At 72.4% G+C, this 100,809-nt stretch carries 89 protein-coding genes, 1 tRNA gene, 1 other RNA gene and 2 pseudogenes; 48 read left to right on the top strand and 45 right to left on the bottom strand.

The features are described 5' to 3' along the window. Positions 1 to 506, bottom strand: a pseudogene (locus QWZ14_RS27845) (hypothetical protein); the annotation flags it as partial. Between the two features lie 191 nt (positions 507 to 697). Here QWZ14_RS27845 and QWZ14_RS27840 point away from each other — a divergent pair. The 5 genes from QWZ14_RS27840 (at position 698) to rplI (ending at position 4,721) form a co-directional block, all read left to right on the top strand. Next, on the top strand, positions 698 to 2,293 hold the full coding sequence (locus QWZ14_RS27840; RefSeq protein WP_290320312.1) for an ABC transporter substrate-binding protein: 1,596 nt from the start codon (positions 698 to 700) through the stop codon (positions 2,291 to 2,293). A 159-nt stretch (positions 2,294 to 2,452) separates the two neighbouring features. After that, entirely contained in the window at positions 2,453 to 2,923 is a 471-nt protein-coding gene (gene rpsF / locus QWZ14_RS27835) for a 30S ribosomal protein S6 (protein ID WP_290320311.1), read from the top strand. Between the two features lie 3 nt (positions 2,924 to 2,926). Further along, positions 2,927 to 3,214 (top strand): 30S ribosomal protein S18, encoded by a 288-nt coding sequence (gene rpsR / locus QWZ14_RS27830; RefSeq protein WP_290320310.1) that lies wholly within the window; start codon positions 2,927 to 2,929, stop codon positions 3,212 to 3,214. Between the two features lie 115 nt (positions 3,215 to 3,329). Further along, positions 3,330 to 4,154 (top strand): hypothetical protein, encoded by an 825-nt coding sequence (locus QWZ14_RS27825; protein ID WP_290320309.1) that lies wholly within the window; start codon positions 3,330 to 3,332, stop codon positions 4,152 to 4,154. A gap of 15 nt (positions 4,155 to 4,169) precedes the next feature. Continuing rightward, positions 4,170 to 4,721, top strand: coding sequence for a 50S ribosomal protein L9 (rplI, locus tag QWZ14_RS27820; protein ID WP_290320308.1), 552 nt, complete (start codon positions 4,170 to 4,172; stop codon positions 4,719 to 4,721). A gap of 55 nt (positions 4,722 to 4,776) precedes the next feature. Here rplI and QWZ14_RS27815 read toward each other — a convergent pair whose 3' ends face one another. Then, positions 4,777 to 5,724: an amidohydrolase family protein gene (locus tag QWZ14_RS27815; protein WP_290320307.1), complete on the bottom strand. Its 948-nt coding sequence runs from the start codon at positions 5,722 to 5,724 to the stop codon at positions 4,777 to 4,779. Between the two features lie 121 nt (positions 5,725 to 5,845). Then, a complete protein-coding gene (acnA, locus tag QWZ14_RS27810; protein WP_290320306.1) occupies positions 5,846 to 8,542 on the bottom strand; it encodes an aconitate hydratase AcnA in 2,697 nt (898 codons plus the stop codon). A 136-nt stretch (positions 8,543 to 8,678) separates the two neighbouring features. Here acnA and ccmA point away from each other — a divergent pair, with 136 nt between their 5' ends. The 3 genes from ccmA to QWZ14_RS27795 are packed head-to-tail and all read left to right on the top strand — an operon-like array spanning position 8,679 to position 10,615. Next, positions 8,679 to 9,269, top strand: a complete 591-nt coding sequence (gene ccmA, locus QWZ14_RS27805) for a heme ABC exporter ATP-binding protein CcmA (protein ID WP_290320305.1) — start codon at positions 8,679 to 8,681, stop codon at positions 9,267 to 9,269. Beyond that, positions 9,266 to 9,925, top strand: coding sequence for a heme exporter protein CcmB (gene ccmB, locus QWZ14_RS27800; RefSeq protein WP_290320304.1), 660 nt, complete (start codon positions 9,266 to 9,268; stop codon positions 9,923 to 9,925). Before ccmA ends, ccmB begins: the two co-directional genes overlap by 4 nt. A 57-nt stretch (positions 9,926 to 9,982) precedes the next feature. Next, positions 9,983 to 10,615, top strand: a complete 633-nt coding sequence (locus QWZ14_RS27795) for an SOUL family heme-binding protein (protein WP_290320303.1) — start codon at positions 9,983 to 9,985, stop codon at positions 10,613 to 10,615. Here QWZ14_RS27795 and QWZ14_RS27790 read toward each other — a convergent pair. The 3 genes from QWZ14_RS27790 to QWZ14_RS27780 are packed head-to-tail and all read right to left on the bottom strand — an operon-like array spanning position 10,596 to position 13,810. Continuing rightward, positions 10,596 to 12,221 (bottom strand): MDR family MFS transporter, encoded by a 1,626-nt coding sequence (locus QWZ14_RS27790; RefSeq protein ID WP_290320302.1) that lies wholly within the window; start codon positions 12,219 to 12,221, stop codon positions 10,596 to 10,598. The genes QWZ14_RS27795 and QWZ14_RS27790 overlap by 20 nt on opposite strands. Then, entirely contained in the window at positions 12,214 to 13,344 is a 1,131-nt protein-coding gene (locus QWZ14_RS27785) for an HlyD family secretion protein (protein WP_290320301.1), read from the bottom strand. The genes QWZ14_RS27790 and QWZ14_RS27785 overlap by 8 nt, the downstream gene beginning before the upstream one ends. Next, positions 13,325 to 13,810, bottom strand: coding sequence for a MarR family transcriptional regulator (locus QWZ14_RS27780; RefSeq protein ID WP_290320300.1), 486 nt, complete (start codon positions 13,808 to 13,810; stop codon positions 13,325 to 13,327). The genes QWZ14_RS27785 and QWZ14_RS27780 overlap by 20 nt, the downstream gene beginning before the upstream one ends. Before the next feature lie 138 nt (positions 13,811 to 13,948). On the opposite strand from QWZ14_RS27780, the gene QWZ14_RS27775 reads away from it, so the two are divergent. The 5 genes from QWZ14_RS27775 (at position 13,949) to QWZ14_RS27755 (ending at position 18,868) form a co-directional block, all read left to right on the top strand. Then, on the top strand, positions 13,949 to 15,325 hold the full coding sequence (locus tag QWZ14_RS27775) for an LLM class flavin-dependent oxidoreductase (protein WP_290320299.1): 1,377 nt from the start codon (positions 13,949 to 13,951) through the stop codon (positions 15,323 to 15,325). Positions 15,326 to 15,336: 11 nt separating this feature from the next. After that, positions 15,337 to 16,695, top strand: coding sequence for an acyclic terpene utilization AtuA family protein (locus QWZ14_RS27770; RefSeq protein WP_290320298.1), 1,359 nt, complete (start codon positions 15,337 to 15,339; stop codon positions 16,693 to 16,695). A gap of 64 nt (positions 16,696 to 16,759) precedes the next feature. Continuing rightward, a complete protein-coding gene (locus QWZ14_RS27765) occupies positions 16,760 to 17,071 on the top strand; it encodes a DUF4387 domain-containing protein (protein ID WP_290320297.1) in 312 nt (103 codons plus the stop codon). After that, positions 17,068 to 17,799 carry an enoyl-CoA hydratase/isomerase family protein gene (locus tag QWZ14_RS27760; protein ID WP_290320296.1) on the top strand — a complete coding sequence of 244 codons (732 nt, stop codon included), beginning with the start codon at positions 17,068 to 17,070 and terminating at the stop codon, positions 17,797 to 17,799. The genes QWZ14_RS27765 and QWZ14_RS27760 overlap by 4 nt, the downstream gene beginning before the upstream one ends. Before the next feature lie 13 nt (positions 17,800 to 17,812). Then, complete coding sequence (locus tag QWZ14_RS27755; RefSeq protein ID WP_290320294.1) at positions 17,813 to 18,868, top strand: Ldh family oxidoreductase; 1,056 nt, start codon at positions 17,813 to 17,815, stop codon at positions 18,866 to 18,868. A gap of 13 nt (positions 18,869 to 18,881) precedes the next feature. On the opposite strand, the gene QWZ14_RS27750 is transcribed toward QWZ14_RS27755, so the two are convergent. The 10 genes from QWZ14_RS27750 to QWZ14_RS27705 form a co-directional block, all read right to left on the bottom strand. Further along, positions 18,882 to 19,409 carry a GNAT family N-acetyltransferase gene (locus QWZ14_RS27750; protein WP_290320293.1) on the bottom strand — a complete coding sequence of 176 codons (528 nt, stop codon included), beginning with the start codon at positions 19,407 to 19,409 and terminating at the stop codon, positions 18,882 to 18,884. 14 nt (positions 19,410 to 19,423) lie between these two features. Continuing rightward, positions 19,424 to 21,946, bottom strand: a complete 2,523-nt coding sequence (locus QWZ14_RS27745; protein WP_290320292.1) for a putative bifunctional diguanylate cyclase/phosphodiesterase — start codon at positions 21,944 to 21,946, stop codon at positions 19,424 to 19,426. 105 nt (positions 21,947 to 22,051) lie between these two features. Next, on the bottom strand, positions 22,052 to 22,621 hold the full coding sequence (locus QWZ14_RS27740; protein ID WP_290320291.1) for a molybdopterin-dependent oxidoreductase: 570 nt from the start codon (positions 22,619 to 22,621) through the stop codon (positions 22,052 to 22,054). Between the two features lie 14 nt (positions 22,622 to 22,635). Next, complete coding sequence (locus QWZ14_RS27735) at positions 22,636 to 23,670, bottom strand: EamA family transporter (RefSeq protein WP_290320290.1); 1,035 nt, start codon at positions 23,668 to 23,670, stop codon at positions 22,636 to 22,638. Between the two features lie 4 nt (positions 23,671 to 23,674). Beyond that, entirely contained in the window at positions 23,675 to 24,343 is a 669-nt protein-coding gene (gene folE, locus QWZ14_RS27730; RefSeq protein WP_290320289.1) for a GTP cyclohydrolase I, read from the bottom strand. After that, complete coding sequence (locus tag QWZ14_RS27725; protein ID WP_290320288.1) at positions 24,340 to 24,738, bottom strand: 6-pyruvoyl trahydropterin synthase family protein; 399 nt, start codon at positions 24,736 to 24,738, stop codon at positions 24,340 to 24,342. The genes folE and QWZ14_RS27725 overlap by 4 nt, the downstream gene beginning before the upstream one ends. Positions 24,739 to 24,887: 149 nt before the next feature. Further along, entirely contained in the window at positions 24,888 to 25,976 is a 1,089-nt protein-coding gene (locus tag QWZ14_RS27720) for a zinc-binding metallopeptidase family protein (protein ID WP_290320287.1), read from the bottom strand. 110 nt (positions 25,977 to 26,086) lie between these two features. Then, positions 26,087 to 26,983: a transglutaminase family protein gene (locus QWZ14_RS27715; protein ID WP_290320286.1), complete on the bottom strand. Its 897-nt coding sequence runs from the start codon at positions 26,981 to 26,983 to the stop codon at positions 26,087 to 26,089. Then, positions 26,980 to 29,493 (bottom strand): circularly permuted type 2 ATP-grasp protein, encoded by a 2,514-nt coding sequence (locus QWZ14_RS27710; protein ID WP_290320285.1) that lies wholly within the window; start codon positions 29,491 to 29,493, stop codon positions 26,980 to 26,982. Before QWZ14_RS27710 ends, QWZ14_RS27715 begins: the two co-directional genes overlap by 4 nt. 2 nt (positions 29,494 to 29,495) lie before the next feature. Further along, positions 29,496 to 32,900: a transglutaminase family protein gene (locus QWZ14_RS27705; protein ID WP_290320284.1), complete on the bottom strand. Its 3,405-nt coding sequence runs from the start codon at positions 32,898 to 32,900 to the stop codon at positions 29,496 to 29,498. A gap of 444 nt (positions 32,901 to 33,344) precedes the next feature. On the opposite strand from QWZ14_RS27705, the gene QWZ14_RS27700 reads away from it, so the two are divergent. From QWZ14_RS27700 to QWZ14_RS27670, 7 genes are all read left to right on the top strand, one after another. After that, positions 33,345 to 34,037, top strand: coding sequence for a cyclase family protein (locus QWZ14_RS27700; RefSeq protein WP_290320283.1), 693 nt, complete (start codon positions 33,345 to 33,347; stop codon positions 34,035 to 34,037). 161 nt (positions 34,038 to 34,198) lie between these two features. Beyond that, on the top strand, positions 34,199 to 34,480 hold the full coding sequence (locus QWZ14_RS27695) for a hypothetical protein (RefSeq protein ID WP_290320282.1): 282 nt from the start codon (positions 34,199 to 34,201) through the stop codon (positions 34,478 to 34,480). Then, positions 34,477 to 34,848 carry a helix-turn-helix domain-containing protein gene (locus QWZ14_RS27690; RefSeq protein ID WP_290320281.1) on the top strand — a complete coding sequence of 124 codons (372 nt, stop codon included), beginning with the start codon at positions 34,477 to 34,479 and terminating at the stop codon, positions 34,846 to 34,848. Before QWZ14_RS27695 ends, QWZ14_RS27690 begins: the two co-directional genes overlap by 4 nt. A gap of 161 nt (positions 34,849 to 35,009) precedes the next feature. Continuing rightward, complete coding sequence (locus QWZ14_RS27685) at positions 35,010 to 35,750, top strand: CoA transferase subunit A (RefSeq protein WP_290320280.1); 741 nt, start codon at positions 35,010 to 35,012, stop codon at positions 35,748 to 35,750. Continuing rightward, on the top strand, positions 35,747 to 36,400 hold the full coding sequence (locus tag QWZ14_RS27680) for a 3-oxoacid CoA-transferase subunit B (protein ID WP_290320279.1): 654 nt from the start codon (positions 35,747 to 35,749) through the stop codon (positions 36,398 to 36,400). Before QWZ14_RS27685 ends, QWZ14_RS27680 begins: the two co-directional genes overlap by 4 nt. Further along, positions 36,400 to 36,999, top strand: a complete 600-nt coding sequence (locus QWZ14_RS27675; RefSeq protein ID WP_290320278.1) for a 2-hydroxychromene-2-carboxylate isomerase — start codon at positions 36,400 to 36,402, stop codon at positions 36,997 to 36,999. The genes QWZ14_RS27680 and QWZ14_RS27675 overlap by 1 nt, the downstream gene beginning before the upstream one ends. Positions 37,000 to 37,190: 191 nt before the next feature. Beyond that, entirely contained in the window at positions 37,191 to 39,473 is a 2,283-nt protein-coding gene (locus QWZ14_RS27670) for a xanthine dehydrogenase family protein molybdopterin-binding subunit (RefSeq protein WP_290320277.1), read from the top strand. Position 39,474: 1 nt separating this feature from the next. Here the strand turns inward: QWZ14_RS27670 and QWZ14_RS27665 are convergent, their stop codons facing one another. The 4 genes from QWZ14_RS27665 to QWZ14_RS27650 form a co-directional block, all read right to left on the bottom strand. Further along, entirely contained in the window at positions 39,475 to 40,020 is a 546-nt protein-coding gene (locus tag QWZ14_RS27665) for a carboxymuconolactone decarboxylase family protein (RefSeq protein WP_290320276.1), read from the bottom strand. A 250-nt stretch (positions 40,021 to 40,270) separates the two neighbouring features. Then, positions 40,271 to 40,717: an RrF2 family transcriptional regulator gene (locus QWZ14_RS27660; RefSeq protein ID WP_290320275.1), complete on the bottom strand. Its 447-nt coding sequence runs from the start codon at positions 40,715 to 40,717 to the stop codon at positions 40,271 to 40,273. Positions 40,718 to 40,836: 119 nt separating this feature from the next. Then, complete coding sequence (locus QWZ14_RS27655; RefSeq protein WP_290320273.1) at positions 40,837 to 41,565, bottom strand: cold-shock protein; 729 nt, start codon at positions 41,563 to 41,565, stop codon at positions 40,837 to 40,839. Between the two features lie 202 nt (positions 41,566 to 41,767). Further along, the gene (locus QWZ14_RS27650) at positions 41,768 to 43,168 is read right to left on the bottom strand and encodes a helix-turn-helix domain-containing protein (RefSeq protein ID WP_290320272.1); all 1,401 of its coding nucleotides are present in this window, start codon (positions 43,166 to 43,168) and stop codon (positions 41,768 to 41,770) included. Between the two features lie 138 nt (positions 43,169 to 43,306). Here QWZ14_RS27650 and aceA point away from each other — a divergent pair, with 138 nt between their 5' ends. Further along, entirely contained in the window at positions 43,307 to 44,617 is a 1,311-nt protein-coding gene (gene aceA / locus QWZ14_RS27645; protein ID WP_290320271.1) for an isocitrate lyase, read from the top strand. 27 nt (positions 44,618 to 44,644) lie between these two features. Then, positions 44,645 to 44,851, top strand: coding sequence for a hypothetical protein (locus QWZ14_RS27640; protein WP_290320270.1), 207 nt, complete (start codon positions 44,645 to 44,647; stop codon positions 44,849 to 44,851). Positions 44,852 to 44,863: 12 nt separating this feature from the next. Here QWZ14_RS27640 and QWZ14_RS27635 read toward each other — a convergent pair whose 3' ends face one another. The 4 genes from QWZ14_RS27635 to QWZ14_RS27620 all read right to left on the bottom strand — a co-directional run bounded on the left by QWZ14_RS27635 (position 44,864) and on the right by QWZ14_RS27620 (position 47,879). Beyond that, positions 44,864 to 45,835 carry a glycosyltransferase family 2 protein gene (locus QWZ14_RS27635; protein WP_290320268.1) on the bottom strand — a complete coding sequence of 324 codons (972 nt, stop codon included), beginning with the start codon at positions 45,833 to 45,835 and terminating at the stop codon, positions 44,864 to 44,866. Positions 45,836 to 45,844: 9 nt separating this feature from the next. Then, the gene (locus QWZ14_RS27630; protein WP_290320267.1) at positions 45,845 to 46,480 is read right to left on the bottom strand and encodes a DUF1345 domain-containing protein; all 636 of its coding nucleotides are present in this window, start codon (positions 46,478 to 46,480) and stop codon (positions 45,845 to 45,847) included. Next, positions 46,480 to 47,472 carry a threonine ammonia-lyase gene (locus QWZ14_RS27625; protein WP_290320266.1) on the bottom strand — a complete coding sequence of 331 codons (993 nt, stop codon included), beginning with the start codon at positions 47,470 to 47,472 and terminating at the stop codon, positions 46,480 to 46,482. The genes QWZ14_RS27630 and QWZ14_RS27625 overlap by 1 nt, the downstream gene beginning before the upstream one ends. 107 nt (positions 47,473 to 47,579) lie before the next feature. Continuing rightward, positions 47,580 to 47,879, bottom strand: a complete 300-nt coding sequence (locus tag QWZ14_RS27620; protein WP_290320265.1) for a hypothetical protein — start codon at positions 47,877 to 47,879, stop codon at positions 47,580 to 47,582. A gap of 216 nt (positions 47,880 to 48,095) precedes the next feature. Here QWZ14_RS27620 and QWZ14_RS27615 point away from each other — a divergent pair, with 216 nt between their 5' ends. The 7 genes from QWZ14_RS27615 (at position 48,096) to QWZ14_RS27585 (ending at position 55,338) form a co-directional block, all read left to right on the top strand. Beyond that, complete coding sequence (locus QWZ14_RS27615; RefSeq protein ID WP_290320264.1) at positions 48,096 to 49,457, top strand: ABC transporter substrate-binding protein; 1,362 nt, start codon at positions 48,096 to 48,098, stop codon at positions 49,455 to 49,457. A 68-nt stretch (positions 49,458 to 49,525) separates the two neighbouring features. Further along, complete coding sequence (locus tag QWZ14_RS27610; RefSeq protein ID WP_290320263.1) at positions 49,526 to 50,467, top strand: carbohydrate ABC transporter permease; 942 nt, start codon at positions 49,526 to 49,528, stop codon at positions 50,465 to 50,467. Then, positions 50,467 to 51,357 carry a carbohydrate ABC transporter permease gene (locus QWZ14_RS27605; protein ID WP_290320262.1) on the top strand — a complete coding sequence of 297 codons (891 nt, stop codon included), beginning with the start codon at positions 50,467 to 50,469 and terminating at the stop codon, positions 51,355 to 51,357. The genes QWZ14_RS27610 and QWZ14_RS27605 overlap by 1 nt, the downstream gene beginning before the upstream one ends. Before the next feature lie 7 nt (positions 51,358 to 51,364). Next, positions 51,365 to 52,468 carry an ABC transporter ATP-binding protein gene (locus QWZ14_RS27600; protein ID WP_290320261.1) on the top strand — a complete coding sequence of 368 codons (1,104 nt, stop codon included), beginning with the start codon at positions 51,365 to 51,367 and terminating at the stop codon, positions 52,466 to 52,468. Positions 52,469 to 52,500: 32 nt separating this feature from the next. After that, positions 52,501 to 53,586, top strand: a complete 1,086-nt coding sequence (locus QWZ14_RS27595) for a malate/lactate/ureidoglycolate dehydrogenase (protein WP_290320260.1) — start codon at positions 52,501 to 52,503, stop codon at positions 53,584 to 53,586. Positions 53,587 to 53,590: 4 nt separating this feature from the next. Beyond that, on the top strand, positions 53,591 to 54,340 hold the full coding sequence (locus QWZ14_RS27590; RefSeq protein WP_290320259.1) for a hypothetical protein: 750 nt from the start codon (positions 53,591 to 53,593) through the stop codon (positions 54,338 to 54,340). A 23-nt stretch (positions 54,341 to 54,363) separates the two neighbouring features. Then, on the top strand, positions 54,364 to 55,338 hold the full coding sequence (locus QWZ14_RS27585; RefSeq protein WP_290320258.1) for a Bug family tripartite tricarboxylate transporter substrate binding protein: 975 nt from the start codon (positions 54,364 to 54,366) through the stop codon (positions 55,336 to 55,338). 105 nt (positions 55,339 to 55,443) lie between these two features. Here the strand turns inward: QWZ14_RS27585 and QWZ14_RS27580 are convergent, their stop codons facing one another. After that, entirely contained in the window at positions 55,444 to 56,049 is a 606-nt protein-coding gene (locus QWZ14_RS27580; protein WP_290320257.1) for a TlpA family protein disulfide reductase, read from the bottom strand. A gap of 1 nt (position 56,050) precedes the next feature. Between QWZ14_RS27580 and argH the strand changes: the two genes are divergently transcribed. From argH to QWZ14_RS27565, 3 genes are read left to right on the top strand one after another with little or no spacing between them, the layout of a single operon-like run. Continuing rightward, positions 56,051 to 57,433: an argininosuccinate lyase gene (gene argH, locus QWZ14_RS27575; protein ID WP_353959352.1), complete on the top strand. Its 1,383-nt coding sequence runs from the start codon at positions 56,051 to 56,053 to the stop codon at positions 57,431 to 57,433. Further along, a complete protein-coding gene (locus QWZ14_RS27570) occupies positions 57,430 to 57,672 on the top strand; it encodes a hypothetical protein (RefSeq protein WP_290320315.1) in 243 nt (80 codons plus the stop codon). The genes argH and QWZ14_RS27570 overlap by 4 nt, the downstream gene beginning before the upstream one ends. Before the next feature lie 54 nt (positions 57,673 to 57,726). Beyond that, on the top strand, positions 57,727 to 58,611 hold the full coding sequence (locus QWZ14_RS27565) for an MBL fold metallo-hydrolase (protein WP_290320256.1): 885 nt from the start codon (positions 57,727 to 57,729) through the stop codon (positions 58,609 to 58,611). 12 nt (positions 58,612 to 58,623) lie between these two features. Here QWZ14_RS27565 and QWZ14_RS27560 read toward each other — a convergent pair whose 3' ends face one another. Continuing rightward, on the bottom strand, positions 58,624 to 59,079 hold the full coding sequence (locus QWZ14_RS27560; protein ID WP_290320255.1) for a hypothetical protein: 456 nt from the start codon (positions 59,077 to 59,079) through the stop codon (positions 58,624 to 58,626). Between the two features lie 140 nt (positions 59,080 to 59,219). On the opposite strand from QWZ14_RS27560, the gene QWZ14_RS27555 reads away from it, so the two are divergent. The 4 genes and pseudogenes from QWZ14_RS27555 to QWZ14_RS27540 all read left to right on the top strand — a co-directional run bounded on the left by QWZ14_RS27555 (position 59,220) and on the right by QWZ14_RS27540 (position 61,828). After that, the gene (locus QWZ14_RS27555) at positions 59,220 to 60,134 is read left to right on the top strand and encodes a TauD/TfdA dioxygenase family protein (RefSeq protein ID WP_290320254.1); all 915 of its coding nucleotides are present in this window, start codon (positions 59,220 to 59,222) and stop codon (positions 60,132 to 60,134) included. Positions 60,135 to 60,163: 29 nt separating this feature from the next. Then, positions 60,164 to 61,093 (top strand): annotated as a pseudogene (locus QWZ14_RS27550) (Bug family tripartite tricarboxylate transporter substrate binding protein). Between the two features lie 6 nt (positions 61,094 to 61,099). Then, the gene (locus QWZ14_RS27545) at positions 61,100 to 61,513 is read left to right on the top strand and encodes a Rieske (2Fe-2S) protein (RefSeq protein WP_290320253.1); all 414 of its coding nucleotides are present in this window, start codon (positions 61,100 to 61,102) and stop codon (positions 61,511 to 61,513) included. Between the two features lie 6 nt (positions 61,514 to 61,519). Next, positions 61,520 to 61,828 carry a non-heme iron oxygenase ferredoxin subunit gene (locus QWZ14_RS27540; protein WP_290320252.1) on the top strand — a complete coding sequence of 103 codons (309 nt, stop codon included), beginning with the start codon at positions 61,520 to 61,522 and terminating at the stop codon, positions 61,826 to 61,828. A 3-nt stretch (positions 61,829 to 61,831) separates the two neighbouring features. On the opposite strand, the gene QWZ14_RS27535 is transcribed toward QWZ14_RS27540, so the two are convergent. Genes QWZ14_RS27535 through QWZ14_RS27525 form a run of 3 tightly spaced genes read right to left on the bottom strand, consistent with a single transcriptional unit; the run spans position 61,832 to position 65,452 of the window. Next, positions 61,832 to 62,791 (bottom strand): tripartite tricarboxylate transporter substrate binding protein, encoded by a 960-nt coding sequence (locus QWZ14_RS27535; RefSeq protein ID WP_290320251.1) that lies wholly within the window; start codon positions 62,789 to 62,791, stop codon positions 61,832 to 61,834. Next, positions 62,791 to 64,473, bottom strand: coding sequence for a thiamine pyrophosphate-dependent enzyme (locus QWZ14_RS27530; protein ID WP_290320250.1), 1,683 nt, complete (start codon positions 64,471 to 64,473; stop codon positions 62,791 to 62,793). The genes QWZ14_RS27535 and QWZ14_RS27530 overlap by 1 nt, the downstream gene beginning before the upstream one ends. A gap of 16 nt (positions 64,474 to 64,489) precedes the next feature. Next, positions 64,490 to 65,452 carry a Bug family tripartite tricarboxylate transporter substrate binding protein gene (locus QWZ14_RS27525; RefSeq protein ID WP_290320249.1) on the bottom strand — a complete coding sequence of 321 codons (963 nt, stop codon included), beginning with the start codon at positions 65,450 to 65,452 and terminating at the stop codon, positions 64,490 to 64,492. A 109-nt stretch (positions 65,453 to 65,561) separates the two neighbouring features. On the opposite strand from QWZ14_RS27525, the gene QWZ14_RS27520 reads away from it, so the two are divergent. Beyond that, positions 65,562 to 66,509, top strand: coding sequence for a Bug family tripartite tricarboxylate transporter substrate binding protein (locus QWZ14_RS27520; protein ID WP_290320248.1), 948 nt, complete (start codon positions 65,562 to 65,564; stop codon positions 66,507 to 66,509). Here the strand turns inward: QWZ14_RS27520 and QWZ14_RS27515 are convergent, their stop codons facing one another. Further along, positions 66,510 to 67,652, bottom strand: a complete 1,143-nt coding sequence (locus tag QWZ14_RS27515; RefSeq protein WP_290320247.1) for a CaiB/BaiF CoA transferase family protein — start codon at positions 67,650 to 67,652, stop codon at positions 66,510 to 66,512. It lies immediately after the preceding gene. Positions 67,653 to 67,797: 145 nt separating this feature from the next. Between QWZ14_RS27515 and QWZ14_RS27510 the strand changes: the two genes are divergently transcribed. Together QWZ14_RS27510 and QWZ14_RS27505 are read left to right on the top strand one after the other, a co-directional pair. Continuing rightward, the gene (locus QWZ14_RS27510) at positions 67,798 to 68,172 is read left to right on the top strand and encodes a hypothetical protein (RefSeq protein ID WP_290320246.1); all 375 of its coding nucleotides are present in this window, start codon (positions 67,798 to 67,800) and stop codon (positions 68,170 to 68,172) included. A gap of 131 nt (positions 68,173 to 68,303) precedes the next feature. Next, positions 68,304 to 70,799, top strand: a complete 2,496-nt coding sequence (locus tag QWZ14_RS27505) for a sensor histidine kinase (RefSeq protein ID WP_290320245.1) — start codon at positions 68,304 to 68,306, stop codon at positions 70,797 to 70,799. A gap of 42 nt (positions 70,800 to 70,841) precedes the next feature. Here the strand turns inward: QWZ14_RS27505 and QWZ14_RS27500 are convergent. The 5 genes from QWZ14_RS27500 to hemC all read right to left on the bottom strand — a co-directional run bounded on the left by QWZ14_RS27500 (position 70,842) and on the right by hemC (position 75,342). After that, positions 70,842 to 70,916, bottom strand: a tRNA-Thr gene (locus QWZ14_RS27500). 57 nt (positions 70,917 to 70,973) lie between these two features. Continuing rightward, positions 70,974 to 72,275: a heme biosynthesis HemY N-terminal domain-containing protein gene (locus QWZ14_RS27495; protein WP_290320244.1), complete on the bottom strand. Its 1,302-nt coding sequence runs from the start codon at positions 72,273 to 72,275 to the stop codon at positions 70,974 to 70,976. 4 nt (positions 72,276 to 72,279) lie between these two features. After that, positions 72,280 to 73,545: a COG4223 family protein gene (locus QWZ14_RS27490; protein ID WP_290320243.1), complete on the bottom strand. Its 1,266-nt coding sequence runs from the start codon at positions 73,543 to 73,545 to the stop codon at positions 72,280 to 72,282. Between the two features lie 8 nt (positions 73,546 to 73,553). Then, on the bottom strand, positions 73,554 to 74,303 hold the full coding sequence (locus QWZ14_RS27485) for a uroporphyrinogen-III synthase (protein WP_290320242.1): 750 nt from the start codon (positions 74,301 to 74,303) through the stop codon (positions 73,554 to 73,556). Further along, positions 74,296 to 75,342 carry a hydroxymethylbilane synthase gene (gene hemC, locus QWZ14_RS27480; protein WP_290320241.1) on the bottom strand — a complete coding sequence of 349 codons (1,047 nt, stop codon included), beginning with the start codon at positions 75,340 to 75,342 and terminating at the stop codon, positions 74,296 to 74,298. Before hemC ends, QWZ14_RS27485 begins: the two co-directional genes overlap by 8 nt. A gap of 41 nt (positions 75,343 to 75,383) precedes the next feature. On the opposite strand from hemC, the gene tsaD reads away from it, so the two are divergent. After that, the gene (tsaD, locus tag QWZ14_RS27475) at positions 75,384 to 76,427 is read left to right on the top strand and encodes a tRNA (adenosine(37)-N6)-threonylcarbamoyltransferase complex transferase subunit TsaD (protein ID WP_290320240.1); all 1,044 of its coding nucleotides are present in this window, start codon (positions 75,384 to 75,386) and stop codon (positions 76,425 to 76,427) included. Positions 76,428 to 76,518: 91 nt separating this feature from the next. After that, positions 76,519 to 77,760, top strand: coding sequence for an ABC transporter substrate-binding protein (locus tag QWZ14_RS27470; RefSeq protein ID WP_290320239.1), 1,242 nt, complete (start codon positions 76,519 to 76,521; stop codon positions 77,758 to 77,760). 65 nt (positions 77,761 to 77,825) lie between these two features. On the opposite strand, the gene QWZ14_RS27465 is transcribed toward QWZ14_RS27470, so the two are convergent. From QWZ14_RS27465 to QWZ14_RS27425, 9 genes are all read right to left on the bottom strand, one after another. After that, entirely contained in the window at positions 77,826 to 79,280 is a 1,455-nt protein-coding gene (locus QWZ14_RS27465; RefSeq protein ID WP_290320238.1) for an NADP-dependent isocitrate dehydrogenase, read from the bottom strand. A 204-nt stretch (positions 79,281 to 79,484) separates the two neighbouring features. Next, positions 79,485 to 80,537 carry a hypothetical protein gene (locus QWZ14_RS27460; RefSeq protein WP_290320237.1) on the bottom strand — a complete coding sequence of 351 codons (1,053 nt, stop codon included), beginning with the start codon at positions 80,535 to 80,537 and terminating at the stop codon, positions 79,485 to 79,487. Between the two features lie 272 nt (positions 80,538 to 80,809). After that, positions 80,810 to 82,444 carry a hydantoinase B/oxoprolinase family protein gene (locus tag QWZ14_RS27455; RefSeq protein ID WP_290320236.1) on the bottom strand — a complete coding sequence of 545 codons (1,635 nt, stop codon included), beginning with the start codon at positions 82,442 to 82,444 and terminating at the stop codon, positions 80,810 to 80,812. After that, positions 82,441 to 84,489, bottom strand: coding sequence for a hydantoinase/oxoprolinase family protein (locus tag QWZ14_RS27450; protein WP_290320235.1), 2,049 nt, complete (start codon positions 84,487 to 84,489; stop codon positions 82,441 to 82,443). Before QWZ14_RS27450 ends, QWZ14_RS27455 begins: the two co-directional genes overlap by 4 nt. 100 nt (positions 84,490 to 84,589) lie before the next feature. Beyond that, positions 84,590 to 85,921 (bottom strand): cytosine deaminase, encoded by a 1,332-nt coding sequence (locus QWZ14_RS27445; RefSeq protein WP_290320234.1) that lies wholly within the window; start codon positions 85,919 to 85,921, stop codon positions 84,590 to 84,592. Positions 85,922 to 85,981: 60 nt separating this feature from the next. Beyond that, entirely contained in the window at positions 85,982 to 86,566 is a 585-nt protein-coding gene (locus QWZ14_RS27440; RefSeq protein ID WP_290320233.1) for an EF-hand domain-containing protein, read from the bottom strand. Between the two features lie 109 nt (positions 86,567 to 86,675). Next, positions 86,676 to 88,076, bottom strand: a complete 1,401-nt coding sequence (locus QWZ14_RS27435; protein WP_290320232.1) for a M20/M25/M40 family metallo-hydrolase — start codon at positions 88,074 to 88,076, stop codon at positions 86,676 to 86,678. Positions 88,077 to 88,176: 100 nt separating this feature from the next. Then, positions 88,177 to 91,050: an AsmA family protein gene (locus QWZ14_RS27430; RefSeq protein WP_290320231.1), complete on the bottom strand. Its 2,874-nt coding sequence runs from the start codon at positions 91,048 to 91,050 to the stop codon at positions 88,177 to 88,179. A 28-nt stretch (positions 91,051 to 91,078) separates the two neighbouring features. After that, positions 91,079 to 94,705 carry a hydantoinase B/oxoprolinase family protein gene (locus QWZ14_RS27425; protein ID WP_290320230.1) on the bottom strand — a complete coding sequence of 1,209 codons (3,627 nt, stop codon included), beginning with the start codon at positions 94,703 to 94,705 and terminating at the stop codon, positions 91,079 to 91,081. Positions 94,706 to 94,809: 104 nt separating this feature from the next. Here QWZ14_RS27425 and QWZ14_RS27420 point away from each other — a divergent pair, with 104 nt between their 5' ends. Then, positions 94,810 to 95,313, top strand: a complete 504-nt coding sequence (locus QWZ14_RS27420; RefSeq protein ID WP_290320229.1) for a winged helix DNA-binding protein — start codon at positions 94,810 to 94,812, stop codon at positions 95,311 to 95,313. 18 nt (positions 95,314 to 95,331) lie between these two features. Here the strand turns inward: QWZ14_RS27420 and QWZ14_RS27415 are convergent, their stop codons facing one another. Continuing rightward, positions 95,332 to 96,216 carry a TauD/TfdA dioxygenase family protein gene (locus QWZ14_RS27415; RefSeq protein WP_290320228.1) on the bottom strand — a complete coding sequence of 295 codons (885 nt, stop codon included), beginning with the start codon at positions 96,214 to 96,216 and terminating at the stop codon, positions 95,332 to 95,334. A 143-nt stretch (positions 96,217 to 96,359) separates the two neighbouring features. Here QWZ14_RS27415 and QWZ14_RS27410 point away from each other — a divergent pair, with 143 nt between their 5' ends. The 6 genes from QWZ14_RS27410 to ftsL all read left to right on the top strand — a co-directional run. Beyond that, on the top strand, positions 96,360 to 97,178 hold the full coding sequence (locus QWZ14_RS27410; protein WP_290320227.1) for a TerB family tellurite resistance protein: 819 nt from the start codon (positions 96,360 to 96,362) through the stop codon (positions 97,176 to 97,178). Positions 97,179 to 97,182: 4 nt separating this feature from the next. Next, positions 97,183 to 97,890 (top strand): N-acetylmuramoyl-L-alanine amidase, encoded by a 708-nt coding sequence (locus tag QWZ14_RS27405; protein WP_290320226.1) that lies wholly within the window; start codon positions 97,183 to 97,185, stop codon positions 97,888 to 97,890. A gap of 34 nt (positions 97,891 to 97,924) precedes the next feature. Next, an RNA gene (gene rnpB / locus QWZ14_RS27400) (RNase P RNA component class A) lies at positions 97,925 to 98,350 on the top strand. A gap of 427 nt (positions 98,351 to 98,777) precedes the next feature. Continuing rightward, positions 98,778 to 99,215, top strand: a complete 438-nt coding sequence (locus tag QWZ14_RS27395; RefSeq protein WP_290320225.1) for a division/cell wall cluster transcriptional repressor MraZ — start codon at positions 98,778 to 98,780, stop codon at positions 99,213 to 99,215. Then, positions 99,212 to 100,192, top strand: a complete 981-nt coding sequence (rsmH, locus tag QWZ14_RS27390) for a 16S rRNA (cytosine(1402)-N(4))-methyltransferase RsmH (protein WP_290320224.1) — start codon at positions 99,212 to 99,214, stop codon at positions 100,190 to 100,192. The genes QWZ14_RS27395 and rsmH overlap by 4 nt, the downstream gene beginning before the upstream one ends. Continuing rightward, positions 100,189 to 100,809, top strand: a 621-nt coding sequence (gene ftsL, locus QWZ14_RS27385; RefSeq protein ID WP_456307274.1) for a cell division protein FtsL, incomplete at its 3' end; no start/stop codon positions are given. The genes rsmH and ftsL, both read left to right, overlap by 4 nt.

Genomic DNA, 100,809 nt, shown 5'->3' with positions numbered 1-100,809 from the left:
GTGGCCGCGGCCGCCGCGGCGGCGGCCGGGGTCGCCGGCGGCTGGGTGGTGTAGTCCGGCACGATCCGCGCCTGGGTGCCGCTGATGACCAGCACCCGCTGGCCCACCACCAGCGGGGTGGTGTCCCGCTGGGTCACCGAGATCAGCTCGTCCTTGCTGGTGCGGACGACGTATTCGAAGGCCCGGGTATCGCCGGCCACATGTTCCGCCGTGGTGCCGATGAGGCCGCCGACCAGCGCCCCGCCGACGCCGCCCAGCGCCGCGCCGATGCCCCCGCCCGGGGTCTGCGCCCCGATGACGCCGCCCGCCGCGGCCCCGGCCGCCGCGCCGGTGCTGCCCTCGGCCGTCACCGCCACGTCCCGGCGGCCGACGACCATGCCCTGCTCGACCTTGTTGGCCTGCTGCACCGCGCGGGTCGCGTAGGTATCGGGGGAGTAATCCGCGCGGCAGCCGGCCAGCAGGCCGCAGAGGATCAGGCCAAGGAAGGGGACAGGCTGGCGTGACAAGGTCGGGCACCGTTCCAGAGCGGGGATGCCCGTTGCATAGGCGTGCCCGTCGGCTTTGTCATCCGGAACCGGGCCGGGTCCGGATTGACGCCGCTTTTGCCGGGCGTGCTAGCCTCCGGCCCAGGGAGACAATGCCGGGTCGCGCCTTGCACCAAGGGACGCATCGCCATGCCCAAGCACCGGACTGCAGCATGAACCGCCGCAACCTGCTCGCCGCCTCGGCGCTCGGCCTCGGCGCCAGCCTGGCCGGCCCTAGCCTGGTCCGCGCCCAGGCGGCGCGGGTGCTGAAATTCATCCCGCAGATCGACCTCGCCTTCCTCGATCCGCACTGGACCACGGCCTATGTCACCCGCGGCCATGGGCACATGATCTTCGACACGCTCTATGGCCAGGACGCCGGTTTCAAGGCCTCGCCGCAGATGGTCGAGGGCCATGTGGTGGCCGAGGACGGCAGGCGCTGGACCCTCACGCTCCGCCCCGGCCTGCTCTGGCACGACGGCGAGAAGGTGACCGCGCGCGACTGCGTCGCCAGCATCCGGCGCTGGGCGAAGCGGGATGCGCTGGGCGGGGCGCTGATGACGGCGACCGACGAGCTCTCGGCGCCCGACGACCGCACCATCCTGTTCCGCCTGAACAAGCCCTTCCCGCTGCTGCCGGACGCGCTGGGCAAGGTGACCTCGCCGATGCCGGCGATGATGCCGGAGCGGCTGGCCAATACCGACCCCTTCAGGCAGATCACCGAGATGGTCGGCAGCGGCCCCTTCCGCTGGGTGGCGGATGAGCGCGTCGCCGGCTCCCGCAACGTCTATGCGAAATTCGAGAAGTACGTCCCGCGCCAGGACGGCACGCCGGAGTGGAACGCCGGGCCGAAGCTGGTGCATTTCGACCGGGTGGAATGGACCACCATCCCCGATGCCGCGACCAAGCAGGCGGCGCTCCAGCGCGGCGAGCAGGACTGGTGGGAGAACCCGACCCACGACCTGCTGCCGCCGCTGCGGCGCGACCGCCGCATCCGCATCGAGGTGACGAATTCCACCGGCTCCGTCGACATGATGCGGCTGAACCACCTGCAGCCGCCCTTCGACAACCCCGCCATCCGCCGCGCCATGCTGCATGCCTTCAGCCAGGCCGACTTCATGCAGGCCATCGTCGGCAACGACCCGGCGATGTACCGCACCCCGCACGGCGTCTTCTGCCCCGACACGCCCATGGCCAGCGAGGCCGGGCTCGAGCCGCTCATGGGCCCGCGCGACTTCGACAAGGTCCGGCGGATGCTGAAGGAGGCCGGCTATGCCGGCGAGAAGACCACCATGCTGGTCGCCACCGACTACGCCCAGTTCAAGGCGATCGGCGAGGTCGCCGCCGACGTGATGGGCCGCATCGGCATGACCGTCGATTTCGTGGCGACCGACTGGGGCACCATGCTGCAGCGCCGCAACAACCGCGGCCCGGTCGACCAGGGCGGCTGGTCCTGCTTCGCCACCGGCTGGGAGGGCGTGGACCACATGGACCCGTCCAACCACTATGCCGTCCGCGGCAACGGCAACGACGCCGGCGCCTGGCCCGGCTGGTGCGTCAGCCCGAAGCTGGAGGCGCTGCGCAGCGCCTGGTTCGATGCCCCGGACGTCCCGGCGCAGCAGGCCATCTGCCGCGACCTGCAGGTCCAGGCGATGCAGGACGTGCCCAGCATCCCGCTCGGCCAGTACATCCAGCCGACCGCCTACCGCAGCACCCTCGCCGGCGTCTCCAAGGGCTTCCCGACCTTCTGGAACGTCCGGCGGAGCTGACGGCGGCGCGGGGCGGGCTTGCGCTCGCCCCCCCTGGCGTGCTTGAAGGCGCCCTCCCTGCCGCCGCGGAAGGCATCGCGCGCGGCTATGCCTATGTGCGCCCGGCGGCATCCTGCCTCCTGGGCCTCGGGCTGAGACAGCCAGAGGGAAGGAGTTATCATGCCGCTCTATGAATGCGTGTTCATCGCACGCAACGACGTGACCCAGCAGCAGGTCGAAACCATCGCCGAACAGGTCGCCACCGTCATCACCGAGGCCGGTGGTGAGGTCAAGAAGCGCGAATACTGGGGCCTGCGCGGTCTCGCCTACCGCATCAAGAAGAACCGCAAGGGGCACTACATGCTCCTCGGCATCGACAGCACCCCGGCCGCGATGCAGGAAGCCGAGCGCCAGCTCGGGCTCAACGAGGACGTGCTCCGCGAGATGACGCTCCGCATCGAGGCGATCGAGGAGGCCCCCTCGGCCATCCTGACGCGCCGCGGCGAGGAGCGCGAGCGTGACCGCGGCTTCCGCGGCCCCCGCCCGCCCGGCCGCTTCACCAGCGGCCGCCGCGAGCGTGGCGACGAGCGCGAGGAATTCCGCGCCCGCCCGCGTGACGAAATGGACCCGTCGATGGGCGGGGAGGAGTAATCCATGTCCGATTATCAGCCCCCCTCCGACATGTCCCCGGCGGCCCGCCGCCCGGCCGTCGGCGCCCGCCGCCCGTTCTACCGCCGCCGCAAGTCCTGCCCTTTCTCCGGCCCGAACGCGCCGAAGATCGACTACAAGGACGTGCGCCTGCTGTCCCGCTTCCTGAGCGAGCGCGGCAAGATCGTGCCGAGCCGCATCACCGCGGTGAGCGCGAAGAAGCAGCGCGAGCTGGCCAATGCCATCAAGCGCGCCCGTTTCCTGGCGCTGCTCCCCTACGTCATCAACGACTAGGGGCAAGGGCCGAAGGTGAGGCTTGGCGACGGTGTCGGCGACAGCTCCATCGGGTTGGAATAGCGCAGGGCTGAACGCCGCGGCGGCCGCAGGGCTGGCCGCGACGGTCGCTGCCATGTGGGCCTTCCGCGGCCTGCCGGGCGGCACGATGCTGTTCTGGATGGCGCCCTTCCCGCTGTTCGCCGCCGGCCTGGCCCTCGGCCCGGCCGTGGCGGTCGGCGGCGCGCTGCTGGCGGTGGTGCTGCTGGCGGTGGTGGGCGGCGGCACCCCGGTGCTGGTCTTCCTGGCGCTGTTCGGGCTGCCGGTGCCGCTGCTGCTGCTGGCGGCCTTCCGCCACGGCGGGGTGACGCTGGACCTGCCGCTGGCCCTGCTCGGGCTCTGGCCGTGCTTCGTGCTGCTGCTGGCCGCGCTCTTCCTCGCCGACGATGGCGGGCTGGAGCCGGCCATGCGCCGCGCGGTGGAGCTGGCCCTGGCCCGGCTCGGCCTGCCGGCGCCGGAGACGATGGTGGCGGAGCTGGTGCGGGTGAAGGCGGCGGCCATCGGCTTCTGGTCCAGCCTCGCCCTGCTCGCCAATGCCGCGGCGGCCGAGCGTTTCCTGGCCCGGCGCGGCCTGCTGGCGGTGCCGGCACCGGACTGGACGGCGGCGCGGCTGCCGCGCTGGTACCCGCTGCTGCCGGCGGTTGCCGCCGGCCTGCTGCTGGCCTCGCCCGAGGGTGGTGACGCGGTGCCGCTGTCGGGCCTGCTGATCCTGCTGGTGCCGCTGTTCCTGCAGGGGTGCGGCGGCGTGCATGCCCGGCTCCGGGGCAGCCGCGCGCGGCTGCCGATGCTGGCGCTGTTCTACATGCTGCTGCTGCTCTTCCTGCAAATGATGGGTCCCGGCCTCGTCGGCCTCGGCCTCTATGACCAATTCCGGCGGCGCCCGGCGCCGCGCAACAGCTGACGAGAGACGAATTCCATGATCGACATCATCCTGATGCAGCGCGTCGAGAAGCTTGGCCAGATGGGCGAGGTGGTGAAGGTGAAGCCGGGCTACGCCCGCAACTTCCTGCTGCCGCTCGGCAAGGGCATCCGCGCCAACAAGGCGAACCTCGAGAAGTTCGAGCAGCAGCGCGTGCAGCTCGAGGCGCAGAACATCAAGCGCCGCGAGGAAGCCGAGCGGATCGCCGAGCGGGTCACCGGGCTCTCGGTCATCATCATCCGCCAGGCGGGCGAGAGCGGCGGCCTGTACGGCAGCGTCTCGGCGCGTGACATCGCCGACCTCTGCAAGGACGGCGGGCTCACCGTCAGCCGCACCCAGGTCCTGCTGGAGCAGCCGATCAAGACGCTCGGCCTGCACCCGACCCGCGTCGAGCTGCACCCGGAGGTGCATATCATGGTGACCGTGAACGTCGCCCGCAGCCAGGAGGAGGCCGACCGCCAGGCCCGTGGTGAGGCGCTCGTCCGCGAGGAGGAAGTGACCCTCGAGGACGAGCTGCGCGCCGAGCTCGGCGCCGCCGCGCAGGACTGAACCATCCTGCCGCATTATTGAACGAAGGGGGCCGCGAGGCCCCCTTCGCCAATTCTCAGGCCCGCGGGAAGTCGTAGAGCTCCGCCGGGTTGTCGACCAGCACCCGGTTCCGCTTCGCCACATCGGGCACCCAGCTGCTCAGCAGGTCGAACAGCACCGCGTCATTCGGCTTGTTGTCCGGCTTCTCGGTCGGGTGCGGCCAGTCGCTGCCCCAGACCATGCGCTCCGGGTTGGCGGCGACGAAGGCTTTGGCGACAGCGGTGCTCTCGGGGTAGTCGGGCGGCCCACCTGGGGATTCCATGTAGGCCCCGGAGATCTTGACCCAGGTATTGCCCTTGTCGAGCATGCGCCGCATGACCGCAAAGGCGGGGTGGTTCACGCCCGCTGGTTGCGGCAGCCGCCCACGATGATCGAAGACCACTCGGCTGGGCAGCCGTTGCAGCATGTCACCGGCCTCGGCGATCTGGTCGCCAAGCATGTGCAATTGCACATGCCAGCCCATCGGTGCGATGCGGCGGGACAGCGGCTCGAGCATGGCCGGCGTCGTCGTCCCGGACTGGACGAGGTTGAAGCGGATGCCACGGACGCCGGCTGCATGCAGGCGCTGCAACTCGGCATCCGTCACCGTGTCGATCACCACCGCGACGGCGCGGAAATTGGGGCCGAGCTCGGCCATGCCCTCCAGCGTCGGCCGGTTGTCGGTACCATAGAGCGAGGGCTGCACCACCACCCCCCGCGTGGTGCCGATGCGGGCCTGCAGCTTGCGGTAATCGGCCGGCGAGGCGTTGGGCGCCGGCAGGCCGCCCGGGGCCGGCGGGAACTTGTCGTCGTAGATGTGGAAGTGGCAGTCGGTGGCGAAGGGCGGCGCCGCCAGCTTCGGCCTGTCGGTGCCGGTGGAGAAGGGCACGGCGCCGGCCGCTTGCGCCTGGGCTAGGGCGGGCGCGGCGAGCAGGGCGCCGGCGGCGCCGAGCAGCGCCCGGCGCGGCGTGTTGAAGTCGGTCATGGGTCTTCCTCCGGCGGGCATCTTGGCACCCGCCGGCGGAGGCTAGGCCGGGACCCGGGCAAGGAAAAGGGCGCGGCCCCTGCGGACCGCGCCCTTCCGTAACCCCGGCAGGAAGGCCGGCTTACGCCGCCTTCGCCATCCCGCGCAGCACGTAGTGCAGGATGCCGCCGTTCTTGTAGTACTCGACCTCGTCGGCGGTATCGATGCGGCTGAGCACCTTGGTCCGCACCTCGGTCCCGTCGGCGCGGTGGATCACCACGTCCAGGGTCTGCCGCGGGGTGATCGATTCCAGCCCGAGGATGTCGACCACCTCGTCGCCGGTGATGCCGAGCGACTTGCGGTCCTCGCCATTCATGAAGACCAGCGGCAGCACGCCCATGCCGACCAGGTTCGAGCGGTGGATGCGCTCGAAGCTCTCGGCGATGACCGCCTTCACGCCCAGCAGGAAGGTGCCCTTGGCCGCCCAGTCGCGCGACGAGCCGGTGCCGTATTCCTTGCCGCCGAAGACCACCAGCGGCACGCCCTCGGCCTTGTACTTCATCGCCACGTCGTAGATCGGCGCGACCTCGCCCGAGGGGTAGTGCTTGGAGACGCCGCCCTCGGTGCCCGGCACCATCTCGTTCTTGATGCGGATATTGGCGAAGGTGCCGCGCATCATGACCTGGTGGTTGCCGCGGCGGGCGCCGTAGCTGTTGAAGTCGTCCTGGCGGACCTGGTGTTCCAGCAGGTATTCACCGGCCGGGCTGGACTTGCGGATGTTGCCGGCCGGGGAGATGTGGTCGGTGGTGATGCTGTCGGCCAGCTCGGCCAGGACGCGGGCGCCATGGATCGAGGAGACCGGCTTCACCTCGGCGGTCATGCCCTCGAAGTAGGGCGGGTTCTGCACGTAGGTGGAGCCGCTGTTCCAGCGGTAGGTGTCGCTGTCGGCATCGACCTTGATGGCCTGCCACTGCTCCGGCCCCTTGAAGACATCGCCGTAGCGGTCGAGGAACATCTCGCGGGTGACGCAGGCATGGACGGTGTCGTTCACCTCCTTCTGCGTCGGCCAGATGTCCTTCAGGTACACCGGCTTGCCGTCCGAGCCATTGCCCAGCGGCTCCTTGGTGATGTCGAGGGTGATGCTGCCGGCCAGCGCATAGGCGACCACCAGCGGCGGGCTGGCGAGGTAGTTCGCCCGCACGTTGGCATGCACGCGGCCCTCGAAGTTGCGGTTGCCCGACAGCACCGAGGCGGCGACCAGCTTGTTGTTCTCGATCGCGTCGACGATCGCATCCTCGAGCGGGCCGGAGTTGCCGATGCAGGTGGTGCAGCCGTAGCCGACAGTCTGGAAGCCGAGCGCGTCGAGGTCCTTGGAAAGCCCGGACTTGTCGAGATACTCGGTCACCACCTGCGAGCCGGGCGCCAGCGAGGTCTTCACCCAGGGCTTCACGGTGAGGCCGCGGGCGACGGCCTTCTGCGCGACCAGGCCGGCGGCCAGCATCACGTAGGGGTTCGAGGTGTTGGTGCAGGAGGTGATGGCGGCGATCACCACGTCGCCGTGGCCGAGGTCGTAGTTCGCCCCCTCCACCGGCACCCGCAGGCTGGCCTTGTCGCCCGGCACGCCCATGGTCCCGGCGGCGAGGTCCTTGGCGAAGGCCGGCGCGGCATTGGACAGCGCCACGCGGTCCTGCGGCCGCTTCGGCCCGGCGAGCGAGGGCTCGACCGTCGCCATGTCGAGCTCGAGCGTGTCGGTGAAGACCGGGTCCGGGGTGGTGGCGTCGCGCCACATGCCCTGGGCGCGGCAGTAATCCTCGACCAGCTTGATGCGGTGCTCGTCGCGGCCGGACAGCTTGAGGTAGCCGATGGTCATGGCGTCCACCGGGAAGAAGCCGCAGGTCGCGCCGTATTCCGGGGCCATGTTGCCGATGGTCGCGCGGTCCGCCAGCGCCAGGTCGTCGAGGCCCGAGCCGTAGAACTCGACGAACTTGCCGACCACGCCCTTCTTGCGCAGCATCTGCGTCACGGTCAGCACCAGGTCGGTGGCGGTGACGCCCTCGCGCAGCTTGCCGGTCAGCTTGAAGCCGATGACGTCGGGGATGAGCATGGCGATGGGCTGGCCGAGCATGGCCGCCTCGGCCTCGATGCCGCCGACGCCCCAGCCCAGCACGCCGAGGCCGTTCACCATGGTGGTGTGGCTGTCGGTGCCGTAGCAGCTGTCGGGATAGACGAAGGTGTCGCCGGTGTCCTGGGCGGTCCAGACCACCTGCGCCAGGTACTCGAGGTTCACCTGGTGGCAGATGCCGGTGCCCGGCGGGACGACGCGGAAATTATCGAAGGCCGACTGGCCCCAGCGGAGGAACTCGTAGCGCTCGCCATTGCGCTGGAACTCGACGTCGACGTTCTTCTGCAGCGCGGCGGCGGTGCCGGAGTAGTCCACCATCACCGAATGGTCGATCACGAGGTCGACCGGCAGCAGCGGGTTGACCTTCCGCGGATCGCCGCCGAGCGAGATGATGCCGTCGCGCATCGCCGCCAGGTCGACCACCGCCGGCACGCCGGTGAAGTCCTGCAGCAGGATGCGCGAGGGGCGGAAGGGGACCTCCTTCTCGGAATGGCCCGCGGGCAGCCAGCCGGCGATCGACTTGGCGTCGTCCACGGTGTAGCTGCGGCCATCCTCGAAGCGCAGCACGTTCTCCAGCAGCACCTTGAGGCTGTAGGGCAGGCGCGTCACGTCGCCGATGCTCTTGGCCGCCTCGGGCAGGCTGAAGTAGTGGTAGGTCTTGCCGTCGACCGAGAGGGTGCGGCGGGTCTTCAGGCTGTCCTGCCCGATCATGCGCATGGTCCGGGGGCCCTTTTTCCGGTGTCGGCATCGGCTATGGTGCGATGCGGAGAGGCCGGTTTTAACCACGCTGCCGCATGCCGGTCCATGGCCTGCGGCTTTGTCAAGGCCAGATGAGAGAGGTTCGCAACTGGCCGTGCTCGAAGCCGACAACCTGGCGTGCCTCCGCGGCGAGCGGGCGATCTTCGCCGGCCTGTCCTTCACCCTGGGGTTGGGGGAGGCGGTGCTGCTGGTCGGCGCCAACGGCGCCGGCAAGTCGAGCCTGCTGCGGCTGCTGGCCGGGCTGCTCACTCCGGCCGAGGGGCGCCTGCTGTGGGACGGCGAGGATGCCCTGGCCGACCGCGCCGGCCATGCCGCCCGGCTCCGCTACCTCTCGCACCAGGATTCGCTGAAGCTGGCGCTGACGGCGCGGGAGAACCTCGCCTTCTTCGCCCGGCTCTGGGGCGGCACGCCGGAGGCGGCGCTGGCCGAGCTCGGCCTCGCCCCGCTGGCGGAGCTCCCGGCCCGCATCCTCTCCTCCGGCCAGAAGCGCCGGCTGGCCCTGGCCCGGCTGGCCCTGGCGCCGGCCGCGCTCTGGCTGCTGGACGAGCCGACCGTCGGGCTCGACGCCGCCTCGGTCGCCCGGCTCGGCACCCTGCTGGCGCGGCACCGCGCCGCCGGCGGCATGGTGCTGGCCGCCACCCACCTCCCCCTCCCCCTGCCCGGCGCGCGGGAGCTGCGGCTGTGAGCGCCTGGCGGGCCCTGCTCGGGCGGGAGCTGCGGCTGGCGCTGCGCCACCCCGCCGATTCGCTCGCCGCGGTGATGTTCTTCGTGCTGGTCGCGGCGCTGTTTCCCTTCGGCATCGGCCCGGCGCCCGAGGCGCTGGCGCGGCTGGCCCCCGGTGCCCTGCTGGCCTCGGCGCTGCTGGCGGCGCTGCTGCCGCTGGACCGGCTGTTCGGTGCCGATGCCGAGGACGGCACCCTCGACCAGCTGCTGCTCTCGGGCATCGGCCCTGCCGCCGTGGCGCTGGCCAAGGCCGCGGCGCATTGGCTGACCACCGGGCTGCCGCTGCTGCTGGCGACCCCCATCGCCGCCGCCATGCTGAACCTGGCGCCCGGCGCCTGGCCGGCCGCCATGGCCGCGCTCGGCCTGGCCACCGGCTTCCTGTCGCTGCTGGGTGTCGCCGGCGCGGCGCTGACGCTGGGTGCCCGCCGCGGCGGCGTGCTGCTGCCGCTGCTGGTGCTGCCGCTGGCCATCCCGGCGGTGATCTTCGGCGCCGCCGGGATCGAGGCCGCGGCCGCCGGCCTCCCGGCGCGGCCCTACCTGCTGCTGCTCGGCGCCCTGTTGGCCGGCGCGCTGCCGCTGGCGCCGCTGGCGGCGGGCGCCGCGCTGCGGGTCGAGTAGCCCCTCCCTGCCGCCGCATCCCTCCCCATCTGCTGCAGGGATGAAGGACCCCGGCCCATGCTCCCTCGCCTGCTCTCCGCCGCCACGGCCCTGCTGCTCGGCGCCTGCTCGGTCATCGGCGTGAGGTCGGGGACGGAGGAGCCGCGCTTCGAGGTGCTGGACCGGCAGGGTCCGCTCGAGATCCGCCGCTACGCCTCGCGCCTCGCCGCCGAGACCCTGGTCGCCGCCGACAGCGAGGAGGCCGCCCGGCGCGAGGGCTTCCGCCGCCTTGCCGGCTACATCTTCGGCGCCAACCGCGGCCAGGCCCGCATCGCCATGACCGCGCCGGTGGCGCAGGCCCCCGAGCGCATCGCCATGACCGCCCCGGTCGCCGCCGCCGCCACGGCCGACGGCTGGACCATCCGCTTCTACATGCCGGCGCGCTTCACCCGCGAAGCCCTGCCCATCCCCGACGACCCCCGCGTCACCATCGCCGAGGTCCCGGCCGAAACCCTCGCCGTGCTGCGCTATGCCGGCCTCCCCGGCGCGGCGGCGGCGGCCAGGCAGCGTGCCGCCTTGCTCGCGGCGCTGGCCACCGGCCCCTGGCAGGCCGCCGGCGAGCCCTTCGACTGGTTCTACGACCCGCCCTGGACCCTGCCGCCCGCCCGCCGCAACGAAGCGGTCGTCGCGGTCACCCCGCGCCGGCCCTGAGCGGGGTCCCTGGCGCCGGGCTCTCGGCCGACCTGCCGCGCCGCAGCGCCAGCGCCGGCAGCACCGCCACCAGGCAGGCGACGGCGACCGCGAGGAAGCCGTCGCGGAAGCCCAGCATCGCCGCCTGCGCCTGCACCGCCCGGCCGAGATACTCGTAGGAGCCGGCGAGCAGCTCGGTCGCCGGCACGCCTTCCTGCGCCAGCATCCCCTGCACCATCCGCAGGTAGTCGAGCGTCGCCGCACCGCCGCCGTCCTGGGTCGCGGTCAGCGCCTGGGCATGCAGCTCGACATGCCGCTCCAGCCAGATCGACAGCAGGTTCACCCCGAGCGCTCCGCCGAACTGCCGGGCGAAATTAATTCCCCCCGCCCCCTGGCCGAGGAAGCGCGGCGGCAGCGCTCGCAGCGCCCCGGCATTCATGCTGGGCATGGCCAGCCCCAGCCCGACCCGGCCGACCAGGATCCAGAGCGCCAGGGTCCAGAAGGGGGTGTCGGTATGCACCCCGCGCAGCAGCCAGCAGGACAGCGCGAACAGCAGCAGCCCGGCGGCGATCGGCTGCCAGACCGGCACCCGGTCGGCCAGCCGGCCGGCGATCGGGAAGACCGCCACCAGAATCAGCCCGGCCGGCATCAGCACCAGGCCCGCGCGCGTCGCGGTATAGCCCTGCACCGTCTGCACGAACAGCGGCAGCAGGTAGGTGGTGCCGAAGATGCAGGCGCCATAGACCAGCGCGACGGCGAAGGCCCCGGCGAAGCCGCGGTGGAGGAAGATGCGCGGGTTCAGCAGCGGCGCCGGGCAGCGCCACTCCCAGGCCAGGAAGCCGAGCGCGGCCAGCAGCGCGATGCCGAGTTCCATATCGACCCGCTTCGACCCCCAGCCCTGCTGCTGCCCGCTCGACAGCCCGGTGAGCAGCGCCGCCAGCGCCAGGATCAGCAGCAGGAAGCCGAGGCTGTCGAAGCGCCGCCGCGGCCCCTCCCCCGCCCGGTCCGGCATGAAGACGAGGCCCATCGCCAGCCCGATGAGGGAGAAGGGCACCGCCAGGAAGAAGACGCTGCGCCAGCCGTAGTTGTCGACCATCAGCCCGCCGATGGTCGGCCCCAGCGCCGGCGCCAGCACGATGCCGACGGCATAGATCCCCATGGCCGAGCCGCGCTTCTCCGGCGGGAAGACCTGGAAGATGATCTGCATCGCCAGCGGCTGCAGCATCCCCGCCGAGGCGCCCTGCAGGATGCGGCCGGCGATCAGCAGCCCCTCGTTCGGCGCCAGGCCCGAGACCGCCGAGCCGACCAGGAAGAGCGCGACCGAGCCGGCATAGGTCGCCCGGCAGCCGAAGCTGTCGACCAGCCAGGCATTGAGCAGCATGGTGCCGGTGACGGCGGCGAGGAAGCCGGTCGAGAGCAGCTGCGCCTCGTCCTGGCCGATGCCGAAGGCGCCCATCACGTCGGGCAGCGCGACGTTGACGATGGTCGAGGACAGGATGGTGGCGATGGTCCCGATCATCGCCGCGACGGTGACCAGCCAGCGGTAGGAGGGGCCGAAGCGGGCGCCGAGGCTCTCCAGCGTCCGCCGCGGCACCGGCGGGAGGGCCGGTGCCGCGGCGTCACTCACCCGCGGAAGCCTCGATCTGCACCATCATCCCCGGCCGCAGCAGGCCGGGCTCCGGCGCCGGCCGCAGTGCGATGCGGACCGGCAGGCGCTGGGTGATCTTGGTGAAATTGCCGCTCGGGTTCGGGCTCGGCAGCAGGGCGAATTCGCTGGTGGCGGCCCCGGCGACGCGCTCCACCACCGCCTCGAAGACCCGGCCGGGGATGGCATCGACCGCGACGCGCACCGGGGTGCCGGGGCGGAAATGGCGGATCTCGGTCTCCCGCACGTTGGCCTCGATCCGCACCCGGGCCGGGTCGTGCAGCATCAGCACCCGCTGCCCGGCCGCGACGTATTCCCCGGGGTCGATGAAGACCCGGTCCACCGCCCCGTCGAAGGGCATCAGGATGGTGCGGTCGCGGATGTCGAGCGCCACCCGGTCGCGCTGCGCCGCCACCTCCCGCCCCTGCGGGTCGAGCCCGTCGAGCTGGCGGCGCAGTACGTTCAGCTCCTCCCGCGCCGCCGTCGCCGCGGCGATCTGCGCCTCGGCATTCTGGATCTCGGCGATGGCGCCCAGCACCTTCTGCCGCGCGGTATCGAGGCCGCTGCGCGCCTGGTCGTAGCGCTGGCGGGTGCCGCTGCCGCTGTTCATGAGCTGCATCGCCCGGCCGAACTCGGCCTCGGCATAGATCCGCTCCGCCTCGGCCGAGGGCAGCGCCGCGCGGGAGACCTCGAGCTTGGCCCGCGCCCCGGCCTGCTGGCTGCTGGTCTGCAGGTCGACCATGGCGACCCGCGCCTCGAGCTCCTGCCGCCGCGCGTCGAGGCTGGCGAGCCGGGCCTCCAGCTCGGCCAGGAACAGCGCCTGCTCGCGGCTGTCGATGCGGACCAGCACGCTGCCGGCCGCCGCCTGGTCGCCGGCGATGACCCGCACCTCCGCCACCCAGCCCGGCACGCGGGAGGAGACGGTGATCATGTCCGCCGCCACCCGGGCGTCGTCGACGAAGACCAGGGTCACGAAGCGGTGGATGGTCCAGCCCGCGCCGGCCAGCAGCGCCAGCACCACCGCCGCCAGCGCCAATGGCCGCAGCCGGCGCAGCAGCGGCGGCCTGAGCGCGGCCCGGGCGCCGCTACTCGGGCCGACGTCCATCCGGGGCCTCCGCCGCCGGCGTCGCCGCGAGGCCGATGGCCACCCGCTCCAGCACCGCCAGGCAACCGGCCAGCTCATCCTCCGGGATGCCGCACAGGATCTCGGCCCGCACCAGGGTCGCCGCCGCCTCGATCCGGTGGATCAGGGGGGTCGCCTGCACCGTCAGGTGCAGGGTCTTGGCACGGCGGTCCTGGGTCGATTCCCGGCGTTCCACCAGCCCCTGCCGCTCCAGCCAGTCGAGGGTGCGGACCAGGGTCGGCCCCTCGATCAGCAGCCGCTGCGCCAGGTCCTTCTGGGTCATGCCGTCGCCGCCACGGGCCAGCGCGAGCAGCGCCAGCCAGCGCGCCTCGGTCAGCCCGAATTCGGCGATCCTCGCATCCAGCCGACCGCGCCAGCGCCGCGCGATCTGCGCGATGGTGATGCCGATCCTCCACTGGGTATGGGCAAGCGTCGACCCGTCCCGCATGGGGGAAGGCTAGACCGCCGGCGAATAGCTAGGAAGCTAGATGTTTGCTTTCCGTGGTCGATTTGGGGGTGGCCGCCGGGCCGGGGCGGTCGCATGCTGGCCCGAACGTCCCAATAATCGACACGCGGGAGTAGTCCCATGGCCGACCGCCGGCGCCGCGACATGACCCTGGTCGCCTTCCTCCAGGCGCAGAATTGCTCGAACTACCCCGGCTCCTGGCGCCATGCCGAGGCGATCCCGGACTTCCTGACCGCCGAGCACTACATGCGGATCGCCCGGACGCTGGAGGAGGGCAAGTTCCACCTGGCCTTCTTCGACGACCGGCTGGCGATGCCCGACATCTACGGCAACGACCACCGCCCGGCGGTCGAATACGGCATCCGCAGCGTGAAGATGGACTTGATCCCGCTGCTGACGGCGATGGGGCTGGCGACCAAGCACCTCGGCCTCGGCGGCACCTATTCGACCACCTACTACGAGCCCTTCCACGTCGCCCGCACTTTCGCCACGCTGGATCTGATGATCGGCGGCCGCGCCGCCTGGAACGTGGTGACCAGCCTGAACGACTCGGAGGCTCGCAACATGGGCCGCACCGAGCACCCCGGCCACGACGAGCGCTACGACCGGGCCGACGAGTTCATCGAATGCGTGCTCGGCCACTGGCAGAGCTGGGAGGATGACGCGCTGGTGGTCGACCGCCGGCGCGGCGGCACCTTCGCCGACCCGAACAAGGTCCACCGGCTGGACTACCAGGGGAAGTACTTCGCCAGCCGCGGCCCCTTCACCGTGCCGCGCTCGCCGCAGGGCCAGCCGGTGATGATCCAGGCCGGGCAGAGCGGCCGCGGCAAGCTGTTCGCGGCCAAATGGGGGGAGCTGGTCTTCGCCTCCTACAAGACGCTCGCCATCGCCAAGGCGCAGTATGCCGAGCTGAAAGGCGCCGTCTCGGCGGCCGGCCGCGACCCCGACAGCGTCCGCATCGCCCCGCCGATCTATGCCGTGGTCGGCGAGACGCGGGCCATCGCCCGCGAGAAGGAAGCCTATTTGGCGAGCCTGGCGCAGCCGGAGGATGCGCTCTGCCTATTGGGTGAGATCCTGAACTTCGACTTCTCGAAGCACGGGCTCGACGGCGCGCTGACGGATGCCGACATGGCCGGCATCACCGGGCAGCACGCGCTGCGCGACCGCATCATCGCCGCCTCCGGCACGAACAACCCGACGCCGCGCCACTTCATCGAGAAGAGCGGCCGCGGCACCATCTACGAGATGCCGGTCTTCTGCGGCACCGCGGCCGATGTCGCCGACGAGATGGAGGCCTGGTACCAGGGCGAGGGCTGCGACGGCTTCGTCGTCGCCGCGACCCACCGCCCCGGCGCCTACGAGGACTTCTCCCGCTACGTGGTGCCGGAGCTGCAGCGGCGCGGCGTCTTCCACCAGGACTACGCCGGGACCACGCTGCGGGAGAACCTGGGCCTGCCGAAATCCGTGGCGCGTGGCGCCCCCACGATGCGGCTGTAGGGGGCCAGGAGATGCGCGAATTCCGGATGGTCTCGACCAGCGGCATCCTCGGCTACGGCTATCCCGAAGCCAGCCTGAATGCCGCGCTCGAGCGCGGCGTCGACATGATCGGCTGCGACGGCGGCAGCAGCGACCCGGGGCCCTACTACCTCGGCAGCGGCAAGCCCTTCGTCTCGCTGCGGGCGATGAAGCGCGACCTGCGGCTGATGCTGATCGCCGCCATCCGCCACCGGGTGCCCATGGTCATCGGCACCTGCGGCGGCGCCGGCGGCGAGCCGCATCTGCGGATCGTGGCGCAGATGGTCCGCGACATCGCCCGCGACGAAGGCCTGCACTTCAACCTGGCGCTGATCCATGCCGAGCAGGACAAGGCGCTGATCCGGCGCCGCATCGCCGAGGGCCGGACCAAGCCGCTGGGCCGCATGGGCCCGCTCGATGCCGCGACGGTCGAGCGCGCCACCCGCATCGTCGGCATGTGCGGGCCGGAGCCCTATATGCGGGCGCTCGACCAGGGCGCCCAGGTCGTGCTCGGCGGCCGCAGCAGCGACCCCGCCCCCTTCGCCGCCAATGCCATGCGGGCGCAGCTGCCGCCCGGCCCCGCCTGGTACGCCGGCAAGATGCTGGAATGCGGCGCCGCCCCGGCCCTGCCGAAGGGGCCGGACTGCCTGCATGTGATCGTGCGCGAGGACGGCGTCATCTGCGAGCCCATGGGCGACCGCGCCTGCACGCCGATGTCGGTCGCCAATCATTCGCTGCATGAGAATGCCTCGCCGATCCGCCATGTCGAGCCGGGCGGCACGCTCGATACCAGCGACTGCCGCTTCGAGGCGGTCTCCGACAAGGCGACGCTGGTCACCGGCATGCGCTGGGAGCCGGCCGAGGCCTATACGGTGAAGATCGAGGCGGCGGAGAAGCTCGGCCACCGCGCGCTCGCCATCTGCGGCACCCGCGACCCGGTGCTGATCGGCCAGCTCGACCATTTCCTCGGCCTGGTGCGGGAGCTGGTGCGCGGCAAGGCGCAGGACCTCGACATCGCGCCGGAGGAGTACCGCCTGACCATCCATACCTATGGCAAGGACGGCGTCATGGCGGGGCGGGAGCCGGTGCGGGAGATCCGCGGCCACGAGCTGGGCTTCGTGCTCGACGTGGTGGGCCAGTCGGAGGAGGTGGCGCAGGCGGTCGTCGCGCTCACCCGCACCAGCATGCTGCACAGCGACTTCCCGGGCCGGCTCTGCAAGGAAGGCAACATGGCCATCCCCTTCTCGCCCTCCGACCTCTCGGCCGGGGAGGTCTTCCGCTTCAGCATGTCCCACGTGATCCTGCCGGACGACCCCTATGAGATGTTCCCCATCGAGCATGAGAGGGTCTAATGCCCGATGGCCGTAGCGCCGCATGGCGCGAAGGGCTGGATCGGTCATCCTTGAGGAGATTGCCATGGCCCTGATCCGCGACATCGCCAAGGTCTGCAAGAGCAAGAACGCCGGCCCCTTCGACCTGACCCTGGACTTGGTCTTCGAGAGCGACGCGCTGTTCGAGCAGGTGCGGGCCAGCGGCGTGCTCTGCCCGGCGCTGTTCGCCCGGCTCTATGGCGTCGAGGCCGCCGACGTGCTGTTCACCCCCTACCCCGCCGGCCGCGCCTTCAAGGCGACGCTGCCGCGGCTGGTGCCGGCCGGCGACATCGGCGACACCGATGTCTATGGCGCGCAGCAGCATGCGCCGATGCTCGACGTGGATATCCCGCTGTGATCCTGACGTCCCGCACCGATGGCGTCGCAACGCTCGGCCTGAACCGCCCCGACCGCGGCAATGCCCTTGGCCCGGAGCTGGTCGAGCAGCTCACCAAGGCCTTCGACGAGGCGCTGGCCACCGGCGCCCGCCTCATTGTTCTCCGTGGCGAGGGAAGGCACTTCTGCACCGGCTTCGACCTGACGGACCTCGAGAGCCTGACCGACGGCGACCTGCTGCTGCGGGTGGTGCGGATCGAGGCGCTGCTGCAGCGAATCCATGCCGCGCCGGTCACCACCATGGCCATCGCCAGCGGCCGCACCTTCGGCGCCGGGGCGGATCTGTTCGCCGCCTGCGACCACCGCATCGCCCTCGCCGGCGCCAGCTTCGCCTTCCCCGGCCCCGCCTTCGGCCTGGTGCTGGGCACCAACCGCCTGGCCAGCCTGGTCGGCCGCGACCGGGCGCGCGCCACGCTGCTGGCCGGCGCCGAGGTGCCGGCCGCGGCGGCGCTGGCCGCCGGCCTCGCCACCGCCACCATGGCGGCCGAGGACACCCCCGCCGCCATTGCCGTCGCAGCCGAGGCCGCCGCCCGGCTGGACCCGGCGACTGTCGCCGCCCTGCACCAGCGGACCTCCCGCGCCGAGGATGATGCCGACCTCGCCGCCCTGGTCCGCTCCGCCGCCCGTCCGGGCCTGAAGCAACGCATCCTCGACTACCGCGCCGCGGTCGCCGCGCGCGGCAAGAGCTGAAGGGAAGACACCGATGCCGACAATCCAGGCGGAGAAACTCCGCGAGATCGGGCAGGCGCTGCTCGTCGCCCATGGCGTGCCGGAGGAGGAGGCGGCGACGGTCGCCCGCCACTGCGTCGCCGCCAACCTCGCCGGCCACGACAGCCACGGCGTCATCATGCTGCCGAACTACATCGAGCGGGTGCGGGTCGGCCACATCGTCCCCGGCGCGCCCTTCACCATCGTGCAGGAATCGCCAACCACCACCGTTGTCGACGGCAATTGGGGCTTCGGCTACGTCATTAACGAGCGCGCGATGGCGCTGACCATCGAGAAGGCCGAGACGAGCAACATCGCCGCCACCACGGTGTTTCGCCAGGGCCATGTCGGGCGTCTCGCCAGCTACCCGCTGATGGCCGCCCGCGCCGGGATGATCGGCATGGCCTGGGCCGACAGCGGCCGGTCCCCGAAGGGCGTCGCCCCCTTCGGCGGCCGCACCGCCCGGCTCGGCACCAACCCCTGGGCCATGGCGGTGCCCTCCGATCTCGACGGCCCCTTCTGCATGGACTTCGCCACCTCCGCCGTCGCCATGGGCAAGATCAAGCTGGCCGAGGCGCGCGGCCAGGAGATCCCGCTCGGCTGGGTGGTGGACAAGGACGGCGATCTGACCGCCGACCCCAAGGGCATCAATGGCGGCGCCCTGCTGCCGCTCGGCGGCCCGGGCGAGGGCTACAAGGGCACCGCGCTGGCCGCCATGGGCGAGATCTTCTGCGGCATCCTGACCGGCCTCGGCTTCGGGGTGGAGCCGAGCGGGCGGCACAACGACGGCTGCTTCCTCATCGCCATCAAGGTCGAGGCCTTCCGCCCGCTGCTGAGCTTCCGCCAGGAGGTCGCCGATTTCGCCCACTACCTGAAGGACACGCCCCCGGCCAAGGGCAGCCAGGGCGTGCTCTACCCCGGCGAGATCGAGCACCGGCAGGAGACCAAGCGCGGCGCCGAGGGCATCGAGATCGAGGAAGCCACCTGGGCCAAGCTCGGCGCCCTGGCGCAGGCGGGGGGCATCGCGGAACGCCTGGGCTTCGCCGGCTGACCGGGCCCCGCCCCTAGAACCGGAGGGCCATCAGCACCTCGTCGCAATAGGCCTCCCCGAGCTTCAGGGCCCTTGGCTCGACGCCATAGGCGCTGAAGCCCAGCCGCGCATAAAGCCGGATCGCGGCCGGATTCGAGGCGCCGACCGAGAGGCGGACCTCCTCGACGTGGCTGCGCGCATGCTCCAGCAGCGCGCCCGCCAGCGCCGTGGCAAGCCCGCCGCCGCGCGCCTCCGGGCGGACGAGCATGCCCCAGAGCACGCCCTTGTGCCGCGCCTTGGCCACGCCGTTCAGCTGCAGCCCCACCACCCCGGCCAGGGGCCCTGCGCCGGTCTGCCAGCCGCCCCAGACCGCATGCACCTCCAGGCGACCGGCGAACCAGGCGAGCGGCCTGCCCGCCTCCTCCTCGAAGGCGGCGCCGAAGGCCTCCGGGTGGCGGCGCAGCCCGAGGAGGCGCAGGTCGCGGAAGGCCGCGGCATCGGCGGCGCCGAGCCGCCGCAGGGTGAAGCCCGGCTTGGCGGCTCCCGCCGGCATCCCGGGCATGGGCAGGCCGGGGCTCAGGCGATCTTCAGGAAGGGCGCCGCCCGGCTCGGCTCCTCGAACCACCGCCGCAGCTCCTTCGCCGTCTCCGGCTGGCCGAAGTAGTAGCCCTGCGCCTCGGTGCAGCCGGCCTCGCGCACCGCATGCAGCTGCGCCGCGGTCTCCACCCCCTCGGCCGTCGTCGCCATGCCGAGCTGGTTGGCGAGGTGCGCCACCGAGTTGACGATGGCGAGGCAGTCGTGCCGCGTCGCCATCTCCCGCACGAAGGACTGGTCGATCTTGATCTTGTCGAAGGGGAAGGAACGGAGGTAGCTGAGCGAGGAATAGCGGGTGCCGAAATCATCCAGCGAGGTCCGGATGCCGGTGTTGCGGAAGGCCGCGAGGATCTCCGCCACCCCGCCATCCGCCTGCAGCAGCGCCGATTCGGTGATCTCGAGTTCCAGCCGCTGCGGCGCCAGGCCGGAGGCCTGGACCACCTGCAGCACGGTCGCGGCGACATCAGGGGCGCGGAACTGCAGGGGCGAGAGGTTCACCGCCACCTTCAGCGGCGCCGGCCAGGTATTGGCCTCCCGCGTCGCCTGCTCCAGCACCCAGCGGCCGACCACCTCGATCAGCCCGATCTCCTCCATGATCTCGATGAAGATGCCGGGCGAGACCATGCCGCGGGTCGGGTGGCGCCAGCGCAGCAGGGCCTCGAAGCCGGAGAGCCGGTTGGCCGCCAGGCCGAAGATCGGCTGGTACCAGACCTCGAGCTGGTTCAGCGGCAGCGCCTCGCGCAGATCCGCCTCCATGGCCAGCCGCTCCTGCAGCTCGGCCTCCATGCTGTGCTCGAAGAACCGCCAGGTGCGGCGGCCGGCGGCCTTGGCGCGGTACAGCGCCATGTCGGCATTCTTCAGCAGCTGGTCGACCGAGGAGGCGAAGCCCTGGTCGGTCGCCGTCGCCGGATCCTGGCCGCGGGTGCCGGCCAGGGCGATGCCGATGCTGACCCCGACCAGGGCCCGGTAGCCGGAGAGCTCGTAGGGGGCGCAGACCACCTCGACCAGCCGCTGGGCCAGGGCGGCGGCATCCTCCGGCTGGCGGGTGGGCCCCTGCAGGATGGCGAACTCGTCGCCACCGAGCCGCGCCACCAGGTCGCCCTCGCGCACGCAGGCGCGCAGCCGGCGCGCGACCTCCCGCAGCAGGGCGTCGCCGACCGGATGGCCCAGGGTGTCGTTCACGTTCTTGAAGTGGTCGAGATCGAGGAAGAGCAGCGCCAAGCTGTCCTCGCCGCTGCGGCGGACCGCCAGCGCCTCGTCCATCCGCTCGCGGAACAGCAGGCGGTTCGGCAGGCCGGTCAGCACGTCGTGGTGCGCCATGAAGGTGATGCGCGCCTCGACCCGCCGCCGGTCGGTGATGTCCTCGTAGGTGGCGACCCAGCCGCCGTCGGCCATCGGCTGGTGCGAGACCGCCAGGGCGCGCCCGTCCGCTCCCTCGCGGAAGAAGGTGCCCGGCCGGGCATCGGCCAGCAGCGCCTCCTGCGCCAGCCGCACCGCGGCCAGCACCGACGCCTCGAAGCGCCCGCCCGCCACCATGGCGGCAAACAGCGAATCCATGGTCGCCCCGGGGCCGCCGAAATCCTCGTCCAGGCCGAAGAGCTCGATGAAGCGGGTATTGCAGACGATCAGCCGCCGCTCGGCGCTGAACATGCAGAGCGCCTGGGACATGTTGTTCAGCGCCGCGTCGAAGCGGGCATTCTGCACGTTCAGCTCGGCGTCGCGCAGCCGGAGGGCGCGGTACTGCTGCTGCACCTCGCCCATCGCGTCCTGCGCCTGCTCCTTGGCGGTGGCCAGCTGGCGGCCGGTGCGGGTGAGGTCCTGCACCAGCGCATTGACCTCCCGGTTGGCGTTCCGGACCAGCCGGTTATGCACCATCAGCGTGGCGATCAGCACGGCGCAGCAGAGCAGCAGGGTGATCAGCACGCCCGAGAAGATCCAGTGCAGCTGCGCCAGATGCTCGATGTCGGCGGTGATGAGGTCGTTGCCGGAACTGTAGGAGGCGGAGGCCAGCCGGGTGAGCCGCGGATTGAGGTCGCCCAGGAGGGTCAGCAGGCGGTCCGCCACCGCCGGCTCGCCCAGCCGCTCGATCATCGGCTGCGCGGTGGCGATGGCCCGCCGCAGCTGCGCCACCGTGGCCTCCCGCTCCGGCACCGCGCGGATGAAGGGCCAGACCTCGCCGCCGCCGAGCAGCTGCGACCGGTTGGCGACGATGTCCAGCCAGAGCTGGACCGTCTCCAGCCCTTCCTCGTCGGGCTTCAGCCGGTAGCTGGCGATGGCCGATTGCAGCCGCGCCACCTCCAGCGCCGACTGGCTGATGAGCCAGGTGACGTTGTAGCGCGAGACCGAGCGCAGCGACTGCTGCCGCTGCAGGATCAGGACCGAGGTATAGGCCGCGGCGAGCGCCAGGAAGACGATGACGACCAGGAAGCCGATGCGGGGAAAGCGCGAGAGAGCGGTGCCGGGGGGCGGACGCAGGGTCACGTTCAGGCCGGGCGGCAGGTCCACGGCGTCAGCGCCCGGCCGCGACCGGTCCGCGGGGCGGTCCGGGCGGGGCAGAGGACCAGGCGGCAAGGCCGCAGCGCGGGGGGATCATGTCGAGCCGATCCTGGGTCAGCGGACCACCAGTCTGGCAACCTGCCAAGCCGAGCGGCCATAATAGCGCGGCGAGCGGAGTTCCGCATTGGTGTCGTAGGGGTAGACGATGAACAGCGGCCCCTTGTCGCGGATCGTCAGGTAGTTGCCGTCGCGCTTGAGCGCGAGCATGACCCCCCAGCGGGCGAAGTCGGCCACCGGGATCTCGGTCGAGTAGTCGTTCAGCGCCACCGCCTGCACCGTCTCGCCCTGCGCGCCGACACGCTGCAGCAGGCGGGTCATCGGCACGCCCTCGAAGGTCACCGCGCCATCGTACCAGGGCGTCACGGTGGTGAAGCTGGCCATGCCGAGCGCCTCGAGCATGGGGCGGTCGAATTTCGCCGCGTCACCGTCGTTGGTGATCGCGATCTTGCCGGTGATGGCCAGGATCACCCGCCCGGCCGGTTCCGCCAGCGGTCCGGTCGTGGGCGCCGCCGGCACCGCGGAACCACCCGCCGGCTGTGCCACGGCGATCCGCGCCTGGCCCGCCCAGGCGCCGGCGCCGGCTAGGCCGAAACCCCGTATCAACTGCCGCCGCGCCACAGACATCCCGTCTCTCCGTCTCATCGGTCGCCGCCACGGACCAGTCTCGTCACCATGCCGCCCCGCAGCCCGGCCAGCATGCCGAAGCAGCTCAAGGCAATCAGCCCGGCCCCGATCACGAAGGCCGGCCCAGGCACATTCCGCCAGAGCATATACCCAAGGATGAAATTCCACAGCAGAGATGTGTATTCAAGCGGCGCCATAATCGGCGCGGGAACTGATCGCGCTGCCGTGAACAGCGCGAATTGTCCGGCTCCGCCGAGCAGCCCGGCCAGCAGCAGCAGCGGCACCTGATCCAGGGCCGGCGCGACCGGCGCGCTCAGCGCCAGCGGCCCCAGCACCGCGAGGAACAGCAGGTGCGTCGCCGTGAGCTGGACCAGCGGCCCCTCGGTCCGTGCGATCCGCCGGGTCAGCAGCACCGCATAGGCCCAGAGCACCGCGGCGATCAGCGCCAGCAGCAGCGCCGGGTCGGCCTCGAAGCCCAGCGACCCGCCGCTCACCAGCGCCCCGCTGGTCCCGAGCACCACCAGGAGCCGGTGCCGCAGGCGGCTGTGCTCGCCGAGCATCCAGCCGGCCGAGAGCACCACGATCAGCGGCGCAAGGAACTGGAAGGAGGCGAGCTGGCCCAGCGGCAGGCTGCGGGCCGCGCTGAAATAGGCGCTCCAGGCCCCGAGGTTGACGACGGCGCGGCGCAGCAGCAGCCACCGCACCCGGCTGGTGAAGACGGCGCGCAGCAGCGGCCGGCCGCCGAGCGCCAGGCTGAGCAGCAGGATGGCCAGGCTGCGCACCGCCAGGATCAGCGGCAGCGCCAGGGTGGCGGCCAGCAGCTTGATGGTCGCATCCTGCCCGGCCAGCACCAGGAAGCCCGCCAGGGCGATGCCGACGCCGGCGGCCAGCGGGTGCGGCCCGGCCAGGGGCACCGCCGGCGCCGCAGGACCGGCGGGGTCGGGGGGCGCCCGCCCGGCCAGGGCCGCCGCGGCACGCCCCGGCCAGCCGGGTCCCGGCAGGCGGGCCTGCCGCAGGAAGGTCAGGCCGCGCCCGGAAGGGCGGTGCACCGCACTAGCCGGACTTGCCGAGCGCCAGGCATTCCGTCAGGAATTCCTGCTTGCGCTCCGGGTCCTCCGCCATGGTGCCGAAGTAGGCGCTGGTCACCATCCGGCCCTGATGGCTGCCGCGCACGCCGCGCTGGGTTCGGCACATGTGCACCGCGCTGATCCGCACCGCCAGTCCCTGCGGCGCCGTCCGCTGCCAGATGAAATCGCCGATCTGCTGGACCAGCTCCTCCTGGATCTGCAGCCGGGCGCCGAAATGCTCGACGATGCGGTCGTATTTCGACAGGCCGATGATCTTGCCGTCGGCCGCCGGCAGCACGCCGATATAGGCCTCGCCGTAGATCGGCATCAGGTGGTGGGCGCAGGTCGAGCGCAGGGTGATCGGCCCGATGACGATCAGCTCGTTGAAGCGCTGGACGTTGTCGAACTCGGTGATCGAAGGCGGCTCGGCGAAGCGGCCGGCCATCAGCTCCTCGATGTACATCCGGGCCACCCGCCGCGGGGTGTCGCGGGTATTGTGGTCGTTGCGGTGGTCGACCCGCAGGATGTCGAAGAGCTCCTCGAGCTTCGCCGCGGCGGCGCCGACCATGGCGGCCTGCTCGGCCGCGGTCAGCGGGGTGTCGAGCGCCTCGTTGGCGCGCTGCGGCTGGCGCAGCCGGTGCAGGGCGACGCTCATGCGACGGCTTCCCGGACCGCGGCGCGCAACGGCGCCTCGAGCACCCCGGGCGGCTCGTAGGTGCAGCCCTCCACCTGGCCCGGCTGGCCGCGCTGCACGGTCACCCGGTGCAGCCCGGCGATCTTCTGGGCGAAGCGGTTCCACAGCCAGAGGGTGACGTTCTCGAGGGTCGGGACGGCGAGGCCGGGCACGTCGTTGAGGTAACGCTGGTCGATTTCGCGGCGAACCATCTCCACCACCGGCTCCACGTCGTACTGGTTGTGCGACCAGCCGAACCTGGGGTCGGGCTCGCCCCGCATATAGATGCGAACAAGGAATGAGTGGCCATGCAACCCCGAGTAGGGGGGTGTCTGGTGGGCGGCCTCGAAGGTGAATTCGCGGAATGTCTCGATCATGTCGTGTCTAGCTTTGCCGTTCACTTATAGGTTGTAATGTGACGCCCCCCATTCACCCAAGACATATCGACGGTTCTGAAACCTTATCCCAAAAACTGTGCTTGGTTTCGGTTCCATAACTTGACCGCCCTGTAAGGCATTAATTTCCGTCAACCCGCTTTGCAGCGACGCACCAGCCGGTGGATGTAGTCAAGCTTGGCGATGGCGGGAGCAGAGAGGACGAAGGGATAGAGATCCGCGGCGCCCATGCAGCGGTTGAGGCTGTTCACGGCGTAGGTCAGGGGCAGCCAGGCATCGATCAGGGTCTCGATGTCGACCGGCCCGTAAGGGTCGAAATCCACCTCGGCGGCCAGGACCCGGGCCGCGGCCGCCTCCCCGACCGCGCTCATGTCGGGCAATTGTGGATGAAGTGTTAAGCCAAATGCCCCAGCCATCTCGAGGGTGTCAATGATGTGGAGGTAGTGCGCCCAGGTCTCGGCGAAGTCCTCCCAGGGATGCGCGGTGGCGTAGGCGCTGACGAAGGCGGATTGCCACTCGGCCGGGGCACCATTCGCATAGTGAGTCTTCAACGCGGCGTTGTAGTCCTGGCTGTCGTCGCCGAAGACCGCCCGGCACTCCGCGAGCTGCCCGGCGTCGCGCACCAGCAGGTCCCAGTAGTGGTGCCCGGTCTCGTGCCGCATATGGCCCAGCAGGGTGCGGTAGGGCTCGCCCATCGCGGTCCGCCGCCGCTCCCGCTCGGCATCGTCGGCCTCGCTCAGCGCCAGCGTGATCACCCCCTCGTCATGGCCGGTCAGCACCTTCGGCCCGCCCTCGGGGTCGGCCAGTACGTCGAAGACCAGGCCATGCGCCGGATCGTCCAGCCGGTTGGCCAGCGGCAGGCCCAGCCGGCGCAGGCTGTAGATCAACCGGTGCAAGGCCACCTGCCAGCGCTGCCAGGCCTGCAGATTGGTCGGGACCGACAGGTCCGGCACCACCCGGTTGTGCCGACAGGCGGCGCAGAGCGTCTCGGCCGCATCGGAGGCGACCAGCCAGTTGCAGGCGTCGTAGGCCGCGTTGCTGCAGAGCCTCACGCTGGCGCCCGGCTGGGCGAGCGGCTGCCAGTCCTCCCCCGTGCCGGGCTCCAGCGCCGACAGCGTCGTGAGCTCCGGCATGTAACCCAGCGCGTGGCCGGACCGCTCGCAGCGGATATTCTCGAAGTACAGGACCTGATCGCAGGCCTGGCAACGGAACAGCTTCATCGGAACCTCCTCGGTCGGCGGGGGAATGGGCCCCGTCGTCGCACCGGGGAACGCGGGCAGGACGCAGCCGCGCCGGGCGAGTTCCATTGCGGCGCCGGCCGCCGCCGGCGCTAGCCCGAGGCCCCGGCCGTCGCCTCCAGCGGCTCGAGGTCGACCGCGATGCTCAGCCGGTGCGCCCCGCCGCCCAGCACCACGCCGCTCACCGGGCTGACATCGGCGTAGTCGCGGCCCCAGCCGACCACCAGATGCTCCTCCCGCACCACCACGCCATTGGTGGGGTCGAGGTCGACCCAGCCATGCGCGGGGCCCAGCCAGGCGCCGACCCAGGCATGCGACTGGTCGGTGCCGCGCCGCCGCGGCTGGCCCGGCGGCGGATAGGTCCGGATATAGCCCGAGACGTAGCGCGCCGGCAGGCCGAGCGCCCGCAGCGCGCTGATCATCAGGTGGGAGAAGTCCTGGCAGACCCCCTCCCGCCGCCGCAGCACCTCGCGCACCGGCGTGGCGAGATCGGTGACGCCGGAGCGGTAGGTGAGTTCCCGGCGGATCCGGGCATTGAGCTCGAGCAGCCCCTCCAGCACCGGCCGCCCGGGCGGGAAGCTGGCGGCGGCATACTCCCCCGCGGCGGCTTCCACCTGGACCATCGGACTCTCGAAGGTGAACTCCGCCGCCTGCCAGGCCGCCGGCCCGCCCGCCCGGGCCAGCGCCGCCACCTCCTCCCAGGGCAGGGTCCCGGCCGCCGGCGGCGGCAGCGCGAAGCCGACCTCGACGGTCGCGTCGCCGGTCACCTCGAAGGCGGCATGCGGGGTGTCGACGAACAGCCAGGTCACGTGGTTGCCGAAGTGGTCGATCGCCGCCCGCAGGCGGGAGGCCGCCGGCTCGGCGATGATCGCCGCCTCCAGCACCCGCTGCCCCGGCAGGGCGCGGGGCGTCAGGTGCAGCAAATGCGCGGCGAGGTCGACCGTGCTGCCATAGGCGTATCGCGTGGTGTGGCGGACCCGGTAGATCACGCGGCGCCGCGCAGCCGGCCGCCGGGGGCCGCCGGGCCGAGGCTGTGGGCCGCCGGCAGCAGGGTGAAGTAGCGCCGGGCGATGCGGTTCGACAGCGCCGCCATCGCCCCCTCCATCGCCCGCAGCCGCGGCGGCAGGCGCATCGCCGCCTCCGCCTGCACCGTGGCCGTCGCCACCTCCCGCACCATGCCCCGCGCTTCCTCCAGCAATTGGTCGGCCGCCGCCGCCAGCGGCGACCCGGCATCACCGTCCAGGTCGACCAGCATGTCCCGCGCCGTCGCCAGCTGGAAGGCCAGGCCGCGCGGATTGCCCTCGTCGGCCAGCACGAGATCCAGCACCGGCGCCGCCTGCAGCACGGTCAGGTAGCGGCTGCGGTAGGTGATGACCGAATCCCGCAGCTCCAACGCCAGCCGCAGCCCGGGTTCCAGCCGCGCCGGCTGGCTCGCCGCCCCCGGCTGGTCGAGCACCCGGGCCAGCTCGGCGACGATCGCCTGGGCCCGCTCCACCCGGCGGCCGAGGTCGAGGAACAGCCGGCCGCCGCCGCGCACCATGTTCTCCGCCGCCAGCCCGGCGACGGTCGCGGCGAAGGAGAGCACCGCATGGCTCGCCTCGGCCAGCTGCTCGAGCCCCTGGGCCTCCTCCCGAGCCGCCGGGCCGGGCCGCAGCAGCGCCGCCAGGTCGCGCAGGCCGTGGTGCAGAGCGAGCTGCATCTCGCCGGTCAGCCGGTCGCGCAGCAGGTCGGTCATCCGCGAGACCTTGCCGACCAGCCCGAGCACCGGCCCGCCCTCCCGCATCGCCTGCACCAGCGCCCGGGCCAGCGGCCGGCTGCCCAGCCCGGTCGCGCCGCCCTCGGCCACCTCCGGGTCCAGCAGCTCCGCCCGCACCAGGCAGGCGGACAGGCTTTTCAGCTCGGCCAGCTCGCGCGGCGTCGGCGTCGGCCGGGCCAGCCGGCTGCCGCTGGCCCGCAGCAGCCGGGCGGCGCTTTCCAGCCGTTCCAGGTAGCGGCCGAGCCAGAAGAAGTTGTCGGCGACCCGGCTGGGCAGGTCGCCCGAGGTCCGCCGGATCGCCAGCGCCGGCACCACCAGCCCGCCCGGGCCCTGGATGGCGGCGCCCTCCTCGGCCGGCACCCAGACGTCCTTGGAGAGGGTGCCGCTGCCCATCACCCGGGCCAGCCCGCCCTGCAGCGCCCGCCAGCGGCTGCCGTCGAACACCAGGAAGACCCGCAGCATGACCGGCCGCGGCTCCAGCCCGGCCGGGCCGACGCAGGGCGCGACCGAGGGCGCGAGCACCTCAGAGACGGCGTAGTCCTGCGGCGCCGCCAGCACCCGGTGCAGCAGCGCCGCCCGCGCCGCCGCATCCAGCGTCGCCGGCCGCACCGAGGGCACGGTGCCGTCCACCGCGCGGCGGACCAGCCAGGGGCCAAGGTCGCCGCCCACCAGCGCCCGCGCCGCCGGGTCGCCCAGCCACAGCGTCCGCGCCCCGCGCAGCAGCAGCGCCTCCCCCAGCAGCCGCGGCGCCAGCGCCGGCAGGAAGGCGGCCAGCCCCGGCGCCTCGGCGAAGCCGCTGCCGGGGTCGTTGACGATCTTCACCGCCCCGGACCGCGCCGCGTCCAGCAGGCCGGAAACGCCGTGCGCCATGCTGGATTCGAGCTCGAGCGGATCCATCATCCGCCCGTCCTGGCGCCGCAGCAGCACCTCGACGCGCTGCAGCCCGCGCAGCGTCTTCAGGTAGAGCACGCCGTCGCGGACCGTGAGGTCGCCCCCCTCGACCAGGGCGCAGGACAGCTCGCGCGAGAGGATGACATGCTCGAACCACAGCGGGTTGGTATGCCCGGTGGTCAGCAGCGCGACGCCGGGATTGCCGCCCGCCCCCCCGGGTGCCAGCCGCTGCAGCGCATCCTGCCAGATGTCGAAGAAGGGGCCGTGCTGGCGCAGGTCACGGGCGCGGAGGAACTCCGGCATGTGCCGCGACAGCGCCCGGCGGTTCTCCAGCACATGGGCGATGCCGGTCGGCACCGCGGTGCGGTCGGCGACCACCCGCCAGGCGCCATCCGGCGCCCGCGCCAGGTCGGCGGCATAGAGGTGCAGCAGCGGCCCCGCCCGCCCCGCCACCGGGTCGCGGCAGGGCCGCAGGAAGGCCGGGTTGGCATGGACCAGCGCCGGCGGCAGCAATCCCTCGGCCAGCAGGTGCTGCGGCCCGTAGACATCCTGCAGCACCGCCTCCAGCAGCGTCGCGCGCTGCGCCAGCCCGGCCTCGAGCGTGTCGAATTCGGCTGGCGGCAGGATCAGCGGGATGGGGTCGCAGCGCCAGGCGGCCGGCCGGTCCGGCGCCGCGGGGTTGGCCAGCAGGCTGGTCACCCCCTCGTCGGCGAAGAAGCGGTCGAGCAGCACCGCCCGCTCGGCCAGCGCCTCCCGGCCGAGGTCGGCCAGGGCGCCGAGCAGGCTGCGCCACTGCGGCCGGAAGCCGCCGGCGCCATCGACCATCTCGTCGAGCGGGGAGACCGCGTCCAAGGCTACCCGACCCGCCGCAGGTCGAGGGTGCGCGGCGCCTCCGGGCTCGGCACCGCGGCCGGCGGCGCCATGGCGCCCGGGGTATGGCCGAAGGGCTGGAAGCGGGTGCGCCGCCGCGCCTCGGCCTCGTTCGCGTTCACCGGCAGGGTCTCGTAGCTGCGGCCGCCGGGATGCGAGACATGGTGGGTGAAGCCGCCGAGGCTGCGGCCGTTCCAGCGGTCGTAGACGTCGAAGACCAGCGGCCCCTGGGCGCGGATGGTCGGGTGCAGCGCGCTCGGCGGGTCCCAGGCCTTGAAGCGGATGCCGCCGACGTACTCGCCCTGGGTCCCGGTGCTGACGAGCGGCACCGCGTGGCCGTTGCAGGCGAGGACGAAGCGCTCCTCCACCCAGCCGGCGACGCGGGCCTGCAGCCGCTCGGTGCTGCTGTCGACGTAGCGCGCGGTGCCGCCGGCCGCCGGCTCCTCGCCCAGCACGTGCCAGGGCTCGAGTGCGTGGCGCAGCTCCACCTGCATCCCGCGCAGCGTCACCTCGCCGATGCGGGGGAAGCGGAAGTCGAGGTGCGGCGCGAACCAGGCGGCGTCGAGCGGGAAGCCGAGCCCGCCGAGCTCGTCCAGCGCCTCCGCGAAATCCTGCTCGACGTAGTGCGGCAGCATGAACTGGTCGTGCAGCCTTGTGCCCCAGCGGACCAGCCTGCGCTCATAGGGGTGCTGCCAGAAGGCGGCGACCGCGCTCCGCATCAGCAGCGTCTGCGCCGCCGACATCCGCGCATGGGGCGGCATCTCCAGCGCCCGGTACTCGACCAGGCCGAGCCGGCCGGAGCTGCTCTCGGGGGCGTACATCTTGTCGATGCAGAACTCGGTGCGGTGGGTATTGCCGGTCATGTCGGCCAGGATGTTGCGGAACAGCCGGTCGACCAGCCAGGGCGGCGTCTCCCGCTGCCGGCCGACCTGGGAGAAGGCGACCTCCAGCTCGGCGATGCTGTCCTGCCGCGCCTCGTCGACCCGCGGGTGCTGGCTGGTCGGGCCGATGAACATGCCGCTGAACAGGTAGGAGAGGCTCGGGTGGTTGTGCCAGAAGCCGAGCATGGACTTCAGCAGGTCCGGCCGGCGGAGGAAGGGGCTGTCCTTCGGCGAGGCGGCGCCCATCACCACGTGGTTGCCGCCCCCCGTGCCGACATGGCGGCCGTCGAGCATAAATTTCTCGGCCGCCAGCCCGAGCTGGCGGGCCTCCTCGTAGAGCGCCTCGGTCCGCCCGACATGCTCGGACCAGCCGGTGCTGGGGTGGATGTTGACCTCGATCACGCCGGGGTCGGGGGTGACGGAGAAGCTCTGCAGCCGCTCGTCGCGCGGCGGCAGGTAGCCTTCCAGCACCACCTTGCGGCCCGCCTCGGCGGCGGTCGCCTCGATCGCGGCGGTGAGGTCGAGCCAGTCCTCGGCCGCGGTCAGCGGCGGGTAGAAGACATGGATCTTGCCGCCACGGGCCTCGACCGCGAGGGCGGTGCGGACCAGCCCCGGCTCGCCGCGGCCGACCACCGGCAGGTCCCCGGCCGCCGGGCGGAAGGCCTCGGTGCCGCCGCCGAAGGCGCCGTTCCCCGGCACCCCAGGGACCCGGGCCCCCTCGCCCGGCCGCTGCCCCAGCAGGCGCGTGGCGGCCTCCGGCGCCGGGCGGTTGGCCCGCGGGTCCTGCGGCGACAGCCTTGCGAAGGAAGCATGCGGCGGCAACGGCTCCTTCGGTGCGAAGGGATCCGCCTCGAAGTCCGGCTCGATGCTGGCCGGGTCGGCCCAGAGCAGGCTCTCGAGCGGCAGCCGCAGCCCGACCGGGCTGTCGCCGGGGACCAGGAACATCACCCCGTCGCGGAAGAACCAGCGGCCGGACTGCCAGCGCCGGACGCCGCCCTCCAGCACCCGCCGCAGCGGCAGCACGCTGCCGACCGCGGCCGCCAGCCCCTGGCCATAGACCTTGGCCAGCCGCGCCCGCTCGAGCGGGTCGCGCAGCTTGGCATCCTCGGCGAGGACATTCGCCGGAAGGCGTTTCTCCTTCCAGAGGTAGTAGTGGATGTCCTCATGCGCCGGCAGCACCAGCGCCGGGTCGAGCCCCAGCCGCCCGGCCAGCAGCGCCGCGAAGCGCGCGGCATCCGCGGCCGTCGCGGTATCGGCGTCGTCGTCCGAGGCCAGCAGCGCCGCGTCGCGCCAGACCGGCTCGCCGTCGCGGCGCCAGTGGCAATGCAGCGCCCAGCGCGGCAGCTGCTCGCCGGGGTACTGCTTGCCCATGCCGTATTGCAGCGCCGCGCCCGGCGACCAGAGCTCCGCCAGCCGGCGCAGCAGCCGCCCGGCATAGATGCGCTTGGTCGGGCCCATGGCGTCGGTGTTCCACTCCGCCGCATCCATGTCGTCGGCGGCGATGAAGGTCGGCTCGCCGCCCATGGTCAGCCGGACGTCGCCCGCGGTGAGTGCCGCATCCACCCGGTGGCCCTGGGCCAGGATCGCCTGCCACTGGTCCTCGGCATAGGGCTTCGTCACCCGCGGCGTCTCGCGCACCCGGGTGACCGACATGGCGAAGTCGAACTCGGTCTCGGCCGGCTCGACCAGGCCGCTGATCGCCGCCGCCGAGGCCGGCTCCGGGCTGGCGGCGAGCGGGATATGGCCTTCGCCTGCCATCAGCCCGGAGGTGGCGTCGAACCCCACCCAGCCGGCGCCGGGCAAATAGACCTCGGCCCAGGCGTGCAGGTCGGTGAAGTCGGAGGTCGGGCCGGCCGCGCCGGTCACCGGCTTCTGGTCGGCGACGAGCTGGATCAGGTAGCCGGAGACGAAGCGCGCGGCATAGCCGAGGTGCCGCAGCGCCTGCACCAGCAGCCAGGCGCTGTCGCGGCAGGAGCCCTCGCGGTTGCCCAGCGTCTCCTCGGGCGTCCAGACCCCCGGCTCCAGCCGCACCACATAGGCGGTGCGCTCCTGCACCATGCGGTTCATCCCGACCAGCATGTCGATGGTGCGCTGCTCGCCGCGCGGGATCGCGGCGAGGAAGGCGCTCAGCAGCGGCCCGGCCGGCTCCCGCCGGCGGAAGGGGGCGAGTTCCTGCTCCAGCACCGGGTCGTAGCTGAAGGGCCAGGTCTCGGCCTCGGGCTCGAGGAAGAAGTCGAAGGGGTTGATCGTCGCCATGTCGGCGACGAGGTCGACCGTCACCTCGAAATGCGTCACCCGTTCCGGAAAGACCACCCGTGCCAGGTGGTTGCCCTGCGGGTCCTGCTGCCAGTTCAGGAAATGCGGCTGCGGCTCGATCGTCAGGGCGTAGCTGACGATCGGCGTCCGCGCATGCGGCGCCGGCCGCAGCCGGATGGTCTGCGGCCCGAGCGCGATGGCCCGGTCGTAGCGGTAGCTGGTCCGGTGGTTGAGGGCGACGTGCAGCGGCATGAAGGAAGATCCAGGTCCTGGGTGGGACGGTCGGGCATCGCTTACAGCAAGACCGGCGGGAATACAGGCCCGCCGTCGCCCCGGCGGAGCCGGTGCGGGCCCCGGGCCGGGCTCAGTGCGGGCTGCCCAGGTCAGGGTTGCCCAGACCGGGGCTGCCCAGGCCGGAGGCAGCCGGGCGGCTGCCGGCGCAGCCGGACGTCACGGCGCCGGCGACCGCGGTGCCAACCGGGCCGATGCGGCGGGCGGGCCGGGGGGAGGCATGCATCGATGGGTTGGGCCGCGGAGGGGCAGGCAGCAAGGGGGCGGGCGGCGCTGGACATGGCATCATGGCTATCGGCCCCTCCCGGCGGGCGTGGCGGCCTTGCAATGCCGGTGCCACCGCGCCGCCTTGCCACCCGCCCCCCGGCGACCATACTCCCGCCTCCTCCGCCGAAGGGCCCCGCCATGCCGCTGATCGACCTCTCGCGCGACATCACCCACAAGATGCCGCGGCTGCCGAACCACCCGATGGTCATCATCTCGGACTTCACCACGCATGCGGAGAAGCGCGAGGTGGACGGCTACGTGTTCTCCTCGGCCGTCACCTCGCTGAACATGGGCGACCACTCCGGCACCCATGTCGACGCGCCGCGCCACTTCGACGAGCGCCCGGGTGCGGCGGGCATCGACGAGATGCCGCTCGAGAATTTCTTCACCGAGGCGGTCTGCCTCGACCTGTCGCACAAGCCGCTGAAATCCGACATCAGCATCGAGGACCTCCAGGCCGCCGAGCAGGCCGCCGGCGTCGAGATCAGGCGCGGCGACACCGTGCTGATCCACATGGACCACTACCGCCGCACCTGGGGCACCGAGGGCTACATCACCGACTTCCCGGGCCTGACCAAGGCGAGCGCCACCTGGCTCGGCGAGAAGGGGATCATCATGTTCGGCGTCGAGGCGGCCAGCCCCGGCCGGCCGGGGCGGAGCAATTTCGAGGTCCACCACGTCTGCCGCGACCTCGGCTTCACCCACATGGAGGGGCTCGTGAACCTCGACAAGCTGGTGGGCAAGGGCCGCTTCCGCTTCATCGGCTTCCCGCTGAAGATCAAGGGCGGCACCGGCAGCCCGATCCGCGCCGTCGCTTGGCTCGAGGACTGATCGCCGGCGACGGCCGGCGCGGCCCCGGCGGACCAGACTTCTCCGCCATTCAGACATTTGCTATTTTTTAGAAGAAAGTCTCAAATATAACGCAACCGTGGTGCGGCGATCCCGCGGCGGGCGTGTAGGGTGCCTTGGCAGGCAACCTAAAAATCGAGACAATGTCGAAATTCTTGCTGATCCCCATTGCGGATGGCATGCCAGATCCGGCCTGGAGCCTGAGCTGGCATGCCGAACCCTGCGAGATCGTGGCCGAGACCCCCGAGCTCGCGCGCCGCCTCGCCGCCGGCCGCTTCACCGTCGCGGTTCACCCCGGCAAGCCCCTGGCCAGCCTGGGTTCGCCCTGGCTCGACCGCCGCCTGGTGCACGTCCAGCCGCTGGAGCCGACCGGCTTCGGCTTCGACCCCACGCGCCCCGGCGCCCAGAACGAGCAGCATTCATGACCAAGACCGGCCCCCGCTCCACCGATACCGACCGCCACGTCGGGGCCCGCATCCGCGAGCGGCGCATCATGATGGGCATGACCCTCTACGAGATCGCGCAGATGATCGGCGTGACCTATCAGCAGGCGCAGAAATACGAGCGCGGCCTGAACCGGATCTCCGCCGGCCGCCTCTTCGAGGTCGCCCGCACCCTGAAGATCTCCCCCGCCTGGTTCTTCGAGGGCCTCGGCGAGAGCGACCCGGCCGCCGCCGCCTCGCCGCGCCAGCGCATGTGCCTCGAGCTGATCCGCAACTTCATCCTGATCCAGGACGAGGCGCAGCAGCGGGCCATCAGCCACCTGGCCCGCTCGATGGCGGAGCAGAGCTAGACCGCGACGGGCGCACCGCGTCAGGCCCCGCTGCCTGCCCTGACGCGGCGCCGCCCGGCAGCCTACCGCCACGCCCACCGGCCATGGCCCCAACGCCGCCGCAACTGGACGCCGCCCCCGCATCGCGCCACCCTGCGGCCAAAGCACGAGGGGGAGGCTCCATGGGCCGCAGGAACAAGATCATCGGCAGCTTCGCCGAAGCCATCGCCGACATCCCGGATGGCGCGACCATCGCCTTCGGCGGCTTCGCCGGCCCCGGCACGCCCTACAACCTGACCCGCGCGCTGCTGGCCCAGGGCGCCAAGCGCCTCACCTGCATCGCCAATACCACCGGCGGCGCGCATGTCCCGCGCATGCCCGACCTCGGCATGCTGGTCGAGAACGGCCAGGTGGCGAAGGTCATCTGCGCCTTCACCGCGGCGACGCGGCCGACCGACGTGCTGCCCTTCACCAAATACTACGACAGCGGCGAGGTCGCGGCCGAGCTGGTCCCGCAGGGGACGCTGGCTGAACGCCTGCGCGCCGCCGGCGCCGGCATCCCCGCCTTCTACACCCCGACGGCCGTCGGCACCGAGCTGGCGGAGGGCCGCGAGACCCGCGTCATCGACGGCCGCGAGTACCTGCTCGAATACGCCCTGCCCTGCGACTACGCCTTCATCCGGGCCTGGCGTGCCGATGAGGCCGGCAACCTGCAATTCCGCCTGGCGCAGCGGAATTTCTGCCCGGTGATGGCGACCGCGGCGAAAACCGTCGTGGTCGAGGTGGAGGAGGATATCCTCCCCGCCGGCGCCCTCGACCCCGACCAGATCCATACCTCCGGCATCTTCGTCCAGCGCCTGGTGAAGATCCCCCCCGCCCCGGAAGGCCTCTGGACCATCCGCCGCCAGGAGCGCGCCAAATGAGTGCCACGACCGCCAAGGGCTGGGACCGCCAGCAGATGGCCGACCGCCTCGCCCAGGAATTCCAGGATGGCTGGATCGTCAACCTCGGCGTCGGCATCCCGACCCTGTGCAGCAACACCGACATCGGCGACCGCGACATCATCTACCACGCGGAGAACGGCGTCATCGGCTACGGCCCGGTACTGCCCGCGGGGCAGGAGGATCTGCACCTGGTGAATGCCGGCGGGCAGAACGTCTCGCTGAACCCGGGTGCGGCCATCATCCATCACGCCGACAGCTTCGCCATCATCCGCTCCGGCCGCATCGACGTCACGGTGATGGGCGCCTACGAGGTCGCGGCCAATGGCGACTTCGCCAACTGGAAGATCGGCGGCGCCAGGGGCGGCGGCATCGGCGGCGCCATGGACCTCGCCGCCTGCGCCAAGCGGGTCTTCATCATCCTCGAGCACAACACCCGCAAGGGCGAGCCGCGGCTGCTGCGCGACTGCGCCCTGCCCGTCACCGCCCGTGGCGTGGTGACGCTGGTCGCCACCAACCTCGGCCTGTTCGCGCCCACCGGCGATGGCTTCGCCGTCCGCGAACTTGCCCCCGGCGTCACCTTCGCGGCCGCCCAGGCCGCGACCGGCGCCCCCCTCACGGAGCACCCCTGATGCATATCGACTACTACGCCTCGCTCAATTCCCCCTGGACCCATCTCGGTGCCGCCCGGATCGAGGCGCTGGCGGCCAAGCACCAGGCCACCCTGCGCATCTGGCCGGTCGATTTCGGCACCATCTTCGCCGGCTCCGGCGGCCTGCCGCTGCCCAAGCGCAGCCCGCAGCGCCAGGCCTACCGGTTGCAGGAACTGGCCCGCTGGCGCGAGGCGACGGGCATCCCGATCCACATCCACCCCGCGCATTTCCCGACCAGCGAGGCGCTGAGTGCCAGCGCCGTCATCGGCGTGCGGGAGACGATGGGCGATGCCCCCGCCGTCACGCTGGCGCATGCTGTGCTGCGCGCGCTGTGGGAGCAGGAGCGCAACCCCGGCGAGCGCGCGACCCTCTCCGCCATCATCGCCGAATGCGGCCTCGATCCTGCCGCCGTGCTGGCGCTGGCCGACGACCCGCGCTGGGCGGCGATGCGGGAGGCCGATACCGCGGCGGCGCTCGGCCGCGGCGTCTTCGGGGCGCCGAGCTATGTCATCGGGGATGATATCTTCTGGGGGCAGGATCGCCTGGAATTCGTGGCGAAGCGGCTGGCCAAAGGATGAGAGGGGCGTCGCCCCCCTCAAACTCCCCCCACCAAAGGCCGAAGGGCCTCTGGACACCAGAAGTCTAGACTCAAGGGTTCCAAGGGCTCTTCGGCCCTTGGTGGTGGAGTTTGAGGAGGCAACGCCTCCTCAACCTAGCCTTCCCCCCAGCGACCAGCGACACTGAGCGGGAACCTTCGAGGACCCGCCCCATGCCGGACGGCAATATCGGCCAATCCTTCCGCCGCACCGAGGATCTCCGCTTCCTCACCGGCCAGGGCCGCTACGTCACCGACATCGCCACGCCCGGCACCCTGCACGGCCATGTCCTGCGCTCCCCGCACGCCCATGCCCGCATCACCGGCATCGATGCCGCCGCCGCCCGGGCCATGCCCGGCGTCCGCCTGGTGCTGACCCATGCCGACCTCGCCGCCGAGGGCATCGGCCCGCTGCCTTGCCCCGCCGTGGTGGCGACCGTCGCCCCCATCATCATCCCCGCCCGCCATGCGCTGGCCGCCGATGCCGTCCGGCATGTGGGCGAGGCCGTCGCCTTCGTCGTCGCCGAGACCGCCGCCCAGGCGCGCGACGCCGCCGAGGCGATCGCGGTCGGCTACGACCCCCTGCCCGCCGTGGTGGACAGCCGGGCGGCGCTGGCCCCCGGCGCGCCGCAGCTCTGGCCCGAGGCACCCGGCAACGCCGTCTTCCGCTTCGAGCGCGGCGACCGCGCCGCGACCGAGGCCGGCTTCGCCGCCGCCGCCCATGTCGTCGAGCTGGAGCTGATCAACAACCGCATCCACGCCGCGCCGATCGAGCCGCGCGCCGCCGTCGCCCGCTGGGACGGCACCCGCTTCGACCTGCTGCTGAGCGGCCAGGGCGTCCACGGCATCCGCCGCCAGCTCGCCGAGGCGGTGTTCCACCTGCCGGAGGAGCGCTTCCGGCTGCACTGCCCCGATGTCGGCGGCGGCTTCGGGCTGAAGAACTTCCTCTTCGGCGAATACGTCGCGCTGCTGGTCGCCGCCCGCCGGCTCGGCACCCCCGTCGCCTGGGTGGCCGACTACACGGAGGAATTCCAGGCCGCCGTGCACGCCCGCGACCTGCGCGGCCGCGCCCGCCTCGCCTTGGATGCGGAGGGCCGCTTCCTCGCCCTGCAGGCCGACATGGCCGCCGACATGGGCGCCTATTGCTCAGCGAATGGGCCGGCCTGCCCGACCAATTCGGTCTCGACCGCCATCGGCGGCGTCTATGCCATCCCCGCCATCTTCCTTGAGGTGACCGGCGCCTTCACCAATACCGCGCCGGTCGATGCCTATCGCGGCGCCGGCAAGCCGGAGGCCAATTACCTGACCGAGCGGCTGGTCGAGGCCGCCGCCCGGCAGCTCGGGATCGACCCCGTCGCGCTGCGGCGGCGGAACCTGATCACGGCCTTCCCCTATCGCAGCGCGACCGGGATGCTGATGGACGGCGGCCGCTTCGGCGCCAACCTCGACGAGCTCGAGACGCTGGCCGACCGCCCCGGCTTCGCCGCGCGCAAGGCCGGCAGCGCCGCCGCCGGCCGGCTGCGCGGCCTGGGCATCGCCTGCTTCCTCGAGACCTCCCGCGGCGCCCCGCATGAATGGGCGGCGATCCGCTTCCCGGCGGATGGGACCATCGCGCTCTGCCTCGGCACCCAGTCGAACGGCCAGGGGCACGAGACCAGCTTCCCGCAATTCGCCGCCGAGCACCTCGGCCTGCCGCGCGAGCGCTTCCGGCTGGTCCAGGCCGATACCGACCAGGTGCCCTACGGCAACGGCCATGGCGGCGCCCGCTCGCTGCATGTCGGCGGCACCGCGCTGGTGATGGCGATGGACGCCATGCTGGCGAAGGCCCGCCCCATCGCCGCCCGGCTGCTGCAGGCGGCGCCCGAGGTGCTGGACTATGCCGCCAGCGCCTTCAGCGTGCGGGGGACCGAGACCCTGGTGACGCTGGACGCCATCCTCGCCGCCGAGCCGCCCGGCAGCCTCGATACCGAGGCGAAGAACCTCTCGGAGCTCATCACCTTCCCCTCTGGCGCCCATGTGGCGGAGGTGGAGGTCGATCCCGAGACCGGCCAGGTCACCCTGCTGCGCTACCAGGCGGTCGATGACTACGGCCGGTTGATCAACCCGATGCTGACCCGGGGCCAGGTCCAGGGCGGCCTCGCCCAGGGCATCGGCCAGGCGCTGCTGGAGGAGGTGACCTACGAGGCCGGCTCCGGGCAGCTGCTGTCGGCCTCCTTCATGGACTACTGCCTGCCGCGGGCGGCCGACCTGCCCGGCCTCGATGTCGCCTTCGGCGAGCTGCCGACCCTGTCGAACCCGCTCGGCGTCAAGGGCGTCGGCCAGGCCGGGGCGATCGCCGCGCCGCAGACGGTGGTGGCGGCGGTGCTGGATGCGCTGGCGCCGCTCGGCGTCGCGCATCTCGACATGCCGCTGACGGCGCCGAAGGTCTGGGGGGCGATCCGGGCGGCGCGGGGGTGATCTATTCCGCCGCGCGGACCTCGGCCTCCTCCTCGATGCCCATGGCGTCGTTGAAGCGGTTGAAGAAGCCGCAGAGGGTGATGCGCAGGGTCAATTCCACGATCTGCGCCTCGGTGAAGGCGGCGCGCAGCCGGCGGAACAGTGCTTCCGGGATGCGGCTGGAATTCTCCCAGGCGGCGATCGCGTATTCCACCACCAGCTTGTCGGTCGCATCCAGCTCCGGGTGCTCCTGCCAGTCCATGATCCGGTCGATCCCGCCCTCCGACAGGCCGGTCACCGCCAGGAAGGGCTTGTGATGCGCCACGCAGTAGTGGCAGGCGTTGAGGTTGGAGACGACGACGATGGCGATCTCGAGGTAGCGCTTCGGCAGCGTCGCCGCGGCCCGCAGTTCCAGCAGCATCGGCATCAGGTGGCGCAGCGCCGCCGGCACATGCGCGAAGACCGCGACCTGGTTGGCGAAGGGGCCGTAATCGCCGGCGAATTCGCGGTAGATGGCGGCGAGGTCGCCGGGGAGTTCCTCCGGAGCGATGCTGCGGACACGGGCCATGGACGGGGCTTCCTCGGTTGCGTCCCGCAGTATGGCGGTCCCTGGCGGGCCGCGAAGCCGAAAACCTTGCATCCGGACCGGGGCGACACTAGGATGATTTTCCTAATTCCGGATCGTGTCCGGCGCCAAGGGGCAGAGCCTCCGGATCCACTCGAATTCGAGCGCAGTCAAAGGCTTGGGTCGGCAAAACAGGCCGGAATTGAGGGAAATTTAGCGGAATTGAGCCGAATTGAGGACGCCTGGGCGCCGTTCAGATGACGAAGTTCAGCGGCTCCACCGCCGGGCGCTTCACCCCCGCCGCCGCCGCCCGCTTGATCAGGTCGGCCACCGTCAGCCGGGTCAGGTGCTCCCGGCAGAGCGCTTCCATCTCGCCCCAGAGCGGCGCCACCACCACCGCCTGCAGCCGCCCGGCCTGGACCTCGGCCGGGGCATCCTCGTCCAGAGCGGCGGCGACCACCTCGGCCAGGCGCAGGTCGCGCGGCGGCCGGCCGAGCCGGTAGCCGCCCTTGGGACCACGCAGGCTGTCGAGCAGCCCGGCCCGCGACAGGGCCTGCAATACGGGTTCGATGCCGCGCCGGGCCTGGCCCAGCCGTTCGGCGATATCGGCGGCACTGACCGCTTCGGTGCGGCCGGCATGGAAGGCCACGTCCAGCATGATGGCGATCGACGTCATCGCCCGCTCGCGCCGCAACAGCATTCTTTGGATCCCCGGATCGATTCAACGCCCCGGCACAGTGATATGCCGACCATCCGGGCAGGCGCAACGGCGGTGCCGCTGAAGCCCCGGGCCGCACGCGGCGGCCCGGGGTTCGGGTCTCAGTCCTTGGTCAGCGTCGCCGCTTCCGGACCCTTCTTGCCCTGCACGACCTTCATGTTCACCGCCTGGCCTTCGGCCAGGGGCGTGAGGCCGCTGCGCTCGAGCGCGGTGGCATGGACGAAGACGTCACGCCCGCCGCCATCCGGGGAGACGAAGCCGAAGCCCTTCTCCGCGCTGTACCACTTCACGGTGCCGCGCATCTCCTCCGCGTCACCCACCGGCGCGAAGCCGCCGCCACCGCCCATGGGCGGGCGCGGCGGCCGCGGGCTGCCGAAGCCGCCACGGTCGCCGCCGCGATCGGCATAGCCGCCGCCGGCCGGGGCGCCGCGCGGCGCGGGCGTCGCGTCGCCCTGGCTGGTGATCTCCAGCACCTCGGTGACCTGCTGGCCCTTCTGCCCGGGGCCGACGCGGATTCGCAGCCCCGCGCCGGGGTTCACGGCATCCGCGCCAACCCGCTGCAGGACCGAGACGTGCAGGAATGCATCGCCCGAACCATCGCCGAGTTCGACGAAGCCGAACCCCTTCTCAGGGTTGAACCACTTGACCGTCGCCTTCAGCTCCGGCCCGGAGGCGAAGACGGAGGGCGATCGGATGATCGGGGGACCGCCGGTCGCGAAGGACGGCGGGGGGGGTGCCCAGCCTCCGCTGCTTCCACCGAATTCGGGGGTATCGTCGTCGAAGCCGCGCTTGCGGGGCTTACGGGGGCGCCAGCTCTCGTTCTTGGCCATGTCGGAAACTCTCGGGTGCTCCTTAAGCCGCGCCCCATCCTCGGTGCACGGCCTGCCTCAAGGCTTCACGGAAGCCGAATTGAGACGAGCGCCAAAGGTCGCGGTACAGCGCCCCGCGGTCAAGTGCCAGTTCGTGATATCCGCACTGCCGGAGACATAAATCGCGATGGGACTGTTATTGGCACGCGCCTTGCGGCGCCGGTCAGCGTTTCGCCGGCTTGAATTGGTAGGGCGAGGCGCTGGTCACCATGGGGTCCAGCGCGAGCCGGTGCTCGAGCGGCGGGAAGGCGCGGCTGCGGCAGTCCATCCGGTCGCAGAGGCGGCAGGACAGGCCGATGCCGACCATCGCCCGCTCCAGGTCCAGCCCGTCGCCATAGATCACCTCCGGCGCCCGGCTGAGGTCGCAGCCCATCGCCACCACATGCACCGCCGCCGGCTCCCCCCAGCGGGTCGGCGCCCCCTGCACGGTGCGGGCGAAGCAGAGGAAGGTCCCGCCATCCGGCAGCTGTGCCAGCTGCACCTGCACCGTCCCCGGCGTGGCGAAGCCGTGGTGGACGATCCACTTCGGGCAGGAGCCGCCGAAGCGGGCGAAGGGGAAGCCGGCGGCGCTGAAGCGCTTGTCGACGTTGCCGGCGGGGTCGACCCGCAGGAAGAAGAAGGGCACGCCGCGGGCGCCGTCGCGCTGCAGCGTAGTCAGCCGGTGGCAGGCCTGCTCGAAGCTCACCCCGAAGCGGGCGGCCATCGCCTCCACGTCGTGCCGCAGGTCGCGGGCGGCGGTGGCGAAGGGCAGGTAGGGCATCAGCAGCGCCCCGGCGGCGTAGTTCAGCAGCCCGATGCGGATGAGCGCCGCGGCCTCCGGGCTGCTCGGCTCGAAGCCGCCGAGCGCCGCCTGCACCGCCTCCCCCGCCTCCAGCAGCATGAGCTGGAAGGCGAGGTGGAAGCCGCGGCTCTCCCGCGGCAGCGCCTCGGAGAGCTCGAGCCGCCGCCCGGCCGGGTCGTAGCGGCGCAGCGCATGCGCCAGGGCGGTGACGGCGACCACCAGCCCATGCTTGTCCCGCAGGCGCTGCGCGACGGCGTGGTTCATCTCGGAGGGCGCCATCACCCGCATCTCGGCGGCGATCGCCTCGGCCTTGGCCTCCAGCACAGGGAAGTGGTTGGCGCGGTCGTGGAAGAAGTCGCGGGCTTCCTCGGTCGGCAGCAGGATGCGCCGGCCGGTCGGCAGGGCGATGCCGCCACTGTCCTCCCGCGCCACCCGCCAGGCGCGGTACAGCGCCAGCATGGCGCGGCCGGCGTTCGGCGCGCTGCCGGCGATGGTGGCGATCTCCTCCTCCGGCACCTGGTCGAGGCCGAGCAGCGGGTCGGAGAGCACCTCCCGCAGCCCGGTCTCCAACGCCTTCTCCCGCAGGCCCGAGAGCGCGGCGATGTCGACCTCGAGCGCCTCGGTCAGCTTGATCAGCAGGGTGGCGGTGACGGCGCGCTGGTCGTGCTCGATCAGGTTCAGGTAGCTGGCGGAGATGCCGAGGCGGGCGGCCAGCGCCTGCTGCGCCAGCCCCTTCTCCTGCCGGAGCCGGCGCACCGTCCGGCCGATCAGCGCCCGGGCCATGACTTTACTCCATTTACTGAATCGAGGGCATCATAGCGAAACCATCGACATGTTTGCCAGAGCCTCGGCCGGAAAGCGGATGCAAAACACCCAGCCGAGTGAAATCTTCACTCCAGCCGACAGGCCTGGAGGATTGCGATGCGACCGACCCCTACCCCCATTCACGCCCCCGATGGCAGCCATGGCGGCGACCGGCCCGAGCCCGGCCGCTTCGACGGCATCCGCCGGGACTACACGCCCGAGGATGTCGCCCGCCTCGCCGGCAGCTTCCGCGTCGCCCATACCCTGGCCGACCGCGGCGCCCGGCGGCTGTGGCAGCTGCTGAAGACCGAGCCGCAGGTGACGACGCTCGGCGCGCTGACCGGCATGCAGGCGCTGCAGCAGGTCAAGGCCGGGCTCCAGGCCATCTACCTCAGTGGCTGGCAGGTCGCGGCGGATGCCAATACCGCCGGCACCATGTACCCGGACCAGTCGCTCTATCCAGTCGACAGCGTCCCCGAGGTGGTCCGCCGCATTAACAACGCGCTGCGCCGGGCCGACCAGATCGCGGTGCAGGAAGGCGGCCAGGACCGGACGCATTACATGGCGCCGATCGTGGCGGACGCGGAGGCCGGCTTCGGCGGCGCGCTCAACGCCTATGAGCTGATGCGGGCGATGATCGATGCCGGCGCCGCCGGCGTCCACTTCGAGGACCAGCTGGCCTCCGAGAAGAAGTGCGGCCATCTCGGCGGCAAGGTGCTGGTGCCGATCAGCCAGCATATCCGCACCCTGAACGCCGCCCGCCTCGCCGCCGACGTCGAGGGCGTGCCGACCGTGCTGCTCTGCCGGACGGATGCCGAATCGGCGCAGCTCCTCACCAGCGACGTCGACGAGCGCGACCGCCCCTTCATCGGCAACGACCGCACGCCGGAGGGCTTCCACCGCATCCGCCCCGGCTGCGGCAAGCAATACGCCATCGCCCGCAGCCTGGCCTATGCGCCCTATGCCGACCTGCTGTGGTGGGAGACCTCCGACCCCGACCTCGACGATGCCCGGGCCTTCGCCGAGGCGATCCACCGCGACTTCCCCGGCAAGATGCTGGCCTACAACTGCTCTCCCAGCTTCAACTGGCAGCGCAAGATGGGGATCGAGGCGGCGACGAAATTCCAGCGCGAGCTGGGCGCCATGGGCTACAAATTCCAGTTCGTCACGCTCGCCGGCTTCCACAGCCTGAACCTCAGCATGTTCAGGCTGGCCCGCGGCTATGCCGAGCGCGGCATGGGCGCCTACAGCGAGTTGCAGCAGGCCGAATTCGCCGCCGAGGCCGAGGGCTTCACCGCCGTCCGGCACCAGCGCGAAGTGGGTGTCGGCTATTTCGACGCCATCGCCACCGCCGCCGCGGGCGGGCATTCCAGCACCACCGCGCTGGCGACCAGCACCGAGGCGGCGCAATTCGCCGCCGCACACTGAACCCCCACCCGAAGACAGGAGGCTTCCATGTCGCACGACAACTACGACGATGGCCTGGTGCATTCGCATGGCTGGGCGCGCCAGGCGCCGACCACCTTCGCCCCCGCCGGGGACCAGGGCGGGCTGGTCGCCCGGGCCATGGGCGCGCATCCGGAGGAGCCCGGCTTCGACGACGGGCTGGTGCACAACCACGGCTGGGCCTCGGCCGAGCGCGGCCGGATGGCGCATGGCTGACGGGCCGGCCGGCTACTCGCCGTAGATCCCGGCGAGGAAGGCGAGGTCGGCGCGGCAGGGCCGGTACCCCGGCAGCCGGACGCGCCAGGCCAGCGCCTCCAGGTCGAGCCATTGCCGCCAGCCGAGCCGCAGGTGGCGGCGGGCGAAGCGGCGGGTCCGGGCGGCGTTGCGGCGGGCGGCGAATTGCGCCTCCGCCGCCGGCCAGGCGAAGGGCCCGTCGAGGTGCCGGCCGACCAGCCGGCAGGTGTCGGCATACATCCGGCCGACGCTGGCCGAGAGCCGGTTGCCCGCGGCGGCGGCGAACCAGCAGACCGGGGCGCCGCCCAGCCGCACCACCGCGCCGCGCTGGGCCAGCCGGGCGGCGAGCTGGAAGTCCTGGGCGGTGCGGATGTCCTCGACCAGCGGCAGCACCGCATCCAGCGCCCGGTGGCGGACCAGCGTGGTGCTGGGGACGATCTCGTTGTTGGTCAGCACCGCCCGCAGCGCCCGCGGAACCAGCGCCCAGGCCATCCCCACCACCGGCGGCGGCATGGCCGGCAGCGGCTGGCCGAGGTGGTAGCGCAGCATCCCGCCATAGGCGAGGTCGGCATCCGTCGCCTCCAGGGCCGCCTGCAGCCGCCGCGTGCTGCCGGGCACCGGCACGTCATCGGCATCCAGCAGGCGGACCAGCGGCTGCCCGGCGGCGGCGAGGCCGAGGTTGCTGGCGCTGGCGACCCCGGCATTGCGCTGGCGCAGCACCCGCACCGCCGGGCAGCGGGCGGCGAATTCCTCGAGCTGCCGGGCGGAGCCGTCGTCCGAGCCGTCGTCCACCAGGATGATCTCGCCGCCGGTCGATCGCTGCTCCGCCAGGATGGCGGGCAGCACCAGCGGCAGGAAGGGCCGCTTGTTGAACACCGTCAGCACGTAGGAAACGCCCGCCGTCCTATCGGGACGACCGGCGTGCGGCATGCCGGCGGGGCCCGGCTGCGCGGCGGGTTCCGTCACCGCGGCGGCTCAGCCGGCCAGGCTGGCGGCGAGGTTCACCGCGACCGCCAGGATCACCGCGTTGAACAGGAAGGACACCAGGGCGTGGATCAGCGTGAGCTGGCGCAGCAGGCGCCGGCTGACCGCGACATCCGAGGTCTGGAAGGTCATCCCGATGGTGAAGGCGAAATAGAGGAACTCGCCGTACTCCGGCCGCTCGTCGCCGGGGAAGTCGAGGCCGCCGCCGGCCTGCCAGTATTCATGCGCGTAGCGCACCGCGAAGAGCATGTGCACGAAGACCCAGGAGAGGCTGATGGTGGCCAGCGCCAGCACCACCTGCCGCGGCGTCGCCGGCCCCTCGCCCGAGGCAAGGTACCAGAAGACCGCGCCGACCGAGGCGATGGCCGCCGCCAGGGTGGCGCCCAGCACCGCCGCCTCGCCCTCGTCCAGCTCCTCGGCGCGGCGGCGGATCGACTCCGGGGTCGCGTGCAGCATCAGCGCGCAGGTCGGGCCGATATGCGCCAGCACCGTGGCGCACCAGCCAGACAGCACCGCGCTCGGCCAGGGCAGGCCGAAAAGCCGGGCGAGGCCCCCGACCGCCACCCCCACGGCTGCCGCCGCCAGCAGGATCGGCTGGCGATGCAGGCCGAGCGGCAGGCCCGGCATCAGGCCGCCGCCGGCGCGGCCTGCAGGGCCCGGGCGAAGACCGCCGGGTCCACGTTGCCGCCGCTGATGACGAGGCCGAAGCAGCGTCCCCTGGCATCCAGCTTGCCGGCCAGCAGCGCCGCCAGCGCCACCGCGCCGCCGGGCTCGGCGACGATCTTCAGGTGCTCGAAGGCGAAGCGCATGGCGTGGAAGACCTCCGCCTCATCCACCGCCACGCCGCCGGCGAGGCGGGCGAGGTTGATCGGGAAGGTGATGGCGCCCGGCTGCTTCGAGAGCAGGGAATCGCACAGCCCCGGGCCGGTGCCGTCATTGGCGATGCGCCGGCCGGCGGCGAGGCTGAGCCGCGTGTCGTCCCAGCCCTCCGGCTCCACCGCCCAGAGCTCGGCCGCCGGGGCGAGTGCCTCCAGCGCCAGGGCGCAGCCGGCGATCAGCCCGCCGCCGCCGGTGCAGGCGGCGAAGCCCTCGAGGGCGAGGCCCTCGGCGGCGGCATCCTCGGCGAGCTCGATCGCCAGCGTGCCCTGGCCGGCGATGACATCCGGGTGGTCGAAGGGCGGGATGGCGGTGGCGCCGCGTTCGGCCGCCAGCGTCGCGGCCAGCGTCTCCCGGTCCGTGGCATGGCGGTCGAAGAAGACCACCTCGGCGCCCCAGCGGCGGGTGCTCTCGACCTTGATGGCGGGGGCGTCGGCCGGCATGGCGACGACCGCGGGCATGCCCAGCATATGCGCGGCGCAGGCCGTCGCCTGGCCGTGGTTGCCGGAGGAATGGGTGGCGATGCCGCCGCGCCGCGCCGCCGGGCCCAGCAGCAGCGCCGCATTGGTGGCGCCGCGCAGCTTGAAGCTGCCGGTGCGCTGCAGGGGCTCGGGCTTCACCAGGATGGTGCCGCCGGTGAGCGCATCGAGCAGCGGATGGCGCAGCATCGGCGTGCGGACGATCCGGCCGTGCAGCCGCTGGGCTGCGGCCTGCACGTCGGCGTAGGTGGGGGCCTGGGTCATGCGGCGAGCCTTTCGAAGCGGCCTGCGCAGGATGGCACGGCGCGGCGGCCTCCGGCAGACCCAAGGTCCCCTGGTCAGGCCGCCGGCAGGCGACCCGGCCGGGTGGCTCAGGCGCTCGCGTCGGGGCCGTCGGTCCGGCCGCCGTTCTCGGCCAGGGCGTCCCGAGCGGCGGCGGCCTGGTCGTCCTGCACCAGAAGGGAGACCATGATGCCGGGCACCGCGCCACCAGCGGCCTTGAAGCCGTGATGGGATTCGCTCCGCTTCTCGTCGGTGCCGGCGGTGGCATTCTCGGCGCCGGCGGCGAGCACCTGGATCTTCTCCCGCGGCAGGTTGAGCTGCTGGACCAGGGTCTCGACGGCCCGCTCGGCCTCGGGGCGCGAATCGAACAGGGCGGTAATGGTGCGCATGGGTCTTCATTCCTCCGCTTCGGATGGCTCGGCCCCAACGGCGCCCCCCCGGGAATGTTCCCGCGGCCCCGGCCGCCCCCCACAATACCGCCACCAGCCCTCTGGACCCGTTGTCAGCCCTCCCCGGCAGCGGGTAGCTTGGCCTCTGGGGCCGGGACAGGTCCATGCAGGGAAGCCGGCGGGGATAACCCCGCCGCGTGGGAAGGACGAACAGGAATGCCAATCCAAGGATTGAGCCGGCGCAACGTGCTGCGTTCGGGCGCTGGCGTGATCGCGGCGGGTGCGCTCTCGGCGCCGATGGTGCATGCCCAGGGCACCGGCGGCAGCCTGCGGGTCGCCTTCTGGGACCACTGGGTCCCGACCGGCAACGACGCCATGCGCAAGCTGGTCAAGGAATGGAGCGAGAAGAACCGGGTCGAGGTCACGCTCGACTTCATCAACACCACCGGCAACCAGCTCCAGCTCGCCGGCGCCGCCCAGGCGCAGTCGAAGAGCGGCCATGACATCATCTCCCTCGCCCCCTGGGACGTCGGCTCCTATGCCAGCGTGCTCGAGCCGGTGGATGACGTGATCAACCGGCTGATCGCCAAGTACGGCCCGATCAGCCCCGTCTCCGAATATCTCGCCAAGCGCGACGGCGCCTGGCGCGGCGTCCCGGCGGTCTCCGGCAGCCAGAACAAGCCGGCCTGCGTCCGCTACGACCTGCTGCAGGAGCATGCGGGCATCGATATCCGCGCCATGTGGCCTGCCGAGGACAAGGCCGGCCCGGGCGCCGAGACCTGGACCTGGGACACCTTCCTGATGGCCGCCGAGAAGTGCCAGAAGGCCGGCGTGCCCTTCGGCCTGCCGATGGGCGCCTTCACCGATGCGGTCGACATGATCGGCGCGCTGTTCGCCAGCTACGGCGCCTCGATGATGGACGAGAAGGGCAAGCCCACCGTCCGCGGCAATGCAAAGCTGCGCACCGCCATCGAATATGCGGTGAAGCTGTCCAAGTTCCTGCCGAACGACGTCTGGGCCTGGGACGATGCCTCGAACAACCGGGCGCTGATCTCGGGCAAGTCGGCGCTGGTCTTCAACCCGCCGTCGGCCTGGGCCGTCGCCAAGCGCGACCAGCCGCAGGTCGCCGAGAAATGCTGGACCGTGCCGATGCCAGCCGGGCCGGAGGGGCGCTACCTCGCCTACCTGCCCTGGACGTCGGGCATCTGGAACTTCGGCCGCAACAAGACCACCGCCAAGGCGCTGCTCGAGCACCTGAGCGAGCGGCCGCAGGCCGAGGCGCTGACCAGCCAGACCGCGGGCTACGACATCCCGCCGTTTGCCAGCATGAGCGACTTCAAGATCTGGCAGACCGAGGGCCCGCCGACCGGCACGGTCTTCAACTACCCGCTGAAGGCGCATCACAACGCGAAGCCCTCGGTCGCCTTCTCCCCGGCGCCCGGCGAATTCGCCGCTCAGATGTACGTCCAGGCGCTGAACACCAAGGTCATCGCCCGGGTCGCCCAGGGCGGCGACACGATGGACCAGGCGCTCGGCTGGCTCGAGCGCGAGCTGAGCACCATCGTCCGCGGCGGCTGACCATCATCCAAGGGCGGGGTGGCCGGTGCCGCCCCGCCGCTGCGCCGCAGCGTTGAGGAGATCACATCATGGCCGCTGACGGCACACTCGTCGTCGCCGAAGCGAGGCCGGCCGGGCATGGCCGCGCCTCGACGCTGCAGCGCTTCGCCCGCCGGCGGAGCACCATCGCCTTCCTGATGACCCTGCCGCTGATCGCCATCATCGGCGGGCTGGTCGCCTATCCGGCGGCCTATGCGATGTACCTGTCGACGCTGAACCGGCGGATGACGGCTAACATCGGCCTCGGCAATTTCGAGATCCTGCTGGAGAACGACACCTTCCGGGCGGTGATCTGGCAGTCCTGCATCTTCGCCATCGGCGCGGTCGTGGCCAAGGCGCTGATCGGCTTCTGGCTGGCGCATATGCTGCACGCCATCCCGGCCAAGGGGCAGCGGAAGTGGCGCGGCATGCTGCTGGTGCCCTGGGTCATCCCGCCGGCGCTGTCGACGCTCGGCTGGTGGTGGATGTTCGACCCCAGCTATTCCTCGATCAACTGGATCCTCAACATCTTCGCGGTGCCCTCGGTGCCCTGGCTGGGCGAGCCCTGGTGGGCGCGCATCTCGGTCATCATGGTGAACGTCTGGTATGGCTCTCCCTTCTTCATGATCATGTACCTGGCGGCGCTGAAGTCGGTGCCGGACCAGCTGTATGAAGCCGCCGCCATCGACGGCGCGACCGGCTGGCAGGGGCTGCGCTACGTCACCCTGCCGATGATGCAGAACATCATCAGCATCACCGTGCTGTTCAGCCTGATCGTGACCTTCGCCAACTACGACATCGTCCGGGTACTGACCAACGGCGGGCCGCGCGACATGACGCAGGTCTTCGCCTCCTACGCCTTCCAGGTCGGCATCCTCTCCGGCAACCTGCCGCGCGGCGCCGCGGTCAGCCTGTTCATGTTCCCGGTGCTGGCGATCTTCGCCTACTTCATCCTGCGCGGCATCAACCGCCGCAACAAGGAGCAGATGTGATGTCGGCCACCGCCATCCCGGCCAGCTACACCGGGCGCAAGCTCGGCAGCCTGCGGTCCGAGCGGCGCTGGGCGCTGTGGGTCGCCTATGCCTCGCTCATCATCGCCTGCATCATCTTCCTGGCGCCGCCCTTCTACATGCTGGTGACCAGCCTGAAGTCGAGTGCCGAGATCTCCAACCTCTCGGGCAACCCCTGGCTGGTGAAGGCGCCGACCCTCGAGAACTACATCGAGCTGATCAACAACCCGCTGTTCCGCGGCTTCTTCTGGAACAGCATCATCATCACCGTCTGTGTCGTCATCATCTCGATGGTGGTCTCGGTGCTGGCGGCCTTCGCGCTCGCCCGGATGAAGTTCTGGGGCAGCCAGATGCTGGCGACCGGGGTGTTCCTCACCTACCTGGTGCCGGACACGCTGCTGTTCATCCCGCTGTATCAGATCGTCGGCGGGCTCGGCCTGCTGAACAGCATCTGGGGGCTGGTGCTGATCTACCCGACGCTGACGGTGCCCTTCTGCACCTGGATCATGATCGGCTACTTCGCGTCCATCCCGAAGGAGCTGGACGAGGCGGCGCTGATCGACGGCGCCAACTGGATGCAGATGCTGACCAAGATCTTCATCCCCGTGGCCCTGCCAGGCATCATCGCGGCGACGATCTTCGCCTTCACCGTCTCCTGGGCGGCCTTCGTCTACCCGACCGCCTTCGTCACCACGCCGGACCAGATGCCGCTGACCATCGGCGTCGTCTCCCAGCTCATCCGCGGCGATACCTTCGCCTGGGGGCAGATCATGGCGGGCGCGCTGATGGCGGCGCTGCCGCCGGTGGTCGTCTACGCCTTCCTCATGGACTACTACATTGCCGGCCTCACCGCCGGCGCGACCAAGGGTTAGGCGTCACATGGCACAGGTCCATCTGCGGAAGATCGTCAAGGAATACGAAGGCGGCGTGCAGGCGGTGAAGGGGATCGACCTCGACATCGCCGACCATGAGTTCGTGGTGCTGGTCGGGCCCTCCGGCTGCGGCAAGTCGACCACCCTCCGGATGATCGCCGGCCTCGAGGAGATCTCCTCCGGCGAGATCGACATCGGCGGCTCCATCGTCAACGACGTGCCGCCGCGCGACCGGGACATCGCCATGGTGTTCCAGAACTACGCGCTCTATCCGCACATGACGGTCTACGACAACATGGCCTTCGGGCTGATGCTGCGGAAGTTCGACAAGACGGAGATCAAGCGCCGGGTCGAGAATGCGGCGAAGATCCTCGACATCGGCATGCTGCTCGACCGCAAGCCGAAGGCGCTCTCGGGCGGGCAGCGGCAGCGGGTCGCCATGGGCCGCGCCATCGTGCGCGACCCGGCGGTCTTCCTGTTCGACGAGCCGCTGTCGAACCTCGACGCCAAGCTCCGGGTGCAGATGCGGACCGAGATCAAGAAGGTCCACCAGACGGTCAAGACCACGACGATCTACGTCACCCACGATCAGATCGAGGCGATGACCCTGGCCGATCGGGTGGTGGTGATGAACCACGGCAACATCGAGCAGGTCGGGCCGCCGCAGGAGCTCTATCATCACCCGCGGACCCGCTTCGTCGCCGGCTTCATCGGCAGCCCCTCGATGAATTTCATGCCAGCGAAGCTCGAGGGCAACGGCGCGGCGCTGACCCTGCACCTGCCCGATGGCATCAGGCTGCCCATCCCCGCCGCCCGTACCGCCCGCTATGCACCGCATGCGGGGAAGGACGTGCTCTTCGGCATCCGGCCCGAGCACCTGACCGAGACCCGCCAGACCGAGCACCGCGCCAATGTCGCGGTCTTCGAGGCGGCGCCCGAGGTGGTGGAGCCGATGGGCATGGAGACGCTGCTGCATTTCTGGATGCAGGGGCACGAGATCTGCGCCCGCTTCGACCCCGCGGTCGAGGTCTCGCCCGGGCAGCGGGTGCCGATGGCGGTCGACATGGACCAGATGCACCTGATCGACCCGCAGACCGACCTGGTGCTGTAGCCGGCACCCGCGGACCCCGTTAGGATCGTGCCATGGCAAGCTATACCCCGGTGCTGATCGGCGCCGAAACCCTCTCCGCCGTCGTCGGCGACATCTTCCGCGCCAATGGCTGCGACCCGGCGGAAGCCGACCGCATCGCGCATCACCTGCTCGGCGCCAACCTCGCCGGGCATGACAGCCATGGCGTGGCGCGGGTGCCGCGCTACGTGGAATGGCAGCAGGCGGGCTACGTCATCGCCGGGCAGCAGGCCGAGGTGGTTACCGATGGCGGCGCCTTCGCCGTGCTCGACGGCCATTTCGGCTTCGGCCAGACGGTCGCGCCGCAGGCCGCGGCGCTGGGCATCGAGCGGGCGCAGCAGCATGGCACCGCCATCATCGCGCTGCGCAACGCCGGGCATGTCGGCCGGATCGGCGCCTATGCCGAGCAGGCGATCGAGGCCGGGCTGATCTCGATCCACTTCGTCAACGTCGCCGGCAGCGTGCTGGTGGCGCCCTTCGGCGGCACCGAGCGGCGCTTCTCGACCAACCCCTTCTGCGTCGGCGTGCCGACCAGCCCGCCGGTGGTGCTGGACTTCGCCACCTCCCTCGTCGCCGAGGGCAAGGTGCTGGTCGCCAGCAACGGCGGCAAGGCGCTGCCGCACGACGCGCTGGTGGAGCCGGACGGGACCCTGTCCTCGGACCCGCATACCCTCTACGGCGACTACGACCAGATCGGCCCGCGCAATTCCTCGAACGGGCTCGGCGCCATCCGCGCCTTCGGCGAGCACAAGGGCTCCGGCCTCGCCCTCGTCTGCGACCTGCTGGCGGGCGCCTTCACCGGCGGCGGCTCCTCCGGCCCGGTGACCAAGCGGGCGCGGATCGCCAACGGCATGCTGTCGATCTACATCTCGCCGAAGCATTTCGGCTCGCCGGCCGAATTCCTGAAGACCGCCGAGGACTACGTGGCCTGGGTCAGGACCTGCAAGCCGATCGTCCCGGGCGGCGAGGTGCTGGCGCCCGGCGAGCCGGAGGCGCGGCTGAAGGCCGAGCGCCTCGCCAAGGGCGTGCCGCTGCAGCCGGATACCTGGGCCAGCATCGTCGCCTGCGCCCGCAGCCTCGGCGTCACGGTCCCGAACTGACGCCATGTCCGAGGACCTGACCGCGGCGGCCCGCTACGGCCGCTATGCGGCGCTGCGGCGGCGCATCCTGACCGCCGCCTCGAAGCGCATCCCGCTGGCCAGCCTCGCCCAGCAAGCCCGGGCGCTGACGCTCTGGGACGGCAAGCAGGTGCGGCCGGCGGATGAGATGCAGCTCGCCGCCATCTTCGACCTCGGCGTGCTGGACCCGCTGGGCGAGCATGGCCGGGCGATCGACCGCCAGGCGCGGGCCGAGGCGCCGCCGCCCGGCAGCGACGAATACCGCCTGCTCGGCGCCCTGGCGGTGGCCGAGTTCGGGCTCTGGCGCATCCTCGGCCCGCATCCCGAGGGCGGGGTCATGGCGGAGGCCTTCCCGGGCGGCGAGCCGCTGGTGATCTGGGACCGCTTCCTCGACCGCAACCGGGCGCCCGGCGCGCTGGTCGGGGCCCGCATCGCCTTTCCCGAGGAGGATTTGCCGATGACCTGCGGGGCCGTGGTCTCGCTCGATTCCCGGGTGGTGGAGCGGCTGCTGCAGGACACCCCGGCGCAGCGCGGCCCGGTCATCCCCAGCCTGCCGCTGGCCGAGGACGACGCCGCGCTGGCGCGGCTGGTGGCGGAACCGGCGGCGCGGCTGAAGCTCACCGCCCTCGCCCGCGGCCGGGGCTTCGCCGCCATGGTCTATCGCACCGCGATCGACCTCGGGCTGATGGGGCCGGTGCCCGGCCGCACCCCGCCCGAGCTGCTGGCGCAAGCCTGACCCATCAAGGAAGAATCATCCGCATGCGCCGCCTGTTGCTCGCCGCCCTGCTTTCCGTCGCCGCCTCCGCCGCCGAGGCCTTCCCGGACCGGCCGATCAGCCTGGTCACCGGCTATGCCCCGGGCGGCTCGACCGACATCGCCGCCCGCATCCTGGCCGACCGGCTCGGCGTCCACCTCGGCCGCGATGCGCGGGTGGTGGTGGAGAACCGCCCCGGCGCCGCCGGCATCATCGCCAGCGAATGGCTGAAGCGGCAGGCGCCGGACGGCCACACCATCATGCTGGTGGAGAGCTCCTCCCATGCCATCGCCCCGGCGGCGCTGGTGGGCGGGACGCGCTACAACCCGGTCGAGGATTTCTCCCACCTCGGCATCATCGGCACCGCGCCGCTGATCCTGGTGGTGAACAAGGACTTCCCCGCGACCACGGCGCCCGAGGTGCTGGACCGCCTGCGCTCCGCCCCGCCGGAGACCTACACCTATGCGACCTCCGGCGTCGGCGCCGTCGTGCACCTGGCGCCCGAGATGCTGGCGCTCGACCTCAAGACCCGCTTCGTCCACGTGCCCTATCGCAGCGGCGGGCAGATGCTGACGGCGATCTTCCAGGGCGAGGGCCAGTTCGGCATCGCCGTGCTGGCCTCCGCCGCGCAGCAGGTGCGCGACGGCATGGTGCGGGGGATCGCGGTGAGCGGCAACCGCCGCTTCCCCTCCTTCCCCGAGCTGCCGACGCTGGCCGAGGCCGGCGTCCCCGGCTACGATTTGGTCACCTGGAACCTCATCCTCGGTCCGCCGAACATGCCGGCCGCGGTGCAGGAGGCGCTGAACAAGGCGCTGGTCGCCGCGCTCGCCGAGCCGGCGCTGCGCCAGCGGCTGCTGACCGCCGGCGTCGAGGCCTGGGCCGAGCCCAATGGCCCGGCCGAAGCCCGCGCCTTCCTGACCCGGGAAGTGGCGAAATTCCGCACCGTGGTGGAGCGCACCGGGGTGAAGCTGGAACCCTGAGCCGCCTGCCCAGGCGCCGGGCGGGGTCCTCGCCTGGACCTGAGGCGTAACGCGCGCCGCCCCGGGTGGATCGTGGCCGCGGGGTGCTCACCCGGGCCGGCCGGGTCAGGCCGGTTGCAGCGGATCGGCGGGGGGCACGGCCGCAGGGCCGATCAGGCGGCGGATCGTCGCCAGCATGGCGGGTGCGTCCCACTCCAGGTCGCCCTCGACCCGCGCCCTCTCCTGCCCCTGGCGGTCCACCAGGATGGTGGTCGGCAGGCCGCGGACGCCGAGCGCCCGGCTGGCCGCGCCGCGCGGGTCCAGCCAGACGCCGAGGTGGCCGATGCCGCGGTCGCGGTAGAAGCCCTCCACCTGCGCCCGGCCGCCGCGGTCCGAGGACAGCGCCAGCACCTGGATCCCCTCCCCGGCCAGCGCCGCCTGGGTGCGGTCCAGCGCCGGCATCTCCGCCACGCAGGGCGGGCACCAGGTGGCCCAGAGGTTGATCAGCAACCCCTTGGCGGAGAAATCCGCGATGGTGTGCGGCTTGCCCTCGGCATCGAGGAAGCCGAATTCGGGCAGCGGCTTCGGCCCCGTCTCGGCCAGGCGTGCGGCACCCGCCGCCCGGGCTTCGGACCATGGGGCTTTGCGCCCCGCCGCCGCCCCCGCTAGGGTCCCGCCCACCGCCAGGACCAGCCCCCGGCGGGTCGCCCGCATTCCGGAAAGTGCCGCCATCGTGTCCAGTAACTCCCAATGGGGCGGCCGCTTCGCCGCCGGTCCCTCAGCCATCATGCAGGCGATCAACGCCTCGATCGGCTTCGACCGCAAGATGTGGCGCCAGGACATCCAGGGCAGCCTCGCCCATGCCGCCATGCTGGCGCATGTAGGGATCATCTCCGCCGCTGACGAGGCCGCCATCCGCGAGGGCCTGGGCGACATCGCCCGGCGGATCGAGGCCGGGGACTTTCCCTGGGACGAGGCGCTGGAGGACATCCACATGAACATCGAGGCGCGGCTGACCGCCTCGATCGGCGAGGCCGGCAAGCGTCTGCACACCGGGCGCAGCCGCAACGACCAGGTGGCGCTCGACGTGCGGCTCTGGGTGCGGGACGCGATCGACGGGCTCTCGGCGCAGGTCGAGGACGTGATGCGGGCGCTGGTCGCCAAGGCCGCGCAGCACGCGGGCACCACCATGCCGGGCTTCACCCACCTGCAGCCGGCCCAGCCGGTGACCTTCGGCCACCACATGCTGGCCTATGTCGAGATGCTGTCGCGCGACCTGTCGCGGCTGGCCGATTGCCGGCGGCGGATGAACGAGAGCCCGCTCGGCGCCGCGGCGCTCGCCGGCACCGGCTTCCCCGTGGACCGGCACATGACCGCCGCGGCGCTCGGCTTCGACGGCCCGACGCGGAACAGCCTCGACAGCGTGGCCTCGCGCGACTTCGCCGCCGAGTTCCTGTTCTGCTGCGCCATGTGCGCGACCCACCTCTCGCGCTTCGCCGAGGAGGTGGTGATCTGGACCAACCCCTACTTCGGCTTCGTCAAGCTGTCGGATGCCTTCACCACCGGCAGCTCGATCATGCCGCAGAAGCGCAACCCGGATGCGGCGGAGCTGGTGCGCGGCAAGACCGGGCGGATGACCGGGGCGCTGGTCGGGCTGCTGACCGTGCTGAAGGGCCTGGCGCTGACTTATTTCAAGGACATGCAGGAGGACAAGGAAGGCGTCTTCGACGCCGCCGAGAACCTCACCCTCTGCCTCGCCGCCGTCGGCGGCATGGTGCGCGACATGCAGCCGGACGTGGCCCGCCTGCAGCAGGCCGCCGGCGCCGGCTTCTCCACCGCGACGGATCTGGCGGACTGGCTGGTGCGGGAGCTGAAGATGCCTTTCCGCGATGCCCACCACGTCACCGGCCGGCTGGTCGCCAGGGCCGAGGCCCACGGCTGCGACCTCGCCGGGCTCACGCTTGCCGAGTTGCAGGCGGAGGAGCCGGGCATCACCGAGGCGCTGTACGGGGTGCTGACGGTGGAGGCCTCGGTCGCCTCCCGCACCTCCTATGGCGGCACCTCGCCGGAGAACGTGCGGCGCATGGCCGCCGAGTGGCAGGAGCGGCTGGCATGAAGGCCTGCATCGTGGTGCTGCTGGCCCTGGCGGTACCCCTGGCCGGCTGCGGCCGCGCCGGGCCGCCCCGCCCGCCGGGGCCGAAGGAGAAGATCATCTATCCCCGCACCTATCCGAAGCCGGATGCGCCGCCGGCACCGGCCCTGCTCGCCCCGCCGGATACCTCGCCGCTCGCGCCGCTCGGTACGGTGCCGGGCGGGGCGCCCAATACGCCGGAGGTGCTGCCCTCCCTCCGCTGAGGGCAACCGCATCCCGCGGCCGCCGTTGCCCCAGGGAACGACGGGAGGCAGGGCATGCGGATCCACCATTTCGATTGCGGGCCGGCACGGCCGCTCGGCGGCGCGCTGATGGATGGCGTCAGCCCCGGTGCCATCGGCCGGCTGACCTGCCACTGCCTAGCGATCGAGACCGCGGCGCATGGCGTCGTGCTGGTGGATACCGGGCTCGGGATGCGCGACATGGCGCATCCCTGGTCGCGCCTGCCGGTCCTGAACACCGCCAGCCTCAACTTCCGCTTCGACCCGGACCGCACGATGCTGCGGCGGCTGCGCCATGCCGGGCTGTCGCCGCGCGACGTCCGGCACATCATCATGACGCATCTCGACTTCGACCATGCCGGCGGGCTGATCGACTTCCCCGAGGCGCAGGTGCACGTCATGGAGCCGGAGGCCCGCGCCGCCGTCGCCCGCCGCGGTCTGCTGGACCGGGCCCGGTACCGCCCGGTGCAATGGGGCGATACGCGGCGCTGGCGCCGCTATCCGGAACGCACCGCCGGGCGCTGGTTCGGCTTCGACGCGGTGACCGAGCTCGACGGCCTGCCGCCGGAATTCCTGCTGGTGCCGCTGCCCGGCCACAGCGCGGGCCACGCCGGCGTCGCCATCGAGGGGCCGCGCGGCTGGATGCTGCATGCCGGCGACAGCTACTTCAACCGTGCCGAGGTCCATGCCGCCGTGCCCGCCTGCCCGGCGGGCGCCGCGGCCTATGAGCGCATCATGGCCTGGGATGCGCGGCTGGGCCGGGCCAACCAGGCCCGGGTCCGCGCCCTGGTCCAGGACGAACCGACGCCGCTCGCGGTCTTCTGCACGCATGACCCGGTGGAGTACGTCGCCATGGCGGTCTGGCAGGGCAATGTCCCGACGGCCGCCAACGACCCCGGCAGCGCCCGGCAGAGGGCCTGACGCCAGGGCTGCTCAGCCCTTCCGGCACTGCATGGCATAGGCGGGATCATCCCTCGAGAAGCTGGCGTCAACCTCGTCCCGCTCCAGCTTCCAGCCGAGCTGCGTCATGCCCAGGATAGCCAGGCCGCCGGTGGTCTGCGGCGGGCCGAAGCGGCGGATGAGCAGGGCCTTGAAGGCCTCGTCGTCCTCGCGGCGGCGGACGCCATAGGTCACGCATTCCAGCCCGCCGCCGGCGATGGCGAAGGAGAAGACGGTCCGCAGCAGCAGCGCGCCATCGGCGAAGTCGCCGCGCGCGGCGGTGACCAGCGGCGGCACCCGCGGGCGCTCCGCCTCCGGCAGCAGCACGACCCTGCCGCCCGATGCGGCGACGACCTGCTGCGGTGTCATGCCCCAGCGGGTGTACTGCCAATCGGCCAGGGCCGGGGATGCGACGAGCAGGGCAGCCAGGGCGAGGGCGAGCGGTCGCATGGCGGGGGTTCTCCGGGCGGAGATCCGAGGGTTTCAGACCCGCCGCCGCGGTTCAAGCCTGTCGCCGGCCGCTGGCGCGGTGTTGCCGAGGCCGGCGGCGCGGGACTAGCCTTCCGGGAAAGTCTCCGGAGGACACGATCATGCCCGAGCTGACCATCACCCCGCTCGGCTATGCCATGGGGGCCGCGGTCACCGGCCTCGACCTGCGCCGGCCGCTCGATGACCTCACCCGCCGCCGGCTCTACGATGCCTGGCTGAAGCATGTGGTGCTGGTCTTCCCCGGCCAGCCGCTGACGCCGGAGGAGCACATCGCCTTCTCCGCCAATTTCGGCGCCCTCGACGACCATGACTCCCAGGCGCCCGAGACACTGCTGGAGGGCCATCGGGAGATCCTGGTGGTGACCAACAAGCACCGGCTCGGCAAGCCCAGCGGCACCCGCAACACCGGGCGCAACTGGCATACCGACCTCTCCTATACCATGCGCCCGGCCAAGGGCTCCCTCCTGCTGTGCCAGGAGAAGCCCCCCGTGGGCGGCGATACCATGTGGGCCAACCTGACCATGGCCTACGAGACGCTGAGCCCGAAGATGCAGGCGATCCTCGACGGGCTGGAGGCGGTGCATGACGTGACCCTGGTGAAGGGCATCGGCGCGCGCGACCCGGCGATCGTGCAGGCCATGAAGCAGCGCAACCCGGCGGTGGTGCATCCGATGGTCCGCGTGCATCCGGACACGGGCAGGAAGTCGCTGCTGGCCGGGGAGCGGGTCAGCCACATCCTTGGCTTCTCCGAGGAGGAGAGCACGGCGCTGCTCGACTTCCTCAATGCCCATGCGACCGCACCGGAGTTCGTCTACCGGCACCGCTGGTCGGTCGGCGATATCGTGCTCTGGGACAACCGCTGCACCTGCCACGTCGCCTTGCCGGATTTCGACCAGACCCAGCCGCGGCTGATGCTGCGCTGCTCGCTGCAGGGCGAGTCCGTGGGGCGGCTGGCGGAGGCAGCGCCGGCGGCGACGCGGGAGCAGATGATCCAGACGGTCGCGTCGCTCTCGTGACCACCCGCCGTGGGCTGCTCGCGGGGCTGATGGCGGCGCCCGCCCTGGCGTCCGCCCAGCCGGGCTACCCGAGCCAGACCATCCGCGTCGTCGTCCCCTATGTGGCCGGCGGCACCACCGACCTGGTCGGCCGCATGGTGGCCGAGGCGCTGGCCGAGCGCCTGCCGCGCCCGGTGGTGGTGGAGAACCGCGGCGGGGCCAGCGGCATCATCGGCTCCGAGGCCGTGGCCCGGGCCGCGCCCGATGGCCACATGCTGCTGCTCTGCGCCAGCGCCCATGCGGTGCTGCCGGCGCTGTACCCGAACTTGGCCTGGGACCCGCTGGCGGATTTCACCCCCATCGCCCCGGTCGCCGCCACGCCCTACATGCTGGTGGTCCACCCCTCCCTGCCGGTGCATTCGGTGGCGGAGCTGGTGGCGCTGGCCCGTGCCCAGCCGGGCAAGCTGAACTTCGCCTCCACCGGCATGGGCACGGCGCAGCACCTGGCCGGGGAGCAGCTGAAGCGGCTGGCCGATATCGACCTGCTGCATGTCTCCTACCGCGGCAGCGGCGCGGTCCGGGCCGACCTGCTGACCGGGCGGATCAACCTGATGTTCGAGAATGTCGCGCTGACCGCCGGCATGGTCCAGCGCGGCGAGGTGCGCGGCATCGCGGTGACCAGCCCCACCCGCACGCCGCTGGCCCCCGAGCTGCCGACCCTGGCGGAGCTGGGCTATGCCGGGGCCGAGATCTAGGGCTGGTTCGGCCTGTTGGCGCCGCCGCGCACCCCATCCGAGGTGGTGGGGGTGCTGAATGCGGCGGTCAACGACTGGCTGCGCAATCCGGCGGCGGGGCAGAAGCTGGCCGGGCTCGGCGCCCGGGTGCTGGGCGGCACGCCGGCAGACCTCGCCACCATCATCCTGAGCGAGCGGCAGCGCTGGGGCCGCATCATCCGCGACGCCAACATCAGGCCGGAGTAAGGCCCCATGAGCCGCCACATCGTCGCCTCGGTCGGCGACATACCCGAGAACGGCAGCAAGCTGGTGGAGGTGAAGGGCCGCCGGATCGCGCTGTTTCATGTCGCCGGCGAATACTTCGCCCTGACCGACCGCTGCCCGCACGAGGGCGGCAGCCTCTGCGCCGGCAAGCTGATCGGGCTGGTGCAGTCGACGGAGCCGGGGCAGTACCTCTACTCCCGGCCGCATGAGATGCTGCAATGTTCCTGGCACGGCTGGGAGTTCGACATCCGCACCGGGCAGAGCTATTGCGACCCGGACAGCATCCGCGCCAGAACCTACCAGGTCACGGTCGAGCCCGGGGATGCGCTGGCGAAGGGTCCCTTCGTGGCGGAGACCTTCCCGGTCTCGGTCGAGGACAGCTACATCGTGGTGGAGGTCTAGGGCAGCATGGCAGCTTGGCATCGTATCGCCGACGAGGCGGACCTCATGGAGAACATGCCGCTGCCGGTGCGGGTCGGCGATCTCTCGATCGCGGTCGTGCGGCTGGAGGATGGCATCTTCGCGGTCAACGACATCTGCACGCATGAGTATGCGCTGCTGTCGGACGGCTATTGCGAGGAGGGCAAGCTGGAATGCCCGCTGCACCAGGCCTGCTTCGATATCCGCACCGGCGCGGCGCTGAACGAGCCGGCCGAGGTGCCCGTCGCCACCTACAAGGTGAAGGTCGAGGACGGCGGGGTCTTCGTCGAGGCGTGAGGCTCAGTCCGGCCTGATTCCGGCCTCGCGCACCACCCGGGTCCATTTCGCCACCTCGGCGCCGAGCTGGGCCTGGAATTCCTCCGGCCCGGTCTCCAGCGGGTCGAGGCCGGCGGCGATGATCCGCGCCCGGACGGCGGGCAGGCGCAGCGCCGCCAGCATGTCCCGATGGAGTTGCAGGACGCGCGCCTGCGGCAGCCCGGCGGGGCCGAGGATGCCGTACCAGGACCCCGCCTCGGCCCCGGCGAAGCCGAGCTCCGCCAAGGTCGGCAGCTCCGGCAGTTCGCGCCAGCGCTTCGCATCCGCGACCGCCAGGCCGCGCAGGGCGCCGCCCCGGATCTGCGGCACCGCGACGGTGGAATTCAGGAACCCCGCCTGCACCTGTCCCGCCAGGATCGCCGCCTGGGCCGGCGCCGCGCCGGTGAAGGGCACGTGCGTCAGCTCGATCCCGGCGACGCCGGCGAACAGCGCCGTCGCCAGGTGGCTGGCATTGCCGACGCCCGCCGAGCCCATGGTCAGGCCGCCCGGCGTCGCGCGGGCCAGGGCGACGAACTCTGCCACGTCCCGCGCCGGGACCGCCGGATGCTCCACCAGCACCATCGGATGGAAGGCGGCATTGATGATGGCGGTGAAGTCCCGCACCGGGTCGAAGGGCAGCCGCGGCATCAGCGCCGGGTTCATGACATGCGCCGTGGCGCCGAGCAGCAGCGTATGGCCATCCGGCGCGGCGCGGGCGACCACCTCGGTGCCGATGGCGCTGCCGGCGCCGGGGCGGTTCTCGATCACCACCGGCTGGCGCCAGGCCTCGAACAACGCCGCGCCGAGGGTGCGGGCGAGGATGTCGGAGGGGCCGCCCGGCGCATAGGGGACGACGATGCGCACGGCCCGGTCGGGCCAAGTGGTCTGGGCGCGCGCCACCGCAGGCGCGGCGAGACCGGCCAGCAATAGGGCGCGGCGGCGCATTAGCCGTGCACCCGCGCCGCGCCCCGGCGGCGCCAGGCGCTCATCTGCTCGGCGGAAGTATGCACATGCACCACCACCGGCTTGCCGCGCACGGCGAAGGCGCGGGCGATGCCCGCCTCGACCTCGGCCTCGGTGGAGATGGTGATGCCTTCCGCACCGAAGACGCGGGCCCAGGCGGCGAAGTCGGGGTTGGTCAGCTTCACCGCGGATTCGTAGGGGCGGTTGGGGTAGCGCACCTCGTGGTGCATGCCGATGGTGCCGTAGCGCTTGTTGTCGGAGATGATGATGATCGGCGTCGCCCCGTACTGCATGGCCGTCGCAATCTCGTTGCCGCTCATCAGCGCGCCGCCGTCGCCGACGAAGCCGATGGATTGCTTGCCCGGGCGGCGGATGGCGGCGGCGACCGCCATCGGCACGCCGGCGCCCATCGCGCCCACGACAGAGGACAGGAAATTCTGTCCCGGCCTGAAGCCGATATAGCGATGGATGAAGGAGGAGAAATTGCCCGCATCCGAGGTGACCGCGGCATCGGGCGCCATGTGCTTGCCGATCTCGATGCAGACGGCGGCGAAGTTCACCCCATCCGCCATGCTGTCCCAGTTCGGCGCCATCAGCCCCTGGTGGATGCCGTTCAGCCCGGCGACCCAGCCGCGGCGCCTGGCCGCATCGGCCGGCGCGCCGCGCCGCAGCAGCGCGCGGATGACATCGGCCGGCTCGGCGGCGATGCCGAGGTCGGGGCGGAAGACGCGGCCGATCTCATTGGCATCCGGCCAGACATGGACCAGCGGCAGCTGCGGGTCGGGTGCGGTCGGGAAGCTGTAGGACTGGCTGACGGAATCGGTGAGGCGCTCGCCGAGGCTGACCAGCAGGTCGGCCTTCCGCATCTCGGCGATCAGCCCCGAAGGCACGCGGATGCCCATGTAGCCGCCGTAGTGGGGATGGGTGTTGTCGAAGAGCTGCGGCCGCCGGTGCGTCGGCGAGACCGGCAGCATCCATTGCTCCGCGAGCTGCTGCAGTTCCGCCAGCGTCCCGGCCGTCGCATTGGCCAGCGCCCCGCCGACCCAGACCAGCGGGCGCTCGGCCCTGGCCAGCATCGAGGCCAGCTGGTCGAGGTCCTCGGCCCGGGCGCCGCCATAGACGCGCGGGCGCGGCTTCGCCACCGGTGCATCGGTGAGCTCGTCGAAGATGTCCTCGGGCAGGATGACGGCGACCGGGCCCGGCGTGCCGCTTTCGGCCAGATGGAAGGCGCGGGCGATGCTTTCGCTCGCCTGCACCACCTCGTTCACCTCGATGACGTCCTTGGTCACGTCGGCCAGCAGCTTCGCGTAATTCTGTTCCTGCAGGGCGAGGCGGCCGAAGTCCTTGCGCTCCACCTGGCCGCACAGCACCACCAGTGGCGTCGCGTCGTGATGTGCCGTGTGCAGCGCGACCATGGCATTGGACAGGCCCGGCCCGCGCGAGACCAGCAGCACGCCCGCGCGCCCCTCCCGCATGCGGCCATCGGCGACGGCCATGAAGCCGGCGCCGCCCTCATGCCGGCAGACGATGAGGCGCATCTGGTCGGGGATATCGGTCAGCGCATCGGTCAAACCCAGAAAACTCTCGCCCGGCACCATCCAGATGGTGTCGATGCCATGCGCGATCAGGCTCTCGGCCAGGACGCGGCCCACGGTGCGGCTCATTGATTGGTTCCCTTCCCTATTCACCACGGATGCCGGCCTCGGCCACCACCCGCTGCCATTTCGGCACGTCGCTCTCGAGCAGCCGCGCCAGCGCCTCCGGCCCGGTCAGCAGCGGCTCGGTCCCGGCGGCGGCGAAGCGGGCGCGCAGCTCCGGCAGGTCGCGCAGCGCCGCCAGGGTCTCGGCCAGCTTCGCCACGATCGGCGCCGGCAGGCCGCGTGGGGCGGCGATGGCGTACCAGTTCAGCGCGACATAGCCGGGGACGATCTCGGCGATGGCGGGCGTGTCGGGCAGGCTGGCGACGCGCTCCGCCGTCGCTACGCCCAGCAGCCGCACGCGGCCGGCGCGGACATGCGGCAGGGTCTCGACCGTGCTGGCGAAGACCATGTCGATCTCCCCGGCCAGCAGCGCGATCATCGCCGGCGCGGCGCCACGGTAGGAGATGTGCTCCAGCCGCACCCCCGCCGCGCCGGCGAAGAGCGCGCCCGAGAGGTGGTTGGAGGAGCCGGCGCCGCCGCTGCCGTAGGTCAGCGTATTCGGCCGTGCCCGCGCCGCGGCGATCACGTCCTGCACGCTGGCGAAAGGCCCATCGGCGCGGACCACCATCGCCGTCGGCACGTCGGCGACCAGGCTCACCGGCGTCATTGCGCTGCGCGGGTCGAGCCCCTGCCCCGGGTAGAGCGCGGGCACGCTGGCCAGCGAGGCGCTGGTCAGCAGCAGCGCGCTGCCATCCGGCGGCGCCTGCACCACCGCGCGGATGCCGATGCTGCCGCCCGCGCCGGGGCGGTTGTCGATGACGAAGGGCTGGCCAAGCCGCTCGCGCAGCTGCTCCGCCAGCATCCGGCCGATGGTATCGATCGGCCCGCCGGCGCCGAAGGGGATGACGAGGCGGACGGGGCGCGCGGGCCAGGCCTCCTCGGCGCGCGCCGCAGCCGGCAGCAGCGCGGCCGCGAGCAGGCTGCGGCGGTCAAGCACCGTCATTGTCCTGGCTCCCTCCGTCTTGCCGCCATTGAAGGAGGCTTTGCGCCCGGCGTGAAGGGGGTGGCGTGGCAGCGCGGATGGCGGATACTCGGCAGGGGGAGGAAAATCCATGCTGCGCCGCCGCACGCTTTTCGCCACGCTCCTGGCCTCGCCGGCCGTCGCCCAGGATTTCCCGGCCCGCCCGATCCGCATCATCGTGCCCTTCGCCCCCGGCGGCTCCGGCGACATCACCGCGCGGCTGGTGGCGAAATACCTCGAGGAGCAGACCGGCCAGGGCGTGGTGGTGGACAACCGCCCCGGCGCCAATGGCGTCATCGGCACCATGGCGGTGAAGCAGGCCGCACCCGATGGCCATACCCTGCTGCTGGCGACGACCAGCACGCATTCAGCCAATCCCTCGACGGTCAAGGACCTGCCCTACGACCCGGAGCGGGACTTCCAGACCATCGGCTTCTTCGGCTCCAACGGCAGCTACCTGCTGGTGCGGCCGGAGGCGCCCTGGCGGGATGCCAATGCACTGGTGGCGGAGGCCCGGGCCAATCCTGGCAAGCTGGCCTTCGGCCATTTCAACGCCTCCTCCCGCGTGCCGGGGGAGTTGCTGAACGTCATGACCGGGGTGCAGATGCTGGGCGTGCCCTACCGCACCATCGGCAGCGCCTTCGCCGATCTGCTGGCCGGCCGGCTGCACCTCATCTTCGTCGATACCACCGCGGGCGATGCCTACCTGAAGCAGGGGCAGCTCCGTGCCCTGGCCATCACCCGCCAGGGCCGCTGGTCCCGCCACCCCGAGCTGCCGGCGATGAGCGAGACCTGGCCGGAGTTCGTCATCACCGGCTTCCTCGGCATCGCCCTGCCCAAGGGCGTGCCGCCGGAGATCGCGCTGCGCCTCAACACCCTGGTCAACGAAGCGATCCTGGCCGAGCCGGCGCGCAGCCGCCTGGTGGAATTCGGCTTCGTGCCGGAGGCGCTGGACCTGCCGCGCATCGCCGAGCTGGTGAAGCGCGAGCGGGAGAAGTGGACCCGCTTCGTGGCGCTGGCCGGGATCGAGCCGGAGTAGCTACTTCGGCATGGGCGCGCCGAGCTCGGCATTCGCCTCCCCCAGCGCCGGCGCGCCGCGCTCGACCGGCGGCCGCTGCCCGTCGATCGACATCGGCAGGCCGATCCCCCGCGCGTCGTAGCCCGGCATGGGCTGGATCATGCCGAGCGCCGCGGTCTGCGGATGCGCGGCGACGGCGGCGAGGTCGTTGATCGGCGAGCAGGGGATGCCGGCGGCCTCCAGCGCCTCCGCCCAGTCCTCGCTGCCGCGTTTCAGCATCTCGGCGCTGAGCAGGGGCAGGATGGTCTCGCGGTGGGCGATGCGGTCCTTGTTGGTGCGGAAGCGCGGGTCGCTGCCCCATTCCGGGTGGCCCAGCACGGCGGCGAATTTTGCGAACAGCCGGTCGTTGGCGGCGGCGACGACGATCTCGCCATCCGCCGTGTCGAAGGCCTGGAAGACGATGAGCTTGGGATTGCCGCTGCGGTGGCGCGGCGGCTGCCGGCCGCTCTCGAAGTAGCCGGCGAAATGCTGCGCCATCCAGCCCATGCCGGTCTCGAACAGCGAGGTATCGACCGTCGCCCCCTCCCCGGTCAGGTGCCGACGCTGCAACGCGGCAAGGCAGCCGAGCGCCGCCCAGACCCCGGTGCCGAGGTCGAGCACCTGCATGCCCACGCGGGCCGGCGGCACCTCGGCCGAGCCGTTGACGCTGAACATGCCGGCGAAGGCCTGCACGATCGGCTCGTAGCCCGGCTTCAGCGCCATCGGCCCGACCGCGCCGAAGGCATGCAGCGAACAGTAGATCAGGCAGGGATTGAGCGCCCGCACCGCCTCGGCGCCGAGGCCCATCTTCTCGAGCGAGCCCGGCCGCATGTTCTGGATGAAAACGTCGCTGTCGGCCAGGAAACCGCGCAGCCAGGCCAGCGCCTGCGGGTCCTTCAGGTCCAGCACCACGCTGCGCTTGTTGCGGTTGACCGCGTGGAAGCTGGTGGCGATGCCGGCGTTGAAGGGCGGGCCCCAGCCGCGGGCGTCGTCGCCCTCGGGCCGTTCGATCTTGACGACCTCGGCGCCCAGCATGGCCAGGATCTCGCTGGCATAGGGGCCGGCCAGGTTCTGCCCGATCTCGACGACCTTCACGCCCTGCAGTGGCAAGGGAGGGGGCAGCATCGGGCGGCATTCCTTCTGGACGTTTCGCCGCGGACCTTGGGGGTGGCGCCATGAGGCGGTCAAGCCGGGCCGGTCGCGGCGGCCCGATTCACCCCTGCTTCACTCCCGGCGTGCATGCTTCCCATCCCTGCCGGGAGTCCGACGCATGCCCGAGAGTGATTCATTGGCCACCGAAGCGCGGGAGGCCCGGCTGCGCATCGCGCGCGACCTCGCGGAGCTGCACCGGCTGCACCTGGCGCTGGCGCAGGAAAGCCGGGCACTGAAGCGCTTCACCCTCGAAGGACGCGCAGGGCTCGAAATCGAGATCGCCGCCGAGATGCTGGAGCAATACCTGGGCAGCAGCGCCGCCTTCCTCGAGAACATGCGAGGGCGGTTCGAGGCGCGGCTCGGGCTGCTCCGCCGGGGCGAGCCGCGGCTCGGCGCCAACCCCGAGGATGCGCCCGGCCATGGCGCCTTCTGGCTGGGCTTCTCGCGGCTCTGCGCGGTGCTCCGCCGCCTTGGCGCCCGCGCGGAGGCCTGACGCGGCGCTGTCGCTGCATGCTCCCGATCTGTTGACCTGCAGGAGCGCGGGAAACGGTGTCCCTCGGCCAGTCGTCACCATCCTATGCGCGGATGATCCTTGCTTCCGCGTTCAACCCAAATGCGTCGAGCGTGTCGCCGGACCGGCGTCGTCTCAGCCTTCGCACCCTGCTGCTGCTGCTGGTCGTGACCGTCGCGCTGCCGCTGACCGCGCTGGCGGGGCTGGCGGTCTGGCATGCGCACAACCAGGCGCGCGGCCGGGCCGAGGCGGAGGTGCTCGGCCAGGCCCGGACCATGACGGCCCTGGTGGACCGGGAGATCCAGCGGGTCGAGACCGGGCTGCGGGCCTTGGCGGATTCCTCCGCCCTCGCCCGCGGCGATCTGGCCGCGGTGGACACCGAGATGCGGGCCATGGCGGCGCAGCTGGACGGCACAGCGATCGGCCTGGGCTCGCTGGACGGGCAGTTGCTGAGCACCACCTGGCCGGTGGGGGAGCGCCGGCCGCAGGCGCCGACCCCGCCGGCGATGCACGACACCCTGACCACGGGCCGCAGCAAGGTCACCAACCTGGTCAGCAGCCAGAATACCGGACGCCTGGTCGTGGCGGTGGTCGTGCCGGTGGTCGGCCCCTCGGCCCTGGCCGGGCCCGCCCCGCCCGAGGGAAGCGGCATGGCCCAGGCGCCGAGTGCACCGGCCAACCCGACGCCGCGCCCTCGCCCACGCTTCGCCTTCGCCGCCGCCCTGCCGGAAGGCCGCCTTGCCATGGCGCTGCGCGAGAGGAACGAGCCCGGCTCCGAGGCGCGGATCGCGGCCGTCATCGACCGTGCCGGCGTCGTCGTCGCCCGTTCCGTGGCCGAGGCGGACTACATCGGCAGGACGGTCCACCCCGATTTCGCCCGCGCGCTCGCCAACCTGCCGGAGGGCGTGCTGCACGATGCCCCGACCTACGACGGCTCGACCGCCACCTTCGCCTTCGCCACCGCTCCCCGCAGCGGCTTCACCGTGGCGCTGAGCCTGCCGGAATCGGAGTTCAGCGCACCTCTCTGGCGGGCGCTCCGCCAGGTCGGGCTGCTGGCCGCGGCCATCCTGGCCGGCGGCGTCGCCCTGGCGGCGATGCTGGCCGGGCGGATCGCCCGGGCGCTGCAGCGGCTGACCGATTCGACCGTGCCGGAGCGACCTATCCTGCGGGAGGTCGACGACCTGGCGCAGGCCATGGCCGAACGCGACCAGGCGATGGAACGGCTGACCACCAGCGAGCATCGCTTCCGCGCCCTGGCCAAGGCCGGGGCGCTGGTCCTGTGGCGCAGCGATGCCGACGGCGGGATCCTGGACGCCGAGGGCTGGCAGGCGCTGACCGGCCAGTCCGATACGGCGCTGCGCGGCGCCGGCTGGCTGGCCATGCTGCATCCGGACGACCTCGCCAGGACCCTGGCCGCCTGGGAGAATGCCCGGCAGCAGGATCGGCCGATCGATATCGAATACCGGGTGCGGACCTCGGGCGGCGAATGGCATTGGGTGCGGGCCCGCGCCGTGCCCCTGCGGGACGGCGCACAGGCGGTCGAATGGGTCGGCGTGGTCGAGGATGTGGACAGCCACCGCCAGGCGGCGCTGGCGCTGGCGGACCGTGAGGAAAGGCTGCGCCTGGCGGTCTCGGCCGCCCGGCTGACCACCTGGGAATACGACCCGGTGGCGGATCGCGGCAGCCGCGCCAGCGCCACGAGCGAAGCGATCGAGGCACCCGTCACCAGCAGCTTCACCCTGGCGGACTGGACCGCCTCGGTGCATCCCGATGATCGCCCGGCCACCCATGCCCTGCTGCAGGCGACCATCGAGGGTGAGATCCCCGAATTCATCGCCGAGTTCCGGGTCAAGCGGCGGTCCCCGTCCCAGGGCTGGGCCTGGATCGCGACCCATGGCGCGGTGGCGGCGCGGGACCCGATGACCGGTGCGGTGCTCCGCCTCGCTGGCGTCTCGCAGGACGTCTCGGAACGGCGCGAGGCCGAGCAGCGCCGCATCCTGCTGGCGCGGGAGGTCGATCACCGGGCGAAGAACGTGCTGGCGGTGGTGCAGTCGGTCCTGCGGCTGACCCGGCGCGACCAGCCGGAAACCTTCGTCGCGACGGTGGAGGCACGGGTGGCGGCCCTGGCCCGGGCGCATACCCTGCTGGCCGAGGAAGGCTGGATCGGCGCCGACCTGCAGGTCCTGGCGGAACGCGAGACCGCCAGCTGCCCGCCCGGCTCTGTGGTGCTGGAGGGCCCCGCCCTGGCGGTCGCCGCCGCGGCGGTACAGCCGCTGGCGATGGTGCTGCATGAACTGGCGACCAATGCGGCGAAGCATGGCGCCGCCTCCCGCCTGGGCGGCAAGGTGACCTTGAGCTGGGTGGTGGAGGATGGTTTCGTCGAGCTCTGCTGGGCGGAGCAGGGCGGCCCGCCGATGGTGGAGGCCCCGACCCGGCGCGGCTTCGGCTCGCGGATGATCGATGCGATCGTGCGCGGCCAGCTCGGCGGGGCGCTGACGCTCGCGTGGCGGCCTGCTGGCCTGGAGTGCCGCATGCGTCTGCCGGCCAGCCGGTTGCTCTCGGCCGAGGCGCTGAATCCCCGCCGGCGGGCCACGGCGCCGGTGGCCTGACCCGGAGCTTTGCAGGACGCCGGCCGAATGCAGGAAGGCGACTGGTGCCGACTCGGGGAATTGAACCCCGGACCTACTGATTACGAATCAGTTGCTCTACCCCTGAGCTAAGTCGGCAGCGCGCCGCTGGCTAGATAGCCGCGACCGCCGGCCGCGGCAACCACCCTTGTCGCCTCATCCGGCCAGCGCCGGCGTCGCCGCCGGCTTCGGGGCGGCCACCGCGGCCCGCGGCTCGGTGGTCCAGGCGATGCGGCCCACCATGTCGCAGGCGCTGCAGACCGGCGCCCAGGCGGCGTGGTCGGTCCCGCAGTTGCCGCAGCGCCAGCGGGGCTCCGGGGCGGCGCCGGCCGCCTCGCGCAGCCAGCGGGATTGCGCGGCCCGGGCCTCGACCGTCTCGCCGTGCTCCGCCTCCTCAAGCTCGGCCAGCAGCAGGTAGGCTCGGCGATCGGCCTCGCCGCTTTTCACCAGGGCGTCGAGGGCGCCGCGGGCACGGCCGGTCAGCCCGGCGGCAATCGCCGTGCGCCCCAGCAGCAGGCGGCTTTCGGCATGGGTCGGGTTGCGGCGGATCAGCACCTCGACCGCCTTCATCCGCGTCAGCGCATCGCCCTCATCGGCCAGGTAGGGCACCGCGAGGTCGGGATGCGGCGAGGCCGCCCAGGCATCCTCCAGCACCGCCTTGCCGCGACGGGAGGTGCCGCCATCGCGCAGCCGCTTGGCATAGGCCATGGCGGCTGGGGCGAAGGCGGGATCGGCCTGGAAAGCCTGGCGTTCCAGCTCAGCGGATTTCTCCGGGCTCGGCTCCTGCGCCGCGGCGGCCAGCGCCAGCGGGGCGCGCGGGGTCTCGGTCGGGGCCAGCACCAGCGCCTCCCGCCAGTTGCGGGTCTGCAGCGCGAGCTGGGCACGCTCCTCCCGCAGCCAGGCGGCGCCGGGCTGGTTCGCCTCGGCTTCCTTGGCCAGGGCCAGGGCCGCGGTCCAGTCGCCCTTGGCCATGGCCTGGCGCAGCAGGCCGCGCAGGCCGAGGAAGCGGGCATCCTCGCGCTCGGCCAGGGTGCGGAAGACCGCCGCGGCGGCGTCCTCGCGGCCGGAGAGGCGCTCGGCCTCGGCGGCCAGCAGCAGGGTCTGCGGCGTGTCGCCGAGCAGGCCGCGCGCCTTGCGGACCTCGAGCCGGGCCGCCTCGGCGGTGCCGGCGGCCAGCGCCACCAGCGCCCGGGTCACCGCCGCATCGCCATCCGCGCGATGCCGCAGGGCTCGGCGCTGGCGGAGGCGGTCGGGCCAGCGGCGCAGCGCCGCGATGCCGGAGAGCAGCCCGTGCACCACCGCGAAGGCGGCCACCAGCAGCAGCAGGGCGATGGGGAAGCTGGTGCCGATCCAGGCATCCCCGACCTTGATCTCGACTGTGCCGCCGACATCGGCCAGCCAGAGGGCCAGTCCGACGCCGGCCGCCAGCAGCAGCAGGACCCAAAGGGCGCGGCGCATCGGCTCAGCCCATCGCCAGCTGGCGGAGCGCGGCACGCGCCGCGATCAGCGCCCGGGCCTGGTCCGCCCAGGGCTGCATCGCAGCACGGGCCGGCGGCGGCAGCTTGTCGACATGCTGCAGGCTCATCTCGATGTCTCCGGCTTCCAGCGCACGGCGGGCGCGTTCGATCTCGGCTTCCGCCGCGTCGCCCCAGACCACCTGGTCGCCGCGGCGGACGGTCACCAGCCCGCTGAGGCGGGAGATGGCGCTGTCCACCACGCCGCCGCGGCTGCCATCCGGCTGCATCGCGGCGTCCGAGGCGCCGCGGGCGGCCTTGGCGGCATCCTCGAAGGAGAGCCGCAGGGCGGGTTCGGTCGGTGGCGCCACGGTGGCGAAGCGGGCCAGCGCGGCGGGCGGCTGGTCGATCCGGCCGAGCGCCTCGCCGAGCGGCTGGCCGGCGAGCAGCGCGCCACGCACGCCATCGACCGCGGCCATGCGGGAGGTCCGGCTCTCGATCGCCACCAGCCGCTGCTGCGCCGCCTCCAGAGCATCGAGGCGTTTGCCGAGCGCCGCATCCAGCGCCGCGACGCGTTCGCCCACCGAGGATTCGAGCGCCGCGATGCGCTTGCCCGCGGCGTCCTGGGCGGCGGCCTCGCGCTGTTCGGCGGCCTTGGCCTGCTCCTGGGCGCGGTTGCCCTGGGCCTCGATCCGCTCGGCTAGGCGCTCGGAGCGGCCGGCCAGGGCATCGAAGGCATCGCGCGGGGCGAAGGTCGCGGGGTCGATGGCAGGGCGGCCCTCCAGCGCGGCGAGGCGGCGCTCAAGCGTCGCGGTCCGTTCGCCGGCCTGGGTGCCGACTTGGGCCAGGGTGCGCTCGGCGGCGGTGAGCCGCTCGGTCAGCGCGGCGGCCTGGCTGGTCAGCGGGCCGATGTCCTGCGCCGCCGGCTTCTCCTCGAGCGAGCGGATGCGGCCCTCGAGCGACTGCGACTGCTGCACCTTGGCACCGAGCGCGCCGACCTCGCCCCGCAGCCCATCGAGGGTGCCGAGGCGCTGCTCGATCTGGGCGACCCGGGCCGGGTCGACGCCGCCGTCGGAGGAGGAGCGCGGCGTGACCAGCAGCCACCAGACTGCCAGCACCAGCACCGCGCCGCACAGGCCGATCACCACCGCGGCCGGGTCGAGCTTGCGGCCGGGCGCAGCGCCGCCCGGCGGGTTGTAGGGCGAATTGCGCGGGGCCGGGTTGGGCGGGATCGCCGCCGGTGCAGGCGGCCGGTTCTCGGGGGCTTTGCTCATCTTGTTGCTTACCTGGGTCCGAGCAGTTGCAAGAGCGAGTCCTGGTCGGGCCGGTCGGCGACATGCACCGTGCGCCACGCCAGGGAGGCGATATCGGCGCGGAGCGCCGCCGCGACCCTGGGGCTGATGGCGAACGCCGCGATCCCCGAGGTGGTTGCGGCCAGCCCGGCCGTCCTCAACATCGATAGGGTAGATTGTGCCGAACGCGGCGAAAAAAACAGTGCGGCAACGACCTGCCCCGTCCGGAGGGCCGCCTGGGCGGTCCCCGGCAGGACGGAAGCCGGAGCGGCGGTATAGGCGACCCGACGCCATACCCGGAAGCCCCTTTCCCGCAGCGCCCCGGCCAGGTCCAGGCCGTAGCCGGTGCCGACCGCCAGGAGCAGCGGCCCGCCGCGCGGCTGCAGCCGCTCCGCCGCCAGCGCCGCCAGCGCCGCGGCATCGCCGGCCGCGGCGGTGACGTCCCGCCAGCCGTGGCGCCGCGCCTCGGCGGCCGTCGCCTCCCCCACCGCCAGCACCGGCAGCCCCGGGGGCAGCCCGGCCGGGGGCACCGTGCGGGCCGCCGCCCGGCTGGTGAGCAGCAGGGCCTGGGCACCGGCCAGGGCGAACGGCCGCGGCGCGAGCGTGAGCGCCGGCGCCAGCACCGGCTCCCAGCCCAGCGTGGTCAGGCGCTGCGCCGTCTCGGCTGCGCCGGGCTCCGGCCGGGTCACCAGCACGGCCCGGCCGGCGCCGGGCGGGGGCGGCCAGGGCAGGTCAGGCAAAGAGGTCGGCGGGGCTGTCGGCCCGCAGCTCGGCGCCCAGGGTGGCGCCCAAACGGGCGGCGTCGGCGGCGCTGCCGGTGACCGAGCGCTTGAGCAGGAAGCTGCCGTCCGGCCGGGCCACCAGGCCGGTGAGGTGCAGGGTCCGGGCAGCCCGGGCTGAGGCCCCGGCGGCCTGCGGCAGCAGCCTCGCATAGCCGCCGATCGGGGTGCGGCAGGAGCCGTCGAGCGCTGCCAGCAGCCCCCGCTCCGCCTGGCTGACCGCCGCCGCCTCGCGGTCCTCGATGCCCGAGAGCAGCTCGAGCAATTCCACGTCGGCGCTGCGGCAGGTGATGCCGACGATGCCCTGGCCGGCGGCCGGGACCATCGCCTCGGGGTCGAGCACCAGGCTGGCGCGATCCTCCAGGCCGAGCCGCTTCAGCCCGGCCAGGGCCAGCAGGCTGGCGGCGAATTCGCCGCTCGCCACCCGACCGAGCCGGGTCTGCACATTGCCGCGGATCATCCGGCAGACCAGGTCGGGCCGGGCGTGCAGCATCTGCGACTGGCGGCGGACCGAGGCGGTGCCGATGACGGCGCCGGCCGGCAGGCAGCCATAGGGATCGCCGGCATCGGGCGGGCCGCAGCCCTCCCCCAGCACGATCGCGTCCCGCGCATCCTCGCGCTTCAGGGTGCAGGCCAGGGCGATGCCGGCGGGCAGCTCGGTCTCGAGGTCCTTCAGGCTATGGACCGCGAAATCGACCCGCCGGTCCAGCAGCGCCTCGTGGATCTCCTTGGCGAAGAGGCCCTTGCCGCCGATATCCGCCAGCGCCCGGTCCTGGATGCGGTCGCCGGAGGTGGCGATGACATGCTCGTCGAAGGTGTCGATCCCGTCGAGGAAGGGCGGCCGCAGCACCGGGCAGAAGTGGCGGATGATCGACAGGAAGTGCCGGGTCTGCCACAGGGCGAGCGGCGAGCCGCGGGTGCCGACCCGGAGCGGCAGGGCGCGGCCATGGCGCGGCGTGCCGGGTCCTTGGCGCGTGGCGGCGTTTGCGGCGGGAAGCATGGCGGTGTCTTAGGCCCGGCCGGCGAAAGGGGAAAGTGCGCATGGAGGCTTCGGCCGTGGTGCTCGGGCTGGAATCGAGCTGCGACGAGACCGCGGCGGCGGTGCTCCGCGCCGATGGCCGCATCCTGGCCGAGGCGGTGCTGAGCCAGCTGCAGGAGCATTCCCCCTATGGCGGGGTGGTGCCGGAGATCGCCGCCCGGGCGCATCTCGAGCACCTGCCGCGGCTGGCGGCGCAGGTGATGGCCGAGGCCGGCGTCGCCTGGCCCGGGCTGGCGGGGATCGCCGCCACCTCCGGCCCGGGGCTGATCGGCGGGCTGATCGTCGGCGCCAGCTTCGGCAAGGGGCTGGCGATCGCGCACGGGCTGCCCTTCGTCGCGGTGAACCACCTCGAGGCCCATGCGCTGACCGCGACGCTGCCGGGGGTGGTGCCGGAGGGTGCGCGCTTCCCCTACCTGCTGCTGCTGCTCTCGGGCGGGCATTGCCAATGCGTGGCGGTCGAGGGCGTCGGCCGGTACCGCCGGCTCGGCACCACCCTCGACGATGCGGTGGGCGAGGCCTTCGACAAGACCGCCAAGCTGCTGGGCCTGCCCTGGCCGGGCGGGCCGGCGCTGGAGCGGCTGGCGACGGAGGGCGATGCGGCGCGCTTCAAGCTGCCGCGGCCGCTGTACGGCCGGGTGGGCTGCGACTTCTCCTTCAGCGGGCTGAAGACCGCGGTCGCCCATGCGGTCGGCAAGCACCCGGCCGGGGCGCTGCCGGCGCAGGACCGGGCCGATCTCGCCGCCAGCTTCCAGGCCGCCGTCGCCGCGGTGCTGGCGGACCGGGCCCGGCATGCGCTCGACATGCTGCCGGCCGCGACCGCGCTGGTGGTGGCCGGCGGGGTCGCGGCCAATGCCGCGGTGCGCCAGGCGCTGGCCGGGGTGGCGGCGGAACGCGGGCTGGCGCTGGTGGCGCCGCCGGTCAGGCTCTGCACGGACAATGCCGTCATGGTCGCCTGGGCCGGGATCGAGCGGCTGCGCCGGGGCCTCACGGACCCGCTCGGCCACGCGCCGCGGCCGCGCTGGCCGCTGGAGGCCCTGGCGGGATAGGCGCGAAACCCTTGGCCTTGGCGGCCGCTGCCGCCTAGGCTTGCGGCAAGGCCGCCCGCTGAACGGCGGCCATCCGAGGAAGCTTCCCGCGATGCCCCTGATCCTGCCGCCCAGGCTGTCCCGCCGTGCCACCCTTGCCGCCGCGGCCTCGCTGCTGCCGCTGCCGGCGCTGCATGCCCAATCCACCGAGCCGATCCGCATCGGCATCCTCACCGACCTCGCCGGGCCCTACCGCGACGTCACCGGCCCGACCTCGGTCGCCTGCGTCCGCCAGGCGGTGGAGGAGTTCACCGCCGCCAACCCCTCGATCAAGGTCGAGATCGTCACCGCCGACCACCAGAATAAGCCGGATGTCGGGATCAACACCGTCCGCAGCTGGTTCGACCAGCGCGGCGTCGACGTGGTGACCGATGTCGGCAACAGCGCCATCGCCCTCGGCATCAACCCGGTCTGCGTCGAGCGCGACAAGGTCCACATGAACGCCTCGGCCGGCACCTCGGAGCTGACCGGCCGCGCCTGCACGCCGAACAGCGTGCACTGGAGCTACGATACCTGGTGCCTGTCGAATACCTCCGGCACCGCCATCACCAAGGGCGGCGGCGACAGCTGGTACTTCATCACCGCCGACTACGCCTTCGGCCACGCGATCGAGCGGGACACCACCCGCTTCGTCGAGGCGGCGGGGGGCCGTATGCTCGGCGCCTCCCGCTATCCCTTCCCGCAGACCACGGATTTCTCCGCCTTCCTGCTGCAGGCCCAGGCCTCGCGCGCCAAGGTGCTCGGCCTCGCCATGGCGGGCGACGACTTGGTGAATTGCGTGAAGCAGGCCCAGGAATTCGGCCTGACCCGGACGATGAAGCTGGCCGCCATCATCGGCTCGATCACCGGCGTGCTCGCCGCCGGGCTGCCGACCATGCAGGGCATGTTCATCGCCGAGACCTTCTGGTGGGACCTGAACGACCGCACCCGCGGCTTCACCAGGCGGGTGCAGTCGAAGCTGCCCGCCGGCGTCTTCCCCAACTACGTCCATGCCGCCAATTACAGCGGCATCCTGCACTACCTGAAGGCGGTGAAGGAGCTCGGCGTGGCGCGGGCCAAGGCGAGCGGGCGGGAGACCGTGGCGATGATGAAGCGGCTGCCGACCGACGACGACGCCTATGGCCCCGGCACGCTGCGCGAGGATGGGCGGAAGATCCATCCCTCCTTCCTGCTGCAGGTGAAGAAGCCGGGCGAGAACCGCTACCCCGGCGATGTCTATACCCTGGCGGCGACGGTGCCGGCCGAGCAGGCCTTCCGGCCGCTCAGCGAGGGTGGCTGCCCGCTGGTGAAATAGCGGAGGAAGCCGCGGGGGCCGCCATGTCTCCGCGGCTTCCGGTTCGGCCTATTCGCCCGGGTTGCTTATTCGCCCTGGGCCTTGGCATAGGCGTCCACGCCGTCGAAGCGCTGCAGGGTCTCGACCTGCATCCAGCGGTGGCCGACGCCGATGCGGGCCAGCAGCGCCAGCACCGCCGCGCCGGCATCCGCCAGCGGCGCGCCCAACAGGAAGCGGGCGCGGAACTGGTCGACCACGAAGGTGTGCGGGCTCAGCACCGGCCAGACCTGGGCGCCGCGGCAGGTCACCGCCTTCAGCGCGAAGCCGCTGCCCTCGGCCAGGGACTGCAGGCCGGCGCCGAGCGCCCCGGGCTCCAGCCCGCTTTCGATGAAGACGTCGACGCCCACGACCTCCCGGGTTTCGGTCGCCTTCACCCCGCTGCCGCGCGGCCAGGCCGGCATCGCCATCGGCCGGTATTCCCGCGCCGGCACCAGCGCGCTCTCGCGGCCGAGGTTGGCGATCAGCCGGGCGACGTAGCGATCGGTCTGGGCGCCCCGCCCCTTGGCGGCGATGTCGCCGGTGAGGTCGACGCCCTCCTCCAGGGTCACGTAGAGCGCATGCTCGACCTTGCGGGCGGTGGCGAAGTCGCCGATGTGGCGCAGCATCATCAGGGCCGAGAGCAGCAGCGCGGTCGGGTTGGCCAGGCCCATGCCGGCGATCTGCGGCGCCGAGCCGTGCACCGCCTCGAACATCGCCACGGCATCGCCGAGATTGGCCGAGGGGGCGACGCCGAGGCCGCCGACCAGCCCGGCCGCGAGGTCGGACAGGATGTCGCCGTTCATGTTGGTCATGACCACGACGTCGAACTGCTCGGGCCGGATGACCATCTGGTGGGCGCAGTTGTCGACGATCATGTGCTCGTGGACCAGGCTCGGGTGCCCCGCCAGCACCTTCTCCCCGACCCGCTTCAGCATGCCCTCGGTCAGCTTCAGGATATTCGCCTTGGTGGCGATGGTGACCTTCCGGCGGCCCTCGGCCTCGGCCAGCGCCGCGGCCAGCTCGGTGATGCGGGCGCAGCCGGCCTCCGTCACCAGCTTCAGCGCCTGGGCCACGCCCGGCGTCTGCATGTGCTCGATGCCGGCGTAGAGGTCCTCGACATTCTCCCGTACCACGGTGAAGTCGATCCCCCGGCCGGAGAAGGGCGTGCGGATGCCCGGCAGCTCGCGCACCGGACGGATGTTGCCGTACATCTCGAAGACGGTGCGCAGGGTGACGTTGGCGGATTTCTCGCCGTGCCCGACCGGCGTCGCCAGCGGCCCCTTCAGCGCCACGCCGTTGCGGGCGATGCTGTCGAGCGTCTCCTGCGGCGCACCGGTGCTGATGCCGCGGGCGAAGGCCTCGCCGCCGGCGACCGCATCCTCCCAGGCCACCTGCGCCCCGGCCGCCGCCAGAACCTGCTGCACCGCCCGCATCACCTCAGGCCCGATGCCGTCCCCCGCGATGGCGGTGACGGTGACCTTGGACGCGGACGTGGCGGACATGCAGAAACCCCTCGAAGATGCTGCGGCGCAGCATAGCGCGTCGACGATCTAAGCTGAATTGATCTTCCGCATTGCTAACAGCCGGCCGGCGGAGGCAGGGGCGAAGCGCGCCCTGACGCAGCGGTCAGCGCCGGCCGGGCGGCCAGGCCACCCGGCGGTCGGCCGGGCGATGCGGCCGTGCCTCCCCGGCCGGATGGCCGCGGCCTATCGCCAGGAGGCGCAGCCCTGGCGGACGTGGGTCATTTCCTGGCTCGACAGGCTCCCCCCCTGCTGGAAGCGGAACAGCGCCTCGCTGCAGCGCCGGTCGATCGGCAGGGGGGTGCGGCCGGTGCGGCGGGCGCCGGGCACAAGTGCCGCAGTGCGGGTCTCGGCCTGGGGCATCGGCTCGGAGGGGTCGACGACGATCTCGTCCGCGCTGGCCTGCGGCGCGGCCGCGGCCACCGCCGGCAGCGGCTGCAGGACCGGGGCCGGCAGCGAGTCGGCCGCGGCCGGCATCGGGGTGACCAGCGGGGCGGACAAGGGGGTGAGCATCGCCTCCCGCGCCGGCGCCACCGCGGCCAGGGCGCTGAGGCCGGTCGGCGCGGGCTGCGGCGGGGCCTCGGGCGGCGGCGGCAGCAGAAGCGCGGCGGCGAAGCCCAGGCCGAATAGGCCGAACAGGCCGCCCGCCAGCAGGCTGGCGCGGGCCAGCCGGGCGGGCAGCGCCCAACGCTCGCCCTTCACCGGCAGGATGGCCGGGGTGCGGCCCGAGGGCGGGCGGCCCAAGGCTTCCCAGGTGATGCCAGACTGCAGGATGCGCCAGAGCTCGCCGACCCACTGGCCGCGATCGGCGATGGTCAGCACCGAATCGTAGCCGAAGCCGTCCTCGATCCGCCCCAGCAGCGTGGGCAGCTCGTCAGGCCCGACCGCGACATGGATGACCGGCAGGTAGCCGCGGCACCGGGCGGAGAAATCCACGGCATTGAGCAGGCGGCGGAACAGCGCTTCCGCATTCGGCGTGCGGTCCGGCAGCAGATCGACCAGCGCGACGCCGGCTGCGGGATGCGCCAGCACGAAGCAGCCGCCCTGGAAGGGGTCCCGGAGGCCATCCGCCGGCTCGGCATGCCCGCACAGGCTGCCGCGGCTGCGGCCGATCAGCTCCCATTCCGGTGGCAGGGCGGCATCGAAGACCGGCTGGTAGTCCAGCAGCTTCGGCGGCATCGGCTGGTCCGCCGAGGGAACGGGTGGGATGGCGCCGCGGGTCGCTTCATCTGGGCGCAAGGGGGCCTCTCAGGGATAGCATCGTACAGCGGCGCACCGACGGGACCGGCTTGCCCCGCGATGGCCAGACACACCGTTTCGCCCTGGCTGGGAGCCCGGGTTGCATCGGCGCGGCGGACGCTGCGGGCCGGGCGGCCTCCAGGTCAAGCATGTAACGCCGAGGTCGCCATGTTTTGTCCAGATGCGGTAGCGGAATCAATGGGCTGTCAGGCCGGGTTGCCGCTCGACGGCAACCCGGATGCCGGCCACCGGAACCCTGCGGCGGACGTGGCTCAGCCGAGGATACGGCCATAGGCGCGCCGGGCCTCGGCGGCGGCGATGCGCCCCTCGGCCAGGTCGCGGGCGACGGAGTCGGGCGCACGCTCGGCGGGCGGGCCATAGCCCCCGGCGCCGGGGGTGATGATCTCGACCCACTGCCCGGCCTTGAGGTCGCCGTTGCCGAGTTCGAAGGGGGCGACGCCGGGGCCGAGGATGAAGCGGCCCATGGCCCCCGCCTCCCCGCCCAGCAGGCCCCAGGGCGCCGAGCGGAAGCGGGAGCCATCCATCCGCAGCCGGCAATCCGCCTCCGCCCGGTAGACCCGGCGGATGGCCATGCCGCCGCGATGCCGGCCGGCGCCGCCGGAGCCCTCGACCAGCTCGTAGCGCAGCAGGGTCAGCGGGTATTCAATCTCCAGCGCCTCGACCGGGAGGTTGGAGGTATTGGTGGTGTGGACATGGACGCCGTCGAGGCCGTCCTTCGTCGCCCGGGCGCCGTAGCCGCCGCCGATGGTCTCCAGATAGACCCAGGGCTCGCCGGTGCCGGGCTGGCGGCCGATGAAGCTGGCGACGAAGCAGGCGCCGTTGTGGGCGGCGGTGACGCGCTCCGGCACCGCCTGGGCCAGGGCGCCGTGGATGAGGTCGACGACGCGCTGGCAGGTCGAGAGCCGGGCATTGACCGCCGCTGGCAGCACGCAATTCAGCACGCTGCCCTCGGTGGCGGTCACGGTTAGCGGCCGGGCGAGGCCGGCATTGGGCAGCAGGGTCGGGTCCACCACGGTCTTCACCGCGTAGTAGACGGTCGCCAGCAGCGCGGTCATGACCATGTTGATGCCGGCGCGGACCTGCGGTGGTCCGTCGAAATGCAGCCGCATCGCATCGCCGGCGACGGTGAGCTCGAGCGAGAGGGCGAGCTCACCGTCGATCTCGGGGCTATCGTGGGTATCCGTGAAGCGATAGGTGCCATCGGGGATGGCGGCGATGCCGGCGCGCATCTTGCGCTCGGCGTAATCCATCAGCGCCTCGCCGGCCGCCGCGACCGTCGCCTCGCCGTATTTCGCACACAGCGCCTGGAAGCGCTGTACGCCGAGCCGGTTGGCCGCCATCTGCGCCCGGAGGTCCGAGAGGCGCTCGCGCGGCACCTGGCAGTTCAGCAGGATCAGCGCCTGCACGTCCCGCTGCAGCTCGCCGGCGCGGAAGAGCCGGATCGGCGGGATGCGCAGGCCTTCCTGGTAGATATGGGCATGGCCGCGATCGGCGAAATCCGCGTGATGCGCCAGGTTCACCGCCCAGGCGGCGATGCGGTCCCCGATGAAGACCGGCTCGGCGAGGACGATGTCCGGCAGGTGGGTGCCGCCGCCCTCATAGGCATCATTGCCGCAGAAGACGTCGCCGGGGCGCATCGCCTCGGCCGGGTGGCGCTTTAGGATATGGGCGATGATGCCGATGAAGCTGCCGAGGTGGATCGGGATATGCTCGGCTTGGCAGAGGGTGCGCCCGGCGGGGTCGAACAGCGCGGTGGAGCAGTCCCGCCGTTCCTTGATGTTGGTGGAATGGGAGGCCCGGATCAGCGCCTCGCCCATCTCCTCGGTGATGGAGGACAGCGCGCTGCCGATGACCTCGACGGTGATCGGATCGACGGTAGGGATCATGCCGCCTCCAGGATCAGGTTGTCATAGGCATCGACCCTGGCGGTCATGCCGGGCAGGACCACGGTGGTGCTGTCCATCTGCTCGACGATGGCCGGGCCGGCGAGCAGGTTGCCGGGCAGCAGCCTCTCCCGGTCGTAGACCGGCACGGTCGCGGTGCCGCCGGTCTCGGGCAGCCAGAGCGCACGTTCCCCGGCGATGGCGGCGCTCGCCTCCGGCCCGGCCAGCGGGCGGGGGCGGAGCACGGCCTTCTGCACGGTGCCGGTCGCCTCGACGCGGAAGGTGACGAGCTGGACCGGCTCCTCCTCGGCGATGAAGCCGTACAGGCGATGGTGGGCGGCGGCGAAGCCTTCTGCGAGCGCCGCCAGGGTCGCCGCGCCAAGGTCGCCGGGCGGCAGCGGGATCGCCAGCTCGTAGTTCTGGCCGGCGTAGCGCATGTCGACGCTGCGCCGCAGTTGCCGTGCCTCGGGGGCGATATGCTCCTGGGCGAACCAGGCCTCGGCCTGGCCAGCGAGGCCGGCGAAGGCCTCGGTCATCGGCGCCAGCCCGGCGGCCAGCGGCGTCAGCCGGGTGCTGGCGAAATCGGCGCGGAGGTCGGTCAGCAGTAGGCCCATGGCGCAGAGGATGCCGGGGTTGCGCGGCACCAGCACGCGCTTCATCTCGAGCTCCTTCGCCAGCCGCGCTGCATGCAGCGGCCCGGCGCCGCCGAAGGCCATCAGCGTATAGTCGCGCGGATCATGCCCGCGCTGCACGCTGATGACGCGGATGGCCTTGGCCATGTTGGCGGTGACGACGGCGAGGATGCCCTGCGCGGTCGCATAGGGCTCCATGCCGAGCTGCGCCGCCAGCCGCTCGATCGCCGCCACCGAAAGGTCCCGCCGCACCGGCAGGCGGCCGCCCAGCAGATGCGTCGGGTGGAGGGTGCCGAGCATGATGTTGGCGTCGGTCACGGTCGGCTCGGCATTGCCGAGCCCGTAGCAGACCGGCCCCGGCGCGGCGCCGGCGCTGCGCGGCCCGACCTTCAGCAGCCCGCCGCTGTCGACATAGGCGATCGAGCCGCCGCCGGCACCGACGGTGTGGATATCCAGCATCGGCGCCTTGATCGGGTAGCCATGCACGATGGCCTCACCCGACAGCCGCGGCTCGCCACCGGGGAGCAGCGCCACATCGGTGCTGGTGCCGCCCATGTCGAAGGTGATGAGGTCCGGCAGCCCGGCCAGCCGCCCCACCGCCTGGGCGCCGATGACTCCGGTGGAGGGGCCGGAGAGCACCATCCGCACCGGCATGGCCGCCGCGGCCTCGAAGCCGATGACCCCGCCGTTGGACTGGGTTAGATGCGGCGTCGCGGTGACGCCGAGCGTCTCCAGCCGTTCCGCCAGCCGGCGGATATAGCCCTGCATGACCGGGCCGAGATAGGCATTCACCACGGCGGTCGAGAGCCGCTCGTATTCACGGAATTCCGGGGCGATGGCGTGGCTGGCGGTGACGAAGGCCTCGGGGAATTCCTCGACCAGAATGCGCCGCGCGGTCGCCTCATGCGCGGGGGCGATGAAGCTGTAGAGGAAGCAGATCGCCACCGCCTTGACGCCGGCGGCGCGCAGCACCCGGGCGGCCTCGCGCACCGCCTGCTCGTCGAGCGCGGTCTCGATGCTGCCGTCGTGGCGGATGCGCTCCGGCACTTCCAGCCGCAGGTCGCGGGCGACCAGAACCGGTGGTTTTTCCACCTGCAAATCATACAGATCCGGCCGCTTCTGCCGGCCGATCTCCAGCAGGTCGCGGAAGCCCTGGGTGACGATCAGCCCGGTCTTCACCCCGCGATGCTGGATCAGCGCATTGGTGGCGACGGTGGTGCCATGGCCGAAATAGGCGATGGCGCCGGACGGCTGGCCGAGCCGTTCCATGCCCTCGGCCACGCCCTGGGCGATGGCGCGGGAGGGATCGTCGGGGGTGGAGGAGAGCTTCCAGACCTCGATGCGCCCGGTCGCTTCCTCGAAGAGGCAGACATCGGTGAAGGTCCCGCCGGAATCCACGCCCACGCGCCAGGCCATGCCTCGTCACCCCTGATGGTCGCGGGCAGCGTCCCATCGGCCCGGCCACGGCGCAACCCGCGGCCCGGCCGGCTCAGGCCCCCGCCGGCCGGTCCGGGGCCTAGCCCAGAAGCGCATCCAGCTCGCGCCAGTCCGGCGGTTCCGCCGCCAGCACCCGCCCGCCGCGCAGCACGATGCGGTCCGCCTGCGGCCGGGCGAGGAACTCGGACCAGCCGCGGGCGCGGAACAGCACTAGGTCGGCCGGGGCGCCGGGGCACAGCCAGCCGGCCTCGGGCAGCCGCATCACCCCGGCCGGGGTGACGGTCGCCGCACGCGGCCAGTCCGCCACCGGGTGATCGAGGTGCAGGATGCGCGTCGCCTCGCGGTAGACCTCCACCATGTCGAGGTCGCCGTAGGCGAAGAAGGGATCGCGGGCATTGTCCGAGGCAACCGAGACCGGGATGCCGGCCGCCCGCATCTCATGCACCAGCGTCACCCCCCGCCAGCGCGGCGTGCGGCCGGCGACGCGGTCCTGGAGATAGAGGTTGCACATCGGCAGCACGACGACGGCGAGCCCGGCTTCGGCGCAGAGCCGGATGGTCTCCCGCGCCTCGGACTCCGGCTGCATGGCCAGGGCGCAGCAATGCCCGGCCTGGATGCGGCCGGGGAAGCGGCGGCGCAGCGCCGTGAGCGCGATCTCGCGCAGCGCCCGGGCGCCGGCCTCGCCGCTTTCATCCACGTGCAGGTCGAGGTCGAGGCCGCGCTCCTCGGCCAGGGCGAAGCAGCGGTCGAGCAGGGCCTGGAAGCCCTCCGGCAGCGGCGCCCCTGCCCCGCCAGACAGCCGCGTGACCGTCCCGAGCGCGCCGCCCGAGGCGGCGACCAGATCGGCCAGTTCCGTCCCGGCCTCGTCGGCGAAATCCTCCAGCGGACGGATCGAGCTGGCCTGGAGCGTGATCCGGCCGGCCCAGGCCTCGCGCAACCGGCGGAACACCCGCCAGGAGCTGGGGCCGAAACTCTCGAGGTGGGTGCGGATGGCGACCGTGCCATGCGCATGGGCGGCGCGCAGGCTGAAGTCGAAGCGGGCCTCGATATCGGCCTCGGTCCAGCCGTCCCGGTCGGCGGCGGCTGCGGCCAGGGCACCGCGGAAATCGCCGCTCCGGTTCGGGCTGCGCGGCCAGATCTGGCCCTTGTCGAGATGGGTATGGCCATCGACGAAGCCGGGCCAGAGCTGGCCGCCGTCGAGGCTCGGCCCCTCCGGCCCGGTGCCGGCCGGCGCCAGGGCGGCGATCCGGCCGGCGGCGATCCGCAGGTCCAGCCGGACCAGGCCCTCGGCCTCCGTGGCGGCCGGGACCGGGCCGGCCAGCAGGCTTGCCGGCACCCGGGCGTCCCGCAGCCAATAGTCGGGACCGGCGGCGGCGATGGCACGGCGCAGGTGGTCCATCGCCAGGCTCATCGCATCACTCCCGGTCCCAGGCCGCGCATCCTGCCGGGGAGGCGGGATGCGCGGGAAGACTCAGCGCGGTGCCGGCGGCGGCGCCGGCGGGGCGGCGTCCGGGCCGCCCGGCCCGCGCATTCCATGCGGGCCGTGACCATGACCGCCGTGCCGGGCGCCGTGGTGCGGCGGCGCCGGCAGCTCGTCCAGGGTCACGCCATTGTCGCCATTCGCATCGAGGGCGCGGAAGCGGGCCTCGACCATCGGGCGGACCTCCTCCAGCGACACCTTGCCGTCGCGGTTGACGTCCACGGCGCGGAACATCATCGCCACCATGCGCGCCCGCATCGGATTGCCAGCGGCGGCGGGCCCGGGACGGCCGGCGGGCGGCGCCCCTTCGGGCGGCGGCATCATCGGCATGGCCAGCGCCTCCTCCAGCACCAGCACGCCATCCTTGTTGCGGTCGGCGTCGCCGAAGCGGGTCTGCACGTAGGTCCAGCCCTCGTCCATGGTGACCCGGCCGTCGTGGTTGGCGTCGATCCGGGCGAAGCTCGCCATCGGGCCGCGCTCGCGCCCCATGGGGCCGGGCGGGGCGGCGGGCTGCGCCAAAGCGGGAGCGGCGGCGAGGAGGGCCGTGCCGAGCAGGGCCAGACGCATCGTCCTCATTGGGGAATCTCCTTGTGGAGCCATGGTGGCCACCGAAAGCTGGGGAGCCCATGTAACCGGCGCATGACGCCGGCCCGTCCGCCGGGTGAGAAAGCGTAACGGCCTGCCCTCAACCCGGCGTGCCGGCCTCGCCGAGGTCCCACCACATCCCGGTGAAGGCCAGCAGCCCTTCCCGCGCCGGGGCGATCAGCAGGTGCTCGTCCGGGCCATGCTGCTTGCAGCCGTTGTAGCTGTGCGGCACCCAGACCAGCGGCACGCCGAGATGGTCGACGAAGACATCGCCCGGCAGCCCGCCCGAGCTGTTCGGGATGATCTGCACCGCCTTGCCGAGCGAGCGCTCCATGCTGGCCTGGGCCCAGCGCACCCAGGGGTGGTCCGGCGCGGTGCGGCTGGCGGCCATGCGGACGAAGGCATTCTCGATCGTCACCGCCTCCAGCCCATGGGCATCGAGGTGCCGGCGCAGCGAGGCCTCGAAGCCTTCGGTGTCGCTGTCGACGGTGTAGCGGATCTGGCAATGCGCCCGGGCATCGGGGGCCACGGCGTTCACCGGGTTCTCCGGCCGGCCGCTGACCATCGCCAGGATGATCAGGCTGTTCCAGCCGTAGATCTTCTCCGCCGCGGTCAGACCCGGCTCGCCCCAGTCCGGGTCGATCGTCGCCGCGCCCTCGCCGCCGCCGCCGCCCACCGGGCAGCCGGCGAGGACGCCGCGGACCTCGGCCGGCACGCCGTTGCGGGGCAGCCAGTCGCGCACCAGGATCTTGCCGTTGCGGTCCATCATAGTCGAGATCGCATGCGCCAGCAGCACCGCCGGGTCGGTTGTCAGCCCGCCCCAATGGCCGGAATGCACGCCGCCGTCCCGCAGCTTCACCACCAGGTCGAAGTGGTAGGTGCCGCGCGTGCCGGTGGCGATGGTGGGCACCGCCGGGTCGACCCGCGGCCCGTCGGAGGCGATCAGCGCATCGGCGGCCAGTTCCCCGGCATGGGCCGCGACGAATTCACGCAGGCCCTTGCTGCCGCGTTCCTCCGCCATCTCCAGCACCAGCTTCACGTTGAAGCCGAGCTTGCCGCCGCGCTCGGCGATCACCGCCTCCAGCGCCGAGAGGTTCAGCGCGTGCTGGCCCTTGTTGTCGGCGGTGCCGCGGCCGTACCAGCGATCGCCCTCCTCGGTCAGCGCCCAGGGCAGCAGGCCGGGGCGCCACTGGTCCTCGAGGCCGCGCACGGTATCGCCGTGGCCGTAGAGCAGGATGGTCGGCCGGGCCGGGTCCTCGATGCGGGCGCCGGTCAGGATCGGGCCGAAGCCCTCCAGCGGGTTCGGATGGATGGCGACGCCGAAGCCGAGGCTCTCCAGCCAGGGCCGCACGCCGCTGTCCAGATAGTCCTCCAGCGCCGCCTCGGACCCCGGGTCCTGCGAGCTGGAGGGGATGGCAACGAGCCGGCTGAGCAGGGCCTTGAAGGCGCCGCTGTCGAAGCTGGAAGCGGCACGGGCGAGCGCCCCGTCACGAGTGGCCATGATGATCTCCGGTGCCGCCCCAGGCTGCCCGATGGACGACGGATTGGGCTGCGGATTCGGGCGCACCATGCCGTGGCGCCCTGCCGGCGTCCACGGCGGTTCAGCGTTCGGCGCGCCAGCGCAGGAAGGGGGCCAGCTCCGGCAGCCGGCGTGGCGCGGCCAGCGGCCCGCTGAGCCGCAGCCCGACCTCCGGCGCCTCCGCCACCGGCCGGGCGGCAAGCCGCAGGTCGAGCGTCGCCCGCGCCAGGTCGATTTCCCCGGCGATGCTGCCGGCGCCGCCGCCCTCGGTGGCGATGCGGCCCTCGACCAGGTTGGCGCGGCCGGCGGCGAGCTGGGTGGTGGCATCCAGCCGGTCGAAGGCGGAACCGCCGCCGGCCAGGGCCTCGCGCATGGCGGCCTCCGCCGCGGCCGGATCGGCCAGGGCGGCGCCGGCCTGCAGGGCGGCGAGGTCGAGGCCGATCAGCACGCCGTCGCGCACCGCGAGGCCGAGGCTGCCTTCCAGCGTCGCCGCCAGCGCCGCCATGCTGTGGCCGGCAGCCTGCAGCCGGGCCTGGCCCCCCACCCGCCCGGCGCCGAGGTCGAAGGGCAGCTCGAACAGCGGCGTGCCGATGGTCACATCCGCGAGCTGGGCCTCGAGGGCGAGGCGGGGCGGGGTTGCGGTGCCTTCGACGGTCAGGCTGCCGCGCAGGGTGCCGCCGGCCAGCTTCGCCTGGCCCGCCTCGAGCCGCAGCGTGCCGCCGGCGAGCTTCAGCGTGCCGGTGAAGGCTTCGAGCGGCACCCAGCCCTGCGGCTCGACCCGGCCCGCCTCCACCGCCAGTTCCGCATCCAGCGCGCCCAGCCGTTCCAGCCCGAGCGGCGCGGTCCCGCGCGCCGCCGGTCCCGGCAGCGGCAGCCGCTCGGCGGTGATCCGACCGGTCAGCCGCGGCCGCGGCCCACCGAGGCCGAGGGCCAGCTGGCCGCGCATCCGCAGGGTGCCGGCCACGAGGTCGAGATGCTCGGCGGTGATGCTGCGCGCGGCCGGGGTGCCGGAGAGCTGGGAGCCCAGGGTGGCGACCACGGCGAGGGACCCCTCCCCCAGCCACTCCGCTGCCTCGGGTCCCAGCAACGGCGCCAGCAGCCGCGGCGCGCCCGGATGGCGGAGCGTCAGCGTGCCGCCGCCGCGGCGGGCATTGGCATCGAGGGTCCCCGCGGCCTCGACGCGGAGGCCGCCGAGATCGCCCTCCGCCCGCAGCGCCAGCGCCTCGGCCGGGCCGCCGCCCGAGAGCCGCAGCGCCACCTGCCTGGCGAGCAGCGGCCCGAGCGGCGCCGCCCAGCCCGCGGGCAGCAGCGGCACCAGCGCCTCGCCGTTGGCGCCGCTGAGCTCCAGGGCGAGGTCCGGCACCCGCAGCGCGGCGCCGAGCTGGGCGGAGCCGGAGACGGCGACATCCACCTCGCCCAGCCGCAGCCCCAGCCGGCGCAGCGCCAGCCGGCCGCCTTCGAGCGTGGCGTCCAGGGTCGCCCGCTCGGCCTTCAGTTCGCGCCAGGCGAGCTGCTCGGCGGCCAGCCGCAGGTTCAGGTCGAAGCCGGCCAGCCGGGCGGTCAGCCCGGCGGTATCGGCCACCTCCGGCAGCAGGCCGTTGAGGTCCAGCCGGTCCAGGGTGACGCCGAGGCCGATGGCCAGCCGGGGTCCCCGGCGAACCACCCCGGCGCCGGAAAGCCGGGCGCCGTCGATGGTCGCGGCGAGGTCCGAGATGGCCGCCTGGTTCTCCTCCAGCGCCACCTTGAACCGGCCCTCCCCCACCCGCAGCCGGGCCGGGTCGGTGCCGGCCAGCGGCAGGCCGAGCCCCGCCAGCGTCTCCCGCAGGGTCTGGCCGGCGAAGCGCACCGCGAGCTCCAGCCGCGGCCCGGCGGTGGCGCCGGCCAGCTCCAGCTCCATGTCGCCCGGCAGCAGGGCGGAGACATCGGACAGGGTCAGCCGCTCGCCTTCCAGGAACAGGGCGCCGCGCAGCCGGCGCAGCGGGATGCCGGCCAGGCCGGTCGCCTCGGCCGAGAGGTCGATGCCGACCGGCACCGGCAGCAGCCGGGCCGTGGCGCGCGACTGGCGCAGGGCGGCCACCCAGGCATCGAGGTCCAGCCGCCCGGCGACCAGCGCCAGGTCCAGCCGCGGGCTGGGCGCCAGCCGCAGGGTGGCGGCACCCCGGGCCGGCTGGCCGCCGAGGTCGAGCGCCAGTTCGTCGGCGGCGATGAGGTCGGCGGTGGCGGTCAGCCGGCCGACGGCGCGGAAGGCCCCGGCCGGGGCCGGCAGTAGCGTGGCGAGGTCGGGGCCGGCGGCCTCCAGCCGGCCCTCGAAGCCGCCGCCGGGCGCCAGCACGCCGCGGGCCGAGACCGTGGTGCCGGCCAGCGCGAGGGAGAGGTCGAGCGGCGCCACGCCGTCGAAGCCGGCCCGGCCGAGCTGGCTGGAGAAGCGGATGGCATAGCCGCCCCAGGCGGCGCTGCCTTCCGCGACCAGGGCTTCGGCCGCGCCCCCCGTGGTCAGCCGGGCATTCAGCGCCTCGAACCGCAGCCCGCCGATCGTGAGCCGGCAATCCTCGAGCCGGGCTTCGAGGGTGGTCAGCCAGGGCGGCGGCCGGAAGCTGGGCAGCGCCGCCGGCGGCCAGGGGAGCGCGATCTCGCCGCCGACCAGGGCGATCTCGCGGGGCTCGAGCCGGCCGGCCAGCAGCGCGCCGAGGTCGAGCCGCAGCCGCATGGCCCGGGCGGTGATGGCGATTCCGTCCTCGTCGGCGCCGATGGCGACCGCCGCCGCCTCCACCCGGGGCTGCGGCAGCAAGGTGAGGGTGATGCGGCCGTCGAAGGTGACGGGCCGGCCCAGCCGGGTGCTGGCGATATCCGCCAGCCGGGCCCGGTAGGGCTCCCAGTCGAGCAGCCGCGGCCCGACCCAGAGCGCGGCGGCCAGAAGGCCCAGCAGCGGCAGCAGGATCGCCGCGAGCCGCCGCATCAGCAGGGGCTGAAGGGGCGCATGGCCCTCAAGCCGCGCGCCCCCACCCGCCGCCGCCGGGGGTCTCCACCACCAGCGCATCGCCGATGGCCAGCTCGGCGCTGCCGCTGTTGCCGGGGATGGGCTCGACCCGGCCATCCGCCCGTTCCACCCATTGCCGCCCGGGCAGGCCATCGGCGCCGCCATGCAGCCCATGCGGCGCGACGTTGCGGCGGGAGGCGACGACGATCGCCTGCATGGCCCGGAGGAAGCGGATGCGCCGGCGCGAGCCGTCGCCGCCGCGCCACTGCCCCTGCCCGCCCGAGCCGCGGCGGATGGAGAATTCCTCCAGCCGGACGGGGTAGCGGAGTTCCAGCACTTCCGGGTCGGTCATGCGGGTATTCGTCATATGGGTCTGCACCGGCCCCCAGCCGTCGAATCCGGGACCGGCACCGACGCCGCCGCAGACCGTTTCATAATACTGGTAGGTGTCGTCGCCGAATATCACGTTGTTCATGGTCGCCTGGGCCGAGGCGCAGGCATCGAGCGCGGCCAGCAGGGCGTTGCAGGTCATCTGGCTGACCTCGGTGTTGCCGGCGACCACGGCGGCGCCCCCACCCTCTCCACTGGGCAGCGGCGACAGGAAGGTGCCGGAGGGGACGATGATCTCGAGCGGCTTGAGGCAGCCGTCGTTCAGCGGGATCTCCTCGCCGACCAGGGCACGGAAGCAATAGAGCACCACCGCGCGGCAGACCGCGGCCGGAGCGTTGAAGTTGGAGGGGCGCTGCGGCCCGGTGCCGGTGAAGTCGATGACGGCGCGGCGATTGGCGCGGTCAACCCGGACCGCGACGTGGAGGGGTGTGCCGTCATCGATGGTGGTGTGGAATTCGCCGTCCTGGAGCTTGGCCAGCACCCGGCGGACGCTTTCCTCGGCATTGTCCATGACGTGGCGCATATAGGCGCGGACGGTATCGAGCCCCTGTTCCCGCACCGCGCGCTGGAGTTCCTGCACGCCCTTCTCGTTGGCGGCGATCTGCGCCTTGATGTCGGCGACGTTCACGTCCGGGCTGCGGGCGGGGTAGCGGGCCGAGGCCAGCAGCCCGCGGAACTCGGCCTCCCGGAAGCGGCCCTGCTCCACCAGCAGGAAGTCGTCGATGACGACGCCCTCCTCCTCCAGCGTGCGGGACTGCGGCGGGGTCGAGCCGGGCGTCAGGCCGCCGATATCGGCGTGGTGGCCGCGGCTGCCGAGGAAGAACAGGATCCCGGCGCCGGCGGCATCGAAGACCGGGGTGATGACGGTGATGTCCGGCAGGTGGGTGCCGCCGTTGTAGGGGTTGTTCAGCGCCACCACGTCGCCGGGCCGCAGGGTGGCGCCCCGCTGGCGGATGACGGTGCGGACGCTCTCGCCCATGGCGCCGAGGTGCACCGGCACATGCGGGGCATTGGCGACCAGCCCGCCGCTGCCGTCGAAGATGGCGCAGGAGAAGTCCAGCCGCTCCTTGATGTTCACGCTGAGCGAGGTGTTCTGCAGGACCGCGCCGGTCTGCTCGGCGACGGACATGAAGAGGTTGTTGAACAGCTCCAGCATCACCGGATCCACCCGGCCGGTATCGGCGGTGCGGGCGCTGGCGCGCCGCTCGGTGCGGCGGAGGATCAGGTGGTTCAGCGGCGTGACCTCGGCGGTCCAGCCCGGCTCGACCACTGTGGTGGCATTGGCCTCGCGGATCAGCGCCGGGCCGCGCAGCGTATCGCCGGCCAGCAGGGCCTCGCGATCGTAGACCGGCGCCTCGGCGGCGGCGCCCTCGACGAAGAGCGCGACGGTATCGAGCACGGCGGGCGCCTCACCGGCCGGGCGGGCGGCCAGGGCGGCTTCCTCCACCGCCTCGCCGGCGGCGGTCACCTCGGCGATGCAGGCCTCGACCATCAGCTCGCGTTCCGGGGTGGCGAAGCCGAAGCGCTGGCGATGCGCGGTGGTGAAGGCGGCGACCACTTCCTCATGCGGGCCGAAGGCGACGGGCAGGAAGCTGTCGGTGCCGGCATAGCGCAGGTGCAGCCGGCGGGCGGCGGCGATACGCCCGGCCTCGGCGCCTTGGCGGAGCAGCTCGAGGCGGCCCTCCTCCGCCAGCGCGTCCAGCCGGGCGGCGAGGTCTTCCATGCCCGCGGGCGTGAGCGGCGCCTCGACGGCGGCCTCGCGGATCACCGTCTGGTCGGCGAGGCCCATGCCATAGGCGGACAGCACCCCGGCGAAGGGATGGATGAAGACCGTCTCCATGCCGAGCTCGTCGGCCACCAGGCAGGCATGCTGGCCGCCGGCGCCGCCGAAGCATTGCAGGGCGTGGCGGGTGACGTCATGGCCCTTCTGGATCGAGACCTGCTTGATCGCATTGGCCATGTTGGCGACGGCGACGCGGAGGAAGCCCTCGGCCACCGCGCGGGGGTCCTGCGGCGTGCCGGTCGCGGCTTCGATCTCGGCAGCCATGGCTTCGAACTTCCCGGCCACGACGGTGGCATCCAGCGGCTGGTCACCGTTGGGGCCGAAGAGGCTGGGGAAGTGCTTCGGCTGGATCTTGCCGACCATGACGTTGGCGTCCGTCACGGTCAGCGGCCCGCCGCGGCGGTAGCAGGCCGGGCCGGGCACGGCGCCGGCGCTCTCGGGGCCGACGCGGTAGCGGGCGCCGTCGAACTGCAGGATGGAGCCGCCGCCGGCGGCGACGGTGTTGATCGCCATCATCGGCGCCCGCATCCGCACGCCGGCGACCAGGGTCTCGAAGGCCCGCTCGAACTCGCCGGCATAGAGCGCGACATCGGTCGAGGTGCCGCCCATGTCGAAGCCGATGATCTTCTCGAAGCCGGCCATGCCCGCGGTGCGCGCGGCGCCGACGATGCCGCCTGCCGGGCCGGAGAGGATGGCATCCTTGCCCTGGAAGTGGCCGGCCTCGGCCAGGCCGCCGTTCGACTGCATGAAGTACAGGCGGACGCCGGGCAGCTCGCCCGAGACCTGCTCGACGTAGCGGCGCAGGATCGGCGAGAGATAGGCATCCACCACCGTGGTATCGCCGCGCGGCACGATGCGGGGCAGCGGCGAGGCCTGGTGGGAGAGGCTGACCTGCGGGAAGCCGGCCTCCCGGGCGAGGACGCCCAGGCGCTGCTCGTGCCCGGGATGCGCCCAGGCATGCATCAGCACGATGGCGACGGCGCGGATGCCGGCGGCGAAGCCGGCCTCCAGCGCGGCGCGGGCGGCGGCCTCGTCCAGCGGCTCCAGCTCCTCGCCCGAGACGGCCATGCGGCCGCCGATCTCGGCCACCTGCTCGTGCAGCAGGTCGGGCAGGCGCACGGCGAGGTCGAAGAGCTTCGGCCGGGCCTGGTTGCCGATGCGGAGCATGTCGGCGAAGCCGCGGTTGACCAGCAGCAGCACCCGCTCGCCCTTGCGCTCGAGCAGCGCGTTGGTGGCGACCGTCGTGCCCATCTTCACCGCGTCGATGGTGCCCGGGGGAATGGCGGCGCCCGGCGCGATGCCAAGGATCTGGCGGATGCCGGCGACGGCGGCGTCGCTGTAGCGGCCGGGGTTCTCCGACAGCAGCTTGGCGGTGGAGAGCCGCCCGGCGGGGTCACGGGCGACGATATCGGTGAAGGTGCCGCCGCGATCGATCCAGAATTGCCAAGCCGCGTCCACCATCGCACCCTCCGCCGCCGTGATGACAAGCCGGGGGCCTCGGCGCAAGCCCGCGTCCCCGCGAGGCGTTCGTTGACGATTTATCGATATTTTGTCAACATCAGCGCATGGTCGATCCCGTCGTCTCCTCCGCCCACCTCGCCGCCGGCGCCTCTCCCGCCCTGTCGGAGGTCGAGTACGGCCTGATCCTCGCCGGCCATGCCTTCCAGCGCTGGATGGTGCGTTGCGCCGCCGCCGCCGGGGCGCCGGGCCTGTCGGCGACCGAGGTGCTCATCCTGCATACCGTGCACCACCGTGGCCGGCCGAAGCGCCAGGCCGAGATCCTGCTCGCCCTGGCGATCGAGGACACGCACATCGCCACCTATGCCATCCGCAAGCTGGAGGCGGCCGGGCTGGTCGCCACCAGCCGCGCCGGCAAGGAGAAGCTGGTGGCCGTGACCGAGGCCGGCGCCGCCCTCTGCACCCGCTACGCCGCGGTGCGGGAGCAGCTGCTGGCCCGCTCGGTCGATGGCAGCGGCCCGCCGGCAGCGGCGCTCTCCGAACTCGCCGCGCTGCTCAGGACCCTGTCGGGCCACTACGAACAAGCGGCGCGGGCGGCGGCCACCCTGTAGGCATCCCCCGGCCCTCCCTTACGCCGCGTGCCGTGCCCGCTCCGCCGGAACCTGGTCGCAGGTGGTGCGCCGCAGCTCGCGCGGCTCGGCCAGGTCGTAGCGTCGGCCGCGGTGCAGGGTGGCGCGGTTGTCCCACATCACCAGGTCGCCGACGCGCCAGTCGTGGCGGTAGCGGAACTGCGGCTGGGTCGCGTGCTCCAGCAGGTCCATCAGCAGCATCTTCCCCTCGGCCGTCCCCATGCCGAGGATGCGCCGGGCGTGGATGCCGCAGAACAGCAGCTTGCGGCCGGAGCCGGGGTGGGTGCGGACCAGCGGCCAGACCACCGCCGGCAGGGCCGCCAGTTGCTCCGGCGTGTAGTCGGTGTCCCCGAGCAGGGTCATGCGGGAATGGAGCGCGAAATGCTCCGCCTCCAGCCCCTCCACCTGGCGCTGCAGCCGTTCGGGCAGCGCATCCCAGGCGGCGCGGAGGTCGACGAATTCGGTCTCCCCGCCCCAGCTCGGCAGCACCACCGCCGAGAGCATGGAATAGGAGACGGCGGGGGCCTGGAAGCTGCTGTCGGAATGCCAGAGCTGGTTGGCGAGGCCGCTGACGATCTTCTTGCTGTCGCGCGGCAGCGGCCGGCCCTCGGCATCGAGGTTGGAGATGTCGATCAGCGCCGCTTCCTTGAGCCGCTCCGCCGTCCGGCCGATCTGCTTGAGGCCCGGGTTGAGCGGGCCGAATTGGGTGGCCATCGCGACCTGCTGGGCCTGGTCCATCGGCTGGTCGCGGAAGACCAGGACGGCATGGGTCTCCATCGCGGCATTCACCGCCGCCACCTCGGCCGGGGCCAGCGGCCGGGCGAGGTCGATCCCGCTGGCCTCGGCGGCAAAAAGGGGGTGCAAAGGGCGAAGCGCGAGCGTCATGGCGGTTTCCTTATCCCTGTGCCGGCCAGCCTAGACCCGGGACGCAAGGCCTTGCGAGACCCCTTCCCGAGGGGTGCCCCGGCGGCGCCGGCGTGGTAAGGCTCCCGCGGGACATCGGCACCTCAAGGCAGGGGATTTCGGGCTTGACCCTCTGGGGCAAGATCATTGGCGGGGTGACGGGCTTCATGACCGGCGGGCCGCTCGGCGCCGTGGTCGGGGCCGCGCTCGGGCATGCGGCGGACCAGGGGACGGCCGGCGGCCGGCCGGGCGCCGCGTCCAATCCCTTCGGCGCGCTGTTCGGCCGCTCCGCGGTGAAGCAGGCGGCCGACGCCGCGGCGCTGCTCGGCACCCGGGAACAGCTCTTTGCCATCACCGTCGTCGTGCTGGCGGCCAAGCTGGCCAAGTGCGACGGCCCGGTGAAACGGGAGGAGATCGATACCTTCAAGCGGCTGTTCCGCATCCCGCCCGAGAACATGCGCGAGGTCGCCTCCCTGTTCGACCAGGCGCGCGACAGCGCCGACCCGGCCGAGCCCTTCGCCGAGAAGCTCGGCGAGGCCTTCGCCGACAACAAGGGCATGCTGGAGGACGTGCTGGCCGCGCTGTTCCAGATCGCCCGGGCCGATGGCCCGCTGACCCGCACCGAGGTCGCCTTCCTGCAGGGCGTGCAGCGTGGCTTCGGCCTCGATTCGACCGGGTGGGAGAGGGCGCGGGACGGCTTCAACCCGCGCGCCGGCCAGTCCAGCGCGGACCAGGGCGGATCGGATCCCTACAGCATCCTCGGCGTGCCCAGGGATGCCTCGGACGAGGCGGTGCGCCAGGCCTGGCGCAAGCTGATGCGGGAGAACCACCCGGACAGCCTGGCCTCGCGCGGCGTGCCGCAGGAATTCGTCAAGCGCGCGACCGACAAGGTGGCCGAGATCAACGCCGCCTGGGACCGGGTGAAGCGGGACCGCAAGCTCTAGCGCCATGCGGATCCATGACGCGCCGAGCCCGAACCAGGACGACCGGCCGGCGGGGATGCCCGTCGACATGCTGGTGCTGCACTACACCGGCATGCCCTCCGGCGCCGGCGCCATCGCCCGGCTGCGCGACCCGGCGGCCCGGGTCTCCTCGCATTACGTGGTCGAGGAGGATGGCGCGGTCTTCCGGCTGGTGCCCGAATCCCGCCGGGCCTGGCATGCCGGCATCTCCCACTGGCGCGGGCGCAGCGGGCTGAACGACCGCAGCATCGGCATCGAGATCGTCAACCCGGGCCATGAATGGGGCTACCGCCCCTTCCCGGCGCTGCAGATGGCCGCGGTCTGCGACCTTTGCCTCGGCATCCTCGGGCGGCACCCGATCGCGGCCCGCGACGTGGTCGGCCACAGCGACATCGCCCCCGACCGCAAGCAGGACCCGGGCGAGTTCTTCGACTGGGAAGGGCTTGCGGCGAACGGGGTCGGGCTCTGGCCCGCCCCGGCGGGCAAGCCGGATCAGGGACCCGATGGCGGGGGCGATACTGCGGCGTTGCTTGCGGCGATCGGCTACCGGCCGGACCTGCCGCTGCCGTTGCTGCTGACCGCCTTCCAGCGCCGCTGGCGCCCGTCCCTGGTCGACGGGCAGCCGGATGCCGGCACCCGGGCCGCGCTGGCGGCGGTCGCGGCGCTCGCCGAACCGGGTCCTGGGCCGGATTGACGGCGGCCGCGCCGGCGCGCAAACACGCGCCGCGTCAGGTGGCTGGACGGCCGCTGGCAGTGCCGCGAGGCATCGCTGGAGGAAAGTCCGGGCTCCACGGGAATACGATGCCGGTCAACGGCCGGCGGGGGTCAAACCCCAGGGAAAGTGCCACAGAAAACAAACCGCCTGACCGTCGCGCGGCTTCGGCCGCGGGACCGTCCGGCAAGGGTGAAACGGTGCGGTAAGAGCGCACCGCGCCCCCGGCAACGGGGGCGGCAGGGCAAACCCCATCGGGAGCAAGGCCGAATAGGGGTGGCCGGCGGCGTCCGCTTCGGCGGACGTGACGCGGGGGCATTTCCGCCCCGCCACCCGGGTTGGCCGCGAGAGGCGCACCGCGAGGCGCGTCCCAGAGGAATGGTCGTCCCGCACCCGGTTCGCCGGGGGCGGACAGAACCCGGCTTACAGGCCACCTGACGCACTCTTTCCCGATTATGAACACCGCGCGGAAAAACGCGGGCGGGTCAAATTTCTTTGGACCCGTCCCGCTTCGAGAACAAAACGAGTAAGCATAACTTATTGCTGCCGAAGTTCCTTCATTTCTCATGCGGTGGAACCAAACCTCGCTAACCTCTTCCGATTCAATCCAATTGCATCGAAGACAGAGAAAGCCGGAATGGCATTCGGGCTTGTAGTCCCGGGAAATCCCATGCTATCCCAAGTCATCCCGCGGCGGATCCAAGAGCTCGGGGGGGCGAGGGATCCGCGGTGGGATGGTCGGGCGAGCCGGCGGGGTCGGGGGGCCCCGTCGGCCGCTGCACCAGACGCCCATATACGCCGTTCCCCCGCAGGCCACGTGTCAACAAGCGGTCATTTCGAGCGGTCACTGGGGGGGCGGTCGCTGGGCGATGTCGGAGTTCACAGGCACATTCGGCGGAGGGTTCGACGCGAAGAAGGGGCGCATCTCGGTGCCTGCCCCCTTCCGCGCCATCCTCAGCCGGCTCGGTGCCGAGGACATCATCCTCCGCAAGTCGCGCCACCTTCCCTGCATCGAGGTCTGGGCCAGGCCCGACTACATGGCAGAGGTGGAAGCCCGCGTCGCCGGCCTCAGCAAGCTCTCGGCCGAGTACCAATCCATCATGCGCAAGCTCGTCGGCCGCATCCATACGCTGCATCCCGATACCGAAGGCCGCGTCGTCATGCCGCGTGAACTGGCCGAGCAGGCGGGGCTCGAATCCGAGCTGCAGTTCGCCGGCCGCGGCGCCTATTTCGAAATCTGGGCGGCCGGCGCCTATGCCGCCGAGGAAGCCCGGCTGGACGCCCTGGACGAGGGAGGCGACGTATGAGCGATGCAGCCCCGGAGGGCCGGCATGTCCCGGTCATGCTGGCCGAGGTGCTGGAAGCGCTCGCGCCGCGCGACGGTGGCCGCTACCTCGACGGCACCTTCGGCGGCGGCGGCTATGCCGGCGCCATCCTCGATGCCGCCGCATGCACACTCTGGGCGATCGACCGCGACCCGGATGCGATCGCCCGCGGCGCCGCGCTGGCCGACCGCGCCGCCGGCCGGCTGCACCTGCTGGAAGGCCGCTTCGGCGACATGCTCGCGCTGCTGGAGGCGGAGGGAATCGGCCGGCTGGACGGCATCGTGCTCGACCTCGGCGTGTCTTCCTTTCAGCTCGATGAAAACGACCGCGGCTTCTCCTTCCGGGGCGATGGACCGCTTGACATGCGCATGTCGAAACAGGGGAAGTCCGCTGCGGACCTCATCAACACCCTCGACGAGTCGGAGCTTGCCGACGTGCTCTATCAGCTGGGCGAAGAGCGCTACTCCCGCCGCATCGCCCGCGTGATCGTCGCGGCGCGCCGCGAGGCGCCGATCACCACCACGGCCCGCCTGGCCGCCCTGGTGCGCGGCTGCGTTCCCCGCGACCCGTCGGGCATCGATGGCGCGACGCGCAGCTTCCAGGCGCTGCGGCTGGCGGTGAACGACGAGCTGGGCGAGATCGAGCGCGGCCTGGCCGCGGCGGCGCAGCTGCTGGCGCCCGGCGGGCGGCTGGTGGTGGTCGCCTTCCACTCGCTCGAGGACCGCATCGTGAAGCGCTTCATGGCGGCCCAGGCCGGCCGCAGCGCCGGCACCTCCCGCCACGACCCAAGCGCGCTGACCCAGCGCGCCGCGCCGGCCGCCTTCCGCCTGCTGACGCCGAAGGCGCTGCGGCCGGGCCGGTCCGAAACCAATGCCAATCCGCGCGCCCGCTCCGCCAGGCTGCGCGCGATCGAACGCCTTGACACTGAACGCCTGCAAGAAGCCAGGGACGCAGCATGATCTTCCGCCCCTTCACCCTGCTCTGCCTGGTCGCGTTCCTCGGCGCCGGATTGCACGTCTACCAGACGAAGCACGAAGCCGCGGTGCTCGACCGCGAACTGCGCGGCATCGCCCGCAAGGTCGAGGACGCCGAGGCGCGCACCCAGACCCTGCAGGCCGAATGGGCCTGGCTGAACGAGCCGGAGCGGCTGCGCAGCGTCGCCCAGCGCCACCTGCCGGCGCTCGAGGCCATGCAGCCGAGCCAGTTCGTCCGCGCCAGCGAGGCCGAGCGCCGGCTGCCGACGGTGGTGGCCTATGCCGGCCCCACCGCGCTCTTTGCCGCGCGGGAGACGGCCACGCCGACCGGGACCACCAGCTTCGCCCTGCTGCCGCGCCTCACCGCGCCGGTGCAGGTGGCGCTTGCCCATCCCGCCCCGGCCGCGCCGCCGGCCGCGGCGCTGGCGGCACCGATCCTGGCCGCCGCCGCGGCCGACCGCGCCGCCCCGCCCCGCGCCGCGGTGGCCAGCCCAAGCGCCAATACGCCGACCCTGAGCACGCCGCTGCCGGCGGCCCCGGTGCCGGCCGCCGCCATCACCCTGCCGCTCGCCCCGGCGCCGGCCGCCAGCGCCCCGGCGCAT

This window comes from Paeniroseomonas aquatica, assembly GCF_030409335.1.
In the GTDB taxonomy this organism is placed as follows: Bacteria; Pseudomonadota; Alphaproteobacteria; order Acetobacterales; family Acetobacteraceae; genus Belnapia; species Belnapia aquatica.
Note: the sequence above shows the minus strand (reverse complement) of the source record. Positions and strands in the feature narration are given on the sequence as shown.

Excerpts from the sequence above, each read along its gene's own strand:
- QWZ14_RS27840 (WP_290320312.1), top strand. The coding sequence starts at position 698 with ATGAACCGCCGCAACCTGCTCGCCGCCTCGGCGCTCGGCCTCGGCGCC.
- rpsF (WP_290320311.1), top strand. The coding sequence starts at position 2,453 with ATGCCGCTCTATGAATGCGTGTTCATCGCACGCAACGACGTGACCCAG.
- rpsR (WP_290320310.1), top strand. The coding sequence starts at position 2,927 with ATGTCCGATTATCAGCCCCCCTCCGACATGTCCCCGGCGGCCCGCCGC.
- QWZ14_RS27825 (WP_290320309.1), top strand. The coding sequence starts at position 3,330 with ATGTGGGCCTTCCGCGGCCTGCCGGGCGGCACGATGCTGTTCTGGATG.
- rplI (WP_290320308.1), top strand. The coding sequence starts at position 4,170 with ATGATCGACATCATCCTGATGCAGCGCGTCGAGAAGCTTGGCCAGATG.
- QWZ14_RS27815 (WP_290320307.1), bottom strand. The coding sequence starts at position 5,724 with ATGACCGACTTCAACACGCCGCGCCGGGCGCTGCTCGGCGCCGCCGGC.
- acnA (WP_290320306.1), bottom strand. The coding sequence starts at position 8,542 with ATGCGCATGATCGGGCAGGACAGCCTGAAGACCCGCCGCACCCTCTCG.
- QWZ14_RS27795 (WP_290320303.1), top strand. The coding sequence starts at position 9,983 with ATGCTCCCTCGCCTGCTCTCCGCCGCCACGGCCCTGCTGCTCGGCGCC.
- QWZ14_RS27785 (WP_290320301.1), bottom strand. The coding sequence starts at position 13,344 with ATGGACGTCGGCCCGAGTAGCGGCGCCCGGGCCGCGCTCAGGCCGCCG.
- QWZ14_RS27780 (WP_290320300.1), bottom strand. The coding sequence starts at position 13,810 with ATGCGGGACGGGTCGACGCTTGCCCATACCCAGTGGAGGATCGGCATC.
- QWZ14_RS27775 (WP_290320299.1), top strand. The coding sequence starts at position 13,949 with ATGGCCGACCGCCGGCGCCGCGACATGACCCTGGTCGCCTTCCTCCAG.
- QWZ14_RS27770 (WP_290320298.1), top strand. The coding sequence starts at position 15,337 with ATGCGCGAATTCCGGATGGTCTCGACCAGCGGCATCCTCGGCTACGGC.
- QWZ14_RS27765 (WP_290320297.1), top strand. The coding sequence starts at position 16,760 with ATGGCCCTGATCCGCGACATCGCCAAGGTCTGCAAGAGCAAGAACGCC.
- QWZ14_RS27755 (WP_290320294.1), top strand. The coding sequence starts at position 17,813 with ATGCCGACAATCCAGGCGGAGAAACTCCGCGAGATCGGGCAGGCGCTG.
- QWZ14_RS27750 (WP_290320293.1), bottom strand. The coding sequence starts at position 19,409 with ATGCCCGGGATGCCGGCGGGAGCCGCCAAGCCGGGCTTCACCCTGCGG.
- QWZ14_RS27740 (WP_290320291.1), bottom strand. The coding sequence starts at position 22,621 with ATGTCTGTGGCGCGGCGGCAGTTGATACGGGGTTTCGGCCTAGCCGGC.
- folE (WP_290320289.1), bottom strand. The coding sequence starts at position 24,343 with ATGAGCGTCGCCCTGCACCGGCTGCGCCAGCCGCAGCGCGCCAACGAG.
- QWZ14_RS27725 (WP_290320288.1), bottom strand. The coding sequence starts at position 24,738 with ATGATCGAGACATTCCGCGAATTCACCTTCGAGGCCGCCCACCAGACA.
- QWZ14_RS27720 (WP_290320287.1), bottom strand. The coding sequence starts at position 25,976 with ATGAAGCTGTTCCGTTGCCAGGCCTGCGATCAGGTCCTGTACTTCGAG.
- QWZ14_RS27705 (WP_290320284.1), bottom strand. The coding sequence starts at position 32,900 with ATGCCGCTGCACGTCGCCCTCAACCACCGGACCAGCTACCGCTACGAC.
- QWZ14_RS27700 (WP_290320283.1), top strand. The coding sequence starts at position 33,345 with ATGCCGCTGATCGACCTCTCGCGCGACATCACCCACAAGATGCCGCGG.
- QWZ14_RS27695 (WP_290320282.1), top strand. The coding sequence starts at position 34,199 with ATGTCGAAATTCTTGCTGATCCCCATTGCGGATGGCATGCCAGATCCG.
- QWZ14_RS27690 (WP_290320281.1), top strand. The coding sequence starts at position 34,477 with ATGACCAAGACCGGCCCCCGCTCCACCGATACCGACCGCCACGTCGGG.
- QWZ14_RS27685 (WP_290320280.1), top strand. The coding sequence starts at position 35,010 with ATGGGCCGCAGGAACAAGATCATCGGCAGCTTCGCCGAAGCCATCGCC.
- QWZ14_RS27680 (WP_290320279.1), top strand. The coding sequence starts at position 35,747 with ATGAGTGCCACGACCGCCAAGGGCTGGGACCGCCAGCAGATGGCCGAC.
- QWZ14_RS27675 (WP_290320278.1), top strand. The coding sequence starts at position 36,400 with ATGCATATCGACTACTACGCCTCGCTCAATTCCCCCTGGACCCATCTC.
- QWZ14_RS27670 (WP_290320277.1), top strand. The coding sequence starts at position 37,191 with ATGCCGGACGGCAATATCGGCCAATCCTTCCGCCGCACCGAGGATCTC.
- QWZ14_RS27665 (WP_290320276.1), bottom strand. The coding sequence starts at position 40,020 with ATGGCCCGTGTCCGCAGCATCGCTCCGGAGGAACTCCCCGGCGACCTC.
- QWZ14_RS27660 (WP_290320275.1), bottom strand. The coding sequence starts at position 40,717 with ATGCTGTTGCGGCGCGAGCGGGCGATGACGTCGATCGCCATCATGCTG.
- QWZ14_RS27655 (WP_290320273.1), bottom strand. The coding sequence starts at position 41,565 with ATGGCCAAGAACGAGAGCTGGCGCCCCCGTAAGCCCCGCAAGCGCGGC.
- QWZ14_RS27650 (WP_290320272.1), bottom strand. The coding sequence starts at position 43,168 with ATGGCCCGGGCGCTGATCGGCCGGACGGTGCGCCGGCTCCGGCAGGAG.
- aceA (WP_290320271.1), top strand. The coding sequence starts at position 43,307 with ATGCGACCGACCCCTACCCCCATTCACGCCCCCGATGGCAGCCATGGC.
- QWZ14_RS27640 (WP_290320270.1), top strand. The coding sequence starts at position 44,645 with ATGTCGCACGACAACTACGACGATGGCCTGGTGCATTCGCATGGCTGG.
- QWZ14_RS27630 (WP_290320267.1), bottom strand. The coding sequence starts at position 46,480 with ATGCCGGGCCTGCCGCTCGGCCTGCATCGCCAGCCGATCCTGCTGGCG.
- QWZ14_RS27625 (WP_290320266.1), bottom strand. The coding sequence starts at position 47,472 with ATGACCCAGGCCCCCACCTACGCCGACGTGCAGGCCGCAGCCCAGCGG.
- QWZ14_RS27620 (WP_290320265.1), bottom strand. The coding sequence starts at position 47,879 with ATGCGCACCATTACCGCCCTGTTCGATTCGCGCCCCGAGGCCGAGCGG.
- QWZ14_RS27615 (WP_290320264.1), top strand. The coding sequence starts at position 48,096 with ATGCCAATCCAAGGATTGAGCCGGCGCAACGTGCTGCGTTCGGGCGCT.
- QWZ14_RS27610 (WP_290320263.1), top strand. The coding sequence starts at position 49,526 with ATGGCCGCTGACGGCACACTCGTCGTCGCCGAAGCGAGGCCGGCCGGG.
- QWZ14_RS27605 (WP_290320262.1), top strand. The coding sequence starts at position 50,467 with ATGTCGGCCACCGCCATCCCGGCCAGCTACACCGGGCGCAAGCTCGGC.
- QWZ14_RS27600 (WP_290320261.1), top strand. The coding sequence starts at position 51,365 with ATGGCACAGGTCCATCTGCGGAAGATCGTCAAGGAATACGAAGGCGGC.
- QWZ14_RS27595 (WP_290320260.1), top strand. The coding sequence starts at position 52,501 with ATGGCAAGCTATACCCCGGTGCTGATCGGCGCCGAAACCCTCTCCGCC.
- QWZ14_RS27590 (WP_290320259.1), top strand. The coding sequence starts at position 53,591 with ATGTCCGAGGACCTGACCGCGGCGGCCCGCTACGGCCGCTATGCGGCG.
- QWZ14_RS27585 (WP_290320258.1), top strand. The coding sequence starts at position 54,364 with ATGCGCCGCCTGTTGCTCGCCGCCCTGCTTTCCGTCGCCGCCTCCGCC.
- QWZ14_RS27580 (WP_290320257.1), bottom strand. The coding sequence starts at position 56,049 with ATGGCGGCACTTTCCGGAATGCGGGCGACCCGCCGGGGGCTGGTCCTG.
- QWZ14_RS27570 (WP_290320315.1), top strand. The coding sequence starts at position 57,430 with ATGAAGGCCTGCATCGTGGTGCTGCTGGCCCTGGCGGTACCCCTGGCC.
- QWZ14_RS27565 (WP_290320256.1), top strand. The coding sequence starts at position 57,727 with ATGCGGATCCACCATTTCGATTGCGGGCCGGCACGGCCGCTCGGCGGC.
- QWZ14_RS27560 (WP_290320255.1), bottom strand. The coding sequence starts at position 59,079 with ATGCGACCGCTCGCCCTCGCCCTGGCTGCCCTGCTCGTCGCATCCCCG.
- QWZ14_RS27555 (WP_290320254.1), top strand. The coding sequence starts at position 59,220 with ATGCCCGAGCTGACCATCACCCCGCTCGGCTATGCCATGGGGGCCGCG.
- QWZ14_RS27545 (WP_290320253.1), top strand. The coding sequence starts at position 61,100 with ATGAGCCGCCACATCGTCGCCTCGGTCGGCGACATACCCGAGAACGGC.
- QWZ14_RS27540 (WP_290320252.1), top strand. The coding sequence starts at position 61,520 with ATGGCAGCTTGGCATCGTATCGCCGACGAGGCGGACCTCATGGAGAAC.
- QWZ14_RS27535 (WP_290320251.1), bottom strand. The coding sequence starts at position 62,791 with ATGCGCCGCCGCGCCCTATTGCTGGCCGGTCTCGCCGCGCCTGCGGTG.
- QWZ14_RS27530 (WP_290320250.1), bottom strand. The coding sequence starts at position 64,473 with ATGAGCCGCACCGTGGGCCGCGTCCTGGCCGAGAGCCTGATCGCGCAT.
- QWZ14_RS27525 (WP_290320249.1), bottom strand. The coding sequence starts at position 65,452 with ATGACGGTGCTTGACCGCCGCAGCCTGCTCGCGGCCGCGCTGCTGCCG.
- QWZ14_RS27520 (WP_290320248.1), top strand. The coding sequence starts at position 65,562 with ATGCTGCGCCGCCGCACGCTTTTCGCCACGCTCCTGGCCTCGCCGGCC.
- QWZ14_RS27515 (WP_290320247.1), bottom strand. The coding sequence starts at position 67,652 with ATGCTGCCCCCTCCCTTGCCACTGCAGGGCGTGAAGGTCGTCGAGATC.
- QWZ14_RS27510 (WP_290320246.1), top strand. The coding sequence starts at position 67,798 with ATGCCCGAGAGTGATTCATTGGCCACCGAAGCGCGGGAGGCCCGGCTG.
- QWZ14_RS27495 (WP_290320244.1), bottom strand. The coding sequence starts at position 72,275 with ATGCGCCGCGCCCTTTGGGTCCTGCTGCTGCTGGCGGCCGGCGTCGGA.
- QWZ14_RS27490 (WP_290320243.1), bottom strand. The coding sequence starts at position 73,545 with ATGAGCAAAGCCCCCGAGAACCGGCCGCCTGCACCGGCGGCGATCCCG.
- hemC (WP_290320241.1), bottom strand. The coding sequence starts at position 75,342 with ATGCTTCCCGCCGCAAACGCCGCCACGCGCCAAGGACCCGGCACGCCG.
- tsaD (WP_290320240.1), top strand. The coding sequence starts at position 75,384 with ATGGAGGCTTCGGCCGTGGTGCTCGGGCTGGAATCGAGCTGCGACGAG.
- QWZ14_RS27470 (WP_290320239.1), top strand. The coding sequence starts at position 76,519 with ATGCCCCTGATCCTGCCGCCCAGGCTGTCCCGCCGTGCCACCCTTGCC.
- QWZ14_RS27465 (WP_290320238.1), bottom strand. The coding sequence starts at position 79,280 with ATGTCCGCCACGTCCGCGTCCAAGGTCACCGTCACCGCCATCGCGGGG.
- QWZ14_RS27455 (WP_290320236.1), bottom strand. The coding sequence starts at position 82,444 with ATGATCCCTACCGTCGATCCGATCACCGTCGAGGTCATCGGCAGCGCG.
- QWZ14_RS27450 (WP_290320235.1), bottom strand. The coding sequence starts at position 84,489 with ATGGCCTGGCGCGTGGGCGTGGATTCCGGCGGGACCTTCACCGATGTC.
- QWZ14_RS27445 (WP_290320234.1), bottom strand. The coding sequence starts at position 85,921 with ATGAGCCTGGCGATGGACCACCTGCGCCGTGCCATCGCCGCCGCCGGT.
- QWZ14_RS27440 (WP_290320233.1), bottom strand. The coding sequence starts at position 86,566 with ATGAGGACGATGCGTCTGGCCCTGCTCGGCACGGCCCTCCTCGCCGCC.
- QWZ14_RS27435 (WP_290320232.1), bottom strand. The coding sequence starts at position 88,076 with ATGGCCACTCGTGACGGGGCGCTCGCCCGTGCCGCTTCCAGCTTCGAC.
- QWZ14_RS27430 (WP_290320231.1), bottom strand. The coding sequence starts at position 91,050 with ATGCGGCGGCTCGCGGCGATCCTGCTGCCGCTGCTGGGCCTTCTGGCC.
- QWZ14_RS27425 (WP_290320230.1), bottom strand. The coding sequence starts at position 94,705 with ATGGTGGACGCGGCTTGGCAATTCTGGATCGATCGCGGCGGCACCTTC.
- QWZ14_RS27420 (WP_290320229.1), top strand. The coding sequence starts at position 94,810 with ATGGTCGATCCCGTCGTCTCCTCCGCCCACCTCGCCGCCGGCGCCTCT.
- QWZ14_RS27415 (WP_290320228.1), bottom strand. The coding sequence starts at position 96,216 with ATGACGCTCGCGCTTCGCCCTTTGCACCCCCTTTTTGCCGCCGAGGCC.
- QWZ14_RS27405 (WP_290320226.1), top strand. The coding sequence starts at position 97,183 with ATGCGGATCCATGACGCGCCGAGCCCGAACCAGGACGACCGGCCGGCG.
- QWZ14_RS27395 (WP_290320225.1), top strand. The coding sequence starts at position 98,778 with ATGTCGGAGTTCACAGGCACATTCGGCGGAGGGTTCGACGCGAAGAAG.
- rsmH (WP_290320224.1), top strand. The coding sequence starts at position 99,212 with ATGAGCGATGCAGCCCCGGAGGGCCGGCATGTCCCGGTCATGCTGGCC.